The organism is Pseudofrankia asymbiotica (genome assembly GCF_001983105.1).
In the GTDB taxonomy this organism is placed as follows: domain Bacteria; phylum Actinomycetota; class Actinomycetes; order Frankiales; family Frankiaceae; genus Pseudofrankia; species Pseudofrankia asymbiotica.
The window spans coordinates 115,344-230,686 of record NZ_MOMC01000015.1; the positions used below are offsets into that span (position 1 = coordinate 115,344).

A 115,343-nucleotide genomic window follows, 5' to 3' on the forward strand; every position below is an offset into this window, starting at 1 on the left:
GAGCCCTGGGCGATGATGCCGTCGCGCCGGACCAGGTACYTCGCGCCCTGGTACATCCGCTTGGCCTGGCTGTTCACGAGCGGGTTGAAGCCGGCGGCGGCACCGGGCCGGAGCCTGTACATGAACCGCAGCCCGCGATGCTCGTTCAGCTTCTCGCCGACGTTCGGGCTCTCCACCACCAGCTTGACGCCGGCCCGGTCGAGCACGTCCGCGCGGCCCACGCCGGAGCGCTCCAGCAGGATGGGAGTGTCGAGCGAGCCGCCGCAGACCAGCACCTCGCGACGCGCGCGGATCTCGACCTGCTCCCCGCCACGCCGGGCCAGGACGCCGACCGCGCGGGTGCCGTCGAAGAGGATCCGGCCGACCTCGGCCCCTGTCATCAGCGTGACGTGGCCGCGCCGGAGGGCCGGGCGCAGGAAGGCGCCGGCCGCGGTGACCCGGGTGCCGCGCCTGGTGGAGAACTGGGTGTAGCCGGTGCGGGCGTCGTCGGAGCCGTTGATGTCGAGCACCCGCGTCACGCCGGCCGCCGCGCAGGACTCCATGAACGCCTCGGAGACCGGCTCGGCGGGGGCGGTGATCTCGACGCTGACCGGCCCGCTGCCGCCGTGCAGGTCGGACGCGCCGAGCTGGAAGGACTCCAGGTGCCGGTACGCGTCGAGGAAGGTGTCCCAGCCCCAGCCGGCGTTGCCGTCGGCGACCAGCTGGTCGAAGTCGCCGGCCCAGCCGCGGTTCCAGACCAGTCCGTTGATGGTCGTCGAGCCGCCGACCACGCGGCCCCGCCACCACTCGTCGGTGGCGCCGTCGGGGCCGAACGGGCCGGCGGTGAACTTCTTGGCGTACCGCGCGGAGTGCATGGTGAAGAAGAAGCCCTTGGGGATCCTGTGCACCGGGTTGCGGTCGTGGCCGCCGGCCTCGATCACCAGGACGCTGGCCCGGGAGCCGGCCGAGAGCCGCTCGGCGAGCACCGAGCCGCCGGCGCCGGAGCCGATGATGACGTAGTCGAACTCCACGCTGTTCTCCTTCGGGGCCGGGTCTCCTTCGGGGCCGTGAGCGGGCGTTACGCCGGGGTGAGCACGTCGAGCGTCAGCTCGGCCACCCGCTCCAGGTGCTGGGTGGCGGTGCCGAGCGTCAGCCCGTCGGTGCTGGCCCGCTTGAAGTAGAGGTGCGGCGAGCCCTCCCAGGTGAAGCCGAGGCCGCCGTGCAGCTGGATGGCCGCCGCGGTGACCGCGTGGTAGGACTCGCTCGCCACGGCCTTGGCCAGACTGGCCGCGAGCCGGGGGTCGTCGGTGCCGTCCTGGAGCGCCCAGGCGCCGTGGTACGCCGCCGAGCGGGCGGTCTCGACCGCGATGAGCATGTTCGCGCAGCGGTGCTTGACGGCCTGGAACGCGCCGACCGGCTGGCCGAACTGCTTGCGGGTGCTGACGTGCTCGACGGTGACGTCGAGCATCCGCTGCGCGCCGCCGACCGACTCGGCCGCCAGCAGCACGGCGGCCACCTGGGCGGCTCGCTCGCACGCGCGCGCCGCCTCGGATCCGGTGGCCAGCAGCCGTGCGGGGGTCGCGTCGAAGGTCAGCGCGGCCTGGCGGCGGGTCAGGTCGAGCGTGGTCAGCGGCGTCCGGGTCAGCCCCGCCGCGTCGCCCTGGACGGCGAACAGCGCGAGGTCGCAACCGGGACCAGCCGTGGCGATGCCGGGACCAGCCGTCGCGACGACCAGGAGCGTGTCGGCGCTGGCGCCGTCCGGGACCTGCGCGACCGCTCCGGACAGCCGCCAGCGCTCGCCGTCACCCTCGCCGTCCCGCTCGGCGTGGATCGTGACCGCGGCGTCGTCGAGGCGGCCGCCGGACAGCGGCGCGACCAGCGTGGCGACCCGCTCGCCCGAGCACAGCGGCCCCAGGAGCTCCCGCTTCGCGTCCTCGTCGGAGATCGCCACCAGGGCGGGCATGGCGAGGGCGAGGGTGCCGAGCACCGGCCCGCAGACCAGGGCCGCGCCGAGCTCGTCGACGACGACCGCCTGCGCGACCAGCCCGACGTCGTCGCCGCCGTACGCCTCGGGCACGGCGAGCCCCAGCACGCCGAGCTCGCCGCCGAGGCGCCGCCAGAGATCCGGATCGTGGCCCGGCTCCGACTCCATCGTGGTCCRCACCACCGGCTCGGGCGAGAACTCGGCGCAGAACTCGCGCACCATGGACCGCAGCGCGACGATCTCGTCGTCGAACTCGAACTCCCGCGTCATCGGGGAATGTCCTTCCACGCGAGGCCCTGGTCGGCGCGCGGCTCCCGCGGCAGCTTCAGCGACCGCTCACCGATGACGTTGCGCATGATCTCCGAGGTGCCGCCCTCGAGGGTGGTGGCCCGGCAGCGCAGGTACTTGCGCTGGATCGCCGCCGGGCCCGACTCGTCGTCGGGAGCCTCGAGCGAGTAGGTGTCGATGAGCGTGCCCTCGGGACCGAGCAGCTCCAGGCAGAAGTCGTACACGGCCTGCGACAGCTCGGAGTTGAGCAGCTTGATGATCGCGCTCTCCGCGCCCGCCACCCCCTTGCTGGCCGCGACCCGGGCGCGGTCCCCGGTCAGCCGCTGGGACTCCGCGCGTACCCACAGCCGCGTCAGCCGCTCCCGGAGCACCGGTGTGTGCCGCTCGGGGTGCGCCGCCCACAGCGCGAGCGCGTCGGCGACCGGGCCGCTGCCGCGGGCCGCGACCCGGTCGCCGAGCGATGTCCGCTCGTCGCCGAGCGTGCTGTTGGCCACGAGCCAGCCCTCGCCGACCCCGCCGAAACGCTGGGAGTCGGGGATGTGGACGTCGTCGAGGAACACCTCGTTGAACGCCGCGCGCCCGGTGATCTGGCGCAGCGGCCGGACGTCGATGCCCGGGGTCCGCATGTCGACGATGAAGTAGGTCAGGCCCTTGTGCTTGGGCACGTCGGGATCGGTGCGGGCCAGCAGGACGGCCCAGCGGGAGAGGTGGGCGAGGCTGTTCCAGACCTTCTGGCCGTTGACGCGCCAGCCGTCACCGTCACGGACCGCACGGGTGGCGAGACCCGCGAGGTCGGAGCCGGCGCCCGGCTCGCTGAACAGCTGGCACCACTTCTCCTCGCCGGTGGCCAGCGGGCGCAGCAGCCGGGCCGCGAGCTCGGGGTCGGCGTACCGCCGGATGGTGCCGGCCACGATCCCGTAGCCAATGGTGTTGACGGTGCGTGGCTCGGGGCCGCCGGCCGCACGCAGGAGGCGGTTCGCCAGCGGCTGCAGGGCGCGAGGCGCGTCCAGGCCGCCGAGGCCCGCCGGGAAGTGCACCCAGGTGAGCCCGGCGTCGTACCACGCGCCCATCAGCTCGGGGATCGGCGTCGAGACAGGTGGGTGCTCGGCCAGCACCCGACGGGCGGTCTCCTCGACCAGCGCGGCGTCGGAGACGGTCGCTGTGGGCGCGGTCATCGTGTCCCTTCGCGGCGGATGACGGTGATGCCGAGACTCTACCTGCTTACAACATCACTGATTCAGGCGAGACGGCTCGTCTAACATAACTTAAACATTATTGAAGGTGCTGTCGACCGGCCCAGCGCTCAGGCGAGCACGGCGTCCCCGACCCGGTCTCCGGGGGTGAACCGGACCGGTATCTCGTTCGGCCCCACCACCGACGGCGTCTGCGGGTGCTGGTGCCACTCGACGTCGCCGGCCGGTCGCAGGTCGGGCATCCGGGTCACCAGCGCCGTGAACATGGCGACCAGCTCGGCGCGTGCCAGGTGCGATCCCAGGCAGAAGTGCCGGCCGGCGCCGAAGGCGAGGTGCGGGTTGGGGTGGCGGTGGATGTCGAAGGTGTCGGGGTCGGCGAACACCCGGGGATCGCGGTTCGCGGCGCCGTAGTAGCTGACCAGCTTGGTCCCCTTGCTGACCGGGACGCCGGCGAACTCGGCGTCGCGGGTGGCGGTCCGGCGCTGGAAGACGATCGGCGGGTCGTAGCGCAGCATCTCCTCGACCGCCTGGGGGACCAGGGAGGGGTCGTCGACGAGCGCTCGGTGCGCCTCGGGGTGCTGGAAGAGGCGGTTCATCCCGGTGGCCAGGACGTTGCGCGAGGTGTCGCTGCCGGCGGAGACCAGGAGCTGGAAGTCGAGCTGGAACTGGAACTCGTCGAAGGGGATGTCGAGCACCTCGGCGTGCGCGATCTTGGTGAGCATGTCGTCCCGCGGCGAGTCGGTCCGCTCCCGGTAGGCCTCGCTGGCCCAGTTGTAGAGGGTGGTGATCGCCTCCGCGCCGATGCCGTGGGACGGGTCRCTGCCCCGGGCAAGGGTGGCCGCGGCGTTGAACATGACCAGGGACTGCTCGCGGGGGAGCCCGATCAGGTCGGCCATCACGAAGCTGGCCATGCGCCCGGCGATGTCGTCGACGAAGTTGCAGGCGCCCTTCTCGATGACCCGGTCGATGATGTCGTTGACCAGCCCCTCGAGCACCTCCTGCTGCGAGCGGACCGTCATCGGGCTGAGCTCGGGACTGAGCAGCCTGCGGTGCGGGGTGTGGTGCGGTGGGTCGGAGAAGATCAGGTGCTGGTGGGTCGCGTCGCCCTGCACGGCGGTGTCGCTGATCAGCGTCGTCGGGGCGTTGCCGAAGGTGTCCGAGTCGGTCTCGAGGGCCTTCACGTCGGCGTACCGGGTGAGCGCGTAGAAGCCCGGGCCGCCGTCGTGCTCGGCCTGCCAGTGGATCGGGTCGTTCTCCCGCAGGTACTTGTACAGCTCGTAGGGCTGCCCCACCACGTAGTGAGCGGGGTCGAGCAGGTCGATCTCCATGCGGCACCTCGGATGCGGTCGGTCCGGCCGTCGGCCAATAATGGTATAAACAAGTTTGCAGTCATCGTGGCCTACACCACAAGTGGTGGTCAAAACGAGCCAGGCAGCCGGGCCGTCCTCGGGCGCAAGCTGGGCCTCGCGCTTCGTGTCGTGCTGCACTACTGTTTTGAGTCGACTGAGATGTACTTAACCATCACAGCAACGCGCCAGCACAGGAGGACCCCCGGTGACCGCAGCCCCGACCGCGACACGTACCTACCGGTCACTGAACCCGGCGACCGGTGAGCTTCTGCGCGAGTACCCGTTCCTCGCCGACGCCGAGCTGGAGGCGAAGCTGGCGCTGGCTCATCAGGCCTACCTGACCTGGYGCGAGGTTCCGCTCGCGGAGCGCGTGGCGCTCTTCGCCAAGGTCGCGGACCTGATCGAGGCCAGGCTCCCGGAGCTGGCCCACCAGGCCTCCCTGGAGATGGGGAAGATCCTGCCCTACTCGCTGGGCGAGGGCGCCGGCGCCGTCAGCATGTTCCGCTACTACGCCGAGCACGGCGAGGCGCAGCTCGCCGACGAGGTGATCGAGTCACCGGGATTCTCGAAGCTCGTCCTGCGCCGGGAGCCCGTCGGCGTCGTGCTCGGCATCGAGCCGTGGAACGCGCCGCTGTACCAGGCGATGCGCGCGACGGCCCCCAACCTGATCCTCGGGAACACCGTGCTGGTGAAACCGGCCGAGATCTGCGCCGGCTCGACACTCATGTTCGACGACATCTTCCGCGAGGCCGGGTTCCCCGAGGGCTGCTACCAGACCATCCTCGCCTCGACCGACCAGGTCTCGACGCTGATCGCGGACGACCGCGTGCGCGCCGTGACGCTCACCGGCTCCGACCGCGCCGGCTCGGCCGTCGGCGAGCAGGCCAGCCGCCACATCAAGCCCGTCGTGCTCGAGCTCGGCGGCTCCGACGCGTTCATCGTGCTCGACTCCGCGAACGTGGAGCTCGCCGCCGGCACCGCGGCGGCCTGCCGGCTGGTGCTGGGTGGCCAGGCGTGCGCGCTGCCGAAGCGGGTGATCGCGACCGAGGGGGTCGCGGACGAGCTCACCGAGAGGTATGTCGCGGTGTTCGCCTCGCAGGTCCTCGGCGACCCGTTCGACGAGAAGGCGACCGTCGGGCCGATGTCGAGCCAGTCCGCCGTCGACCTGCTCCAGGAGCAACTGGACGACGCGGTCGCCAAGGGCGCGACGGTGCTCCTCGAAGGCGGCAGGATCGATGGCCCCGGCTTCTACTTCAAGCCGGCCGTGATCACCGGTGTGACGCCCGAGATGCGGCTCTACCGCGAGGAGGCGTTCGGCCCGCTCGGCATGATCTTCCGAGTGCCGGACGCCGACGCCGCGGTGAGGCTCGCCAACGACAACCCGTACGGGCTCGGCGGCGCCGTGTTCGGTGAGGAGGAGGAGGCGCTGCGGGTCGCCGGCCGCATCGACACCGGTGGCGTGGGCGTGAACACCTTCCTCGGCTCGCCGACCGAGGCGCCGTTCGGCGGGACCAAGCGCTCCGGCGTGGGCCGCGAGCTCGGCGGCCGCACCGGCATCGACATGTTCGCCAACCTCAAGACCTACGGCTTTCCCGCATAGCTTTCCCGCACAGGCACGTCCGCCGCGCGTCCCGCCGTGTGCCGCCGCCGGTCCAGGCCCCGGCCCGGCGGCGGCACACGGCGCGGGCGGCATCACCTCCATCGAGGAGCGCTCCGATCAACGCCCGCCGCGTCGTCTCGTCCCGACGCACCTACACCAAGGCCGAGCTCGACGCGATTGCCCAGAGCTACCGCACCTGGGGAGCGTGGGGGCCTGGCGACGAGGCCGGCGCACTCAACCGCATCACCCCGGACCGGGTGTCCGCCGCCGCGGCCCTGGCCCGGACCGGAAGGACCTTCTCGCTGGCCATCCCGCTGGACCGCGACGGGCCGATGCCCTCGAAAACGGCGCGGGTGAACCCCCAGCACCAGATGTACCGRCACGGCGGTGACCTGCTCGCCGACTGGGAGAACGCCCAGCACGKCATGCAGTCCACGGACGACGGCATCTACATGCCGCTTCAGTGCGCGACGCAGTGGGACGCCTTCTGCCACGTCTTCTACGACGGGGTGACCTACAACGGGTACGGCCCCGAGTCGGTCACCAGCCAGGGAGCCGTCCACAACAGCATCGCCCAGGTCGCCGGCCGGGTGGTCGGGCGCGGTGTCCTGCTGGACTTCCCGCGCTTCTACGGCGTGGACTGGCTCGAGCCCGGGGACGCCATCCAGGACGTCGACATGGCGGCCTGCGCCGAGGCGCAGAACGTGGAGATCGGCCAGGGGGACATCGTCCTGATCCGCACCGGGCACATGCGCCGCCGCCGGGAGGAGGGCGACGAGCACTGGGGCGACTACGCCGCCGGCCCCGCCCCCGGGCTGGGCGTGAGCAGCGCCCACTACCTGCTGCCGCGCGGGGTCGCCGCGGTCGCGGGCGACACCTGGGGGCTGGAGAGCGTGCCCAGCGAGTCCCTGCCGGAGGTGAAGTTCGCCCTGCACGTGATCTTCCTGGTCAACGCCGGAGTCCTGATCGGGGAGATCTGGGACCTGGAGGAGCTGGCCGCCGACTGCGCGGCCGACGGGGTGTACGAGTTCTTCCTCAGCGCCCAGCCGCTCACCGTGACCGGCGCGGTCGGCTCGCCGCTGAACCCGATCGCGATCAAGTAGCGCGCCCGGCCCGCGCCCCCGGCCGGACGCGTCCCACGGGCGGACGCGCCGCAGGCCAATCGTGTCGTTGTTATGGTTAAAGCTGGGACCATCGATGGCGCGATGATTGCCGGACACGAGAGGACAAGCATGTCGGACTACCGGTTCATCACCTATGAGCTGCTCGACGAGGGCACGATCGCCCGGATCACGCTGAACCGGCCGCGGTATCGCAACGCCCAGAACCGCGGCCTGCTCGTCGAGCTGGACGAGGCGATGCTGCGCGCGGAGGCCGACGACACGGTGCGCGTGGTGATCCTGACCGGCAACGGCATGACGTTCTCGTCCGGGCACGACATGGGAACGCCGGAACGCGCGACGGAGMGGGCCGAGGGCCCCGACCAGCACCCGACGTTCCAGACCAACGGCGCCACGCGGCGCAGCGCCGAGAAGCGCATTCTCCAGGAGTGGCACTACTACTACCAGAACTCGCTGCGGTGGCGGAACCTTCGCAAGATCACTATCTGCTCGGTGCGGGGGCCGGTGCACGCGGCGGGGCTGACCTTCGCCTGGTCCTGCGACCTGATCGTCGGCGCCGAGGGCACCACCTTCTCGGACCCGGTCGGCACCCGGCTCGGGATGTGCGGGGTCGAGTACTTCGCCCACCCCTGGGAGTTCGGGCTGCGGCGGACCAAGGAGCTGATGCTCACCGGCGGTGACGTCAGCATCGAGGAGGCGCGGCGGATCGGCATGGTCAGCCAGATCTACCCGGCCGACGAGCTGGCCGAGCGGACCCTCGACTACGCGCGCGAGATCGCCCTGCGGCCCACGATGACGGCGTTGATGATCAAAGAGGCCGTCAACCAGACCCAGGACAACATGGGCTTTTACAACTCGCTGCAGGCCTGTTTCAGCCTGCACCAGATCAACCACGCGCACTGGGCGGAGATCCACGGCGGCCGGGTCGCCCACGCGACCGTGGAGGACGGCGCCGTGGAGTGGCGCAAGCGGCCGTCCTCGGCGAACCCCGACCAGGACGACTCCCCGCCGCCGGGCGAGCCGTCCGGGCAGGCCGCCGGTGCGGGGGTCGCGCGGCCGGCGGAGGCCGGGCGATGACCGCGCCCTGGGCTGACCGCGACGCCGACTGGACCCCCGACTACGCCGGACTGATGCGGCTCGACGACCAGGTCCACGTGGTCCTCGGCGCGGGCTTCGGCATCGGCCGGCAGACCTCGCACGCMCTGTCCGCCTTCGGCGCGACCGTCGTGTGCGTCGACCGCGAGGGGGAGCGGGCCGAGAAGGTCGCGGCCGAGGTCGGCGGCATCGCCTGGACGGGTGACATCACCGACCGTGACGCGATGTCCGCGCTGTTCGACTTCGTCGGGGAGCGGTGCGGCCGGCTCGACGGGGTCGTCGACATCGTCGGTCTCGCCCGGTACAAGACGCTCCAGGACCTGACCGACGACGACTGGACCTACCATGTCGATCTCGTGCTCAAGCACGCCTATCTCGCGATCACCTATGCCGCGAGGTTCTGGGAGCGCACCAGTACCGGCGGCTCGATGGCCTTCGTCGCCTCGGTCGCGGGGATGGCGAGCTCCCCCAAGCTCAGTGCCTACGGGGCGATGAAGGCCGCGCTGATGTCCCTGGTCCGCACCGCCGCCGTCGAGCTCGGCCCGCTGGGCGTCCGCGTCAACGCGGTGGCACCCGGAGTCATCCGGACCCCGCGGCAGCAGGCCAACCCGCGATGGACCGGTGAGCTGCTAGGCGAGAACATCGACAAGACACCGCTGCGCAAGCTGGCCTATCCCTCGGACATCGCCAGCGTGCTGCTGTTCCTCGTCTCGCCGCTGGCCGGGCACGTGACCGGCGAGTCGATCGTCGTCGACGGCGGCAACCACGTCCTGTTCAACGTCAGCTCGCCCGAGCCCGAACGCCGGGGCTGAAGGGCGCGCGGCGGTGCTCACCGAGCGGGGCCGGCCGTGCCGGCCCCGCCGCCGTGCCGGCCCCGCCGGTCACCGACGGACGACGGTGAGTGGGTCGAAGGGGTCGCCCGCGGCGTACACGTGGTTGAACAGCCCGACGCCGGCCTCGGTGAGCCGGACGTCGACGCCCTCCCAGCCGTCCGGGGTGAGGGCCAGGCGCAGGGTGACCAGGTCGAGCCGGGGACCGGTGCCGTCCTCGGTCAGCGGGTTGTCGACCGAGAGCACGGCCGGCTCCTGCCTCGCGAGCTCCTGCCTCGCGAGCTCCGGCCCGGCGAGCTCCGGCCCGGCCGCGCCCATGGTGATCCGCGGGCGGGCCAGCCGGACGAACAGCAGCCCTCCGTGGCCCCCGAGCCGCAGGTCTCCCCTGAACGCGAGCACCTGGTCGGAGGTCCGGCCCGGGTCCGCCGGGTAGACCACCAACTGCGGGTCGTCCATGGTCAGCGTCGCGCCCTCCGAGACCGAGGCCCGGCCGTCGCGTAGCCCGGCCACGTACCGGAAGAAGCTGGCGCGCAGGCTCCAGCGCAGCTCGTACACGAGACGTACCGATCAGGCGCCGGCGGYGGGCCGGACGAGGTCGTCCAGGTGCAGCGCCGAGACGATGTCCCGCTTGATCACCTTGCCGCTCGGCGTGCGCGGCAGCGCGATGTCGGAGACGGCGATGCGCGCCGGGACCTTGAAGGCCGCCAGCCGCTGGGCCGCGAACCCGCGCAGCTCCTCGGCCCCCACGCCACTGCCGGGGCGTACCCGCACCACGGCGACGAGCTCCTCGCCCAGGGTCGGGTGCGGCGCGCCGAGGGCCGCGGCCTCGACCACGTCGGGGTGCGCCGTGAGCACGGCCTCGACCTGGGCGCACTGGATGTTCTCGCCACCGCGGATCACGGTGTCCTTGAGCCGGCCGACGATGTAGATCAGCCCGGCGGCGTCGACCCTGCCGAGGTCACCGGTCCGGAACCAGCCACCGCGCAGCTCGTCGGCGTCGGGCATGCCCAGATAGCCGGTGACCACCTGCGGGCCGCGGATGGCGATCTCACCCTCCTGGCCCACGCCGAGCCGCTCGCCGTTCTCGCCCAGGATCGCCACCTCGGCGGTCGGGAGCGGCCGGCCGACGCTGTCGGGGTGCTCGGCGAGGTCCGCGGCGGAGATCGAGACGACGCCGGAGGTGGTCTCGGTCAGCCCGTAGCCGGTGCGCGGCGTGACCTGGTCGCCGAACCGCTCGGCCATGGCGGCGATGACCTTGGTGGGGGCGGCTGACCCGCCCATCCCGAGGATGCGCAGGCTGCCGAGGTCGTGGGCGGTGGCCGCCGCGGCCTCGAGGAAGGTCTGGATGACGAACGGCGGACCGGCCAGCTCGTTGGCCTGCTCGGCCTCGACGAGCCGGGCCGCCTCCTGGGCGTCCCACTTGTACATCAGCACCAGGGTGTGCCCGGAGTAGGACGCCGTGTAGAGCGTGTTGAGCCCGGCGACGTGGAAGAACGGGAAGGTGACCACCTTCGTGGACGGCGCCGGCGGAAGGATCTCGTGTGGTCCCTCAAGGGTCGCGGGCACGATGCGCACCGCCCGGATGTACTTGTTGAGCAGCGACGCGGTGTGGTTCCGATGTGTGTGCATCGCCCCCTTCGGCTTGGCGGTGGTGCCGGAGGAGAACATGATCGTCGACGGGTCGTCGGGCGACACGTCGGCCTCGGGCGGGCCGGAGACCTGGCCGACGCCCGCCACGAGCGCGTCGAAGCCGACGACCTCGCCACGGGCCGCCGGGGTCTGTTCGCACCGCACGGCGACGACCGTGCGCACGCCCATCGCCGCCAGGTCGACCTCGGCGAGCAGGGCGATCCGCTCCCGGTCCGCGACCAGCACGACCGGCCCGGAGTCGGACATGACCTCGACGAGCTCGTCGGTCCGCAGCCAGCCGTTGTACGGCACGGCCACGGCGCCGAGCAGCTGCGTCGCCCAGAACGAGAAGGCGAACTCGGGGTAGTTGCGCATCGCGATCCCGACGCGGTCGCCCTTGCCGACGCCGAGGCCCCGCAGGGCGTGGGCGAGGGCGACAACCGTGTACCACTGGTCCTGATAGGTCCATCGCCGGTCCTGGAAGACGAGCGCGGTCCGGTCGGCGTGGGCGGCGGTGGCGAGGAACGCGTCCCGCATGGTGCGCGGGTCCCGGTCGAACACCTCCAGGGCGCCGCCGCCGAGATCGACCTCCACCAGCGGGAACGCCCCGCCGGGCGCGGTCAGGATCCGGAGCCGGGACGCCTCGTCCAGGGGCATGACGCCCTACCTTTCGCACAGCCTCCGCGCGGCGCGGGCGCCCTTGGCGGAACGCCTGCGATGATGTTTCATCATAACAACATAAGTTGAACTTCGTTGGGAGGTGTGGAGCGTGGACGTGACCACCCGGCAGGGCGCCTTCCGAGGGGCGCCGACGAGCCATGGCTGGGCGTTCAAGGGAATCCCGTACGCGGCCGCGCCCGTCGGCGCGGCCCGCTTCGCCGCCCCCGGGCCACCGGAGCCACACCAGGGCGTGGCCGACGCCACCGCCTACGGGCCGACCGTCTCGACCCCGCCGCAGCGGTCGCCCGTCATGGACGCGCTGCTGCCCGACCCACACCGCCCCGGCGACAACGGGCTCAACCTGAACGTCTGGACCCCGGATGTCACGGGGCGGGCACCGGTACTCGTCTTCATCCACGGCGGCGGGTTCGCCACGGGCGCGGGCTCGACGACCGCGTTCGACGGCACGGCCTTCGCGCGCGACGGCGTGGTCGCCGTGACCATCAACTACCGGCTCGCGGCGGAGGGCTTCGGGCTCTTCCCCGACGCGCCCCCCAACCGCGGGCTGCTCGACATGATCGCCGCGCTGGAATGGGTCAGGGCGGACATCGCGGCCTTCGGCGGCGACCCGGGCCGGGTCACGGTCTGCGGGGAGTCGGCCGGCGCGATGGCGGTGTGCACCCTGCTCGCCATGCCGCGGGCGCGCGGCCTCTTCCGCCGGGCCATCTCGCAGAGCGGCACCGCGCACCACGTGCACACCGCCGAGCGCGGCCGGCTGGTGACCGCCGAGCTGGCCACCGAGCTGGGCGTGGAACCGACGGCCGCCGCGATCGCGCGAGTACCGGTCGACAAGCTGCACGCCGCGAGCAACCTCGTCATGAACCGGCTGACGTCCGGCCAGGACCCGCGGTTCTCGGAGTTCACCCGGCTGACCTTCCAGCCGGTCGTCGACGGCGACATCCTGCCCGAGCACCCGTTCGCGGCCGTGGCCGCCGGCGCGAGTCCCGACGTCGACCTGCTGATCGGCGCGAACGCCGAGGAGTACGGGCTGTTCGTCGCCCCCACCGGGATGTGGGACAAGCTGACCGACGAGGCGCTGGTGGCCACGACCGCCCGGATCCACGCCGACCCGGAGGCGATGATCTCGGCGTACCGGTCGCGGCGGCCCGGCGCGAGCCCGGCCGAGCTGTTCGTCGCGATCCAGTCCGACTGGTTCTGCGTCGCGCCCACCGAGCGGCTGGTCGCCGCGCGCCGTGACGCCGGGAACCCGGTGCACGCCTACCAGTTCGCCTGGCGGCCCCCGACACACGACGCCAGGGTCGGCGCCTGCCACACCCTCGAGGTCCCGTTCGTCTTCGACACCCTCGACGACCCGTGGGGCATCGAGCTGCGCGGGCCGGCCGCGCCGCGGGCGCTCGCCGACGAGGTGCACGCGGCCTGGGTGGCCTTCGTCCGCGACGGGGATCCCGGCTGGCCGGGCTACGGCGCCCAGGGATGCGCGCGTCGCCTGGACGTGCCCAGCACGACGGTGACCGACCCGTGGGCCGAGGCCCGTGAGTCGTGGTCGGGCCGGCCCTTTTGATGCCACAAGCAGTTTGTAGTGCTGCTATGGTGCGGTCACCATGACAGCGCCTCTGGTCCTCGACGCCCAGATCCACGTGTGGAAGGCGTCCACCCCGGCCCGGCCCTGGCCGGCCGACGCCATCGAGCCGCAGCGACCCGAGCCGCTCGAGGTCCCGGAGGTCCGGGCCGAGATGGCCAGGGCCGGCGTCTGTGGGGCGCTGCTGCTCGGCCCGACCTGGGAGGGGTCACGCAACGACTACGTGCTCGGGTCGGCGGCCGCCGACCCGAGCCGTTTCGGCGCGATCTGCCGCTGGGCCACGGGTGACCCGGCCCAGGCCGAGAGGCTGGCGGACTGGCGCGGGATCGCCGGGATGCGCGCGATCCGCATGTCACTCAACCGTGGGGATGTCGCCGGCACCCTGGCCGCCGCGCGCGGCAGCGGATTCTTCGCCGCCGCCGAGCGGTACGGCGTCCCGCTGAGCGTCTACGCCCCCGGCCGCCACGACCTCTACCGCGACTTGGCGCGGGAGTACCCCGGCCTCCGGATCGCCGTCGACCACGCCGCGGTCGAGACCTCCGACCGCCCGCTGGCAGAGGCGGTGGCACCGCTGGCGCGGCTGGCGGCGTACGCGAACATCGCGGTCAAGGCGTCGGCGCTGCCCTGTTTCCTCGACCTCGGGGCCGAGGGACCGCCGTACCCGTCGATCACCGAGGCGGTCTACCGCCTCGTCGAGGCGTTCGGGGCCGACCGCGTCTTCTTCGGCTCCGACCTGTCCCGGCTACCGGTGCCCTACGGCGATCTGGTCGACGTCTTCGTCCATCACCTTCCCGAGCTGGACGGCGACGAGCGGGCGTTGGTGTGTGGCCGAGCCCTGGCCGCCTGGTTGCGCTGGACCGAGCCGCTCGAGCGGCTCGACGCGACGGGCACCGGCGTCCAGGCCCGTCGTGGCTGAGCTGGTCCGCGCCGAGGCGCGCGGCCCGGTGCTGCTCGTCACCCTGGACCGGCCGGAGAAGCGCAACGCCGTCAACGAGGAGATGACCCTCGCGCTCGACGCCGCCTTCGACCGGCTCGACGACGACCCCGGCCTGCGCGTCGGGGTGCTCGCCGCGCAGGGCCCGTTCTTCTGCGCCGGCACCGATCTCAGGACAGGCGCCGGGCCGCACACGAAGCGCGGCGGGATGTACGGCGTCATCAAGCGGCGCCGGACCAAGCCGCTGGTCGCGGCGGTCGGCGGACCGGCGCTGGGCGGGGGCTTCGAGCTGGTGCTGGCCGCCGACCTCGTGGTGGCGGCACGCACCGCCTGGTTCGCGCTGCCCGAGACCACGCGCGGGCGTGTGCCCGCGGCCGGGGGGCTGTTCCGGGCACCGGACCGGCTCCCGCGCAACGTGGCCCTCGAACTGATGCTGACCGCCGGTCGCATCGAGGCCGAGCGGGCCCACCGGCTCGGCCTGGTCAACCGCCTGGTCGACGCGGACGAGGTGCTGCCCAGCGCGCTCGCGCTCGCGCTCGCGACCTGTGTGAGCGCGCCCGAGGCCGTCGCCCAGCTGTTCGCCGGGCTGCGGGCGGTCTCCGACGGCGCCGACGAGGTCGGGTGGCGGTCGACGCACGAGGCGATGACCACGCTGCGCGGGTCCGGCGACCGCGCCGAGGGGAACGCCGCCTTCGAGGAGCGCCGCGCCCCGCGCTGGGTCCCGGACGACGCCGTGCGCCGGGTCGTGCTGGGGGAGCCGCGGACACGGCGGACCGAATGAGGCGGACCGAACGAGACGGGTCGGATGAGGGAGGCCGGATGAGGGAGCAGCGCCGCGGCCGGTCGATCGCGATGAGCCCTGAGGAGGTGGACGCCTTCCTCGCGGGGGAGCGGGTCTGCCGGGTCGCGACGACCGGCGCCGACGGGCACCCGCACGTCGTGCCGCTGTGGTTCGTGTGGGACGGATCGGCGCTGTGGCTGAACTCCATCGTCCGCAGCCGGCGCTGGACCAACCTGCGGCGCGACCCTCGCGTCTGCGTGGTGGTCGACGCCGGTGTGGAGTTCGACGAGCTGCGCGGGGTCGAGCTCGCCGGTTCGGTGGAGGTGGCCTCGGAGGTGCCTCGAACGGCCGAGCACCGGCCGGAGCTCGCCGATGCCGAGCGTCGCTACGCCGAGAAGTACGCCGGCGTCCCCGTGTTCGTCGCCGACGGGAGRCACGCCTGGCTGCGCCTGGTGCCGACCCGGCTGGTCAGCTGGGACTTCCGGAAGAACCCGGCGCTGCGGCCGCGCCGGGCCGCCACGTAGAGCCTCGCGGCAAAGAGGGCGAGGCAGATGGTTGACGCCGCGCCTCTCGTCGAGCACTATTGCACAACCATTAGAGGCTGTCTTGCCCATTTATAGAGGACAAGACGAAGCCGACAGCAGTCTGGTCGACGCCCGTGCGTCGCCAGCTGACCCGAGGTAGGCCGTGGACACCTTCCTGCCCTTCATCGTCGCCGGTCTGGTGACCGGCTCGGTCCTGGGCCTCGCCGGCACCGGCCTGGTTCTGACCTACAAGACGTCCGGCATCTTCAACATCGGACACGGAGCGATCGCCGCGGCCGCCGCGTTCGTGTTCTACTGGCTGCACATCGATCATGGGTTGAGCTGGTGGTTAGCCGGCCTGATCGCGGTGTTCGTGTTCGGGCCGCTGTTCGGCCTGGCGCTGTCGGCGATGAGCCTGCGACTGAGCAACCAGCGGCCGGCACTCAAGGTCGTGGCGACCGTGGGCCTCGTGCTGCTGGTCCAGGGGCTGGCCACGGTCAAGTACGGCTTCAACTCCCTGCGTCCGCAGCCCTTCCTGCCGAAGGCGACCAAGATCGTMCGATTCGGCGGCGTCAACATCACCTACGCCCAGCTGACCATCATCGCGATCTCACTGGTCGCGGTGGCGCTGCTCTACTACTTCTTCCGGGTCAGCCGCACCGGGCTGGCGATGCGCGCGGTGGTCAACGATCCGGACCTGGTCGCCCTGCACGGCACCAGCCCGCGGTCGGTCCAGGGGCTGTCGTGGGGCATCGGCGCGTCCTTCGCCGCCCTGTCCGGGGTACTCATCGCCCCGACGGCGGGCATCGACTCGGTGACCATGACCTTCCTGGTGGTGCAGGCCTTCGGGGCGGCGGCTGTCGGAGCCTTCTCGAACATCCCGCTGACCTACGTCGGCGCCCTGGTCATCGGCGTGTTCTCGAACGTGATCACCAAGTTCGCCATCGACGCCCCGGCCCTGCGCGGCCTCAACACGGCGCTGCCGTTCATCCTGCTGCTGGTCGCGCTCATGGTGATCCCCAAACGCAGGCTTGACCTGCCCTCGCGCTCCGAACAGCCGCCGAAGATCCCCTACCAGGGGCCGGCCGCCACCCGCGTCCTCGCCGGCGTCGTGGTGCTGGCGCTCCTGCTGCTCGGACCCCAGCTGTTCAGCGGCCAGCTGACGTTCCTCACCGTCGGCCTGACCCAGGCGATCGTGCTGTTCTCGCTGGGCCTCCTGGTCCGTACGGCCGGCATGGTCTCGCTGTGCCAGGCGGTCTTCGCCGCCATCGGCGCGGTCACCTTCGCGCAGCTCGCGGACCGCTGGGACCTGCCCTGGGTGATCGGCGTGCTGCTCTCGGCACTGATCGTGGTCCCGGTCGCGGCGCTCCTCGCCCTCCCGGCCATCCGGTTGCAGGGACTGTTCCTCGCCCTGGCCACACTCGGCTTCGGTCTGTCCATGGAGGCCTGGGCCTACCAGAAGGGCTGGTTCTTCGGAACCACCGGCACCGGCCGGCCGATGCCGCGTCCGGGCGGCATGGACTCGGACGAACGCTGGTACTACGTCGTCGTCGCCTTCTTCGTGGTYGGCGCGCTGTTAATGATCGTCGTCCACCGCAGCCGCCTGGGCCGCACGCTGCGCGGCCTGTCGGAGGCRCCGCTCGCCGTCCGCACCCTGGGCCTGAACACGAACCTGCTCAGGCTGATCGTCTTCTGCATCGCCGGCTACTTCGCCGGGATCGGCGGCATCCTCTACGGCAGCACGGTGAACTACGTCGTRCTTGGCGACCAGTACTACGCGGCCTACTACTCCCTGGTCCTCGTCGCCACCCTCGCCCTGATGCCGTTCCGGGAGCCCTGGTACGCCGTCGTCGCCGTCGTCGCCGCCCTCGTCCCGGCGTTCTGGCACAGCCCCAACGCGCAGCCGTGGCTCAACGTGCTGTTCGGCCTTTCCGCGATCATCATCGCGACGCAGGGAGGCGCGGACACGCTTCCGCAGAAGGCCCGCGACTGGATCGACAGGCGGTTCGCGCGGAAGAGGGACACCGGCCCGCTCGTCGCGGTCGAGGCCGACCCGTGGACGATGCCGCCGAACGCCAGCGGTCTTGAGGTCCGCGACCTGACCATCCGGTACGGCGGTCGCACCGCTGTCGACAAGGTGAGCCTCAAGGCCTCGGTCGGCCAGATCACCGGTCTCATCGGGCCCAACGGCGCCGGCAAGACCACGATGTTCAACGCCGCCAGCGGGCTGCTCACGCCGGCCAGCGGGCAGGTGCTGCTCCAGAGCCAGGACGTGACCAGCCTGAACGCCGCCGCCCGCGGCCGCCGCGGACTGGGCCGGACCTTCCAGCTGATGCAGCTCGCCGACTCGCTCACCGTGAGCGAGAACGTCGCGCTCGGCATCGAGTCCGGCATGGCCGGCTCCAATCCGCGTGGTCAGGTCCTGGCCACCCGCGCGGAGCGGCGCGCGACCCTGGAGGCGGCCGAGTACGCCATGGAGCTGTGCGGTATCAGCGACCTGCGCGCCGTGAACGCCGGGCAGCTGTCCACCGGTCAGCGCCGGCTGGTCGAGCTCGCCCGGTGCCTGAGTGGTCCCTTCGACACGCTGCTGCTCGACGAGCCGTCCTCGGGTCTCGACCCGGTCGAGACCGAGAGGTTCGGCGAGACGCTTACCAGGGTCGTAGAGACGCGAGGCTGCGGCATCCTGCTGGTCGAGCACGACATGGCATTGGTGCTGCGCATCTGCGCGGAGATCTATGTTCTCGACTTCGGGAAGCTGCTCTTCCACGGCACTCCGGAGGAGGTCCGCACCAGTCCGGTCGTGCAGGCGGCGTACCTCGGCTCGGAGACCGGGACCCGGTCCGACCTGATCGAGGAAGCGGTCGGATGACATCGAGCATCGCGACGCCCAGTAGCGCGACGTGCAGTAGCGCGGCGCCCAGGACACCCGGCAGGAAGCCCGCCGCCAGGAAGCGCGGTAGGAAGACGGTGCACCAGTGACTGACCAACTCACCCTGGCYGAGGCGGACGGCGCCGCGGCGCCCGTATCCGTGGCACCCGCGCTCGAGCTGCGCAACATCAGCGCCAGCTACGGCAGCACCGCCGTGCTGCGCGACGTGTCGCTCACCGTGGCCCCCGGTTCGGTGACCGCCCTGATCGGCCCCAACGGCGCCGGCAAGACGACGTCGCTGCGGGTGGCGTCCGGCCTGATGCGGCCCAGCGCCGGCGAGGTGTTCGTCGGCGGGACGGACGTGACCAGGGCGTCCGCGGCCCGCCGCGCGAAGGGCGGCATGTGCCACGTGCCCGAGGGCCGCGGCGTGTACCGCAACCTCACCGTGCGCGAGAACCTGCTGATGCAGTCCAACGCGGCCGGGGCCAAGGAGACCATCGAGACCGCCACGTCGGTGTTCCCCCGCCTGGGCGAGCGGCTCTCGCAGAAGGCCGGCACCCTGTCCGGCGGCGAGCAGCAGATGCTGGCGCTCTCGGCGGCGTACGTCGCGAACCCGAAGCTGGTCCTCGTCGACGAGCCCTCGCTCGGCCTCGCGCCCATCATCGTCGACCTGGTCTTCGACTTCCTGAAGACCCTGCGGGAGAAGGACGTCGCCCTGCTCCTGGTGGACCAGTACGCCCTGCGCACCCTGGCCATCGCCGACCACGCCTACGTTCTGCGCCGCGGCGAGATCGTGTACGACGGCCCCGCCAGCGCTCTGCTCCAGGGCAACATGTTCGAGAAGTACATCGGCGAGGGCGCCTGATCCCCTCTCCGCCACCGCACGGCCAGAGTGAGATCGGGACGGGGCGCGGGTGCGGCACGGCGCTGGTGTCCCGGCTGGTCGCGCGGCGCGACCCCAGGGTTGACGGTCTGAGTCGGCGGGTCGACGGCGCTCATGGTCACCGGCCGCGGCGTCGAGCCGGCTCGCGGTCGCCTCGGCGGGGCGGCGTAGGCGTCTGGTGACCTTGACGGGCGAGTTGGTGGCGGTAAGCTGACACGAATATTTCCCGGACGCATCAGCGCGCCCAGGCGAGCGACGTGGGGGCGCCTGGGCGGGCGGGAGCCTGCCGACGTCGAGAAGCAGGAGATCATGGCTACCGTTGACTTCTATTTCGACGTCATGTGCCCGTGGGCCTACCAGACCAGCAAATGGATCAGATCCATTCGTTCCGAGCGGGACGTCGACGTGACCTGGCGGTTCTTCTCGCTGGAGGAGTTCAACCGCGGCGAAGAGAAGAAGCATCCGTGGGAACGCCCGTGGTCGTTCGGGTGGTCCCTGCTGCGGATCGCCGCGTACCTGCGCCGCCAGGGAGAGGGGAATGACGCGGTCGGCGAGTTCTACGCGGTCGCCGGCCGGATGCTCCACGAGGAGGGAAGAGCGGTCCACACCCGGGACGGTGTCGACGCGGTGATCGCCGAGCTCGGGGAAGATCCGGCGACTGTCGAGGAGGCCCTCGGCGACGAGTCCACGAATGACGAGGTGCGGGCGGATCACGCCCGGGCGGTCGAGCTGGGCGTTTTCGGTGTGCCGTCCCTCGTGGTCGACGACGGTGACGTCCTGTTCGGCCCCGTCGTCGCGCCGGCGCCGGTCGGGCCGGCCGCCGGTCGCCTGTGGGACGTGGTGACGGCCTGGACGGAGTTCCCCCACCTCTACGAGATGCAGCGGTCGAAGTCACCCGTGCAGCAGGCGCACATCGCCACCGTCTTCGAGCCCTTCGCGATCGCTCGGGCCACGGGCTCCGCCGCCGCGTCACCCCGGGTGAGGAGCCGTGGGTGACAGCGCGGAAGGGCGCGCGAGGACGCGGCCGACCTATCTGCGTGGAGAACGCGACCTGCTCGACGGATGGCTTGAGTTCCATCGCGCGACGCTGCTGCTGAAATGCGAGGGGATCAGCGACGAGCTGCGCAGGTCCAGACCCGTGGCGTCGTCACTCCTGTCTCTGCACGGGCTCGTCCGTCACCTGGCGGAGACCGAGCGGAACTGGTTCAGCCGGATTCTCGAGGAGAAGCCGGACCTGCCGCGTATCTGGTACGACCCTTCGGTGGACGGCAGCCCGCTGGTTCCGCTGGACGAGGTGGATTGGGACGAGGACCTGGCTACCTACCGGAAACAGTGCGATCACAGCCGCCGGGTGGCCGCGTCCCGCACCCTCGACGACTGCGGCGTGTGGCGGGAGAAACTCGTCTCGATGCGGTCCGTGTACCTGCACATGATCCAGGAGTACGCGCGCCACAACGGCCACGCGGACATCATCAGAGAGCTCCTTGACGGCGTTGTCGGCCTCTAGCGAACCGGCGGCCGGCCGAGCGGCCGGCGCGTCCAGCGCGGCACCTCCACCGGGCGGCCGTTGACGGCGAGTTGCCGGCTACCCAGCGGAAGGGTGACCACCGACAGGTCGACAGCGGGCGCGACAAGCGGTGCCACCGGCGCCAGCCCGGCCGGGACCCGTCTGAAGGCCCTCACCGGACCAGCCGAAGGCGATGGTGCCCGACGCGGCGCCGCGTCCGTCTCGGCCACGGAGACGCCCGAACGTTGGTGAGCCGTAGTTGACGTTGCGTCCAGCGTTCTCGGGCTGACAGGGGTTCGTGCCCGTGCCGTCGGGTATCCGTCGCCTTTGGCGGCGGCGTCGACTTGCCGGAAGTGAGGTCCGGGCGCACGATCTGATGGGTACCGGATCGCCAGCGGTCTCCGGCCGCACCTGTTCCGCCAGCCAACGCGGTTCATACGCGCGTTGACGGAATCCTGCGAATCGTCCTTCTCGCTGGACTTGGCCAGGCAGGTGCCCGAGCGTTTGGGCACCAGTCCGGTGGTGGGTCGACTGGAGGCGCGGGATGGGCGAAACGGTCTTTCCGTTCGACGATCGACGAGATTTTTTCGGCGCGAGCCGTGGGCTGTTGGCGACGTTGGATCCGGGGATTGTCGAGGACGGGCACGGGGCGGTCGTGTGGGACAACGACTCCTACGCCTCCTTTCTGACCGGTGATAGCCCGGAGTCGGTTCACCGCAGTCTTTGGCGGCAGGGTGGGCTGGTCGCGAAGCAGGGCCTTTTCGAGGTCGTTCCGGGTATCTACCAGGTACGTGGGCTGGATTTGTCGAACGTCTCGTTCGTCGAGGGTGACACCGGTGTGATCGTGATCGACCCGCTGCTTTCGGTGGAGACGGCGCGGGCGGCCCTGGGGCTGTACCGGTCCCAGCGGGGGGACCGGCCGGTCACGGCCGTGATCTACACGCACAGCCACGCGGACCACTTCGGCGGGGTGAAGGGCGTCGTGGCCCAGGACGAGGTCGACGCCGGCCGCGTCCCGGTGATCGCGCCGCAGGGCTTCGTCGAGCACGCGATCTCGGAGAACGTCTACGCCGGCACGGCGATGGGCCGCAGGGCCGGGTACATGTACGGGGCCGCTCTCGCGCGCGGTCCGCGGGGTGGGGTGAGCGCCGGGCTGGGGCAGACGACCTCCACCGGGACGGTCAGCCTGATCCCGCCGACGATCGACATCACTCGGTCGGGCCAGGAAATGACCGTGGACGGGGTCCGGCTGGTGTTCCAGCTGGCGCCCGACTCGGAGGCGCCCGCCGAGATGCATTTCCTGCTCCCGGACCGCCGCGCGCTGTGCATCGCCGAGAACGCCACCCACACCTTGCACAACGTGTTGACGTTGCGCGGGGCGCTGGTGCGTGACCCGCGTTCCTGGGCGCGGTACCTGACCGAGGCGATCGAGATGTTCGCCGACCAGGCCGACGTGGTCTTCGCGTCTCATCACTGGCCGACCTGGGGCACGGACAACGTCGTCGAGTTCCTGCGAACCCAACGGGACCTGTACGCCTACCAGCACGACCAGACCGTCCGGCTGATCAACAAGGGCCATACCGGCATCGAGATCGCCGAGATGCTCGAACTGCCTCCCGCGCTGCACCGCGCGTGGCACACGCACGGCTACTACGGCTCGATCAGCCACAATGTCAAGGCCATCTACCAGCGCTACATGGGCTGGTACGACGGAAACCCGGCCCGGCTCTGGCAGCATCCGCCCGAGGAGTCCGCCCGCCGCTATGTGGAGTTCATGGGCGGCGCCGACGCCGTCGTCGAGAAGGCCCAGCGGTCGCTCGACGCCGGCGACCTGCGGTGGGCGGCCCAGGTCCTCGACCATGTCGTGTTCGCCGAGCCCGAGTACAAGGAAGCCCGCGCGCTGCTGGCCGATGTCCTGGAGAGGCTCGGATTCGGCTGCGAGAACGGGACCTGGCGCAACGCCTACCTGTCCGGGGCACGGGAGTTGCGTGAGGGCAACTTCGGCACTCCGACCATGACCAACTCACCCGACGTGGTCGCGCAGCTGCCCCCGGAGATGTTCTTCGGCGGGCTGGCCGTGCAGGTGAACGGCCCGGCGGCGTGGGACCTCGACCTGGCCATGCGCTGGGTCTTCCCCGATCACGGTTCGACCTTCCGCGCCACCCTGGCCAACGGTGTGCTCACCTACGCGCGCGATGGCTCGGGTCCCGTCTCGGTGACCATCACCGTGCCGCGCGCGGCCCTGAGCGCCCTCGCGTCCGGCGACCTCGCCGCCGCCCGCGCGGCCGGGCTGTCCCTCGACGGCGACGAGGGCACGCTGGGGCAGCTGCTGGACGTGCTGGATCCCGGCGATCCCGGGTTCAACATCATCGAACCGTAGGCGATGGCCACGGTCTCCGGACCGGATATCTCGATCCCCAGCTCGCCGGCACCGCCGGGAAGACCGACGTCCAGGGGCTGGGAGGACCGGCCAGCTTATAGCCAGAGGGTCCACGCGCCGCAGGTGACGACGCGCCGGTTCCGCGACGTCGGACGCGACCAGCAGACGTGCCATGCGTACGTCACCTCGCGGGCTGTGCTCGCGCGGAGTCTTCACCAAATGTGGGACCACCCGGCGKGCGACCAGCAAAACCTGCACAGAGGGGTGCGCGGTCACAGTCAAGCGACAATTAAGAATTCGACGCACAAGCCGTCTCATCTTTGATTATCGGCTGATCTCATGGATTCGGGCGAGCTCGCGAGTCCGACCTCCATCGCATTCGACAAATTCCGTGCTGTCAGGTGTGCCGAGCCTCGAGAGGTATCCGCGGAACGCGTCGCTTCGTTCTGTCGTGGCTGACCTCGCGGTCCGCTCGTCGAGCGGCGTTCCGTGCGTGGGTGGCTGGTGGTGCGCGGGGGCGGGCATTGCGCCTGGGTGGAGCTGGTGCGACGGGGGGCGCCCGTTTCGGGTCGAGTGTCGTTGCGGGGCGCTTTCACGGTGAGGCGGCCGCCGCGCGGGCGGGGCCGTCTCGCGTGGGTCAGCGCGCTGGCGATGGGGATCCCGCTGATCGCCGGGCAGCTGACGGGTCGGCTCGATCTGGGGCTGACGGCGACCCTGGGGGCGGTGACGGCGATCTACTACCCGAGGTCGAGCTGGCGCTACCGGGCGCGGGCGCTGCCGGTGGTCGCGGTGGGATCCGCCGCGGCGGGCGCTGTGGGGGCCATGGCCGGGGGGAACCCGTGGCGAACCGCCGTCGCGGTGGCCGCTGTCGCGTTCGTCGCCACCGCGTTGTTCGCGGCCCTGCTCGCGCCGCCGCCCGGCGCGGTGCCGATCGTGGTCGCGTGCGCGGTCGCCACCCAGTTTCCGCCGGGCGCCGCCAACATCGGCACGCGGGCCGGGCTCACGTTGGCAGGCGCCGCCTTCGCCTACTTCCTCACGATGATCTGCGCGCGTCGGGACCAGGCCGGGCCAAGCCGGCACGCCGTCGCCGAGGCGCTGGAGGCGCTCGCGACCCTGGCTGGCACCTGGGGGACGAAACGGACGGAGATGGCGCGTCACGACGCCGAGAGAGAGGTCCGCCGTGCCGAAGTGATCGTCGCCCGCGACCGTCCCGGCGGTCCGCTCGCCGCCATCGCGGCACGGCTGCGGCGCGTCTTCACCCGGATCGTGGACTACGCGACGCTCACGGGACGTCCCCCACCGGCCAGCGTGCCCGGGCGCCTGCGGGACTACGCCGCCGGCGTCCTGAGCGGCCGGTATGACCCGGCCCGAAGATCGTGGGCGCTGGGGTGGGGTAGGGCGCCGCCTGCCCAGCCCGGCGCCGTCGGTGAGGTGGCGCTGGCCACCGCCTGGGCGGGTGCCGCGGCCCGCGCGAACGTGCTGGTCGACCACCTCGACACATCAGGTCACCCGAGGCGACGGGCTTGGGTCTCGGCGCTGACCACGAGGGTGGGGCAGCTCGCCCACCATGACCGGCCGGTGGCGGATCGAGGACAGGAACGTACGTCGTGGGCCTGGCATCGGCTCGCTGTGACGATCGCTGACCTGGCCTGCCCGACAGGCGTGCGGGCGGTCGCGCCGATCATCGCGCCGACCCGGGATCTCCTGGCGGACGGATTGCGGCTCCGGTCTCCGGCGTGGCCCTGGGCTACGCGGTGTGGCGTGGCGACCGCGGCGGCGGCGCTGTTCGCGATCGCCGCCGGTATCGATCGGCCCTACTGGGCCCCGGTGGCCGCCGCCACCGTCCTGGAGGTGCGGACCGCCCGGGTGGCCGGGCAGCGCACCCTGCAGCACGCGGCCGGAACCGTCCTGGGCGCGCTCGCGACCTTCGCGCTGCTGACTGTTCCGTTCCCGGTGTGGTCGTTGATCGTCGTCGCCATGGTCCTACAGGCGGCGATCGAGCTGCTCGGCCCCGCCAATGGTGGGTTCGGAGCGCTCCTGGTCATGCCGTTGACGATGCTCGTAGCTCAGGTCTCCGGCCCGGGCGAGTCGGCGGAGGCGCTGGTCGTGTCCCGGTTCGTCGACACGCTGCTCGGGCTCGTCGTGGGTCTCGTCGCCTCGCTGGTCCTCTGGCCCCGGGTCGCCGCCCGGAGACTGCCGGACGCGCTGGCTGACTGCGTGGGCGCCACCGGCGTTCTCCTGGCCAACCTCCTGACCGAGGCACGCACCGGAAGCACGCCCCCGGCCCTGCGGCCAGTCCTGACGTCGGAGCGCCTTCCGCGGCGCACGGGACAGGATCACCGGCGCGCTCGGAGAGACCGACGGCGGGGGGCGGCCCGTCACCACGTCGAGGCGAGGCTGGAATGGCTCTCGGAGATGCATGTCGAGGCCGACAACGAGCCGGGAGAGACAGCGCGGGCCACCTGGCCCACGGTCGTCGCCGCCCGCCGGCTCGGCTACGTCGTCCTGCTGGAGCCCCTCGGGCTGCGCGACGCGCTGCCCGCCACCGCGGCCTCGCCGGACGGCATCCGTCTGCTGTTCGGCCAGCTCGCCGCCGGGATCCGTGGCGATGGCCCCGCGCCGCCGCGGGAACCGGCGCAGCTGCCACCCTTCCCGCCGCTGCGGCGCGAGTTCGCCGCACTGGTCGACTCCGCCCCAAGCTCCGACTCCGCCCCAAGCCCTGACACACACGATCTGGGTCGCTCGGGAACATCCGGGGCCTGGCGTGAGTGACCGAACAGGGTTGGGCGTGCGGCACCAGGGCTGGGCGTGCGGCACCCGGGACGTCTGGCTGTCAGAAGGGTGGTCTTCGTGACGACCGAGCGTCAGGATGCGGCGGCGCTGACCCGTCCCGTTCGGACCGCCTCGACCAGCGCGGCGTGGTCGGCCTCGTTCTGGTCGGCGTAGGCCTCCGCGAAGCGAGCGACCGCCCGGTCGAACGCCGCACCGTTGCCCAGGTAGGCCGCGATCGCGATGCGGTCGCCTGACCGCGCGTGGGCCCGCGCGAGGGTGGCGGCGCACAGGCGCCCGAACAGTGCCATGCCGTCGGGGCGCATGCTCTCCGTCTCCACGACGCCCTTCCAGTCCTGCATCTGCCGGATGTAGTAGTCGCGCCGCTGCCCGTCGAGGCCCTCCACTCGCTGCCAGCCGAGGAAGATGTCGCTGGCGGCCTGGATGAGCCGTTGCCCGACGACCACCCGTTCGCCCTGGTTGTCGTACGCGCTCCCGGGCAGATGGTCGGCCAGGACTGATGTGCCCGCCTCCTTGATCTGCAGCAGGAGCGGATCGTCGTCGTCACGGCCGAGCAGCAGCGCGACCCAGCAGCGGGTGCCCACGCTGCCGACGCCGACGACCTTGCGCGCGAAGTCGACGAGACGGTACTGGGCGAGCAGCGAGCGCCGGTCGGCCGACAGGGTCGCGGAGTACCGGTTCACGATGGAGCCGAGCCATCCCATCACCAGCTCGCGTTCACTCCCGGCCTCCAACTCCCTGATCGGGACGAGCAGGGGAGGGTCGGACGCGAAACGCCGTTCGCCGTCCACGACCTCGGTCAGCTTGGTGAACGCCCGCAGCTGGTCACGCGACCGGGCATGCGAGGTCGCCCGCGACAGGCGTTTGGAAACCCGCCGACCCATGACGTCCGCGAACCGCGTGCCCAGATCGTCGACATCGACGTGTGCGTACCAGACGTCGAGGTTGGTCATCGCGGCGAGCCGGTGCATCCACGTCCGGTACGCCCCGGCCGCCGCGGTCACGATGGCACGCCGTTCGGACGTGCCGAAGCCGTTGGCGCGGCCGGCGATGACCAGACTGGTGACGAACCGCTTCACATCCCACTCCCAGGGGCCGGGAAGGGTCTCGTCGAAGTCGTTGATGTCGAATGTCAGGCGTCGTTCGGGGGAGGCGAGCAGCCGGAAGTTCAGCATGTGCGCGTCGCCGCAGAGCTGGACGGTGATTCCCGACGTCGGCGTCCCGGCCAGATCCGCGGCCATGATCGCTGCGGCGCCTCGATAGAACCTGAACGGCGATTCCGTCATCCGCTGGTAGCGTAGCGGAACGAGTTCGGGCAGGCGGCTGCGTGACTGCCGGTCGAGCACCTCGATCGGATCGGCCCGGTCCGGCGCCGGTTCATATTCCGCGTGGGTCCCACGCGGGGCCCGGGTCCGTGCCGTTTTTCCCTGGGCCGCTCGCTCCGCCGGTTTCCGCGGAGCATTGTCGGGGATTTCCCCGGGTGACCGTCGTCGGGAACGGCGCGCGGGAGGCCGTGTGGCGGCGGTGGTCATATTCGGCATCTCCTGAGCCTCGGTGGTGTTGCTCATCGTCGCCTCCGCGCAGAGTCCTACCGGGTTCCTGGATGGCCGGGCATGGAGGGATCCTCGACCGCCGCCTCGGCGGCTGTATCGCCCAGAAGCGGACGCAGCCACTGGGCCGCGGGGTCGGCGTCGATGAGCAGGGCCTTGGCGAGCAGGGTCATCGGCACCGCCAGCAGCGCCCCGAGCGGGCCAAGGACGAACGCCCAGAACACCAGCGACAGGAAGGTCAGCGTCGCGGACAGCCGCACCACGTCGCCGACGACCTTCGGCTGGATGAACGACTGCACGACCATGTTGATCGACGAGTAGACCGCCACGACCCAGAGCATGCGGACCACGCCACCCTCGAGCAGGCCGAGCAGCGCGGGCGGGACCAGGCCCACCACGAACCCGATGTTGGGAATGTAGTTGGTGATGAACGACAGCAGCCCCCACAGCAGCGGCAGCGGGATCGCCAGCCAGTGCAGGGCCAGCGCGTCGAGCGCGGCGACGATCAGTCCGAAGAGCGAGGAGACGGCCAGATAGCGGCGCGTGTTGCGGGCGAATTYTCGCAGTGCGCCCACCAGAAGCGGCCGTGACTCGGCGACCACGTCGAGCCGGCGTGCGAACTGGTCACAGTCGATTGTCAGGAAAAATACCAGCGTGACGATGAGGACCAGATTCGACCCCACCGAGGTCAGCCCGGAGAGAATGTCCCGCAGCGCGCCGGACAGCTTGGACAGGTCGAGCCGGCCGACCGTGGCGCTGGCCTGTTCCGGCTGGACGCCGAGACCCTCCAGCCACCGGGCGACCTGGTGGCGCAGGTCGTCGAACTGCGCGCTGTAGTCCGGCAGCAGCGTGATCAGCCGGGCGGCCGACGCCACCAGGGCGACCACCAGGCCGAACAGAATCGCGTATATCGTCATCATCGCCACGACGACGGCGACCCAGCCGGGCGCCCCGCGCCGGCGCAGCTGTGCCTGCAGCGGATGCACCGTGACGACGAGGACCAACGCCAGAAACGCCGGGCCCAGCGTGTCGCGGAAGGCCCTGAACCCGGCCGTGGCGACGGCCAGGGACGCGAGTCCCAGCAGGATCACCATCGGGCGCGCCAGCGATCCCGTCGGGGCGCCGGTCGACGAGATCCGCACCGTGTTCCGACCCTTCCGCGCTCGCGCGTGTCGAGAGGCGTCGACGCGGGAAAGCTCRCCGGCGGCTCCCGGCACTACTGGCCGGATGTCAAAAGTTCCACGACGCCGTTCGCGAGGAAGTATAGCCCGCTCGCTGTGGCAATCAGAAGGACGATATTCCATCCGTGGCGGTTCATCCACGCGTTGTAAGCGGCGAGAATTCGCCCGGTCTGTCTCGGCGCAAGTAGTCGCAAAGCGATCGGTAACTCCACCATCAACAGCACGAGCGCGGCGCACACGAACATCGACAGAATGGTGATGCCCACGCCGGAATGTGCCTCCGCGAGATTCCTGAGGGCCGCGATATAGAACGCGGAAGGCAGATATGTCGTCACCCCGACGAGGAAGATCGTTCGAGTTCCCGCCGCCCCCAGACCGCCAACGTTCTCTTGTGGTGTCGGAGCGCGCGCCGCGTCCGACCTGTCTGACCTGTCTGACCTGTCCGCTTCTTGCGAGGCTGCCTCGGCGCCTCGCGACGGCCGGTGGATCGCGGTCGCGCGGTGTCGGGCCACCCAGAGCGCCAGCAGCAGCAGCGCCGCTCCAAGAAACGTCTGCAGACCGGCGCTCAGGGTCCGCTCCTGCCTTCCAGGCAGCTCGGCGAGGCGCAGGGTCACCACGATGGCCACCCCGGCGCCGACGGTGACCGTTGCCGCCCCGCCGAGGTAGGCGAACGCGTGCCGCAGAGAGGGAGGATCGCCCAGGTATCGCACCACGATCGCCAGGCCGAGCGGATAGATACCGGCGACGATGGCCAGCGGCAGGGCACTGGTCACTGTCGTCTCCCTCGACGTGGCATCGGCTGGGGCTCGGCGTGGCGCTTTCTCACTGACGCGCCGGAGCTCTTCCGCGGGATTGTCGCTGCCGGCCGTGATTTTCACCCCGCCTATCACGGTCAGACCTCTACAGTCCCACTCAATGGGGGACCGGTCGATTCGATCAGCGGCCAGGAACTCTCCCGAATTCGGCGAAATGGCGCATGTTCGGCGAACCTGGCGGTCGGCCGCGAAGGCGACGGTTGCCTTGGCGTGGCGCGGGCACCCTCGTCGCGGTACACCGAGGAGGGTGGTATGTGCCGACGGATAGGTTGTCGCGGCGACCCGATCGCCCCACGCGTGCTGTTATATAAACCGAAACGGTCGCTGATCGCCCAGAGCGTGAGGCATGCGCCCCAACCGCCGGTGTGAGTCGGGTTGGTGGAGCCCTCGCCGGTCGCCCGGCGGTCCATCGCGCGGTGTGTGAGGCTGCGGTGGTTTCTGTGCGCGGCGGCGAAGGAGCCCAGATGGAGATCAGGCCGCGGGCGGTGGCCATCCCCAAGGAGACCGACCAGCTCGAGCAGGGAAAATATGGCCCCATCTACCCGAAAACGCCGGCGTGCTATGGGTTCACCATCATCGCCAAGGTCAAGCCGGGCCGGGCCGAGGCGATACGCGCGCACGGCCGCACCCTCGCCGGCGCGCTGGATGGGAATCCTCATCTGCTCGCGCCGTTGAAGCTGCACTACCTGCGCTGGGTGCTCTTCGACGACGACACACGTTTCATGTACCAGGGGATCTTCGACACGGACTTCGACAGGTACACCGAGGACGCGGTCGCGCTTTTCAGCAGGGCGGGAGTAAGCACGGCGTTCGAGAATCTCGAGGGGTTCCCCGAGGACTGGCGGACGAACCCCGAGGCGTTCGTCCGTTTCGTGCGTGCGCACCACTGCCCGAGTTTCATTGAGTACGGCGAGTATCCGTACGTGACCTCCGACGAGATCAAGAAGGCCCTGCGAGTCAAGAACGCCCTGTCGGAGATGCTCGACCAGATGCAGTGATCCTCCGGCGTCGCCGCGGGAACCATACCCACCCCATCGCCAGCCGTGACAGGAAGGCGCCGTGAGAATGCCACCGTCCGCACCCTCACCACCCTCTTTCGCGGAGCGGACGCCGTGATGCCCGAGTCGGGTACGGCCCGTACCTACAACCAGAGTCACGTCTCCCGCCCGTACACCCCGGGTCGGCGGCGGGTGAGCGTCTACGTGTCGTGGAGCTATCCGGCCGAGGCCGGCAGGAACCCGGCCGAGCTCGACAACCGGTTCTCCACGATGACCGAGGTCCGGCGGGTCTCCTGGCCCACCTACGAGGAACCGCGGTGGTCCGACCCGTTCCAGTTCCAGCAGGGCATCGCGGGGGCACTGGAGTTGTTCTTCTGGGCGTGGGTGCCCTTTCAGGCATACGTGGAGAAGGTCACCGGGCATCCGGTGCCGGTGTATCAGCGGATCGATCAGGCGGGGTTTCGGACCGTGCTGGACGAACGGGTCCTGGCGGATACCGACACCCTGTTCGTGTTCGGGCTGGATCACACGATCACCGGGCAGAGGRCCGAGCCGGCGGAGATCGAGGCATTGCGGCACTTCCTGAGCCGAGAGGAAGCCTGCCTGGTCCTCGGACCGCACCACGACCTTGGGGCCTCGGACGACCTGGCCGCCCGGGACATCGAGTACCACCATCACGGGGATCTCCTGGTTCCCCRCCAGCAGCGGTTCGCCGGATACGTCCGGAGCCTCATGCGGGGACTCGGGGTACCCGTCGAGAACCGCTATGGGCTGCGTCCCGCCGTCCGGGAGCACAACCAGCCCGCCCCGCTGTCCGTGGCCAGGGACCTGGACCCGAGGGGATGGCTCGACGGCGTGAGCCACGTCAACTTCCACCAGCATCTGCCACACTACGCGGTGACGACCGACGAGCCGGGCCTCGTCCAGGTGCTGGCCAGGCAGCCCATCGACACGACCCGGCCGCATCCGTTCACCGAGACCGGGGCCACCGAGCTCAACGCGTTCCTGTGGATGCCTCCCGCCGGGGACCGGGCCGGCGACGTGCTCCTCGCGGACTCCACGATCTTCAGCTCGTTGTTCGGCGGCGACGAGAGCCTGCGGAACTTCTGGCGCAACCTCGTCTCGACCCGGCACCGCGAGACCTGAGGCTGGAAGGAGGCCCGGACCGTGACCAGGCAGACGCGTGCCTCGTTGCAGCTCGACGACATCCAGCGCGGGGTCCTCAGCCCCCGGCCGACCCCCTATGCGGCCAGCTATCTCCTGTTCCGGGTCGATGACCCGGCGCACGGGCGGGAGCTGATGCGCCGCGCGAGCACGATGGTGACCTCCGTCGCCGACCCGGTCAGCCCGCTGGGGGACACCTGGGTCAGCGTCGCGCTGACCTGCCACGGACTGCGGGCACTCGGCGTTCCGGAGCCCGCCCTGGCCACGTTCGCCTGGGAGTTCCGGCAGGGCATGGCCGCCAGGGCCGAGGCACTCGGAGATGTCGGCGAGAGCTGCCCCGAGAACTGGGAGGCGCCGCTGGGCACCTGCGCCGTGCACGTCGTGCTCCTCGTGGTGGCGCCRGACGCCACCCAGCTGCGGACGGCCATCGACCGGGCTCGGTCCGCCTACGACCACCTGTCCGGCGTGACCGCGATCTGGCGGCAGGACTCTTACACCCTGCMCACCGAGACCGAGCACTTCGGCTACCGCGACGGCGTCAGCCAGCCGGCGGTCGAGGGCAGCGGCATCGCCGGGTCCAACGCCTTGCAGGCGCCACTGAAGGCCGGCGAGTTCGTGCTCGGCTACCCCGACGAGCTCGGCGGTGTCCAGGCTCCGCAGCCGACTGAGCTCGGGCGCAACGGGAGCTACGTGGCCATCCGCAAGCTCTACCAACGGGTCGGCGCGTTCCGGCGCTACCTGCGGGACAACGCCACCAGCGCCGAGGACGAGGAGCTGCTGGCCGCCAAGATCATGGGCCGGTGGCGTAGCGGCGCGCCGCTCGCGCTCAGCCCCCATCACGACGACCCCGCCCTCGGGGCTGATCCAGAACGGCGCAACACGTTCCTCTACGAGCGCGATGATCCCGGCGGATTCATCACCCCGGGCGGCTGCCACATCCGCCGGGCCAATCCCCGTGACGCCTCGGTGGCCGGCGAGCCACGGCTGCACCGCATGATCAGGCGGGGCGGTGTCTACGGCCCGCCGCTGCCTGCCGGAGTCCTGGACGACGACGGCGCCGACCGCGGCCTGATGTTCACGTTCGTCGGCGCCCACCTCGGGCGGCAGTTCGAGTTCGTCCAGTCCGAATGGATGAACGACGGCGTCTTCTTCGGCGCAGACGGCGCCACGGACCCCATCACCGGAAGCCATGAAGGCCCCGCCGGGTTCGCCATCCCCCGACGGCCACTGCGCCGGCGCCTGTCCGGGCTGCCGCGGTTCGTCGTCACGCGCGGCGGCGAGTACTGCTTCCTGCCAGGTCTGAACGCACTGCGCTGGCTGGGCGACCTGAAGGACTGAGCGCGGCGTGGCACTCCGCGGCGGTGGTCACGCGGCCCCCGCGACGCCCGGCCGGCCACGCCGGCCGCCTGGTCCCGCGGTCGCCGGGCGGCGGCGACACGCGGGACCGGGCATGGGACGGCCGCCTGCTCACCGCAGGATTTTCTCCTTGGCGCGCTCGAACTCCGCCGCGGTGATGTCGCCACTGGCCCTGAGCCCGGAAAGCCTGGCCAGGTCGTCGACATCCCTGCTTCCGCCAGCCACATCACGGATGTAGGCGTTGAGCGTCCCTCGCTGCTCCTGCAACTGCCGCGCGTTCCGGTCGGCCATGCTCTGCCCTCTCACGATGAGATAGGCGAAGATGCCGAGGAACGGCAGGACCAGGACGAAGGCGAGCCACCCGGCCTTGGCCCAGCCGCTTGTCTCCCTGTCCCGGAATATGTCGACGATGACGCGGACGACGAGAACCAGCCAGACGACCCACAGAAAGATCCAGACAAGGGTCCAGAAGGCGCCTAGCACCGGATAGTCATAGGCAAGGTACTGGGTAGCCAACACACGATCCTCCGTCCCGTAGCCGGTATCACCTCCACAATCACGCCCCGGAACGAAACAGTCGACTCGATCAGTCACGGACGGTGACGGGTGGCCAATTCCGTCGGCCGGGCGCCAAACCGAGGATCCCGGACATACCGGCGCGGCGGCCGCGTCGGTGCGGTGGCCGGGTTACCAGGTCGCACTGTCCCGATTTCTCGGTGGGTTTTTCGGCACAGATCCGCGCGCGAAAGGTGCACTCGGGCCGCACCTGGACCAATGCGCAGGCGTCACGACCCGGCGGCCGGAGTGCGCCGAGCCGCGATCGAGCGCACGCTCGGAACGTGGAGCRCATCGGCCGATCGAGGTGCGCGGGCGTCGTCCGCCGGGCGCTGCTCCGGTACGGCGTCACAAGTGAGCTCGCATCCGGCCGGACCTTCCGGCGACGCGACCCGCGTGCCGACACCTGCGTCTGAGCAGTCCCGTCGCGTGGGCCCGACCGAAGGAGAAGCGACCGTGAGCAGCTACCCACCGATCGCCGACCACGGAATGATCGGAGATCTTCAGACCGCGGCGCTGGTCTCCTCCGAAGGATCGATCGACTGGTGGTGCACGCCGCGATTCGATTCGCCCAGCATCTTCGCCTCCCTTCTCGACAAGGATCGCGGTGGCTTCTGCCGGCTCGCCGCCGGGCTTCCGGGCGAAAGCGGGCTGACGATCCGCCAGTTGTATCTGTCGGACACCGCGGTGCTGGTGACCCGATTCATGGCTCCCAGCGGCGTCGGAGAGGTCGCCGACTTCATGGAGCCTCTGGACACCACCACGCCGACAGCCCGGCATCGCCTGCTGAGAGTCGCGCGGGTGGTCCGAGGAAGTCTTCCCTTCACGTTCGTCTGCCGTCCCCGGTTCGACTACGCGCGCGCGCCGCACACCCTCACCCAGGTCGACCGCGGATCCGCGGTCTTCCGGGGCCCCAATGCCGATCTGCACATCCAGGCCACCGAGCCGGTGACGTTCCAAGCCGACTCCAACGATGTTTCGGCCCATTTCGCTCTCGCGGCCGGGGACGTCGCCGCCATCGTCCTGACCAGCGATGYGCCGGGCAGCCCCGCACCGCGCCCGCTGTCACTGGACGACATCCGGGACGACCTGGAGTCCTGCCGCGGCTTCTGGATCGACTGGCTGCGCTCCTGCACCTATCGGGGCCGCTGGAAGAACGCGGTCAACCGCTCGGCGATCACCCTCAAACTGCTCACCTACGCCCCCACGGGGGCCCCGATCGCCGCGGCCACCGCCGGACTGCCAGAACAGATCGGCGGCGAACGCAACTGGGACTACCGCTACACCTGGATCCGGGACGCCTCCCTCTCGGTCCGGTCACTGATCGACCTCGGGTTCACCCAGGAGGCCCATGCCTTCCGCCACTGGCTGCGCGACCGGCTCACCGCCGGTGGCACGGCCTCAGGCGAACCGCTGCAGATCATGTACCGGATCGATGGCGACCCTCAGCTGACCGAGGAGACCCTCGATCACTTCGAGGGCTACCAGGGGTCAGGACCGGTCCGGATCGGCAACGCCGCCGCCGACCAGGTCCAGCTCGACATCTACGGGGAAGCCGCCGACGCGCTCGCTGTCGCCGGTGACATCGGAGGCATCCGCGGCTGGCAGGCCTTCGCCGCCATGCTCGACCGGCTCACCGACACCTGGGACCGGCCCGACGAGGGGATCTGGGAGACCCGCGGCGGCCAGCAGGACTTCACCTACAGCCGGCTCATGACCTGGGTCGCCTTCGACCGTGGCATTCGCCTGGCATCCCAGTACTCGCGCCCCGCGGACATCCCCCGCTGGACCCAGGTCCGCGACGCGATCTTCAACCAGATCGTCGACCGTGGCTGGAGCCCGAAGCGAGAAGCATTCGTCCAGCATTACAACACCGACGTTCTGGACGCATCGCTCCTGCTCATGCCCCGCGTGGGATTCCTGTCCCCACGGGACCCGGCATGGCTGAGCACCCTCGACGCGATGGGGCAGGAACTGGTCAGCGACAGCCTCGTCTACCGCTACGACCCCGAGGCGTCCCCGGACGGGCTGCGCGGTTCCGAGGGCACCTTCAACCTCTGCAGCTTCCTGTACGTCGAGGCGCTCGCCCGGGYCGGCCGGCTGGTCCAGGCCCGGTACGCCTTCGACAAGATGCTGACCTACGCCAACCACGTCGGCCTGTTCGCCGAGGAGATCGGTCCGTCCGGCGAGCAGCTGGGCAACTTCCCGCAGGCGTTCACCCATCTCGCGCTCGTCGCCGCGGCCATGGCACTGGACGACGAGCTCGACGCGGAGGAGCGCGCCGCGGCATAACCGGATGACCGTCAACCCGGCGTACAGCGGGCTGACGCGCCTGGACTCGACCGTCGTCCCGGACGCGCGAGGAGGACCATCCTGAACTCGTCCCCGGGCAGCCCGTCCAAGATCGACGCCCGCGCGGTCGTCCTGCCGCTGGCGCTCGCGCAGTTCATCTGCAGCTATGCGGCATCGAGCCTGAACGTGGCCATCACCGCCATCGCGCAGGACCTCGACACCACCGTGATCGGCGTGCAGACGACGATCACACTGTTCACGCTCACCATGGCCGCGCTGATGATCCCCGGCAGCAAGCTGTCGGACATCTGGGGACGGCGGACGTGCTTCATCGCCGGCCTGGCTGTCTACGGCGTGGGCGCGCTCCTGGCAGCACTGTCGCCGGGCCTCGGGCTGATGATCCTGGGAAACTCCATCCTGGAGGGCGTCGGCTCGGCGCTGATGATCCCGCCGGTGTACATCCTGGTCACCGTGACCTTCCCCGAGGTCAGGACGCGAGCGAAGTACTTCGGCGTCGTCAGCGGCGCGGGCGCCCTGGGAGYCGCGGCCGGACCGCTGCTCGGTGGACTGATCACAAGCCTGTTCGGATGGCGCGCGCTGTTCCTGATCCAGGCCCTGGCAGTAGCCTTGATCATCTTCCTGGCGCGCGACCTCACCGACCAGCCGCGGCAGGGACCTCGGCCTCCGTTCGACCTGGGGGGCGCGGCGCTGTCCGCGGCCGGCCTGTTCTTCCTGGTGCTGGGAATCCTGCAGACCAACGCCTATGGCTGGTTCGTCTCCCGCAAGGACTTCTCGGTCGCCGGCACGGTCCTGATCTCCAAGGGCGGGATGTCCCCGGTCTGGCTGTACATCGGCGTCGGGGTCGCCATCCTCGCCTGGTTCTTCTGGTACCTGCGCGCCCGGGAGCGAAAGGGCAAGGAGCCGCTGCTGCGCCGCCGGCTCCTCCATGACCGCACGGCCAACCTGGGCCTCGGCGTTCAACTCATCCAGTGGCTCACCATGCAGGGCTCCTTCTTCGTGGTCAGCCTCTTCCTCCAACAGGCCTGGAAGTACGACGCGATCCGTACGGGCCTGATGCTCACCCCCGCCAGCGTGGGAATCCTGGTCTCCTCGGCGGCCGCCGAGAGGCTCGCGAGACGACATTCGCAACGCACGCTGATCAGGGCGGGCTTCGTCGTCACCACGATCGGCATGGCCCTGATCCTCGCCCTGGTCCGGACCACCTCGGGAGTCCTCAGCCTGATCCCGGGGCTCCTCCTGACCGGACTGGGCGTCGGCATCATGCTCACCGCCGCGGTCAACCTCGTTCAGTCGAGCTTCCCGGACGGCGACCAGAGCGACATCTCCGGACTGTCCCGAAGCGTCTCCAACCTGGGGTCATCACTGGGAACGGCACTGGCCGGTTCGATCCTCGTCGCCGCGACCCACCCCGGCGGCCGGCCCTTCGCGCTGTCCCTCACGACCCTGCTGGTCATCACGCTGATCGGCCTCGCCCTCGCGCTCCTCATCCCGAGCCGCGCCGATCGCCAGACCCGCCTCCCCGCGTCGGGGGCCCGGTCGCGGCCCTGACACACCGCGTCCTTGATCTTCAGGTCGCGTTGAGTGTCGGCTCGGCGGCCTGGGGGCCGGCGTCGGCCACAGGCCGCGGCCGGCGGGACGTGTGTGCCAGCAGCAGGGCCATCGCGAGAGCGAGCAGCACGATCAGCAGTCCGGCGGTCTGGACGCCCCGGCCGCGGCTGAGCTGCCCGAACAGGACGGAGACCGGCAGGAAGATCAGCCAGGACAGCGTGCCCGCGCCGGAGGTGACGCCGGCCCGCAGCTGCGCGCCGACCGCGTCGTGCAGCAGCCGGCCAGCTCGGATGCCTGTCATCCCCGCCACCAGGGCGACGAGGAACTGGCCCGCGATGACGACGGGGAGGGTGTGGCCCAGCGTCGGCAGGATGGCCGCGAGCACCAGCAACGCGCCGAACCCGATTGCTACGGGCGGTCGGTCGAGCCGGGTCCGGGAGATGAGCCAGCCGCCGAGGCCACCGGTCGAGACGAGCGCCGCCCAGTACGGCCCGTACAGCGCGGCCGGCGCGTGCAGCGAGACCAGCCATAGGGGCCCGAACTCGAAGACCAGCTGGGCGACGACGGCCGTGAGGGCGGTGAGCAGCACGACCGGGCGCAGTGCCCGGTCGGCGGCCAGCACCCGCACGGTCGCCAGGGCCTGACGCCGGAAGGTGACCCGTTCCGCGCGCCGGTGCAGGCGCGGCTCGCGGCAGCGCCCGAAGGCGAGGGCGGCGGCCGCGATGAGTGGGACGGTGGCGAAGTAGGTGACCCTGGCCGAGGCGAACGCGGCGAGCAGCCCGCCCAGGATCGCGCTGGCGACGAGCGCCGCGGCCTCGACGACGTGCATCCGCCCGATCCACCGCTCGTAGCCGTCGCCCGCGCCGGTCTCCTCGACAACAGTGTCGTAGACGATGCTCTCCACGGTGCCGGAGTTGAGCGCGAAGAAGACGCCGAGCAGAACGGCTGAGCCGACATACGTCGCTGGCGTGCTGCTAAGACCGCCGACCAGGGAGCTCGCCGCGAGTGCCAGGGTCGCGAGGATGACCATCCCGGTTCGGCTCCACCGGTCGGCGAGGATGCCGAAGGGCACTTCCAGCACTGGCGCGACCGCGGCGTAGACGGCCGCGACCAGTCCGATCGCCGCGGCGTCGAAGCCGATCTGCGTCATGAACATCTTCTCGACCGGGACCCACAGCAGCATGTTCTGCAGCGCGACGCCGACCTGCAGCGGCCGGAGGCGCCGGGCCAGGATTTGGTCGGGCCGGAGCTCGGCCCCGGGCTCTGCCTCTGGCTCGGTGCCGGTATCGGTGCCAGTGCCAGTGCCAGTGTCGGTACTGATGCCGGGGGGCGTCGCGGTGGCGCGCATGGTTCGGATCCTCTGGTCGGCGGGTCGCCTTGCAACGATAGGGAACGTTCCCTACCGTTGCAACCGTGTTTATCGACTCGCCGCCCACGCGCGCCCGCCGCCCAGCCGCCGAGACCCGGCAAGCGATCCTGGACGCGGCCGAGAACCTGTTCTACTGGCACGGGATCACCGCGACCGGTGTCGACCGGGTCGCGGCGGCGGCCGGCGTCGGTCCGACGACGCTGTACCGCCTGTTCCGATCCAAGGACGCGCTGGTGGCGGCCTACGTGGACCGCTACGCCGCCGGCTATCGAGACTGGATCGAGTCGCTGACCGCGGACGGGAGCCGGCCCGCGCGAGATCGCATCCTGGCGCTGTTCGACGGGCTGGTCACCGTCACCGGTCCCGACGCGTTCCGCGGCTGCCCGTTCCTCATGGTGCTCGCCGAGTACCCCGAGCCGACGTCCGCGGCCCACGCCAGCGCGCAGGCGGTGAAGGCCTGGGTTCGCGCCAGGCTGCGCGAGCTCGCCCTCGAGCTACCCGACCGTGACGTCGCGACCGCTGAGGCGATCTCCGACCGCCTCGCCCTGGTCGTCGAGGGGCTTTACGCCTCCACCGCCGCGCTCGGCACCGAGGGGCCGGCGCGCAGCGCCCGGGCGCTCGCCATCCTGATCGTGGACGCGAGCTGACGGTTCCGCCGCCGTCGGACGCCTGTCCCCGCGTCATCGCCGATCCGCGAGGCGGGCCCGCGCCCTGTCGCCCCGTCGCCGCGGCGCCGCCGCGAACCGTCAGCGAAACGCCGGCAGAATCATCTCGACCAGCGCGACGACGTCGGCGTCGGCCATCGGCTCGCCCGTCATGCCCATCCGGTGCAGCAGGGATCCGACCGCGACGTCGATGAAGAACAGGACCCGGTTCTCCGGCTCGCCCAGCGCGTCCTGAAGCGCGAGCCGGTACGGATCCTGGAACCGTGTGGCCAGGATCTCGCGCAGGGCCGGGTCGCTGACGGCGTCGCTGAACACGCCGGCGAACGCGTCGCCCACCCCTGGTTCGCCGATCTTCGCCGCGATCCAGTGGATGGCCGTGGACATGATCTCGGCCCGGCTCCGGCCTTCCAGCGGCACCGGGCCGAACGCGTCCAGGAGGCAGTCCACGATCAGGTCGCCCTTGGACGGCCAGCGCCGATAGACCGTCGTCTTGGCGATGCCGGCCGCCGCGGCGATGCGTTCGACGGTGGCGCGCGCGTAGCCGAGCTCCTGGACCGTGCTCAGCGTCGCCGCGAAGACCGCGGCATGGACGCCGGCGCGCGGCCGGCCGGGTGGTCTGGCGGAGGTGGCCGGTGCCATTGCCACATCATACGTGTTTCGCTACCCTAGGTTTCGATACCGAAGGTTGTGAAACTGCGTCGGCAAGGAGAAGGCATGAGTGAGATCGCGGCGACGAAGCGTCCGGCGGAGCCGGACTGGCTGGCGATGACGGCCGAGGAGCTGGTCGCCTACCGCGACGCGGAGAACCTCTTCCGGGCGTCCCCCGCGGTGCGGCCGATCACCGGGGATCCGGATCCCGGCGCCGCGATCGGCTGGCAGGAGCTGGCGCTGCCCGGCCGCGGACTCCCGGTCCGGGTGTATCGGCCGTCGGCGCGCGCCGACGAAGGCGCCAGGTTGCCGTTCGTGCTGCACGTGCACGGCGGCGGGTTCGTGGGCACGGCGGTGCAGAACGACTGGGTCAACAGCCACCTCGCCGCCCAGCTGCCCGCGGTCGTCGTCTCGGTCGAGCACCGCCTCCTCGACTACCGAACCGCGCTGCCGGCGGCCGTCGCCGACGGCTGGGACGTGCTCCAGCAGGTGATGCGGGACGCCGAGCAGTGGGGCGTCGACCCGGCGCGGACCGCCGTCTTCGGCGAGAGCTGCGGCGCGCTGATCAGCGCCATGGCGGCGATCCGGGCCAGGGAGTCCCGTCAGCACCTCAGGGCGCAGGTGCTGGTCAACCCCGCCGTCGACATGACCGACACGATGCTCCAATACGCCTCGGTCACCCAGTACCCCCACACCCCGACGCTCGCCGTGCCGGTGCTGCGCCTGTTCAAGCGGCTCGCCGTCACGCCGGGAACCGACCCCCGCGCGCTTTCGCCGCTGTACGCCGACAGCCTGGACGGGCTGGCCCCAGCGCTCGTGGTGGTGCCGACCCATGATCCGCTGGCCGATCAGGGCCGCCAGTACGCCGAACGGCTGCGAGCGGCCGGCACGTCAGCCCGRCTGTCCGAGTACCCGGGAGCGGGCCACGCGTTCCTCAGCGTCCCGGGAATGGCGCCGCAGGCCGAGGCCGCGCGAGCGGAGATCCGCGAGTTCCTCCGAGCCTCGCTCGCCGGCTGACCGCCGGCGGGAGATGGCCGGCTCGAGGACCGTCGTCACGCGTCGGCGCCCAGGGTTCATGCCGTTGAGCGGTTCACCCACGCCCAGATGGGCACTACGGCACGGAGCGACTTGATCGAGGCGTTACCGCGGCGCGGCGGATCTGACCGTCGCGGCGGAGGTTTCGCGCGGTAGGTCTGCTGCCGGCGCGGCGGGCGTGCGCCGCGGGCCGTCCGGACCGACCGGGATGTCGCCGCGCAGGGTGACGCGGTGCATGATCCGCTGGAAGTCGCCGTAGTCGTGGTCGGCGTAGTGCGCGGTGCTCCGGTTGTCCCAGAGCACGACGTCTCCGGGCCGCCAGTGATGACGAACCAGGTGCTCGGGCCGGGTGATGTGCGCGAAGAAGATATCGAGTAGCCCCCGGCTCTCGGCGTCGCTCACTCCGGCGATCCGCACGGTGAAGCCCGGATTCACGAAAAGCGACCGCCGGCCGCTCTCGGGGTGCACCCGAACCACGGGGTGCCGAACAGGAACCAGGGTTCGTACCCGCGCGCCGTCCCAGTCGTTGCCCTCCCCGCCCCGGCGCTGGGCGAGATACTCGCCGAACTCCCGGTTCCCGTCGTGGATGGCCTCGAGCCCGTCCGCGAGTGCGCGCACCGCCGGCGAGAGCGACTCGTAGGCCTGTTCCAGATCCACCCAGTTCGTGGCGCCGCCGAGCTCGGGCAGCCGGACCGCCCGCAGGATCGACGCCATGGGCGGCCGGGCCATGAACGTGACGTCGGTGTGCCAGACGTCGGATGTTCCCCCGTCGTGACTGTCGAGCTCGTAGATCTCCGGGTGCCGCTCGTCAGCCCCGGGCACGACCGGATGTGAGGTGGTCACGTCGCCGAGTGCCCGTCCCAGCGCGACGTGGTCGTCGGCGTCGAGATCCTGATCCGGAATGAACAGCACCTTGTGGGCGACGAGAGCCTCGCGCAGCTCCTCGGCCCCGCCGGAACGCGTCAGTGCCCGCAGGTCCAGCCCGTCGACGCGCGCCCCGATCCGGGGGGTGAGCCGCTGCGCCCGCCAGGCGCTGGCGGCGGCCCGGCGGGTGCCCCCGTCGACGCACGGGGTCCGCGTGACCAGGGGCTGGGGCGCCGCGGGTGCACGTAGGTCGTCGGTGACGCCTGCCATGGTGGCTCTCCTCGGTCGGGATGTGTCGGTTCCTCCGCAACAGTGCGGTTGACAGGCACTATTCCGATCTGGATTGTGTGCAATGTGAAGACGGAGTTCAGGGGGACGCGCAGGCGTCACGTCGATCTCGGTCACGTCACGAGCGCCAGCTGTCCCGTCACGATGTGTTGATGGCCGGCGGCCCCCGCCGCCCGCCGAGATGCTTCCGATCCGGCAGATCGAGTGCCGATCGCCTCCCACATCGTCCGCCGCACGACGATCGTGCGCCGTCGCTCGCGCCGCCCCGACAGGCGCGTGCCGGCCCATGTTCGCGGCCTCGGCTTCCCTCACCAGGAGACACCCGGTCATGCGCAAGACCCTTCTCGGCATCTCCCTGCTCGCCGCCGGAGCGCTAGCCCTCGCCGCGTGCGGATCCGACTCCTCGGACTCCCCGGACCCGGCCGGTTCGGCGGCCACCACCGGTTCATCCGGCTCGAACACGACCATCGGCGTCGGGTACTTCCAGAGCGCCACGGTCGGCCCCGAGGTGCTGGTCGCGGGGAACTCCGACCTGGCCGGCAAGATCGACGGAAAGATCAAGCTCACGCCCATCGACTCCGGTGTCGCGGGTCTCGCCGAGCTGCGGGGTGGCGCGTTCCCGTTCGTCTCGGGCGTCGGCAACCCGCCGGTGGTCGGGGCGATCGCGAACGACACCAAGTTCAAGGTCATCTACGCGGAGTACTTCGACGCCGCGCAGCTGATCGTCGGCCCCGACATCAAGGCCAACGGCGACCTCGCCGGCAGGACCGTCGGTGACCTGCAGGGATCCTCGGAGGACTTCGAGATCCGCGGCTGGCTGTCCAAGCAGGGGCTCACGGAGAAGACCAAGGTCGTCGGCTTCCCGAGCGAGGCGGCGGTCGCGGCCGCGTTCAAGGCCGGCCGGATCGACGGCGCGTACGTCGAGATCGCCCAGGCGCTCGACCTGAAGGCCAACAACTCGGGCCGGCAGGTCGTGACCGCCGAGGAGATCGCGAAGCTCGGCTTCCCGTCGCTCAACGTGCTGGGCGTGACCGACGACTTCGCCGCCAAGAACCGTCCCGTCGTGCAGCAGTTCGTCTGCCAGATCATGCACGCGCAGGCGATCAGCGCCGGTCCGCGGGCGGACGCGTACATCACCAGGGCCACCGGGCTGACCGGCTCGCCGGCCRAGCAGGCCATCCCCGCCACGAAGATCATTCCCTTCGTGCCGGCCGACGAGGAGCTGTCCTGGTTCAAGAAGCCGGGCGGAACGCTGGCCGACGGTGAGATCGCCAAGGCCTACGCGCTGACTGGGCAGTTCCTCAAGGACCAGGGCCGGGTGACGACCGTGCCGACGGCCGAGCAGATCACCGCCCACCTCGACTCCAGCTACGTCGAGCAGGCCCTGAAGGACAACTGCGCGTCGTGACCATCACCCAGCAGGCGCGGGCGGGCGCCGGCAACAGACCCGCCGTCGAGATCATCGGTGTGCGCAAGCAGTTCGCCGGACGCTCGCGCCGGGCGCCGGGGCGGCTCGCGCTCGACGGGTTCGACCTGACGGTCGCGCCGGGCGAGTTCCTGTGCCTGCTGGGACCGTCCGGCTGCGGCAAGTCGACGCTGCTGAACATGCTCGCCGGCTTCTCGCACCCCGACGGCGGTGAGGTGCTCGTCGACAAGCGGCCGGTCACCGGGCCCGGTCCCGACCGCGGCGTGCTCTTCCAGACGCCGATGCTTTTCCCCTGGCTCAGCGTGCTCGACAACGTGCTCTACGGGCCGCGAGCGCGCCACGAGCTTGACGGCGACACCCGTCGGCGTGCTGTCGAACTGCTCGAGACGGTCGGCCTCGGCGACGCCCGGGACGCCTACCCGCACGAGCTGTCCGGCGGCATGCGGCACCGGGCGGCCTTCGCCCGGGTGCTGGTGAACCGCCCGCGGCTGCTGCTGATGGACGAGCCGTTCGGCGCGCTCGACGCGATCACCCGGGTCGCGATGCAGCGGTTCCTGCTCGACCTCTGGCAACGAGACCGGATCACGATCGTGTTCGTCACCCATGACGTCGAGGAGGCGGCGCTGCTGGGCGACCGGGTCTGCGTCATGTCGGGAAGCCCGGGCCGGACCCGGGCGGTCATCGACGTCGACCTGCCTCGGCCCCGGACCATCGCCGACACGGAGACCCTGGAGTTCGTGCGGCTCAAGCGTCACATCCGCGAGGCACTGGAAGGTGAGCACTGAGGTGACGACCGACTCCAAGGCCGCCGACAGCGCGGCGACCGGTGCCGCCCCCGCGAGCCCGGCGCTGGTCTCGGCGCCGACGGCCGTGGACGCCACGGTCATCCTGGCCGGAGGTCGGACCCGGGCCCGGACGTTCTCCTGGTCCCGGGTGGCGTACGGCGTGCTCGGCCTGATCCTGTCCGCGGCGATCTGGGAGCTCGTGTCCTGTCTCAAGGACGACCCGGTGATCCTCCCGACGGTGCAGAAGACGGTGAGCACCTTCTGGGACTACCTCACCCAGAAGTACCCGGCGGTGCAGGGCAAGACGCTGTGGCGGCACGCGCTCGTCAGCGCGGCGCGCATCCTCGCCGGCTGGGGCGCGGGGGTCGTCATCGGCGTCGCGCTCGGCGGAGTCATGGCCTCGGTCCGCGTCATCCGGTACCTGCTTGACCCGATCATTGAGATCAGCCGGCCGTTGCCGCCGCTGGCGTTCATCCCGCTGTTCATCGTGTGGTTCGGCATCGGTGAGACGCCGAAGTTCATCCTGATCCTGATCGGGGTGGTGCCCGTGATGATCATCGCGACGGTGTCGGCGCTCGACGCGGTYCCCAAGGAGCTGGTGCAGGCGAGCCGGAGCCTCGGCGCGTCGCCGCTGTGGTCGCTGCTGACCGTCCGGCTACGCAGCGCGCTGCCGGGCATCATCACCGGCATGCGGCTGGCCATGGGCGGAGCTTGGACGAGCATCGTGGCCGTGGAACTGATCGCCGCGACGAGCGGTCTCGGGTATCTGATCAACAATGCCGGGGTGAACCTGCAGACGCCGCTCGTCCTGTCCGGCATCCTCGCGATCTCGGTGCTGGGTATCACCTTCGACGGGCTGCTGCGCCTGCTGCACCGCTTCGCCGATCCCACGAGCCGCTGACCCCACCAGCCGCTGACCGAAAGGGCCGCCGATGTCCCTGCACCTGCACTGGTACCTGCCCACGAACGGTGACGGCCGGGGGATCGTCGGCTCCGGCCGCGCGGGTTCGAGCGGCATCGGCGACTCGGAGGCCGTCGAGCGTCCGCCCGACATCGACTACCTCGGCCAGATCGCCCGCTCGGCGGAACAGCTCGGATTCGAGGCGATGCTGACCCCGACCGGCAGCTGGTGTGAGGACGCCTGGCTCACCACCGCCGCGCTGTCACAGGTCACCTCGCGGCTGAGGTTCCTGGTCGCGTTTCGCCCGGGGTTCATCAGCCCGACGCTCGCCGCCCAGCAGGCCCAGACGTTCCAGCGCATCTCGGCGGGGCGGCTGTACCTGAACGTCGTGACGGGCGGAGACCCGACCGAGCAGCGACGGTTCGGAGACTTCCTCTCCCACGACGAGCGTTACGCGCGCACGGTTGAGTTCCTCCAGGTGCTGCGCGGCGCGTCCGGCGGGACGCCGTTCGACTTCGCCGGCCGGTACTTCCAGGTCGAGGGGGCGACGTCCCGGCCGAGCCCGTGGGGGGCGCCGCCGGTGTTCTTCGGCGGCGCGAGCCCGGCCGCCGAGGACGTCGCGGCCGGGCACGCCGACGTGTACCTCGCCTGGGGTGAGACGCCGCCGCAGTTGAAGGAGCGGCTCGACCGGATGCGCGAGAAGGCGTCGGCCGCCGGGAACGACGACCTGCGGTTCGGCATCCGGCTGCACGTCCTCGGCCGCGACACGGCACGCCAGGCCTGGGACGAGGCCAACCGGATGATCGAGAACCTCAGCCCGGAGCGCATCGCCTCGGCGCAGGCCGATCTCGCGAAGATGGATTCCGTCGGGCAGCGGCGTATGCGGGACCTCCACGGCGGCGGCCGCCGCGAGGACCTGGAGATCTACCCGAACCTGTGGGCCGGCTACGGCCTGGTCCGCGGGGGCGCCGGGACCGCGCTGGTCGGCAGCCACGAGCAGGTCGCCGAACGGCTCGAGGAGTACCACGCGCTGGGCATCGACCACGCGATCCTCTCCGGCCAGCCGCACCTGGAGGAGGCCTACTGGTTCGGCGAGGGCGCCGGTCGGCTCCTGCGCCGCCGCGGCGTCGTCGAGGAGGTCCAGCCCCCGGCCCCGGTCGAGACGCCGGCGGCCGGACGGAGACGGTGAACGGCGCGAAGCGCGGCGCCTATCCGGTGGGCGGCGTCGGGTCGCCGGAGTAGCTCGCGGCCGCTCCCTGGCTGCGCCGGCCGGCCCGCACCGCCTCGACGGCCGCGCGGAGCTCCGCGAGCAGCTCGTCGACGACGTGCACGTGGTACGGGGAGACCATCAGGCGCAGCCCGCCGGGCTGCCGGTTGAGCCACCACCGCCGTTCCTCCAGGACGTCGGCGACGGCGGCGAGATCGACCTCGTCGCTCGCGAACTGGAACACCGCCGCGTCGGGCCGGGTCGGCAGGTGGAGCCCGTCGATGCCCTCGACGCCGGCGACGAGCCGTCGCGTCGCGTCGCGGACCGCGCGTGCCTTGGCCAGATAGCCGTCGACGCCGTGGTATCTCAGCGCGGCCCACGCGCCGGCGATGGGCGGCGCCGGTCGCGTGCCGGCCGGTGTCGCCGTGGCGTACAGGCCGCCGCCCCAGACGCCGTCGTCGAACCACACCCGCTTGAAGGCGAGATCGGGGTCGCGCCACAGAATGGTGGACGCGCCCTTGAAGCTGTACCCGTACTTGTGGATGTCGGCACTGATGCTCGTCACTCCCGGGACGCGGAAGTCCCACGGTGGCACCGGCTCGCCGAGGCGTTCCCAGAACGGCAGGAGCAGCCCGCCGAGGYACGCGTCCACGTGACACAGCACTCCCGCCGCCGCGGCGGCACCGGCGATCTCCGGGACCGGGTCGATCACGCCGTAGGGATAGCAGGGGGCGCTGGYGACGACCATCGCCGTGTCCGGCCCGATCGCGGCCTGGATCGCCGCCGCGTCCGCCCGGAGATCCGGACCGACCTCGACCCGCGTCTGGCGGACGCCGAGCAGGTGGCACGCCTTGGCGAACGCGGGGTGYGCGGTGCGGGCCGTGACGATCCCGGGCTGGTCGACGCCGCGCTCCCGCGCCACCGCCCGCGCCACGCTCACCGCGACGAAGATCGACTCTGTTCCGCCGGAGGTGAGCCCGCCAGTCCCGGACGGTCCGTGCAGCAGGCCGGACACCATGTCGGCGGCCTCCTGCTCAAGCCGCGCGAGGCTCGGGAACCGGAACGGGTTGAGCGCGTTCTCGGCCAGGTACTCGCGGCTGACGGCGGCGAGCAGCTCCTCGAGCACGGGATCGTCCGGGTGGTAGATCAGACTGAAGATCCGTCCCTCCCGCCACGGCGCGTCATCGTGGCGGTTCGCCCGGACACTCGCCAGAACGTCGGCCGCCGGCGTGCCGTGCGCGGGCAGCGACTCCCTGGACGTCATCGGTGAACCTCCCGGTCCGCGGTCGTCGCACAGGCACCGAGACGGCCGGGGCGGACGCCGCCACACCACCGGCCTCGCCCGAGGGTACCGACGTGCGGGTCTGGCTGAGCGGCGCGACCAGGCAGAGGCGGCATCCACCGCCTGGTCAGCGCGAGGCCCGCGCCCCGGGAGGGACGCGGGCCTCGGTCGATGCGGGTGAGTCAGCCGCGGGGTGAACCGGGGGTCAGTCAGTACCCGATGCAGGTGCTGGCGAGGTCACCGTCGGCGCCGTTGCCGGACTTGTCCGGGACGATGCTCTTCGGGTTGTCCTGGCCGGCGTCGAAGGTGAACAGCCAGCTGCAGCCGACAGGCTTCGACGGCTGGCCCTTGGTGAAGGTGACCGGCTCGGGGAGCAGGCCGCCGAGGGTCTCGTCCTTGACGCCGTACATCGCGTCCAGAACCGTGGCGCGGTTGATCTCGGCGGGCTTGGCGTTCTCGAGCGCCTTCTTCATGAGCTCGAACGACGACCAGATCGCGGTGGAGTTGCCGGAGGTCACGATGCCCTCGGGGGAGTACTTCTTCATCGCGTCGCGGTAGGTCTTCACCGGCGCCGCGTCGGCCCACCAGGGGAAGCCGTTCGTGCCGCCGGTCGAGCGGAAGCCCGACACCTTGCCGAACGCCTGCTGGTCGAAGCCGGAGTTGATCACTGAGAAGATGCCGGTGTAGCCCTGCTGCAGGCAGTCCGAGGCGAACCGGGTGCCGACGGAGAAGCCGATGTTGAAGGCGATCGCGTCGGTGCCCTTACCGATGAAGGAGAGGCACTCGGCGGTGTAGTCGGGCGCCGAGGCCGACACCAGCTGCGTGCCGGTGGGGGTCATGCCGATCGACTGGGCGTAGCTCATCGCCTTGCCGCCGTTCTCCTGGCAGACCGCGACCTCGGCGCAGGCGGCCCAGCCGAACTTGGTGCCCTTGTCGGCCTTGGCCTGGTCGGCGTACGCCTTGATCGTGTAGTCCGATCCGGAGACGTCCTGGAACACGCCGGGCAGCTTGGACCACAGCAGGTCGCTCGACCCACCGCCACTGATGACCGCGACCGGGGTGTCCTTGAACAGGTCGCCCATCGCGCCCTCGGCCACCAGGTCGGTGAGGAAGATGGCGTCGACCGAGTCGTCCTTGAGGAAGTCCTTGGCCACGGAGGTGGCGCCGGGCACCGTGTTCTTGGTGTCCACGACCTTGATGTCGACCGGGTGGCCGAGCACGCCGCCGTGGCTGTTGGTGTACTCCTGCCAGGCGTGCGCGACCGCCTGCGCCCCCAGGCCGTTGGAGGCCTGGGGGCCGGACATGGACGCGCCGTAGCCGATCTTGATGGGATCGCCCGTCAGGGCCGGGGCCGATCCCTGCGCGGTGCCGCCCGACGCCGACGCGGTGTCGTCGTCGCCGCCACCACAGGCGCTGAGCGCCAGACAACCGACCGCCATGACGGCTCCGAGCCTGAGTGCCCAGGAACGGGCGAGGGTCCTGCTTAACACGGGTAGCTCCTTATGATGATCATCGCTTCCGCCGGTGCGGCGGGCTGCTCCTCACGGCGGAGGCCAGATCGAGGAAGCATAACTGGACGATCATCTAAGCACAATTAGAAGTCAAGTAGAAACTCTCTTGAGAGGTGCCCGCRCCGACGGCCTGCGCGGCTGGGCCCACCTCCCCGATCGGGGCGGACGGTGCGGGCCGTGGCTGCGAGCCGGATCCTCGGGAGCCCGCCCCCGGCTCTACCCGCACCGGCGCACCGCCGTTAAGGTGCTGGAAACACCATAAGAAGTCAATTGCGGACGGGACTGAGGAGCGAGCATGGGCGTGGCGCCGGACCTGGAGACCCTGGCCGACAGGATGGCCCTGACCGAGCTGGTCGCCCGCCTCGAGCAGGCGGTGGACCGCATGGACCGCGAGGGGATCCTCGCGTGCTACTCCCCGCGGTCCTTCGACGACCACGGCCGCTGGCGCGGCAGCGGCGAGGGGTTCGCCGAGTTCATCTGCGACAACCCTGGCTTCACCACGGCCTCCAGGTTCATCTACCACCTGATGGGCCAGTCGATCTTCGAGATCGAGGGGGACGAGGCCTATGGCGAGTCCTACTTCGCCTACTGGATGCAGACCTCCGACGACCGCCTCTACCAGTCGATCGGGCGCTACCTCGACTACTTCCAGYGTGCCGACGACGGATGGCGGATCACCTACCGGCGGGTGGTCATGGAGTGGGACGGCACCCTCGCGTGCGAGAACGCGGTCCCCGGCGGTCACTTCCGCGGCACGCGAGACAGGACCGACCCCCTCTACAGCCGGCTCAAGTGGCCGGAGAACCCGGAGGCCAAGACCTCCACCGGCTGATCCCGCCGAGATCGGGCGTCCGTTCAGATCGCGTTCAGATCGAGAGGCCGCCGTCGGCGACCACGATCTGCCCCGTGACGAACGAGGCGTCCTGCGACAGCAGGAACGCCACCACCCCCGCCACCTCGGCGGGCTCCGAGACCCGGCCCATCGGGATCCGGGCCAGCAGGCGGGCCTCGCTCGCGGGGTCGCCGAGGAGCCGGTCGATCATCGCGGTGCGCATGTGGCCCGGCCCGACCGCGTTCACGCGGACACCGTCGGCGGCGTGGTCGCGGGCGGCGGCCCGGGTCAGCCCGAGCACTCCGTGCTTGGCCGCGGCGTACGACGCCACGCCGGCGGCCCGCACGGTGGTGCTCGTGTAGGAGGCGACGTTGACGATCGCGCCGCGCCCGGCCGGCACCATCACGGCGAGCTCGGCGCGCTGGCACCGGAAGACCGCGCCCAGGTTCAGGTCGAGGGTGCTCGCCCACAACGTCTCGTCATACGTCGCGGCCGGCTGAGGAGCCGGGCTGACACCGGCGTTGTTGACCGCACCGTCCAGCCGTCCCCACCGGTCCATCGCGGCCGCCACCAGCCGACCGGGGAGTTCCGGGTCGGCCAGGTCGCCGGGGACGGCCAGCGCCTCGACACCGTGTGACCGCGCGGACGCCGCGACCTCGGCGCACCGGTCCGCGCGCCGGCCGGTCAGCAAAAGGTGCGCGCCCTCGCCGGCCAGCCGAAGCGCGGTCGCCTCGCCGAGGCCGCCGGTCGCGCCGGTGACCAGGATGACGCGGTCCTCGAACCGGCGTGTGCTCACCGCCCGGCCCGCTCAGCCGACCAGCCGGATCGCCTGCATCGGACACATGTCCGCGGCGGAGGCGACGGCGTCCTCGTCATCGCCGGTGAGCTCGGCCGAGGTGAACTCCTCGTCGGCCTCGTGGCGGTAGGACAGCTGCCCCTCGTCGTCCAGGGCGAACAGGCGCGGCGCGGCGAACGCGCACTGCCCGTGGTTCTCGCACTGGGTGAGGTCGACGGCGAACTTCACGCTGGCTCTCCTGTCCGGTGGGTCGTTCCCGTCCGGTGGGTCGTTCCTCGCGGGCCCCGCCTACGTGTGTTGCAATAATGCTACTTTTATATTGGAATGATGTTCAACCGTGGGCGCAGCCTGATGGAGGTCGTCGCATGAGCCAGGCCACCGCGGGGGGCCAGGGCGCGCTGTCGCTGGAGGAGCGCGCCGCCCGTTTCTACGGCCTCGACGAGCAGCTGCTAAGCGACCCGTGGACGCTCTACGCGGACCTGCGCGACCACGCGCCTGTGCTGCGGGTCGGGCCGGCCGTCGTCGTCACGCGGTACGCCGACGTCAGGGACGTCTTCCGTGACACCGAGACCTTCTCGAGCAGGCGCTGGACCGGCACTCGGGTCACCCAGCGCCGCGCGTCCCTGACCCCGGCCGAGGCCGAGCGTTACGACTACCTGATCCGCCTCGACGTCCACCACATCGGCCAGAACGACAGACCCGACCACACCCGGCTGCGAAGGTTCGTCAGCCAGGCCTTCTCCCGGCGCGCGGTCGAGAACCTGCGGGACCGCGCCACCCGGATCGCCCACGAGCTGTGCGACGAGATCGACGCGTCCGGCGACGACCCGTTCGACCTGGCGACGCTGTCCTGGCGGCTGCCGTTCCTGGTCGTCTGCTCGATGCTCGCGGTCCCCGACGCGCAGGTCGCGACGTTCCGCTCGTGGGCGGCCCAGATCCGGCGCGGCCTCGGAACCAACTACGACAACCTCGACGCGGCATACGACGCGACGCGGAACCTGGAGGCCTACGTCCTCGACCTGATCCGAGAGCGGCGTGCCCAGGTCTCCGCCAACGCCAACGCCAACGCTGGCGCTGGCGCGGCCGGCGGCAGCGACGACCTGGTCACCGGCCTGGTCGCGAACGACGCCGAGGGCGGCTCCCCGCTGACCGACGCCGAGCTGGTCGCGATGTTCGCCGTCATGCTCACCACGGGCAACGCCAACGACATGATCTCCAACGCGGTGATCGCGCTGGCTGAGCGGCCCGACCAGAAGGCGCTGCTGCGCGCCGATCCCACGCTCCTTCGGCCCGCGATCGAGGAGTTCCTGCGGTTCTGCCCCTCGGCGCACGGAGTGCACCGGGTCGCCGCGCGCGACTGCGAGATCGCCGGCTTCCCCGTGCGCGCCGGGGAGACCGTCCGGCTGGTGGTCGCCTCCGCGAACCACGACCCGGCGATGTTCACCGACCCGGACCGGCTCGACATCACCCGCGAGGACGCGAGGAACCAGCTCGACTTCGGCTTCGGCATCCACACCTGTCTCGGCCAGTGGCTGGCCCGCCTGGACATCGAGGTCGGGCTGGACGTCCTGTACGCGCGGTACCCGGCCCTGCGGGTCGCGGGCCCCGTCCGCTACCGGCGCGAGTACCAGTTCCGCGGCCCCGAACGGCTGATGATCGCCAAACGCTGAGCCCGGGCAACGAGGTCAGGCGAGCCCAGGACACCGCTGCCGGTGCTCGGCCTCTGACACCTCTCCCGACCCGGCTTCCCGATCCCCACCCTGGTCAGAAGGGCCACCATGAGACTCGCCTCGCACATCGCCATCGGGGTCCGCGACCTCGGGCGCTCCCTGGTCTTCTACCGCGACGCGCTCGGGATGACCGTCATCCGCGACGCCACCAACGAACCGCCCCGCGACGAGCTCTATGGCGCCGGGGTCGGCTCCACCCGGCGCCGTGAGGTGATGCTGCGCATGGGCGGCAACGAGGGGGAGGGCTACGGCGACCGCGTCTTCCTCGTCATCTCCCAGTCGGACGAGCTCGCGGACAACCAGCCGCCGACCCTGGAGCACATCGGGCTGCACCACGTCGGGTTCTGGGTCGACGACATCCCGGCGCTCGCCGAGAGGCTCCGGGCCGCCGGCCACGAGCCGATCTGGGTCAAGGAGACGACCGGCGCAGGGTACGGCGAGAGCGCGGACCAGAAGATGCGCGCCATGTTCGTCAAGGACCCCGACGGCACCATCCTCCAGTTCGACGAGCGCGTGGGCTGAGCCGCGCGCCGGCGCGGTCGGGGTCGGGGCCGCCGGCCACGGACGGCGGCCGCGCCGGCGGTCCCAAACTATCTTTCTATGGTGTTACAGTCATGCTTGCGGGGCGGCGGACGCGCGAGAGGGGCGGTGACCGGTGGACGACCGGCTGGCGGTGCTGGAGGCGCGGCTGCGCGAGCTCGAGGACGACCGGGAGATCCGTGAGCTCCTCGCCCGCTACGGCTACTACGCCGACGCCCCCCTGGACGAGGAGTACTTCCGGCTGTTCACCGAGGACTGCGTCATGGACGTCTCCTCCGGCCGTGGCGAGGACCCCTACGAGGTGATCCGCTGGGAGGGGCTGGACCAGATGCGGCGCTTCCTGGGCGAGCGCACGGCGCAGCACGACAACGGCTTCTACGGGCRCAGCTTCCACGTGCAGGGCAACAACCTGGCGATCAAGGTCACGGGAGACGGCGCGGTCGCGAACGGCTACTCGTTCATCCTCCACCAGGACGGCCCGACCCTGAGGCTGCTGAGCGCCTCGATCAACGAGTGGGCGTTCCGCCGGGAGGAAGGCCGCTGGAAGATCCAGATGCGCAAGCGCCGGATGGCCGGGGCGCCCGACGCCCAAGAGGTCCTGCGGGCGGCCGAGTGAACGGCGGCGCGCTCGCGGGTATCCGCGTCGTCGACCTCTCCCGCGTCCTCGCCGGCCCCTACTGCGCCCAGCTGCTGGGAGACCACGGCGCCCAGGTGACCAAGCTCGAGCCGGTCACCGGTGACCTGACCCGTTCGTGGGGACCGTCCCGCGGGGACGGCGTCAGCGCCTACTACGCCGGCCTCAACCGGAACAAGGAACACCTCACGGCGGACCTGGCGAGTCCCGAGGGCCGCGACCTGGCGCTGCGCCTGCTGCGGGACGCCGACGTCCTGGTCGAGAACTTCAAGCCCGGGACCATGGAGCGCTGGGGGCTGGGCACCGAGGAGCTGCTCGAGCGGTTCCCACGGCTGGTCTACTGCCGGATCTCGGCGTTCGACGGCGCCGGGCCGATGGCCGGCCTGCCCGGGTACGACGCCGTCATCCAGGCCTACACCGGGATCATGGACCTCAACGGCGAGCCCGACGGGCCGCCGCTGCGGGTGCCGATGCCGGTCGCCGACCTCACCACCGGGCTGCTGGCGTTCGCCGGTGTGCTGCTGGCGCTGCATGAGCGGGCGCGCTCCGGCCGGGGCCAGTGCGTCGACCTGAGTCTTGAGGACGGCGCCATGAGCCTGCTGCATCCGGCGGCCGCCAACTACTTCATGACCGGCGAGCCGCCCCGGCGCCTGGGCAGCGCGCACCCGAACATCGCGCCCTGCGACACCTTCCACTCGCCGGCCGGCGAGCTGTACGTCGCCGCCGGCAGCGACCGGCAGTTCGCCGTGCTCGTCGGTTTCCTGGGTGCGCCGGAGCTCGCGCGCGACCCTCGGTTCGGTACCAACGCCGACAGGCTGGCGCACCGCCACGAGCTCAACGCGGCCCTCGCCCGGCTGGTCGCCGGTCTCGATCCCGGCGTCGACCTGGCCCGAGCCCTGGTCACCGAGGGCGTGCCCGCCACGCTGATCCGGCCGTTGGCCGACGTGCTCGACGCGCCGGACGCGGCCGAGCGCGGCATGGTGACCGGGCTCGACGGGCTGCGCCTGCTGGGCGTGCCCATCCGGCTGAGCCGCACTCCCGGCTCGGTCCGGACCCCGCCCAGGCCGCTCGGCGCCGACCAGGCCGCCGTCGGCGCGGCGAGCACGTGACGAGCACCTTCGACGACGAGAGCGAGAGCAGGCAGAGCGTGGACTACGAGAACATCCTGTACGCCGTCGAGGACCGGATCGCGACGATCACCCTCAACCGGCCGGAGAAGCGCAACGCGCTGAGTCCGGCGCTGAGGCGCGAGGTGGTCCACGCGCTCAAGGCCGCCGAAGCGGACGACGACGTCACGGTGATCCTCGTCCAGGGCGCCGGGCAGGCGTTCTGCGCGGGCTACGACATGAACAGCTACGCCGGCGGCGACGAGCGCCCCGAGCGCCCCGACGGGTGGAACCACTCCGAGCTGTTCGAGTCCTGGACCGGGCAGTTCCCCCGCAGCTGCCTGCGCGACTGGCTGACCATCTGGGACCTGCTCAAGCCGGTCGTGGCCAAGGTGCACGGTTACGCGCTGGCCGGCGGTTCGGAGCTGATGTCGATGTGCGACATCGCCTTCGCGGCGGACGACTGCGTCATCGGGTACCCGCCCACCCGGGCCCAGTCGACCCCGGACATCGAATACTTCCCCTGGAAGATGTCGATGGCCCAGGCCAAGTACCTCCAGCTCACCGGAAACTCGGTCACGGGCGAGCGGGCCGCGCAGATGGGCTGGATCGCCAAGAGCTTCCCCGCCGACCAGCTCGACGAGCAGGTGATGCGCGAGCTGAGGCCGATGGCCGCGCTGCACCCGGCGATGCTGGCCGCCAACAAGCTCAGCCTCAACCAGAGCTACGAGGCGATGGGGTTCCGCGCCGCGCTGCACAGCGTCGTCCCCTGGTACGCGATCGCCCGCTCGTTCCGCCCGGGGGCGGGCGAGTTCCAGACCAAGGCCGCGCGTGACGGGCTCAAGTCCGCCCTCGAGTGGCGCGACCGCCCGTTCAAGGACGAGGGGTTCGCGCTGTGAGCGAGGGTGTCGGCGAGAACGGCCCGGCGAGTGTCAGGAGCCTGAACCACGTGGCGCTGGGGGTCCGCGACCTGGAGGCCTCACTGCGCTTCTACGTCGAGGGACTCGGCATGYGCAAGACGCTGGAGAAGGCGACCAGCGACCTGACCCCGGCGCTGATGCGGCTGCCCGCCGGGACGACGGGCACGACCGTGTTCGTGCAGGGCGACTCCCGGGTCGGCCAGCTCGAGCTGGTGAAGTGGGATCTTCCGCAGAACGAYGGCGGGTCACCGAAGCGGCCCGGCGACTTCGGCATGGGCCAGCTGTCCTTMCCGGTCGACGCCGAGCACATCGGCACCATCCACGCCCGGCTGGTCGGCATGGGCTACGAGGTCTACTCGGAGCCGACGACGACGATCGTCAAGAACTACGGCCCGGTCACGCTCTTCCTGTGCGAGGACCCCGACGGCATCCAGGTCGAGCTGGTCGCCCTGCCGTCACCCGAGACCGTCCGCGAGTTCCGTGCCCAGGCCCGGAAGGAGGGCTGAACACGTCACGCACCGCGTTGCTGGTCGGTGGCAGCGGCCCGACCGGCCCTCACGTCGCGGCGGGACTGTCCCGGCGCGGATACGCCGTCACGCTGCTGCACCGCGGCAGCCACGAGCTGCCCGAGCTCGCCGGGTACGAGCATGTCCACGCCGACCCGCACTTCCGCGCGTCGCTCGACGAGAGCCTGGCCGGCCGGAGCTTCGACGTCGTGGTCGCCACCTACGGGCGGCTGCGGCTGGTGGCGGACGCGGTGGCCGGGCGTTGCGGTGACCTGGTCGCGGTCAGCGGGCTGCCGGTCTACGCCGGCTACCACGAGTCCGGCCGGCCGCGCCCGCACGGGATGCCCGTGCTCGCCCGCGAGGAGGCCGCGGACACCGGCCGGGCCAGCGCGGAGACGGAGACCCCTGGTGAGGGGTTCGCCCGCAAGGTCCGGGCCACCGAGGAGCACGTGCTGCGCCTGCACGCGGCGGGCGCCTTCCGCGCCTCGGTGTTCCGGTACCCGACCATCTACGGGCCGCGCCAGGTCTACCCGCGGGAGTGGTCGGTGGTCCGCCGGGTCCGCGACGGCCGCGACCGGATCATCCTTCCCGACTCCGGGCTCACGATCACCACCCGCTGCGCGGCGGTCAACGCGGCGGCTCACCTGCTCGCCGCGGTCGACCGGCCCGAGGCCGCCGCGGGGGAGATCTTCAACGTCGGCGACCGCGACCAGCTCACCGTGCGCCAGTGGGTCGAGGTGTGCGCGGCCGCGGCCGGCGGCACGCTGCGCCCGGTCTCGCTGCCCTTCGAGCTCGCCGGCCCCGGGCGCGGCCTGTTCCCCGTCTCCCACGACGCCCACCTGCTCGTCGACACCCACAAGGCCGCCGAGCGGCTCGGGTACGCCGAACCGGTCCCGGCCGCGTGGGCGCTCACGGAGACGGTGCGGTGGTACGTCGAGCATCCGCCCGACGAGAGCGCGTCCGGGAACCTGGTGGACMGGTTCGACTACGCCGAGGAGGACAGGATCATCGAGACCTACCTCCGKGCCACGGCCGGGCTGCTGGCCGAGCAGCGGCCGGCCATGGTCGCCGCGCACCCCTACGCGCACCCCAGGGCCGCCGGGCAGCGCGACCACCGGAACCGGTAGCGATGGGACTGCTCACCGACGAGATGCGCGCCGCCGTCGGCTCCGTCGTCGACTGGCGGGTCTCCTTCCCCGTCGCGGCCTCCGACATCCGGCGCTGGGCGATCGCCGTCTACCACCCCGACCCGCCGCCACGCCGGTTCTGGGACGAGGCGGCGACGGCCGGCGGGATCGTCGCGCCCGAGGAGTTCAACCCCTTCGCCTGGATGGCCGCCGAGCAGCGGGAGCCGGTCGTCGCGCCGCTGCCGCGCGACACCGACCGGATGGAGAAGGCCATCGGCATCACCGGGCCCGGCCTGCGCGTCCAGATCAACGGCGGGACCGAGGTGAACTACGGCGTCCCGATCCGGCCCGGGGACGTGATCCACTCCGAGACCCGGCTGGTCGAGTACCGCGAGACGACCGGCCGGATGGGGCCGATGCTCATCGCGGTCACCGAGTCCGTGTGGACCAACCAGGACGGCGAGCGGGTGCTGGCCGAGCGCCAGACCGCCATCCGCTACTGACCCGACCACGCGGCGAGGGGAGACGACGATGGAGCTGAAGGTGGGCCAGGAGCTGGCCGCCGGGCCGCGCCGCAGCGGCTTCGCCGAGTGGAACCGCTACGCCGCCGTGAACGACGAGTTCGTGCCGATCCACATGGACGACGAGGCGGGGCGCGCGGCCGGGTACCCCGGCGCGATCATGATGGGCCGCCTCCAGTGGTCCTACGCGCACCGGCTGCTGCGGGAGTGGCTGCCGCCCGAGGGCCGGATCGTGTCGATGGCGCTGCGGTTCCGGGGCCCGACCCTGCGCGACGCGCCGTTCGACGTGAAGGCGCGGGTCGTCGCCGTGCGGACCGAGGCGGCCGAACGTCACGCCGACCTCGAGGTGTGGGTGGAGGACGAGACAGGCGCGGTGCTGGCACCCGGTACCGCGACCGTCGCGGTGCCGGCGGCGGTCGCGGTACCGGTCGGAGCCGGATCGGAGCCAGCTCGGAGTCAGCTCAGACCGGCGACGTCACCGGTAGCCGACGCCGACGACCGAGTGCATCGGCTCGCCGACCACCACGACACCCGCGTCGACCAGTCGCGCGATCTCCTCATCGGTCAGCCCCGCCTCGGCGAGCAGCTCCCGGGAGTGCTCGCCATGCCCGGCGGCCTTCATCACCGGGTGAGGCGCGTGGCCGCTGAACGTGGCGAGGTGATGCGGCAGGAAGGTGGAGTTGCCGTCCGGCCAGACCAGCTCCACCACGTGTCCGTCGCCGAGCAGCTCGGGGTCGCCGGTCACCTCGCGGAAGTCGCGGGCCCGGACGGCGGCCCCGCCCGCGGCGCCCACGGCCGCGACCACCTCGCCGGAGCTGAGGACGCCGATGGCCGCGCCGAGTCGCTCGGTCAGCTCCGCCTCCGTGGCGTCGGCGGACGTGGCCAGCCCGGCGGCGACGGCCTGGCCGGCGTCGCGCAGGTGGACCCGGACCCAGCCGTCGGCACAGGCGTAGAAGCGCGAGAGCGCGCCCGGCCCCGGAAAGTCGCGCCCGCCGGTCCCGGCGGGCGGCCGGCCGGCGTACCGGACCAGCTCGCCGCTCTGCATGTACGTCGCCGCGTGCGCCAGCGAGGTGCTGACGTGCTGCCCGCCGCGGCCCACGGCCCGCTGGTAGAGAGCCGCGCAGGTCCCGAGGGCGGCCAGGCAGGCGACGGTCACGTCGTTGATCGACAGCGTCGAGAACACCGGCTCGGCGGCGCCGCCCTGCGCCTTCATGATCCCGGTCAGCGCCTGCACCACCGGGTCGTAGCCGGGCTGGCCACCGAGCGGCCCGACGCCGCCGTATCCGGTGATCGAGGTGGTCACCACCTCCGCGTTCGTCGCCCGCAGCGTCGCGTCGTCGATCCGCAGCCGCTCCAGCACCCCGGGCCGGTAGTTGTCGAGCACCACGTCGCTGCCCGCGACCACGCGCAGGAAGGCGGCGTACCCGTCGGGATCGCGCAGGTCGATGCCGAGACCGCGCTGGCCGCGGCCGATGCCGTAGCCCCGCAGCCGCATCTCGTCGCCCCTGACCGTCTCGATCTTGAGGACGTTGGCGCCGAGCGCCGCGAGCAGCATGCCGGCGTAGGGACCGGCCAGGACGGTGCCCAGGTCGGCCACGGTGATCCCTGCCAGCGGACCGGACCCGGCGGGGCGCTCGGTCGACGGGGCGGGCGGCTCGGCCGACGGAGCGGGCGGCTCGCCCGAGCGCGGGCGCCAGGCCGCGCGCTCCTGGAGGCGCCGCGGCTGGTGGTGGCGCAGGGCGCCGCGAGAGAGATCGGCGCCGGCACCCACCACCACCGACGGCCCGACCAGCGGGTCGTCGAGCTCGATCCGCTGGCCCAGCGCCGCGACCTGCGGATGGTCGAGCCAGTCGTCCCGGTCGCCGACCGGGCTGACCGGGCAACCGGCCGCCGTCAGCTCCGCGAGCCACGCGGCGCGGTCCCGGCGCAGGAACGCCTCGGTCAGCCGCGCGCGGACCCAGCCGCGGTTCGCGGGCGCGTAGAGGCGCTCGCGCACGTTCTGGATCCGTGGGTCGTCGACGACGTCGGTGGTGCCGAGGCAGGTGAAGAGGAGGTCCTGGAACTTCGAGCCCAGGGCGCCGACGAACAGCCACTCGCCGTCGGCGCACCGGTAGGTCCCGAACGTCGGGTTCGGGCCGCCGGGCCCGACCGTGGTGTCCGGCAGCGGCTCGGTCGGGCTGACCAGCATCGTGGTGATGGTGGTGACCATCGAGCCGTGCAGCGGGTCCACCACCACGCGCTGGCCGTGGCCGGTGCGCGCGCGCTCGACGAGCGCGGCGATGCCGCACACGGCGCCCCAGGTGCCCTGCATGTAGGCCAGGAACGGGTACACCTCGTCGACCGGGCCGCCGCCGAACGAGGTCTGCCGGCGCGCGGCCCCGAAGTCGGCCGACACCATCCGGTCGCGGGTGAACGGATCGAGGTCGACCTCCTCCCGCCACAGCGGGAGGTGCAGGTGTACCACCCCGGCCGGCGGTTCGGCGTCGAGGCCGAGGCCGAGCGCGGCCGCCGTGCGCCGGTCGGAGGTGAGCACCAGGTCGGCCTCGGCGGCCAGCGCCGGGCCGAACTCCGGCGGAATGACCGTCTTGTTGCGGTCCCACACCACCGCGCCCGGTCTGGTGCGGTGGTGTGCGTCGGCCGGATCGTCCAGCCTGATCACCTCGGCGCCGAAGTCGCCGAGCACCATGCCGGCCAGCGGCCCGCTGATGCCGCGGCCGGCGTCCAGGACGCGGACGCCGGCGAGAGCGGGCAGCTCCGGAGTGTCGGTCACGTCGGTCAACCTCCCGGTCCCTGGGTCCGTCGGCCGGGGAGCCCGGTCACGACTTTAATAATGGTAATACCATGGTTCAATGATGTCGGTGGGGAAGCGCCGGCCCGTGGCGAGGAGGAGCGCATGGTCCGCGAGCTCGACCACTGGATCGACGGCAGGTCGGTGCCCCGGGGGACCCAGCGAGCGCTGGCCGTCGAGGGGCCGTTCGAGCGCTCGGTCGTGGCGCGGGTCGCGCTCGGCGAGGCCGGGCACGTCGAGCTGGCGGTGCGCGCGGCGCGCGCGGCGGCCCGCGGCTGGGCGGACCGGGCTCCGGTCGACCGTGGCCGGCTGCTCGGGGAGGTGGCCCGGCGGCTGCGGGAGCGGGCCGACGAGTTCGTGTCCGTCGAGGTCGAGGAGACCGGCAAGCTGGTCGCCGAGATGCGCGGCCTGCTGAACGTCTCGGCCGACTACTTCGAGTACTACGGCGGCGTGGTCCGCGCCCTGTTCGGCGAGACCATCGACCTCGGGGCCGGCGACCACGCGTTCACCAGCCGCGAGCCCTACGGCGTGGTCGGGATGATCACCCCCTGGAACGGCCCGCTCACGCAGGCGTCGCGCGGGCTGGCCGCGGCCCTGGCGGCCGGGAACACGGTGGTGGTGAAGCCTTCGGAGCTCACCTCCAGCACCACCCTGATGCTGGCCCGGCTGTGCGAGGAGGTKGGCGTCCCGGCCGGCGTCGTGAACGTCGTGCTCGGTACCGGCCCGGAGGTCGGCGCCGCGCTGGTCGACCATCCCGACGTGCGGCTGGTCGCGTTCACCGGTTCCGTGGGCACCGGCCGGACGGTGGCCGCCGGCGCGGCCCACCGGCTGGTCCCGACGATCCTGGAGCTCGGCGGCAAGTCGGCCAACGTGGTCTTCGCCGACGCGGACCTCGACCGGGCCGTGGCCGGGGCGCTGGCCATCTGCACCGGCGCCGGCCAGCAGTGCGCGGCGCTGAGCCGGCTGCTGCTCCAGGACGAGATCCACGACGCCGTGCTGGCGCGGGTCGCGGAGCGGATGCGTGCCCGGACGCCGGGGGAGCGCCTGGCGCCGATGACCACCGAGGCCCAGTTCGAGAAGGTGGTCGGCTACTTCGACGTCGCGGCCCGGGAGGGCGCCCGGCTCGTGACCGGCGGCCACGCCGTGACCGGGGACCTGGCGGCCGGTCGCTATGTCGAGCCGACCGTCTACGCCGACGTCACGCCGAAGATGCGGATCTTCCAGGAGGAGATCTTCGGGCCGGTCCTCGCCGTCACCCGCTTCGCGACGGAGGACGAGGCCGTGGCGCTGGCCAACGACTCCGACTACGGGCTCGTGGCCAGCGTCTGGACGGCCGACTCGGCCCGCGCGCTGCGCGTGGCCTCGCGGATCGACGCGGGCCAGGTGATCGTCAACGGCGGCCGCACGGGGATCGAGACGCCGTTCGGCGGCTACAAGTCCAGCGGCGTGGGTCGCGAGAAGGGCTTCGAGTCGCTGCGCTGGTACACCCAGCTGAAGACCACCGTGGTCTCGACCCGGTGAACGGACGAGCGCMGTGCCGCTCGCCTGCCCCCCACCACTACCTGGCCAGTTCGATGACCAGGTCCTTCCGGTCCGGCGGCATGTGCGAGCGGATCTCGCGCTGACGGCCTCGGGCGACGGCCGTGATGACTCGTCCTCGGGACGGTGGTCAACCAAGTTGTAATAGTCTTACATTAATGTTCTGACTGTGCGGGGCTGCGGACGGAGAAGGACTCGGACATGACATCGATGCTGGAGCGGGCCGAATCACACGGTCTTCCGATCCACAGGCTCGATCTTGAGGGTGACGAGCGGCTGGGCGTCGACCCGTTCGCGGTGTGGGACGAGATGACCGACGTGGGCGGTCTGTTCTACAGCCCGGTGAACCGCGGCTATCTCGTGGCGGCGGACTACGACACGGTCCGGCACGTGCTGCAGGACCCGCGCACCTGGTCGAACCTGCCGAGCTCGATCGTCTACACCAAGAAGGAGATCATCCTCGACGTCCCGCCGATCACGATGGACCCGCCGGTACACACCAGGTACCGCAAGGCGCTGGCTCCGTTGTTCGGCCCGAAGGCCGTCGCGCACCTCGAGCCTCGGATCGGCGAGATCTGCCACGAGCTGATCGACAGGATCCTGGCGAGTGGCAGCTGCGACTTCGCCAAGGACTTCGCGGCGAAGCTGCCCGCGCTGTTCTTCCTGGAGTGGCTGGGGATCGGCACCGAGGACGTCGACCGGATGTTCCACCTCGCCGAGCGCGCCACCTTCGACTTCCCGACCCAGGAGGAGCGCGACGACATCGAGCGCCAGATCGACCGGATCGTCCGCGGGGCGATGACCGACCGGCGCACCAACCCGCGGCCCGGAGACCTGGCGACGGCGTTCGTCAACATGAAGGTCGACGGGGAGGCGATCCCCGAGGACCTGCTGGTCGGCATGGCCAAGCTGGCCTTCATCGCGGGCCAGGAGACCACGTCCAGCCAGCTCGGCTTCATCATGTGGCACCTCGCCAGGAACCGCGAGGACCGCCAGTTCCTCCTCGACGACCCGAGCCGGATCCCCGGGGCGATCGAGGAGCTGATGCGCTTCTACAACACGGGCGGCTCCGCCGGCCGGGTGGCGAAGCAGGACACCGAGCTCAACGGCTTCCCGGTCAGGGCCGGTGACCGCATCTTCATCGCCCGCTGCGGCGCCGACCGCCAGCTCGCCCCACAGGTGCAGCTCTCCCGGACCGGAGTTCCGCACTCGGCGTTCGGCCTCGGCGTCCACCGCTGCCTGGGCTCCCACGTCGCTCGGCTGGAGATGCGCATCGGCCTCGAGGTGTGGCACGAGCGGATCGCCGACTACCGGATCCCCGACGACTTCGTCGAGAAGTACCGCTACGGCAGCTTCATGCAGCAGCTGCTCAACCTGCCGCTCGAGATCGAGCCGGCCGCCCGCTGACCTCCCGCGGCCGCGGGCCGCGGGAGACGAAAGGAAGGATGGACATGACCCAGAGCACCGAGCAGACCACCGGGCTGAGGTTCGTCGTCGACACCGACCTGTGCGTGGGGCACGGCCGCTGCTACACGCTGGCACCGCAGTGGTTCGACTGCGATGACGTCGGCTACGCCGAGATCAAGGACGTCGTCATCGGCGCGGGCGAGCGCACCCAGGCCGAGGACGTCGCCGCCGCCTGCCCCGAGGGCGCCATCACCCTCGTGGAGAAGTAGGCCCCCGCCGGGAGCAGCCCCCCGGTGATCACCGTTTGTGCCTTGCCGTGGTTGTCAGCGGGCCAGATCGTGACCACCGGGGGGCACAAACGGCGATCCGTGAGTGTCGCGGGGCCGGTCGCCGCGGTGGCCGCGGGGCGACTCTCTCGGGCGCGTCCGCGTCAGACGGGTGCTACGGGACCAGGGTGTCCGCCGCGGACCTCTCGGCCAGGATGATGTCGGCGGCGATCCAGGCCAGGGCCATGGTCGGCGCGTTGTTGTTGCCCGAGGGCTGATCCCGGAAGACCGACGCGTCGATCACGCGCAGTCCCCGCGTGCCGCGGACGCGCAGCGAGGCGTCGACGACGTCGTCGTCGTCCGGTCCCATGGCGCAGGTGCCGAGCCCGTGGGCGCCCGCGTTGCCCTTGTTGATGCCGTACTCGACGATCTCGTCGTCGTCCGCGACCGCCGGGCCGGGCTGGAGCTCCTCGACGACGTATCCGGCGAACGGCTCGGTGGCGACGATCTCCCGGGCCCTGCGGACCGCCCTGACCAGCATCCGCCGGTCCTTCTCCGTGCTGAGGAAGTTCGGCTCCAGGCGGGGGACGTCGTCGAGGCCGGGGCCGGTGATGTGCAGCGAGCCCTGGCTGGTGGGGTACATCGGCAGCGCGACGTACTTCGCGCCGGGGAACCTGTCGACCACCATCCGCCCGGTCATCGGGTTCACGTCCGAGGTCGAGATGGGCGTGAAGAAGCACTGGGTGTCGGGGTGCTCCGAGGCCGGGTCGGATTTGTAGATGGCGCTGACGGCGTAGCCACCGTGCGCGATCATCCCGCCGCGGGACAGGAGGTACTTGAACCCGGTCCACAGGTATCGCGGTGTCGAGGCGGCGGCCGGGTTGTAACCCTCGACGCCGGTGAGCCGGTACTGCAGGAGGATGYCGCGGTGCTCCTTGAAGTTCTCGCCCACCCTGGGGCTCGGGACCACGCACGGCACGCCGGCCTTCTCGAGGACCTCCGGAGCGCCGATGCCCGAGCGCTCCAGCAGGAGCGGTGAGTCGAAGGCGCCGGCGCAGACCAGCACCTCGCGGGCCGCGTGGTACGTGACCGTGCCGCCGTCCTTCGTCCGGCAGCGGACGCCGGTGACGCGCGTGCCGTCCAGGTGCAGCCGCTCGGCCTCGGTCTCGGTGACCACCGTGAGGTTCCGGCGGCGGCGCGCCGGGCGCAGGTAGGCACGGGCCGCGCTCATCCTGGTGCCCTTGCGGGTGTTGGACGCGACGTACGACGCGCGCTTGCCGCCGCTGCCGTTCATGTCCGGCTCGAAGGGGATGCCGTTCGCCCCGAACGAGGCGATCATGGCGTCGCAGGCCGCCTCGGGCGGCCCGGCGATCTCGATGTCGACGGCGCCGGCGCCGCCGCGGACCTCGTTGCCCCCGAGCTGGTGACGCTCGATCTTCTTGAAGGCGTCGAGGAACCGCTCCCAGTTCCAGCCGGTGTTGCCGGCCTTCTCCCAGCCGTCGTAGTAGTCGGCCCAGCCGCGGTTCCAGACCATTCCGTTGATCGTGGTCGACCCCCCGATCACCCTGCCGCGGGGCAGCCGCTCGACGTGGCCGTCGGGGAACTCGACGGTGGGGAAGGACTTGGAGTACTTCGGGTTCGTCAGCGTGAAGTAGAAGCCCTTCGGGACCAGGTGGATCAGGTTGGCGTCGCCCGGGCCGGTCTCGACGACGAGCACGCTGGTGCGGGGATCCTCCGAGAGCCGGTTGGCCAGGACGCAGCCGGCCGCACCGGCACCGACGATCACGTAGTCAAAGGTCGAGGTCTTCGGAGCGCGGGCCATGTGGGTTCCTCTCAGCGCAGGCCACGGAAGGTGGCGCGGATGTCGGCCACCACGTCGTCGGGGCGCTCCATCGCGCCGAAGTGACCGCCCACCTTGTGCTCGGCCTGGTGCACGATGTCGGCGTACACGGCGGGCAGCCAGTCGAACCGGGCGCCCGGCGCGTTGTCGTCGAGGAAGACCGAGAGCCCGGCGGGCGCCTGGATCACCGGCGTTCGGTCGTGCGCCGGCCGCCACGGGTGGGCGGCCGCCTCGTAGTAGAACCGCGCGGCGCTGGGGTAGCTCTGGGTGAGCCAGTAGAGCATCGCCGAGGTGATGAGGAAGTCCGGCGGGAAGACCTCGCCCTCCGGCTGGGCGTGGTCCATCCAGGCCAGGCGGCGCTCGGTCAGCCAGGCGAGCAGGCCGGCCGGGGAGTCGTTGAGGCCGTGGGAGATCGTCTGCGGGTGCACGATCTGCGGGACCAGGTGCCCGACCCGCAGCCGCTCCCAGGCGACGACGGCGGCGCGGTGCTCGGGGGCGGCGGCGTCCGCGGCCTTCTGCAGCAGGTTCCAGGGGCGGTCGGAGCTCCAGCCGGACGGGAAGGCGACGAGGCTGCTCAGGTGGATCCCGAGCAGCCGGTCGGCGTGCTTGTGACCGAGCTGCGCGGTCACGAGGGCGCCCCAGTCACCGCCGTGCGCGGCGAACCGGTCGTGGCCGAGGACCTCGGTCATCAGCGTGACCCACAGGTCCGCCGCCGTGAGGTAGCTGACCCCGGACCGGGGGAGTGGTGACGAGAACGCGAACCCGGGCAGCGACGGCACGACCACGTCGAACGCGTCCGCCGGGTCCCCGCCGTGTGCCGCGGGGTCGGTGAGCGGGCCGATCACCCGGTGGAAGTCCCAGAACGTCCAGGGGAAGCCGTGGCTGAGCACGAGCGGAGCCGGCGCGGGCCCCTTGCCGCGAACGTGCGCGTAGTGGATCGGCAGCCCGTCGATCTCCGCGACGAACATCGGGAGCGTGTTGATGGCTCTTTCCTGGGCGCGCCAGTCGAAGCCGTCCCGCCAGTAGCCGACCAGCTCCCGCAGCCGCTCGGTCGGGACTCCGTAGCGGCTGTCCTCGTTGTCGACGTCCGGGGCGAACCGGGTGGCGGCGAGCCGGCCGTCGAGGTCGCGCAGGTCGGCCTCGGGGACGTCGAGGACGAAGGGGCGCGGTGTCATGCGGAGGCCTCCTGATCGCCGAGCTGGATCCGAGCCGTCCGAGGCGTCTCGGCGCTCAGCTGAGGATGAAGCCGCGGTAGCCGGCCTTGCGGGCGTCGTACAGCCCGTCGACGAACTCCGGCAGCGCGCCGAGGTAGGCCACGTACACGCGGGGCTTCCCCTCGATGTTGTCGCCAAAGAAGATCGACTTCGCCGTCGCCTGCAGGGTGCCCGCGGCCTTGTCGGTCACGCTCGTGGTCCACGCCTGCTCGGCCGTGGGGTCGGCCTCCACGCGGCGCCACGGGTGGGTGAAGATGTCCTCGACCACCTGGGCGACCCACTCCACGACGGGCTCCGAGCAGCGCGGGCCGTTGCCGTGGCCACCCTTGCCGTGCGGGCCGCCGACGATGAAGAAGTTCGGGAACCCGGCGACCTGCATGCCGAGGTAGGTGAGCGGCCCGTCCTTCCACTTGTCGCGCAGCGTCTGGCCGCCGAGGCCGCGGATGTCGAGCCTGGTCAGGGCGCCCGTGAACGCGTCGAACCCGGTGGCCAGGATGATCATGTCCACCTCGAGCTCGCCCTGCTCGGTGCGGATGCCCTTCTCGGTGAACTCCCGGATGGGGTTCTCCTTGAGCAGGACCAGGTCGACGTTGTCCTGGTTGTAGGTCTCGTAGTAGTTGGTCTCGCAGGGGACCCGCTTGGTGCCGAAGTAGTGGTCGTTGGGGATCAGCTTCTCGGCGGTCTCGGGGTCGTCGACGCGCTCACGGATCTTGTCCGCGAGGAAGTCGCAGTAGATCTGGTTCGCCTCGGCGTCGTAGGCCAGGTCGTTGTAGAGCCCGATCCACTTGGCGAAGCCCGGGGAGCTGAACGCCTCCTCGAAGCGCGCGTCTCGCACCTCGGGGCTGACATCGGTCGACTTCGTCGGGTCCCAGGTGTGCAGGAACCCGCTGAAGGAGCCGCGCAGGAAGGGGAACATCTCGGGGTACTCGTCGCGGATCCTGCGCATGTCCTCGTCGGACAGCGGCCGGTTCCGCAACGGTACGGCCCAGTTCGCGGTGCGCTGGAAGACGGTGAGGTGGCCGGCCGTCTTGGCGACCTCCGGGATCACCTGCACGCCGGTGGCCCCGGTGCCGATCACGGCGATCCGCTTGCCGGTGAAGTCGACGTCCTTGTCGGGCCACAGCGACGTGTGGTACCACTCGCCCCTGAAGCGCTCCAGGCCCGGGATCTTCGGGAAGTTGGGGTCGGAGAGGATGCCGGTCGCCATGATGACGACCCGCGCGCGGTAGAGGCGGCCCTCGGTGGAGTGCAGCGTCCAGGTGTCGGTCTCCTCGTCGAAGACCATGCTCTCGACCCGGGTGTCGAAGTCGATGTCCCTGCGGAGGTCGTGCTTGTCCGCGACCCGGTTGTAGTAGGCCTCCAGCTCGGGCTGGCTCGCGAACATCTCCTTCCAGCGCCACTCCGCCAGCAGCTCCTCGTCCCAGGAGTACTGGTAGGAGTACGACTCCGAGTCCAGCCGCGCGCCCGGGTAGCGGTTCCAGTACCACGTGCCGCCGACGCCTGAGCCGGCCTCGATGACCCGGACCGACCGGCCGAGCTCACGGACCAGTTTGAGCTGGTACATCCCGGTGAGGCCGGCGCCCACGATCACGACGTCGAACGAGCGGACCCCGCTCTGGTCGCCCGGTGCGTCGGCTGCTGTCGCGTCGAGCCTGGCCGGGGTCTCGGTCATGGTTCCTCCAGTGAAGTTCAGACAAGTCGCGATCCTACTCGCGAACTTGGCTACAACACCACTGTGAGTGCAGTACAGGCACAGCCCCATCGCTGCTTGTGGTCGTCCTCCGTGTGACCCTGACGACGCCGCGAGCGGACACCGATCGCGTTTATAATCATGTTAGACTCGTGTTGCTAGCGAGTTGGAGTGTGGGCGTGGAGGGTGGCCTGTGAGAGTCGGGATCATCGGTGYTGGCATGTCGGGTCTGTTCCTCGCCCACCACCTCGCGCGTGCCGGGATCGACTACACGATCTACGAGAAGCGCGAGGCCGCCGGCGGGACGTGGCACGACAACACCTACCCGGGCCTGCACGTCGACGTGATCACCCGCTCCTACGAGTTCCCCTTCGCGCGCAAGCACTACTGGTCCAAGCGCTATGYGCCGGGCGAGGAGATCCGGCGCTACCTGACCGAGTTCGCGCGTGACACCGGCATCCAGGAGCGCATCCGGTTCGGCACCGAGGTCCGGCTGGCGACCTGGCAGGACGGGGCCTGGACGCTCACGCTGCCCGACGGTGGCACCGAGGTGTTCGACGTGGTGGTGGCGGCGACCGGGTTCCTGCACGTACCCAAGCGCCCCACGTTCCCCGGCACCGACACGTTCGCCGGGCACAGCTGGCACTCCTCGGAGTGGGACCACGGCGTGGACCTGCGGGGCAAGCGGATCGGCGTGGTCGGCACCGGATCCAGCGGCATCCAGATCGTCAGCGAGCTCGGCAGGCGCGGCCACCAGGTCAAGCACTTCATCCGGACCCCGCAGTGGATCCAGGTGAAGGAGAACCCGAAGATCTCCCTGCTCGAGAAGCTGTTGCTGCGGGTTCCGGCCCTGGCCGGTCACTGGGACCGCAGGATGGCCGCGCTGCGGCTGGAGACGGATGGCTCCGAGACCTGGCGCCTGGTGCCCGGCTCCGAGCGGGACGCGATGAACAGGCGCTTCCGGGACAAGCTGGCCGAGGAGATTCCCGACCCGGTCCTGCGCGAGCGGCTCACTCCCAAGGAGCCCCTGGGCTGCAAGCGGATCCCGAAGTCGCCCGACTACTACCGGGTGGTCCAGCTGCCCAACGTCACCCCCGTCTTCGGCGGGGTGCGGCGGGTCGAGCCGGCCGGCATCGTCGACAGCGAGGGCGAGCTGCACGAGCTCGACGTGATCGTGTACGCCACCGGCTTCGACACCCACGCCTACATGCGGCCCATGAACGTCGTCGGTCCCGACGGGCTGACCGTCGACAAGCTCTGGGCCGACGGGGTCTACAGCTACCGCGGCATCGGCCTGCCCGGCCTGCCGAACTTCTTCCTGCTCAACGGCCCCTTCGCGCCCGTGAACTCGATCGCGATCCCGACCTGCCTGCGCGACGAGGTGGGCTTCCTGATGCGGCTGTTCGAGACCATGCAGCGGGAAGGGCGCGCACTGGCGCCGTCGGAGGCCGCCACCCAGAAGTTCTGCGACGGTGTGCGCGCCGCGCTCCCCGACACCACGTACTCCCTGTGCGACAACTGGTACACGGACCAGGGCGGCACGCCGATCATCTGGCCGTTCACCCGCCAGCGGCACGTCGACCAGTACGCCGACGCGGACCTCGCCGACTTCGAGCGGCTCGAGGCGCGCGGCACCCTGTCCGCCCCCGCGCGGTCCTGACCACCGCTACCAGCCGGCCCTGACGGACCGCCAAGCGCCTGCGAGCACTGAGAGCAGAGAGCAGGGAATCCATGTCCAGCGACGCCACGGGAGCGCAGCCGAATCCCGGAGCCCTCGACGGGGTGCGGGTACTCGAGGTCGGAGACCGGATCGGCGAGTACTGCGGACTCATGCTGGCCGGCCTCGGCGCCGAGGTGATCAAGATCGAGCCGCCCGAGGGCGCCGAGAGCCGGCGGATGGGCCCGTTCGTCGACGACGTGCCCGACCCGGAGAGGTCGTTGCACTTCTGGGCCTACAACCGGGGCAAGCGCTCGCTCGTCCTCGACCTCGAGACCGACGGCGGGCGCGGCGAGCTGGCGGAGCTGATCGCCGGGAGCGACGTGCTGCTCGATGCCACTGCGCTCGGCTACCTGGACGAGCGCGGACTGGGCAGCGCCGCGCTCCGTGCCCGGCAGCCCGCGCTCGTGGTCGCGCGGATCACGCCGYTCGGCGAGGACGGCCCGCGCAGGAACTGGAAGGCCACGGACCTGGTGCACCTGGCACTGGGCGGCCAGGTGATGAACAACGGCTACGACCCCGACCCGAGTGGGAGGTACGACCTGCCACCGATCGCCCCCCAGCTCGACCACTCCTACGCCGTCGCCGGCGAGCAGCTCGCCTTCACCGTGATCGCGGCACTGATCAGTCGCCGGCGTTCGGGCCGGGGACAGCACCTCTCGTGCGCCGTGCACGAGGCACTGGCCAAGAACACCGAGGGCGACCTCATGTCGTGGGTCTGCCTGCGTACCCCCTTCCACCGGCAGACCTGCCGGCACTCCGCGCCGGACGTGTCCGTCCACCGCTCGATCTTCGCGACCAAGGACGGCCGCTGGATCCTCGCCTCGACCCGCAACGCCAAGCTGCTCGGCCCGTTCCTGGAGAAGTACGGCATCGGCGACGACATCAGCGACGGCAGCGACGAGAAGCGCCAGGACTCCCGGGTGCTGCCCGGCATGGAGGGCGGCGCCGCGCGCAACATGGACGCCGTCGAGCACACGGTGCGCCGCTACCTGTTCGACGACGTCCCCTGGCGCGAGGCGCAGGAAGCCGGGCTGATGTGGGTCCCGGTGCGCAAGCCGCACGAGTCGGCCTACGACGAGCACTGGATCCAGCGCGGCACGTTCGGGGACGTGGAGCACGCCGACCTCGGCCGTACCCTGCGCTACCCGATCAGCAAGTGGATCGCCTCCGAGACCGGCTGGGTGGCCGGGCAACCGGCGCCGCGACTGGACCAGGACCGTGACCCGCGGCCGCGGGTCAGGCCGCGCGCCGTCGAGCGGGTCGCACTCGCCACGCCTGGCACGCCCGGCACGCGCGGCACGCCCGGCGCGCTGTCGGTGCACGGGAAGCCATGGGCGCTGCAGGGCCTGCGCGTCCTCGACTTCACCTGGATGCTGGCCTCGGCCGGCGCCACCCGGTTCCTGGCGTCGCTCGGCGCGGACGTCATCAAGGTCGAGTGGCACAAGAACCTCGACCCGCGTCGCGGTGGGAACCCGGTCGGCGGCCGCGAGGCCCGCGAGCGGGCCACCGGACCGGTGCCCTCGCAGTGGCCGGCGGACCTGGGCGGCCCGGTGGGTGCCCAGTACAACAACAAGAACCCCGGCAAGCGCGGTATCTCGCTCAACGTGAAGCATCCCAAGGGCCTCGAGCTCGCCCGGCGCATGGTCGCGGAAAGCACCGTCGTCACCGAGGGCTTCTCGCCCGGCGTGATGGAGAGCTGGGGGCTCGGCTACGACGAGCTCCGCAAGATCAAGCCGGACATCATCTACGCCAAGCAGTCCGGCATGGGCACCAGGGGGATCTACGGACGGTTCCGCACCATCGGCCCGGTGGCGCAGGCCTTCGCCGGCACCTCGGAGATGAGCGGCCTGCCCGACCCGTTCCCGCCCGCGGGGTGGGGCTACTCCTATCTCGACTGGTACGGCGCCTACAGCTTCGCGCTCGCGATCCTCAGCGCCGTCTACCACCACGACGTGACCGGCCAGGGCCAGGCCATCGACGCCTCGCAGAGCGAGGTCGGCATCTTCATGACGAGCGTCCCGACGCTCGACTTCCAGGTCAACGGCCGGGTCTGGCAGCGCGCGGGCAACCGGTCGCCGTACTCGACGGCCGCGCCCGAGGGCCTCTACCGCACCCTGGGCGAGGACCGCTGGATCGCCATCACCTGCCAGACCGACGCGGACTGGGTCGCGCTGGCCAAGGAGGCCGGCCACCAGGAGTGGCTCGAGCACCCGGACCTCCGTACCGCCGAAGCCCGGCAGAAGAACCGCGAGGCGCTCGACCGGCTGGTCACCTCGTGGACGTCCGGCCATGACGGCTTCGACCTGATGAACCGGCTGCAGGCGATCGGCGTCGCGGCCGGCGTCGCGCAGACCACCCAGGACCGCGTCGAGAACGACCCGCAGCTCGCCGCGCTCGGCTGGCTCACCGAGCTCGACGCGACCAACTTCGGCCGCTGGCCGGTGGCCGCCCCGTCGGTGCGGATGTCCGAGACCCCGCAGTACGCCGGCGGCCGGGTCGGGCGCGGCGCGCCGACCTACGGCGAGCACAACTACGAGGTCTACGAGGAGTTGCTCGGCCTCTCGACGGACGAGGTGGACGGGCTGGCCGCCGAGGGCGCCATCTGATGGCATCCGCATCCGCATCCGCATCCGCATCCGCATCCGCATCCGCATCCGCATCCGCATCCGCATCCGTGTCCGCGTCCGCGTCCGCCCGGCTCGGCGGCGCGATCCGCGGCCGCACCGCGGTGGTCGCGGTCGGCAACACCGCGCAGGGCACCGTCCCGGGCATCTCGGCCGACGAGCTGGCCGTCGAGGGACTGCGCGTCACCCTGGCCGGGTCGGGMATCGACAAGGCCGAGATCGACGGGCTGATCACCTGCAAGTCCTACGGCGGCTTCGGGATCGACACCGAGATCGGGCGGCTGGCCGGCCTCAACCCGGCGTACAGCGCGACGCTGGACTACGGCACCTGCAACTTCTCCCTGCACCTGGCCTGCGCGGTCATCGACGCCGGGCTGGCGAGCGTGGTCGCGATCGTCTACGGCACGAACCAGCGCAGCGCCGGCAACACGTTCAGTCATCCGCTGGGGCGCCAGGACGAGGCCTCGGTCTACGGCTTCCTGAACGTCGCCGGCCCGGCGGCGATGGCGTTCCGGCGCCACCAGCTGCTCCACGGCACCACCGAGGCCGACCTCGCCGAGATCTCCGTCTCGCAGCGCGGGTACGCCGTCGACAACCCGCTGGCGATCTTCCGTGCCCCGATGTCGGTCGAGGACTACCTCGCGGCGCCGTACCTCGTCGCGCCGCTGCGCCGGGCGGACCTCTGCATGATCTCCGACGGCGCCGCCTGCCTGATCGTGGCGCGCGCCGACCGGGCGGCCGAGCTCACCGAGAGACCGGTCCACGTGATGGGGATCGCCCAGCAGACGGGCCTGCGCGACCGGCAGAACGCCGACCAGTGGCTGCGCCCGTGGATCCGCCAGGTCGCCGAGCGCGTCTACCCGGCCGCGGGCATCGACCAGGACGGGATCGACGCGCTCTACATCCAGGACCCCACCAGCGTCTGGGTGCTGCAGATGCTCGAGTACTACGGCTTCGTCGAGCCCGGCGGGGTCGGCGAGGCGTTCCGTTCCGGGGCGATAGGCCACGGTGGCCGGCTGCCGCTCAACACCAACGGCGGCCAGCTCTCCGAGGCCTACATGTGGGGGTTCCTGCACCTGTGCGAGGCGGTCCGGCAGCTGCGTGGCGACGCGGGGGAGCGGCAGATCGAGGGGCTGACCACCGCGCAGTACTGCTCGACGTTCGGCTTCATGAAGGCGGCCAGCACGATTCTCTCGACGGAGGCGCCGTGACCCACGAGACGCCCGAGGCCCAGGACGACTCGACCTTCTGGGAGCAGGCCGCTCGGGGGCGGCTCGTGTTCCAGCGCTGCGCCGACTGCGCGTTCCCGCGCTGGCCGGCGGCCGGCGTCTGCCCGGAGTGCCTCGGCCGCGGCTTCGCCTGGGAGGAGGTCGAGGCGACGGGCACGGTGTGGAGCTACGCCGTGTACCACCGCGCCTACGCCGGCCACCTGAAGGGCCGGATCCCGTACGACGTCGCGCTGGTCGAGCTCGACTGCGGCGTCCGGCTGCTCAGCACCCTGGTCGGCTTCCCCGCGGGTGCCGACCCGATGGGCGCCCGGGTCCGGGCGCGGTTCCAGGCGGTGGGGGAGCACCCGTCCGTCCCGGTCTTCGGCCCGGACGGCCCGGACGGCCCGGTCACCGCCTGAGCCGGATCACCGTCTGGTCACCGCCCGGGCCGGATCACCGCCTGAGCCGGGTCGCACCGCGCCGGGCGCCGCTCACACCGGTGGGAGGCGCGCGGGCACGGTCTCGTAGAAGTAGCCGATGCCCAGGTGACGGGCGCGCCGGGTGCCGTCGAGGTCGATCACGTAGCCGGGCAGGAGGTCGAGGACGGCCTCGACCTCGAGCCGGAGGATGACGCGGGCCAGGTGCAGCCCCATGCACCGGTGGATTCCCCAGCCGAACGCGACGCTCTTGGCCCGGTTGCGGCTCAGGTCGACCTTCTCGGGCTCGGGGAAGGCGTCCGGGTCGTGGTTGGCGGCCATGTTGACGAAGAGGGCCCAGTCCCCCTCCCTCATCCGCGCACCGCCCAGCCCGGTGTCCTGCGTGACCCGTCGCGCCACCGCGGTGACCGGCGCGAAGATCCGGATCACCTCCTCGATCGCGGCCGGGACAAGCCCGCGGTCGGTCATGAGCCGGGTGCGCAGCTCCGGCTGGCGCGCCATCTGGACCAGCAGGGCGGTGAGGGCGCCGCTGGTGGTGTGGAAACCGGCCAGGAGCAGGAAGACGACCGTGTCGCTGATCTCCTCGTCGGTCATCGGCGCGCCGTCGGCGATCGGCTCGGTGGCCAGCATCGTCATCAGGTCGTCGCGCGGGTGCGCGCGCCGGTCCCGGGCCTCGGCGAGGATCTGCTCGCGGATCCACCGGTTGCCCTCGGCGTTGCGGGCGACCACGGCGGGATCGGTGCTGGCCGCGTTCCTGAGCCCACGCGCCATCACGTCGAGCAGTTCGAGGCGCCGCGACGGGTCCCAGCCGAGGATGCCCAACGTCACGGCACCCGGGGAGACGTCCGCGAGGTCGGAGACGAAGTCCCAGCTCCGGCGCTCGGCGAGACCCAGGACGATCCCGTCGACCAGGGCCTTCAGCTCCGGCTCACGCCGGGTCACCTCGGCCTTGCTGAACCAGGCGTGCAGCACCCGGCGGTACGTCGTGTGCAGCGGTGGGTCCAGCCCGACCGGGATGTGCCGGGCGCCGAACGGGTTGGCCGGGATCGCCGGGCCGAAGCTGGACGTGAACCGGCCGTAGTCGGCCAGCCCCGCCATCACGTCCCGGTGGTCCGTCACCACCCAGAAACCGTCGTGGGCGGTCGACCAGGCGACGGGCGCCTTCCGCCGCAGATCGGCCAGCACCTCGAAGGGGCGCTCGGCGAACGAGGCCGAGTGGTGGGAGAAGTCGACGACGGTGGCGCCCTCGGGCACTCCCGCCGCTCCGGCGGTGGTCGCCGCGGGTACGCCGTCCATGTCCGTCCTGCTCCGTCCTCGTCAGTCCGCCGTCGTGATCGCCAGGAGTTCGGGCTCGCTAGGCGAGATGGGCCGGGACGGAGTGGTAGAAGTACCCGAGCCCCATGTGGTCGGAGCGCACGCAGGCGTCCAGGTCGATCTTGTAGCCCGGCAGCAGGTCGAGGACGGCCTCGATCTCCAGCCRCAGGATCAGCCGCGCCAGGTGCAGCCCGAGGCAGCGATGCACGCCCCAGCCGAAGGCCACGCTCTTGGCCCGGCCGCGGCTCAGGTCGACCTTCTCGGGCTCGGGGAAGGCGTCCGGGTCGTGGTTGGCGGCCATGTTGACGAAGAGGGCCCAGTCGCCCTTCCTCATCGCCRCTCCACCGAACTCGGTGTCCTCGGTGACGATCCGYGCGTGCGCCGTCGCGGGGGAGTAGATACGGACGATCTCCTCGATCGCCTGGGGGATCAGCGCGCGGTTCTCGTCGAGCCGCTTCCTGTCCTCGGGATGGCGCTCCATGTGCATCAGCAGGGCGGTGAGCGCGCCGCTGGTGGTGTGGAAACCGGCGAGCAGCAGCAGCACGACCATGTCGGCGAGCTCCTCGTCGGTCAGCTGCTCGCCGTCGACGATGGGATCGTTCGCCAGCACCGTCATGAGGTCGTCGCGCGCAGTGGCCCGCCGGTCGTTGGCCTCGCGGAGGATCTGCTCCCGGAACCACACGTTGCGCTGGGCGTTCTGCTCTCGGACCTCCGGGTCCGGGTTCGCCTGGTTGCGCAGCGACTGCGTCATCACGTCCAGCAGCTCGAGGCGCTGGCCGGGGTCCCAGCCGAGGATGCCCAGGGTGACCGCRCCGGGCGAGACGTTCGCGAGGTCGGAGACGAAGTCCCAGCTGCCCTTGTCGCCCAGGCCCCGGACGATCTCCTCGACCATCGCCCTGATCGCCGGCTCGCGCCGGGAGATCTCGACCCTGCTGTACCACTCGTTGAGGACCTTGCGATAGAGCCCGTGCGCCGGCGGGTCGAAGGCCACCGGGATGTGCCGGGCGCCGAACGGGTTGGCCGGGATCGCCGGTCCGGCCGCCGAGGAGAACGTCGTGTAGTCGGCCAGCCCGTCGAGGACGTTCTGGTGATCGGTGACCACCCAGAAGCCGTCGTGCGCGGTCGACCAGGCCACGGGGGCGGCCTCGCGGAGCTCCCTGAGCGTCTCGAACGGCCGGGCGGCGAACTGCGCGGAGTGGTGGTCGAAGTCGGTGACGACGACGTCAGCTGGCGCGCTCATGGAGCTCCTCACTGCCGGGCGACCGGAAGCATGCTTGGACACAACTGTGACAACAGTACTGGGTGACGTCAACGGCGGTATCCGCTGGCATGTCTCGAGAGCTGTGTGAACTCTAATTATGTTAGACTGCTGTCCAAGTTTGTCCCGGCAGTGCGTCCCGGGCAGGGCGTCCTGGCCGATCCGCGGTGTCCCCCACGCCACCACCGACCACGGAGAGCACACCGATGACGTTCGTGATCTCGAAGGGCTGCTGCAACGACGGCTCGTGCGTCACCGTCTGCCCGGTCCAGTGCATCCGGCCGCGGCCAGGGGACCCGGACTTCAGCACGACCGAGCAGCTCTACATCGATCCCGACACCTGCATCGACTGCGGAGCGTGTCTCGACGAGTRCCCCGTCGAGGCGGTGCACTCCGACTGGGACCTGCCCGAGGACCTGTCGGAGTACCTCGCGATCAACGCCGAGTACTTCGTCACCAACCCGCTGGCCGCGGTCGGCTCGCCGTCGTTCACGCGCCGYGCGCTGCCCCCGCACAGACCCGAGCTCCGGGTCGCCATCGTGGGTACCGGCCCCGCCGCCTGCTACGCGGCTGGCACCCTCAGCGACATCGACGGTGTCTCCGTGACCATGTTCGAACGGCTGCCCACGCCGTTCGGACTGGTACGGGCCGGCGTGGCGCCCGATCACGCGAACACCAAGAAGATGGCCGACCGGTTCGCGAGTGTCCTCGCCCGCCCCAACGTCTCGTGCTACCTGAACGTCGAGGTCGGCCGCGACGTGACGATCGAGGAGCTGCTCGCGTGTCACCACGCGGTTCTCTGGGCCGGCGGGGCACCCGACGACCGGAGGCTCGGCATCGAGGGCGAGGAGCTCGCCGGCGTGCACGCGGCCCGGGCGTTCGTCGGCTGGTACAACGGTCACCCCGAGCACGCCGATGAGACCTTCGACCTCGACGGCGACCGGGTTGTGGTGATCGGCAACGGCAATGTCGCCCTCGACGTCGCTCGGACCCTGCTGCGTCCGGCGGGCGACCTCATGACCACCGACATGGCCCAGCACGCGCTCGACGCACTGGCCGCGAGCAACGTGACCGAGGTGGTGCTCGCCGCCAGGCGCGGCCCCGAGCACGCGGCGTGCTCGCAGGGCGAGCTCCTCGCGCTCGACCAGGTCGAGGGACTCACCGTGCTGGCCGAGCCTGGCGAGGTCGGCGAGGTCGGTCAGGCCGGCGGCCACGAGGGGGACCGCAAGCAGGAGGTGCTGCTACGGGCGGCCGCGCGTGGCGGCGCGGAAGGGAAGGCCATCCGGTTCCGCTTCGGGCTCGAGCCGATCTCGATCGAAGGCACCGGCCGGGTCGAGGCGGTCAGCTTCCGCGGGAGCGACGGCGCCACCGAGCGAATCGAGACCTCGCTGGTGCTGCGCGCGATCGGCTATCGGGGCGCCCGGGTCGACGGGCTGCCCTTCGACGGGATCACCGCGACCCTGCCGCACGACGCCGGCCGGGTCGTCGACCCGGAGAGCAACGAGGCCATCGACGGCGTCTACTGCTCCGGCTGGATCAAGCGAGGCCCGCGCGGGATCATCGGCAGCAACAGGCAGGACGCCGAGGAGACCGTGGACAGCATCCTGCGGGACCTCGGCGCGGACCGGCTCCGGGAGCCGTCACGCTCACCTGAGGAGCTCGAGCACCTGCTCCGCGAGCGGGTCGAGCGGCTGCTGGACAAGGAAGCCTGGAACCGGATCGACCTGGAGGAGCGGCGCCGGGGCCGTGAGCGCTCCCGACCCCGGCAGAAGCTGGTGACCATCGAGGAGCTACTGGCGGYGTCACGGGAAACGCGGTGAGCGGTCCAGGGCGGCCCTGGGTGCCACCCGCGGCGCATCCGTAGTGCATGGGGGCTTGGGAGCTCACTGCCGCCGTGACAAGACAGCATCGGTGCGGCTGCAGGTCCAGTCCAGGTGGCGTAGTGAGCTGGGGCTGGGATCCGCGTTGCACCTGCTCGTGGCCTGGCACGGTGGCCGTCGCGACCGCGCAGTCGAAGTCAGGGCCGCTACCGCTGGCCGTTGTCCTGTACGGGGGTCGCGGTCCCGACCGCGGCGCCTTGGATCAGGTCGCAGTGCAGGGCCCGGACGGTGGCCAGCTCCTGCGGCGTGTCCACGGATCGGACGGCGACCCGCAGGTCGAGGAGGTGGGCGAATCGGACGGTTCCGGCGAGTATCGCCCGCGATACTCCTGACCGGTCCACCCCGTGGACATGTCGTGCGCCGAGCCGGACGATACGGATCTTGGAGGGCATGATGTCGTCGGTGGCCGTGCCCACGGGGTCGGTGTCGGTGAAGTCCACCCCGACGGTGACCCCGGCGGTGTCGAGCTCGGCAGCGATCATGTCCGCCAGGCGGTGGTCACGCTGGACCAGCTGGTCGGGCAGAAGCACGGTCAGCACGGGAGTGCCCGCGGCCCGCAGGGCCGGAACCAGATCGATGAGCGCGCGTCTCAGGCGAGAGTCGGTGGCCCCGGGCTCGGACATCCTCACCCACAGCTGGGCGCCGTGCGCGGTGGGGGTGGTGCGGGCGATGTTTTCGACGACCCAGCGGTCGATGTCGCCGGTGAGCCTGGCATCCCGGGCGACCGGTTCAATGCCCTCCGGTCCGACGGAGCCGAGGTCTGGGTGCCGCCAGCAGGGAATCGCCTCGAAGCCCACGACGGCGCTGTCACGGGACTCGATCGGCGCGACACGTAGCTGCAGTTCGTCGGAGTTGACCGCCCGGCGCAGCTCGGTGGTCTCCTGCAGCTTGGCCGCGAGCGCCGCGCGGATCCGTTCGTCGTAGGCGACGCATCGCCCAGAGCCGGACTTCTTCGCTGCGTACATCGCCATATCCGCCGCATTGAGGAGTTCCTCAGCGTCGGCGAGCTCCGGCCCTGACCAGGCGATTCCGACACTGCCGCCGAGCTGGACGGTCCGGCCGAGCTCGATCGGCTCGTCCAGCGCGGTCAGCACCCGTTTTCCGACGGTGAGCAGGTCTTCCGGGCCGTCGGCGCCCTCGCACAGCACGACGAACTCGTCGCCGGCGAGCCGGCCTACGACGTCGCCTGGCCGGACAACCCCGGACAGTCGAGTGGCGACCGTGCGCAGCAGATCGTCGCCGGCCTGGTGCCCCAGCGTGTCGTTGACCGACTTGAACCCATCCAGGTCGAGGAACAGCACGCCGATGATGCGCTGGTCCCGGCCGGCGCGGCGCAGGCCGCGATCCAGGCGGTCCAGCAGTGCCGGCCGGTTGAGCAGGCCGGTGAGCGGATCGTGCCAGGCACGGTAGAGCGCGTCCGCCGCTTTGGCCCGCTGGGCCTCGTCCGTGCGTGCCCGCGTCACCGCCGCCGCGATCTGGCCCGCCACGAGGTCGACGAAGTCGAGGTACTCCGGGTCGAGGACGAGGCGGCTGCTGATCCCGGCGAGGACCAGGCCGATCGGCCGGCCCTCGGCGTCCTGGGTGAGTGGCAGGATGACCAGGGAGCCCGCCGGCGGGGACTCGTCGACCCGGACGGGAAACGAGCCGGGCAGGTGGTCGACGACACCCATCTGGCCGGAGGCCAGCACACCTGCGAGGTCATTGGGTGGTTCGTCGTCGAGCACCCCGAGCGAGCCCAGTGCGACGCGCTCGTCAGCCAGACCCCACGTGCCCATTGGCCGCAGCGCCGGCCGCATGCGCGGCTCGTGGAGAAGGATCACCCCGAACGGAAGATCGTCGCGGAAGCGGTCCAGCGCGGCGGCGGCGGCGCCGCAGACCGCTCGTCGACCGCGCCCGCCCGCGACCGCGACGGCGATCTCCCGCAGACAGACGAGACGTCTCGCGGCGAGGACCTGAGAAGTCGTATCCAGAACCGTCGCAAGGACTCCGGCCGCCGTCTCCTCGGCCGGGCTGCCGTGGATCGGGCTGTAGGACATGGTGAAATACCCCTCCTCCAGGCGACCAGCCCGGCAAAGCGGCCAATACTCGTTGTAGCCCCATGTCGCACCCTGCCCCGACATTACCTGTTCGAATAGCGGGGCGGTTTTCTCCCACAGCTCGGGCCAGATCTGCCGGTATTGACGCCCGAGGGCGCCGGGGTGACTGTCGCCTATGAGCCGRGCGGCGGCGTCGTTATAGAGATAGATGTGCTCCGAACCCCAAAATATACCCATCGGGAAACGCGATTCCAGACAGAGACGCAGAGCCGTCCACAGGGCGGGATCCCATTTCCTGAGCGGGCCGAGCGAGGTGGAGCGCCAGTCCTTCGCCGCGATGAGGCGCCCCATCTGGCCGTCATCAGCGAGCAGCCGGCGCCGAGCCGCCTCCCCCGCGGCCGCATCCTGACCAGCAGCCGGACGGGATCCGCCAGCGGTCAGCCGACGGCTGGTCTGCCTGTCGCCGGGCCGCCGCACAGGCTTCACTATCCTCACTCGCCTCCGTCGGCTCAGCCGGACGCCCGGCATACTCGAGGCGGCCGGGAGCCCGCAGGGCGCGCCCAATCCAAGCCACTCGATTGATCCAAGCCGGACGTCGACCAGCCACGCCATAGACCCGCTGGTCATTCCCTGGACGGAACCCCCGAACCGTTCTCGACTTCCCGCATTTCACCACGGAGCGTGACAGACAGCGGACTTCGCCGGGACCCGTTGATGAGCGTCGGCGGTGAAATACTGATCCGGCGCACCGGCGGCCCGACTGATAGGCGCGGTCGCGTTGACCGGGCCCAGCGGTCGAACCGCCTGGTCAGGCATGATCGAGTAGTGCGTCGTTCGCCTTCCGTGCTCGAGATCCCGGTCGGCGGGAGGGCGGATTCGCTCGTATCGGGAGGCTGCGCCCAGTGGTTGTCGCGATCTCTCAGGCTTCTCCGCCTGCCCCGGAGCCCTGGTAGGGACCTGACCGATCACACACGCGGCGCCGGGTGCGCCCAGACAAAGCCAACCGGCCAACCGGCCAGCCAGATCAGACCAGGCTCCTGATCCGGCCGATCATCTCCACGGTTTCTGCGGACGACAACCACCATCGTCGGCACTCAGCGCTGGGCTACCAGGCGCCAGCTCGCTGACGTTCCGCACCCCACAGGCGAACGCCGATGCCGGGACCGGCGGACGCAGGACGCCTCGAGCCATCACTCGATCATGCCGCTGGCGGCACGGACCAGCGGGCCAGGGCTGACCGCGACAGACCCACGGCGGCGAAGCATCACCCGATCATGCCTGGGCCACCGATCCGAGCCACGACCTGATCTCGTTCAACAGAGTCGCTACGGGTCCTCAGCACACACCGACGTCTCGTACCTATGCTGATCCCGCGATCGTCACTCGATACGCATGTCGAGTATCGGTGGAGTCTCGCTATCGGTAGGAGATGGCGGATAAGACGGTGCAAAACGGTCGAGGACGGGTGCCTCCATCGCCGGCTTCGAGGTTGCCTCGTCGGTAGATTCGACATAGATGCCGAAATCGGCTAGTGTGCCGGCTCACACCAGGTCCGGGGTGACCGGGCGGACGGGGCGGCACCGCGAGCGGGCGGCTGACGCTAGGGGAGGTGGCTGATGATCGAGCACGACACGTTGTTCATCAACGGTGGGCTGAGGCCGCCGCACAGTCGTCGGTCGATCGACGTCGTGTCGCCGGCCACCGAGGAGACCATCGGGCGCGCGCCCGACGCGGACGACGTCGACGTCGCGGCCGCCGTCGCGGCGGCCCGGTCGGCGCTGGGCGCCGGGTTCTGGGCCAACCGGAAGATGACAGCCCGCATCGACGTCGTCGAGGCGGCGCTGACGGCGCTTGAGGCCAAGGCCGACGAGATCGCCCACCTGGTCACGTCCGAGATGGGGATGCCGATCTCGATGTCCCAGCAGATGCACTCCGCCGCCGGACCGCCTGGAGCGCTGGCCAACGGTCGGCACTACCTGGAGCTGGCCAGGCAGCTGAGCACGGAGGAGTACCGGCCGGGCGTGACGCCGGCGCTGGTGTGGCGGGAGCCAGTGGGTGTCGTGGCGGCCATCGCGCCGTGGAACGGCCCGTTCAACATGGCGATCAACAAGATCGTGCCCGCGCTGCTGTCCGGCTGCAGCATCATCTTCAAGCCCGCGCCGGAGACCCCGTTCGACGTGTTCTACCTGGCGGACGCCCTCGCGACCGCCGGTCTGCCGGCCGGCGTCCTGGGGATCGTCACCGGTGGGCGCGAGACGGGCAGGGAACTGGTCAGTCACCCCGGAGTCGACAAGGTCAGCTTCACCGGTTCGACCGCCGCCGGGCGGACCATCGGCGAGATCTGCGGCCGGTCCTTCCGGCGGACCCAGCTGGAGCTGGGTGGAAAGTCCGCCGCGATCATCCTGGAGGACGCCGACCTTCCGACCGTGCTGGCGGGTCTGGGAGCCGGCTGCTTCGTCAACAGCGGCCAGGCCTGCCTCTCCTACAGCCGCATCCTCGCGCCTCGGTCGCGCTACGGCGAGGTCGTCGAATCGCTTGCGGCCGTCGCCGGCTCGCTGGTGGTCGGAGACCCCTTCGATCCGGCGACGAGTCAGGGTCCGCTGGTCGCGCAGCGGCAACGCGCGCGGGTCGAGTCGTACATCGCCTCGGCACGCGAGGACGGCGCCACCATCGTCGCGGGTGGCGGCCGGCCGGCCGACCTTCCCCGCGGGTGGTACATCGAGCCCACAGTCATCGCGGACACGACGAACGACATGAAGATCAACCGCGAGGAGATCTTCGGCCCGGTCGCGAGCGTCATCTCCTACGAGGACGTGGACGAGGCGATCGCGCTCGCGAACGATTCCGACTTCGGCCTGCATGGCGCCGTCTTCACCGGGGACGACGAGACGGCGCTGCGGGTCGCCCGCGCCGTGCGCACCGGCACGTTCACCATCAACGGCTTCTCCTACAACACCGAAGCCCCCTTCGGCGGCGTCAAGAACTCCGGGATCGGGCGGGACACCAGCCGCGAGGGCCTCGATGCCTTCTTCGAGCTGAAGACGGTCAACCTCTCACCGTCGCTCGCGTCGCGTCGCGTCGCGTATGAGTGAACCTTTTCGCGTCTCCTGGTCCAGGCTGGTCCTGATCGAGAGCGGAAATGGCAGGGATTCGGTCTTGCCCGAGCATTCTGATCCTGCGTCGGGCGATGGGTAGACCTCGACCGCGGCGATGCGGCGAGCAACTGGCAGAAGTCGGCCGACATTGTTGGCTGTAAAGAACGAACGGAGCCGGAGAAACATGTGGGTCAGTCGACTTAAAGTCTTAGCGGCAGTCGCCGGCATCGCCGTGGTCGCCGCGGCCTGTGGCAGCTCGGACAGCGGAGGCACATCCTCGACGACCGGGGCCGCGGGCTCCTCGGCGGCAGCCGCCGGGCCCACCAGCGCGAAGCCGACCGGTTCCGAGATCGTGATCGGGAACATCGGCAGCTACACGGGTCCGCAGGCGTCCTCTCAGGGCGGGATCCCGAAGGTCCTGAACGCCTGGCAGTCGTGGGTGAACACCCACGGCGGCATCAACGGGCACCCGGTGCGGCTCGTCATCAAGGACCTGGGCAGCAACCTGACGGGTGGCCTCGCCGCGGCGAAGGACCTCGTCCAGAACGACCACGTGTCCGCGATCGTGGGCGAGGCCGACAACGGCGACTCGGTGTGGGCCTCCTACGTCGAGGACGCCGGCGTCCCGGTCGTCGGTGGCGACCCCATCGACGTGCCGTTCCAGACGAACTCCGGCTTCTTCCCGGTCGGGACGAACCTGTTCGCGCTGTCCTACGGAACGCAGAAGCTGGCGCTCACGCTCGGCACCAAGTTCGCGGTGCTCTACTGCGCGGAGGTCCCGCAGTGCGCCGGCAGCGTGGACACGAACAAGGCGATCGCCAAGGAGACCGGCCTGCAGCTGAGCTTCACCGCCCAGGTCGCCGCGGCCGCGCCCAACTACACGGCGGTCTGTCAGCGGCTGAAGTCGACGGGGGTGCAGAGCTACGAGGTCGTCGCTTCGTCCGCGGTCGCGCTGCGGGTCGCACACGAGTGCGCCGCCGCCGGTGTCACCGCGAAGTACGTCGGCAACACGCTCGCCGTCTCGCAGAACTGGTTCAAGGACCCGGCCACGGACGGGGCGCTGCTGACCGCCGGCAACGCGCCGTTCACCGATGGCTCGGTGGCGGCGGTCAAGGAGTATCGGGACGCGGTCGCGCAGTACGCRCCCGGTCTTGGCGACCTCGACGGCCCCGTCTCGTTCTACGCCTGGGCCTCCGGCAAGCTGTTCGAGAAGGCGGTGTCGCTCGTCCAGGGTGACATCACACCCGCGTCGATCAAGGAAGCGCTCTGGACTTTCAAGGGTGAGACCCTCGGCGGGATCTCGCCACCGCTGACCTTCGTGAAGGACCAGCCGACCCTGGTGAACTGCTACATGAACGTGGCGATCAAGAACTCCACGTTCAGCACTCCGACCGGGTTGAAGACCGAGTGCGCTCCGGACGATCTCATCAAGGGCATCGTCRCCGGCATCGGCGGCTGATCAGCTCAATCAACGGCAGCGAACGGGTGCTCCGCGACTGCTCACGGCGCGTCTGAAATCGCTGTGCCGCGTGGGCGGGAGTTGTCCCCTCCCGCCCACGCGTTTCGACGAGAGAGAACGGCGCCGTGGAATTCTTGCCCTACATCATCAGCGGCCTGGTCACCGGCTCCGTCTACGGACTGGCCAGCACCGGACTGGTCCTGACGTACAAGACGTCGGGAGTGTTCAACTTCGCGCACGGTGCCCTGGCGACCGTCTCGGCCTTTCTTTTCTACACGCTGCATGTCTCGCTGAACCTGCCATGGGAACTGGCGTCGGTGATCTGCCTGTTCGGGGCCGGACCGATCCTCGGGTTCGCTCTCGAACGGCTCGCGCGGGCGCTGTCGGGCACCGGTCTCGCGACACGGGTCGCGGCCACCGTCGGAATGATCCTGATCGTCCAGGCCGGCATCACCCTGATCTACGGATCGACGTACGACAAGTCGCTGCCCCACTTCCTGCCGCGGCAGTCCTTCAAGATCGACGGAACGCCCGTCACTGCCGAAGACCTGATCATCATCGGTGTCGCGCTGGCCGTGACCGTCGGTTTGATGGTCTTCTTCCGGCTGGCCAGGCTGGGCGTCGCCATGCGCGGAGTCGTCGACAACCCCGACCTGCTGGACGTGAGCGGCACCAACCCGGTGCGGGTGCGCCGCTGGGCCTGGGTCATCGGGACGACGTTCGCCTCGGCGTCCGGCCTGCTCATCGGGCCCCTGCTGACGCCGCTCGACCCGACCGCGCTGACCTTCCTCGTGATCACCGCCTTCGGCGCGGCGGCCATCGGCGGGTTCACGAACCTGCCGCTGGCCTACGCGGGCGGCCTGGCGATCGGCCTCGGCCAGGCGATCTGCACCAAGTACTTCATCCAGGGATTCTGGACCGGCCTCGCCCAGGCGCTGCCGTTCCTGGTCCTGTTCGCCGTTCTCCTGGTGGCGCCGCGAAGGCGGCTCGCGGAGCGGTCCCGGCTCATCCCGAGACGCCGGCCGTCGTGGACGACGCCCGCGCCCGTGCAGATCGCCGGCGGCGTGGTTGGTATCGCGGTGCTCGCGTGCGTGCCCGGATTCGCAGGTATCCACCTGACCGACTGGACCAACGCCCTCGCGGTGGTGGTCGTCTTCCTGTCGCTGGGGCTGCTGGTGCGGACCTCGGGCCAGGTCTCGCTCTGCCATGTCAGCTTCATGGCGATCGGGCTGTGCGCGATGTCCGAGTTCGCCAGCGGGCATCACATCCCGTGGCTCGTCTCCCTGTTTCTGGCCGGGCTGATCGCGGTTCCGATCGGTGCGCTGCTGGCGATTCCGGCCATCCGTCTGTCCGGCCTCTACCTCGCGCTGGCCACCTTCGGGTTCGGCCTGCTTCTGCAGTACATGTTCTACAGCCAGAGCTACATGTTCGGCGCCTTCGGCCAGCCCGTCACCGTGCCGAGGCCGAGCCTGTCGTGGCTGTCGGTCGACACGGACAAGGGCTTCTACTACCTGGTACTGGCGATCACCGTCCTCGTGACCGTGCTCATCGCGGTGGTCAACCGGAGCAGGCTGGGCCGGCTGTTGCGCGGGATGGCGGACAGCCCGACCACCCTGTCGACGAGCGGCGCCGCCGTGAACGTCACGAGGGTTCTGGTGTTCTGCCTGTCCGCGTTCCTGGCCGCGGTCGCGGGTGGTCTGCTGGGTGCCGCTCAGCCGACAGACGCGACCACCTTTCAGCCGATGTCCTCGCTGACCTACTTCGCGCTGATCATCATCGCCGTCGGTGGCGAGCCCTGGTACGCGGTCATCGCCGGGCTCGGGCTGACGCTGATTCCGTCCTACCTGACGAACAACCAGACCTCGAACTGGCTGATGCTGGTCTTCGGGATCGGCGCGGTCCTCTACGCGATGTCGCCGGACCAGGTCGGGGGAGTTCCGCGCGCCCTCCAGCGCCTGCTGGACCGGGTCTCCTGGCGCGCCCCCCGGGCCGAGGAGGTCCATCGGACCCCCGCGGCCGCTCGCGAGATCGCCCCGGCCGGCGGCAGCCTGACGGTGGAGCGGCTCCGGGTGCGGTTCGGTGGCGTCGTCGCCGTCGACGGCGTCTCGCTGTCCGCGCCGACCGGGCGGATCACCGGCCTGATCGGCCCGAACGGCGCCGGAAAGACGACGACGTTCAACGCGTGTTCGGGACTGAACCGACCGTCGGCCGGAAAGGTCAGCCTGGACGGCGACGACGTCTCGCGCGTGTCCCCGTCCGCCCGGGCCAGGCGTGGGCTCGGCCGGACGTTCCAGCAGATGGAGCTGTTCGAGTCGCTCACGGTGCGGGAGAACGTCGCGCTCGGCATCGAGGCCAGCCTGGCCGGCGCCAACGTCGTGCGGCACATCGTCGGCACGCGCAAGGACAGCCGGCACGTGGCCGACGCGACCCAGAACGCCCTCGACCTGTGTGATCTGCGGCCGCTCGCCGGGGAGGTCGTGGGGTCGCTGTCGACCGGCCAGCGCCGGCTGGTCGACCTCGCCCGGTGCCTGGCCGGACCGTTCCACGTCCTGCTTCTCGACGAGCCGTCGTCCGGCCTGGACCGCCAGGAGACCCGGCGCTTCGGAGAGATTCTGCGCCGGATCGTCGACCAGCGCGGGGTCGGCATTCTTCTGGTCGAACACGACATGGCGCTCGTCACCGAGGTGTGCGACTACATCTACGTGCTGGACTTCGGCAGGCCCGTTCTTTCCGGGCCGCCGGAGGAGGTCATGTCGTCGCCGGTCGTGCGGGCCGCCTACCTCGGTGACTCCGGTGTCGAAGGAGCGATCGAGCGGACCGCGGATGACGACGCCGAGACGGTGGTGAGTGGACGATGACCGAGATGGTGACACCCTCGACTCTTAAGACGGTGGATGACGGCGCGTCGGCGCCCGTTCTGGAGATATCCGGCGTCACGGCTGGCTACGGCCGCACGACGGTACTGCGCGAGGTGAGCCTAAGCGTGCCGCGCGGAAAGGTCGTCGCGCTGCTCGGCTCCAACGGCGCGGGGAAGACGACGCTTCTTCGGGTCGCGTCGGGACTTCTGCGCCCGGCCCGCGGGCGCGTCGCGCTCGACGGTCGTGATGTCACCCGCCAGGCGCCCCACGAGCGCGCGCGGATGGGGCTGTGTCTCATCCCGGAGGGCCGAAGCGTGTACCGCACCCTCTCGGTGCTCGAGAACCTGCGCCTGCAGATCCCTCCGTGGGAGAAGCACACGGCGCTGGACGAGGTGTTCACGGCGTTCCCGATTCTCGGCGAGCGGCTTGGCCAGAGCGCGGGAAGCCTCTCCGGGGGGCAGCAGCAGATGCTCGCGCTCGCCCGCGCCTACCTGTGTAACCCGTCAGTCGTCCTGCTCGACGAGGTGTCGATGGGCCTGTCACCCCGGGTCGTCGACGAGATCTTCGCGTCGTTGAAGACCCTGGCCGCGACGGGTGTCGCGCTGCTGCTCGTCGAGCAGTATGTGAACCGCGCGTTGGACATGGCCGACGACGTCGTGCTGCTGAACAAGGGGGCGGTGTCGTATTCCGGCTCCGCGTCCGGCGTCGACGAGGACGAGGTGATGCGGGGCTACCTGGGGCAGGACGGAGCATTCTCCTGAGCCAGGACGGGGAAACAGCGCGACGGGCCGGGACCTCTGGGGGACCCGGCCCGTCGCGTTGACCACACTGTTGACGTGCCGGTCGCGAACGTGATGATTTTGGCGCGCTGGCGGCGAGGACGCGGCGGGGAGAGGGGTTCTGAGGTACTCGTGCTTCGGTTTGTCGGGGCTGCTACCCGCCCGCGCGCTGCTTTTCGTCGAGGACGAGCACGGCGCGCGCCGCCTCCCCGTCGTGCGCGGCCGCGAGTGCCGCGTTCACGTCGTCGAGCGAGAAGGTTTGACCGATCATCGCGTCCAGCTGGAGGGTTCCCTCCTGGTACCACCGGACCAGCTTCGGGAAGTCACGGCCGAAGTCGGCCATGCCCATGTAGTTGCCCTTCAGCGTCCGCCCCGCCCGGATGAAGGGCGTGACGGGCAGTTCTACCGTCCGGTCGCCGAAACCCGTGATGACGGTGACCCCGCCGGGCCGGGTCATCGCCAGCGCCTGGCCGACGGTCGCGTGGTTCACCACGAAGTCGCAGGTGACGTCGACGCCGTCGCCTCCGAGCAGGTCCTCGACCTGTTTCGCCGGGTCGCCCGCGGAAGCGTCGATGACGTCCGTCGCCCCGACCGACCTGGCCAGCTCCAGCTTGCCGGCCTTGAGATCGATGGCGATGATGCGGCCGGCGCCAGCGATGCGCGCGGCCTGGACGGCGCTCAGCCCGAGCCCGCCCGTGCCGATGACGGCGATGGTCTGCCCGGCCGTCAGGGCGGCGACGTGCGTGACGGCGCCGAAGCCGGAGACGACGCCGCACCCGATCAGCGCGGCGGGCAGAAGCGGCATCTCGACGTCAATCCTGACCGCCGAGATCGCCGGGACGACGACCTCCTCGCTGTAGGCGCCGAGCCCGGCCATCTGGCCGACACCCCGGCCCGCGTGGCTGAACCGCGCGGTCCCGTCCAGGGCGACCCCGGAATACAGCACCGACGTGTTTGTGCACAGCGTGCGCTGGCCGCGCAGGCAGAAGGCGCACTTCCCGCACTGCGGAATCACAGTGAGGATGACGTGGTCGCCGACGGCGAGATGGTCGACGTCGGGCCCGATCTCCTCGACGACCCCGGAAGCCTCGTGCCCGAGCACGCAGGGAAAGAGCAGGTTCGGTAACCCCGACTGCTGCACGTGCAGGTCGGAATGGCAGATTCCGCACGCTGCTATCCGCACCCGCACCTCGCCGGCGCGGGGGGCTGTCAGGTCCAGGTCCACCACCTCGAGCGGTCGACCCGGGGCCGTGAGCAAGGCGGCTCTAGGCATGGAACACTCCTCCCGAATCCACGCGTCACGCTGCCCGCGCGGACGTACGGATCAGTTGATCCTGATGTTGACGTTCTTGACCCGCAGGAACTCCTCGATCCCCTCGCGCCCGCCCTCCTTGCCGTGGCCGGAGGCCTTGAAGCCCCCGAACGGCGCGGCCGGCCCGGCATAGGCGAGGCCGCCGTTGATGGCGATGTTGCCGGTGTCGAGGTCCCGAGCCAGCCGGTGAGCCTGGGAGAGGTCGTTGGTGTGCAGGTGCGCGGCCAGCCCGTACGGTGAGTCGTTCGCGAGTGCCACGGCGTGCGCCTCGTCCGTGAAACGGGTCGCGGCGAGCACCGGGCCGAACAGCTCCTCGCGCGCGAGCTCGCTCGCCGGATCGACCTCGCTGAACAGCGTCGGCCGCAGGTAGAAGCCCGAACCGAGGCCAGCCGCCGCGCCGCCCATGACGAACTCGCCGGCGTGCGCGGCCCGGGCCGTCTCGACGGCGGCGAGGACGCGGTCGTAGGAGCGCTGGCCGATGACCGGTCCCATCTCGCTGCTCGGGTCCAGCGGGTCGCCGACCCGGACGGCGGCCAGGTGGCCCGCGACCGCGTCGAGGACCTCGTCGTACACGCTGTCCTGGACCAGCAGGCGGGTCGGCGCGTGACAGACCTGGCCGCTGAGCCGCACCACGCCGAGGGCCGCGTGCAGTGCCGCCGCATCCAGGTCGGCGTCCGCGAAGACGATGTTCGGCGACTTGCCGCCCAGCTCGAACAGGCAGGGGGTCAGGGACGCGGCGCTCGCCTCCTGGATCCGCCGCGCGGTCTCGGGACCACCGGTGAAGGTGATCTTGTCGACGCCCGGGTGCCGGACCAGCGCGTCTCCGGCCGCCCCGGTACCGGTGATGATGTTGACCGTGCCCGGTGGGAGGCCGGCCTCCAGGCACAGCCGGCCGAACAGCACGGAGCCGAACGGCGCCAGCTCCGGCGGCTTCAGGACGATGGTGCACCCCGCCGCGAGTACGGCCGCCATCTTCGTACCGATCATCGCCGTGGGTGAGTTCCACGTGAGCAGGACGGCGACGACACCCACGGGCTCATGCAGCGTGTAGTTCAGCCCGGCGGCCGGGGACACCGATCCGCCGATCTTGTCCGTCCAGCCCGCGTAGTACTCGAACCAGTCGGCGGCATGGCCGGCGACGCCCGAGGCCACGGCGGTCAGCAGGCCCGACTCGGCCGTGCCGAGAGCCGCGAACTCCGCCGAGTGCTCGCGCATCAGCGCGGCCAGGCGCTGGAGCGCGCGTCGCCGCTGTGCCGCCGACCAGGCGCGGTACACCGGAAGCGCCGCGCGGGCGGCCGCCACGGCGGCATCCACCTCGGCGGCCCCGGCGACCGGGAACTCCGCCTGGACCAGGCCGGTAGCGGGGTTGACGTGCTGGTAGCTCCCGTCGGCGGTGTGGTGGACCCACTCGTCGCCGATCAGCAGCCCCGTAGGCAGAGGGGGTGCCGCGGTCACGGGACGAGCTCGATCGCGCGTTCCGGGCAGAAGTTCGCGGCGTCCCGGGCCATCGCCACCTCGGCTTCGCCGGCCAGCGGACGATCGGGCGTGACCGCGTAGCCCCGGTCGTCGACGTCGAACAGCTCGGCGGCCTTGAACGCGCACACGAGGTGGCCCTGGCACTGCTCGGAGTTGACCTTCACACGCACTGGCTGATCCTTTTCGCTGGGTGTCCGGGGCGCACGCTTCATCCAGCGCTGCCGGCCGGGGCGGTCACGGCCGCGGCCGGCGCCAGCGGGGTGAACACCACCGGAAGGCTGTCGACGCCGCGCCACACGGTCGCCAGGAACGAGACCCGCTCCTCGTGGGCGTCGCCGGCCCAACGGATGTCGGTGACGCGCTTGAGCAGTTCCTCGACCATGATGCGCAGCTCGATGCGGGCCATGTGGGAGCCGCTGCACCGGTGCTCACCGATCCCGAACGTGACGGCGCGATTGCGCTTGCGGTCCATCCGGAACGCGTCCGGGTCATCCCACTCGTCGGGGTCGAGGTTCGCGGCCAGGTAGTTGCACAGGATGCGCGAGCCGGCGGGGATGGTCTGGCCGTCGAACTCGACGTCGTCGAAGGGCCGCCGGGGCCTGGTCGTCACCGGTGGGTCGAGCCGCAGCGTCTCCTCGATCGCGATGGAGATCTTGGTCGGGTCCGCGCGCAGCAGGTCCTCCAGGCCCGGCTCCTCGATCAGCCTGATCACGACGTTGGACGTCGCGTCCGAGGTCGTGCCGAAGCCGGCGAACAGGAGCAGCTGGATGGCTCCGACGATCTCTCCGTCGTCGAGCCGCTCGCCGGCGTCGTCGAGGTCGAGCGCCAGCAGCTGGCTGACGATGTCATCCTGGGGCTCGGCCCGGCGGGCCTGGACCAGCCGGGCGCACCAGTCGCGCCACTGCGCCTGCGAGGCCTTCAGTACCGCTGGCTCCAGGCGGGTCATGTCGTACGTCAGCTCACGCACCCAGCGGCTGAGCTGGCGGACCTCCGCCGGGTCGGAGACGCCGAGCAGGACCTCGCAGATGATCTGGGCCGGGTAGCGCTTCGAGAGCTGCTGCGCGAGGTCGCAGTGACCGTCGGCGGCGAACTCGTCGATCATGCCGCCGATGATGCCGCGGAAGCGGTCCTCGAACCGGGCCAACGACTTCGGCGAGAAGTACCGGCTCATGACCTCTTTGATCTTGTGGTGACGCGGCCCGTTGTACTCCAGCGGTGGCATGGCCGGGCGGTCCACCGGCAGCGTGGGGACGTACACACCGCGCGTGCCGGTCTCGTAGGACGCCGAGTCCTGCATGACCCGGACGAAGTCCGCGTACCGGTTGACGATCCAGAAGCCGCCGTCCTGGTCGCTGTGCGCGACGGGGCGACGCTCCAGCAGGAGCCTGGAGGCCGCATGGGCGTCCTCGGGGGGAAGGAGTGGCGGAAGGTGGTCGCGGTACTCATCAAGGTCCATGGGACCGACTCCCTAGCGGTGATCGCCGATGGCCAGGCGGGAGGCTAATCGACACTGATGTCGACAATATGGCCAAGGGGCTGCCACCGCAAGACGTCTCGGGATTGGTCCGTGCCGACAGGTGCCGGATACCGGCAGGTCAGCGAGTCAGGGCCTTGACCCAGATCTCCGTGACCGTGGCCGCGGAGTCGTAGTGATCGGGGTTGTCGGTGTCAGCGTTGAGCCAGAACGCGACGCCGACGAGCATGTTCATCAACGCGTCCGCGGTCAGGGGCACGTTGATGTTCCGGGAGGCGATGCCCTCGTCCTGAAGATGCCGGATGTAGTGCTCGACGCGTGTGACGTGCCGGCGGCGACCGGCGTACCTGATCTTCTTGATCTCCGGGTCGAGCGTCGAGGTCTGCTCCAGCAGCATGTAGATCTTCGCGTTGCGGGTGTAGACCTCGAGGTAGCGCAGGTTGGCCACGAGCAGGTTGTGGGTCCAGTCGCCGTGGCGGTGCTCAGGGCCCCTGCTCGCGGTCTTGTCGATCTCGTCCCCGACCTCGCGGATGATCGCCTGGAAGACTTCCAGCTTGGAGGGGAAGTACGTGTAGAAGCTGCCCTGGGCCACGCCGGCCCGCTTCACGATGTCGCTGACGCGAACCTCGAGGTAGCCCTTCTCCTCGAACACGGCGCGGGCGCAGTCGATGATGTGCCGCCGGGTCCGTTCGCCCTTCTCGGTCGCGCTGGTCGCGGACTTGGCGCGTCGCTCGGCGGAGGTGCCGGTCGCGATGTGCCCGCCACGGGTCCGAGGCACACCGGCGCCGTTCTTCGGGTCGCCGGAGGTGCTGGTGGCGGAGTTGGCCGCTCCCGCGACCGTGGCGGGCTTGCTCGGGCCTGCTGACACCGCGTTGCACTCCTCCAGATGCCGCGACGTCACCCGTCCGCCCGCGTCAGGACGCGCGGATCCGGCGTCGTCACAGGTAGCCGACACTCGTGTCGAGTGTAGCTGGAGAGTCGCGGAGCCTGTTCGGACCGGAGCGGCGGAAGCTCCGGCGGGACTGCCGACGTGCCTCAGCCGGCGTGTCTCAGCCGGCGTGCCGCGAGGCCTGGTCCAGCCGCCTTCGTACGTCGTCCCGGCGGATCTTGCCGGACGGGGTGCGGCCGAGATCGTCCACGAACTCGAAGGACTTGGGCCGCTTGAAGGCTGCCAGCCGCTGCGCGCACAGCGTGGTCAGCTCGTCCGCGAGGTCGTCGATCAGGACGCCGTCGGCCGGCTGCACGACGGCGACGACGCGCTGCCCCCATTCGGGGTCCTCTATTCCGATCACCGCGGCGTCGGCGACCCGCGCCGACTCGGTGAGCACCGCCTCGACCTCGGCGGGGTAGACGTTCACACCGCCCGAGATGATCAGGTCACTGCGCCGGGCGGCCAGGAACAGGTAGCCCTCCTCGTCGAGATAGCCGAGGTCGCCGGCGGTGATGTACCGGCCGTCAGCCGTCTGCACGCCGCGGGTCTTCGCCGCGTCGTTGTGGTACTCGAACGGGCGCGTGTTGCGGAAGTACACCTGCCCGACGTCGCCCGGCGCCCGCTCCTGGCTGTCCTCGTCCAGAATGCGAATCTCCGCTCCGGGCCAGGGGCGCCCGACGCTCGGGGCGTGCGCGAGCCATTCCTCGGGACCGATGCACGTTCCGCCGCCTTCGGTCGAGGCGTAGTACTCGTAGATGATCGGGCCCCACCACTGGAGCATCCGGCGTTTCAGTTCCGGTGGGCACGGCGCGCCGCCGTGAAAGACCCACCGGAGCGACGAGGTGTCGGCGGCGGACCGCGCGTCATCGGGAAGGTCGAGCAGCCGCTTGAACATCGTCGGCACCAGGCTGGTCCAGGTGACGCGGTGCTCGGCGATGAGCCGCAACGTCGCCGCGGCGTCGAAGCGGGACGGAATGACCACGGTGTGCCCGAGGTGCAGGGCCAGTTTGGCGTACCCGCCCGGGGCTCCGTGATAAAGCGGCGACGTGACTAAGTGGACGCCGTTGGCGACCTGTTCGGCCGGGTTCACACCGAAGCGGCGGATCAGGTAGGTCAGGGGAGTGGAGGCGACCTCCTCCGGCGTCCCGGTGACCTGTGCCCGGCTGACGCCCTTCGGCCGCCCCGAGGTCCCGGACGTGTACGGCATGGCGCTCGCGCCGGACCTGTCAGGTGGGGGAGTCTCGTCCTGCGCGGCCGCGAGGACGGCGAGATCCCCATCGAAATCCAGGGCCCGGCGGGTGCTCTCGTCCAGCAGCCTCTCCGCCTGCGCGACCACCGCGGCGGTGGAGTCGTCCACGACCGTGGCACTCGGGGCCGAGTCGGCGAGGATGTAGGCGATCTCGGCCGGGGTGAGATGGGTGTTGACGGGGACCTGCTCGATGCCTATCTGCGCGGCGGCGAACGTCGTCTCCAGCTGGGCGAGGCGGTTGGGAAGGACGATGGCCAGCCGGTCGCCGGCCCGCAGGCCCAGTTCGCGCAGCGCGCGCGAGAGCTGGTTGACCCGCCGCCCGGACTCGCCGAAGGTGACCAGCCGCCCGTCGTGGTCGACCGCGGCAAGCCGGTCCGGGCTGGCGGCGGCGAAATCCCAGAAGCCCGGAATGCCGTGGTCGGTCGGGCTGGACACGTTGACGCCTCCACGCTCGTTCCGCGCGCCCGGACGTGGCGCGCCGTGTGCTCGTTGAACTGCGATTGCCGGGTGCCGCGCGGGATGGCCGGCGCGGGTGACCGTGCCTAGAACCCGCGGTCGCCCTTGAGGACGTAGTTGGCGATCGTGCGACGCAGGATCTCGGCGCTGCCGTCGGCCATGAACAGGCTGCGCAGATGCTGCCACCCGTCGACCAGCCGCATCTCGTTCGTGAAGCCCATCGCGCCGTGGATCTGCATGCAGCGTTCGACGACCCGATACGCGGCCTCGACGCAGTAGACCTTGCTCATCGCCAGCTCGCGCAGCGCCCGGTCGCCGTGGTCGAGGCGCCGGGCGAGATCCAGCGCGACGAGGCGCGCGGAGTGGATGTCCATCGCCGAGTCCGCGAGCTTGAACGAGACGCCCTGGTTGCGGGAGATGGGCCCGCCGAAGGCCTGCCGGATGCCCGCGTACTCAGTGGCCAGCTCGAACGCCCACCGCGCGATCCCCAGGGCGACCCCCGAGTTGTAGACCTTGCCGTTGTTCACCCCGCGCAGCGCGAGGCGCATACCGTCGTGAACCTCGCCGACGACGTTGTCGTCGGCCACCGTGACGTCTGTGAAGGACAGGATGCCCTCGTTGCCGCCGATGTGGCCGAACATCCGGATCACCGAGTTCACCGAGACCCCGGGGGCGTCCATCGGCACGAGAAAGCAGGTGATGCCGCCCCTGCGCGCACGCAGCAGTTCGCGGTCGGTCACGGCGAACAGGTAGCAGTAGTCGGCGTACGGCGAGCCGGTGATCCACTGCTTCGTCCCCGTGATGTGCCAGGTCTCGCCCTCACGGACCGCGGTGGTGGACATGTTCCAGGCGTCGGATCCCCCGTCGGGCTCGGACATGCCGAAGCAGACGCTCAGGTGGCCGTTGACGATGCCGTCCAGGAGCTGGGCGCGCAGCGGGGCCGTCATGTGCGTGCACAGGTAGCTCGGGCCAGACGTCCAGTGCGCGATCGTGCTGGTGACGAGCGGCCGTCCCGGGCCGTAGACCCGGTACAGCATCTCGTAGGCCAGCACCATCGTCTCGTTGCCGAGGCCGCCGCCGCCGATCTCCTCAGGGCAGAACATCGTGTAGTACCCGGCCCGCGCGGACTCGGYGCGCACCGACTTCAGCAGCGCCACGTAGTCCGCCGAGTAGCCGCCGGTCTCCGTGTACCGGCGCCGGTCGTCCAGCAGGCTGGCCTGCTCCTTCTCCAGCGGCACGATGTACGAGTCCACGAAGGACCGCAGGCCGTCGAGAAGCTCAGCGTTCTCGTTCGCCGGCGGCGCTTCGAGCGAGACAGTCACGGGACCTCCTTGAGATGCGACGTCCACACACGGGTGCGCTGACGCGACCGTCACGCTACAGTCTTTCGATAACGATGTCGACACTCTGGAAGGGGGTGGGCATGTCGCTCGACGCGGCGACCGCGCTGACGCCCGCCGGCCCGCACCGATACCTGGCCCGGCTGGATGCCGGCTGGTGGCTGGACGGCACGGCGTTCGGTGGCTACCTCGCCGCGCTGTTGCTGCGGGCCATCGCGGCCGGGGTGGAGGCGCCGGACCAGCGAGTGCTGGCGCTGGCGGTCCATTTCGGTGGACGGGTGGCTCCTGGCGAGGCACTGGTGACGGTGCGCCCGGATCAGCTCGGCCGGTCGGTGTCCAGCGTGTCGGCCACGCTGAGCCAGGGCGGGGTGACCACGACCTGCGCGACGGCGTCGTTCGGCCGCCGCCGTGGCGGGCCTCCGCTGCGGCGCTGGCCCCAGCCGGCCGTTCCCGCCGCGGCCGACTGCCCGGAGCTCACGGTCCGCCCGCAGGTCCGCGAACGTTTCGCGCTCGCGGCCCGATTCGAGCGGCGCCGGCTGCCGGCGGGCCCGGTCGGCGGCTGGATCCGGCTGGCCGAGCCGCGGCCGCCCGACGAGCTGAGCGTGGTGACGCTGCTCGACTCGTGGACGGCGGCCGTCGCGGCGCTTGTGCCAGTCCGCCGGATGCTGACCGTCGCTTACCACGTCCAGTTCCTGGCCGAGCCTGTCGGGCTGTCCGCGGACGACTACGCGCTCGTGACGTTCGAGGCGGGCTCGGTCAGCGACGGCTACGCGGACGACGACGGTGAGCTGTGGGCGGGCGACGTCCTGGTCGCCCGCTCCCGGCAGGCAGTGCTGATCGGCGACTAGGCGACCGAGCCGGCGACGGTGATCCTGAGAGGCGAGGTGAACACGCATGCCGGACGCGCTCGCCGACCAGCGCTACGAGGCGCTGAAGGAGTTGCTCGACGAACGCTGGACCTGCCGCCAGTTCCTGCCCGCGCAGGTGCCGCGACCGGTGATCGCACAGGTCCTCGCGCTCGCGCAGCGGACCCCGTCGTGGTGCAACACCCAGCCCTGGCACGTCGAGGTGACCGCGGATCGCCAGGCGACGGCTGCGTTGAGTGACGCGCTCGCCGCTCACGCCGACGGACCGAACGCCCCGGACCCGGACTTCGCGTTTCCCCGTTACAGTGGGTTATCGCTGCTGCGGCGACGTGAGTCCGGCGTCGCGCTGTATCGCAGCCTGGGCATCGCGCGGTCCGATCGGGAGCGAGCCCGCGAGCAGGGCAGGCGCAACGTCGAGTTCTTTGGCGCTCCACATGTGGCGATCGTGACGACCGACGGCGAGCTGGGCACCTACGGCGCCGTCGACTGCGGCCTCTACGTCGGCTCGCTGCTGCTGGCACTGCACAGTGTCGGGCTGGGCGCGGCGCCGCAGGGGGCGCTGGCCGCGCACTCCGCGTTCCTGCGTCACCACCTCGGCGTGCCCGACGGCCRCAGAGTGGTACTCGGCGTCGCCTTCGGCTATCCGGACACCGACCATCCGGTGAACCGGTTCCRCACGAGCCGGGCCGAGATCGACGAGGCGGTGACCTGGCACCGAGGCCCGCGGCGAGACGTCGTCCCGTAGGCCGCCGGGCCGCTCGCTCCACCGCCTTGTGCCCGCACGTTTCGCGAGATAAAATCGACATTCATATCGAATCTATCGGGTCGAGGTCGGCCGTCGTCACGGAGGTACTGATGAGTCATTCGCTGCCTGAGCTACTTCAGGACGAGCAGCGGCGGAACTGGATCGTCTCGGTAGACGACCATGTGATCGAGCCGCCGGACCTGTGGACCTCCAGGCTGCCGAGCAAGTACCAGGACGTGTGCCCGCGGGTCGAGAACGTCGACGGCGTCGACGTCTGGCGCTACGAGGAGAAGCGCAAGACGATCACCGGACTGGTGACGCAGGCCGGCGTCGGGCCCGAGGGGTACGACCCCAGCCCCGTCCGGTACGCGGACATGCGGCCGGCCTGCTACGACGCCACCGCGCGGCTGGCGGCGATGGACGCGGACGGCGTCCTCGCGTCGATGGTCTTCCCGAACTTCCCCCGCTTCTGTGGCCAGGAGTTCTGGGAGGCCAAGGACAAGGACCTCGCGCTGCTGTGTGTCCGGGCCTACAACGACTTCATCCTCGACGAGTGGTGCGCGACCGACCCCGCGCGGCTCATCCCCGCGATCATCATCCCGTTCTGGGRCCCGGCGCTGGCCGCCAGAGAGATCGAGCGCTGCGCCGAGAAGGGCGCGCGCAGCGTGCTGTTCTCCGAGCACCCGCCGGCGCTGGGCCTGCCGTCCATCCACGACCCCAGCTACTGGGAGCCGGTCTTCGCCGCGGTCAGTGACGCACGGATGCCCTTCTCGATCCACATCGGGTCGTCCTCGACGGTACCCAACACCGGCCCCAACACGCCGTACCTGATCCGCACCGTCCTCGTCCGGTGGTACTCGGCGACGACGGCGACRGACTGGATGTTCAACGACGCGCTGCGCCGCCACCCGAACCTGCGGATCGCRCTGTCCGAGGGCGGCATCGGCTGGTTCCCGCAGTTCATGGAGGCGGCGTCGTACGCGGTCGACCACTACCAGTACAACGACCGTTTCCAGCGCGACGCGGACGACTTCCTGGAGGTCAAGGTCCGCGAGGTGCCGATCAAGAGCTGGCCGCACGGCGACCTGCTCCCGATGGACGTCTACCGCAAGCACATCCGCGCGTGCTTCGTCGGTGGCCTCGCCGCCTACGCCGACTACACCCGCGACGTCATCGAGCGGTTCGGTGCCGACCTGTTCCTGACCGAGGCGGACTTCCCGMACCACGACTCGTCGTTCCCGCACACCTCGAAGATCATCAGCGAGGTGATCGGCGGCTTCACCCCGGAGCAGCAGCACCTGCTCCGCCGCCAGAACGCGATTGACTGGTACGGGCTGCGCTGAGGCCGCAATGACGAAGCCCAACGGCAAAGGGTGCGRGGGGGATGCCGGTCCGTCTCAGACGTAGCTGGCTAGAGGCCGAGCTGGTCGGCGAGCCTGGCGCGCCACAGGGTGGGGTCGCCGAAGAGCAGCTCTGAGGACTTGGCGCGCTTGAAGTAGAGATGCGCCGAGTGCTCCCAGGTGAACCCGATGCCACCGTGGATCTGGATGTTGTCCTTCGTCGCCCGCACGTAGGCGGGCGAGCAGTAGGCCTTGACGATGGCCGCGGCGACCGGCAGGTCCTCGGGATGGGTCTCGGCGCACAGGCTCGCGTGGTAAACCGCCGAACGGGCCGACTCCACGGCGACCAGGGTGTTCGCCGCCTTGTGCTTGATGGCCTGGAAGCTGCCGATGGGCCGGCCGAACTGGATCCGGTTCCTGGCATGCTCGGTGGCCATCTCCAGGACGCGCTGCGCTCCGCCTACCTGTTCGGCGCCGAGCGCGACCGCCGCGCGGACGAGCACCGGATCGAGGTAGCTCCACGCCGCGACCTCATCCCCGACCAGCGTCGCCGGGACGTCCCGCAGCGTCAGGCTCGCCTGCTTGCGGGTCTGGTCCATCGTGGGGAGCAGGTGACGCTCCAGGCCGGGCGCGTCGCCCGGCACCGCGAACATGCCGAACCCCGACGGCGTGCGCGCCACGACGAGAACGACGTCGGCGACGTGGCCGTCCAGCACGAACGACTTGGTGCCCGTGAGCGTCCAGCACCGCGCCGCGCGGGTCGCGCGGGTCCGCACGCCGGCCGGGTCCCAGCCGCCGGCCTCCTCGGTGACGGCGAGCGCCGCGATCGTCTCACCGGCCGCGATCCCCGGCAGGTACTGCTTCTGCGCCGCGAGGTCGCCGCTGACGAGCAGCGCGTTCGCGGCCAGGACGACCGAGGACAGGAACGGGGCGCACAGCAGGCTGCGCCCCATCTCCTCCAGGACGATCGACAGCTCGACGGTCGAGTAGCCCTGACCACCGAAGTCACGCGGCAGTGCCAGCCCCAGGAGGCCGAGCTCGCCGCCCATCCGCTTCCACACCGCCCGGTCGAACCCAGTGGGGTCGGCCATGAGCCTGCGGACCTCGGACTCCGGCGACGTCTCCGCGAAGAAGCCGCGCACCGCCTGCCGTAGCTGCGTGTGCTCCTCGGACAGGGTGAAGGTCATCGGTGGGCTCCGATCCGCCTGGCGGYTATTCGCCCGACCACTGCGGGTCGCGCTTCTCGGCGAAGGCCCGCGGGCCCTCCTTGGCGTCCTTCGAGCGCAGCGCCGGGCGGGCGACCGCCTTCTGGTGTTCCCAGAACTCCGGCTCCGTGCGGCCCTGCGCGTCCTGGACGAGCCGCTTGGTCGCCGCGAGGCTCAGCGGGGCGTTGCGGGCGATGCGGGCCGCCAGCTCCAGCGCCGCCGGCACGCTCTCGCCCGGTTCGGTCAGCCGGGTGACCAGGCCGTGGCGATGGGCGTCCTGCGCGCTGATCGGGTCACCGGTCAGCGCCATCTCCATGACCTGCCCGTACGGCATCGTGCGGGGCAGCCGGATCAGCGCGCCGCCGATCGCGACGAGGCCGACCTTCGCCTCGGCCACGGCGAACACGGCGTCGCGCGCCGCGACGACGATGTCGCAGCTCAACGCCAGTTCGAGCCCGCCGGCGAAGGCGTAGCCCTCGACCGCCGCGATCACCGGCTTGGTGGTCGACTCGAACAGCACCGCGGCCAGCGCCTTCGGGAAGCCCACCCGCGCGAAGGCCTTGAGGTCCATCCCCGAACAGAACGCCCCGCCCGCCCCGCACAGCACACCGACGGACAGGTCCCTGTCCTCGTCCAGCTGCCGCTGGGCGGCGAGTAGACCGTCCGCGACATCGTTGTCGATCGCGTTGCGGGCCGCCGGCCGATTGATCGTGATCAGCAGGACGCGATCACGCTTCTCCGTCAGGACAACGTCGCTCATGTCGCTCTTCCTTACTTCGGGGGGAGGCGCACGCCGCCGTCCACGCGGACGGTCTCGGCGTTCACGTAGTCGTTCGTGACCAGCTCGACCACGACCGACGCGAGTTCGTCGGCGGTCCCCAGGCGGTGCGGGAACAGGACGCTCTCGCCGAGCCGGGCCTTGAACGCCTCGGCCTTCTCGCCCGTCCCGTAGATCGGGGTGTCGATCAGCCCGGGCGCGACGGTGTTGACGCGGATGCCGACGACCGCGAGGTCACGGGCGATCGGCAGCGTCATGCCGACGACGCCGGCCTTGGACGCGGAGTACGCGGCCTGGCCGATCTGCCCGTCGAAGGCCGCGACCGACGCCATGTTCACGATGGCGCCGCGGCTGCCGTACTCGTCGAGCGGCTCGGTCACGGCCATCGCGGCGGCGGCCAGCCGGATGCAGTTGAACGTGCCCAGCAGGTTGACCCGGACGACGAAGTCGAACCGCTTGAGCGGCAGCGGCGCTCCGTCGCGATCGAGCGTCCGTGCCGGCGGGCCGATGCCGGCGCCGTTGACGAGCACCCGCAGCGGCCCGAGTCCGACGGCGGTGTCGACAGCGGCCTGCACCTGCTCCTCGTCCGCGACGTCGGCGGCCACGAACACGCCGCCCAGCTCGGCGGCGACCTGGCTGCCGGTCTCCTCGTTGCGATCGACGATCACGCAGCGAGCGCCACGTTTCGCGAGGAGGCGGGCCGACGCGGCGCCGAGCCCAGATCCACCGCCTGTGATGATGGCGGCGGCGCCGTTGATGTCCATCTGTTTCCTCTCGGTCGAATCGGCTGGCTGGCCGGCTGGCCGGTCAGCGGCGCAGGAGCGTCCCGGTGCCGAGCCCGCCGCCGCAGCACATCGTCACGAGCGCCTGCTCCTTGTCTGCGCGCGCGAGCTCGTGGACGGCTTTCGCGACCAGCGCCGTTCCGGTGGCTCCGAGCGGGTGGCCGAGGGCGATCGCCCCGCCGTTGACGTTCACGCTGTCCAGGTCGGCCTTGAGCTCGCGCTCCCAGGCGAGCACCACCGAGGCGAAGGCCTCGTTGATCTCGACGAGGTCGATGTCGGCCATCGTCAGGGAGTTCCGGTCCAGCAGCAGCCGGGTGGCCGGGATCGGGCCCTCCAACATCAGGACCGGGTCGCACCCGACCAGGACGCTGTCAACCACTGTCGCCATCGGCGTGAGGCCCAGAGCGGTCGCCTTCTCCCTGCTCATCAGCAGGACCGCGGACGCGCCGTCCGAGATCTGCGACGACGTGCCGGCGGTGTGGACGCCGTCGGTCCGCCCCGTCGCCTTCAGCGCGCCGAGCGCCTCCAGCGTGGTGGCTCGCAGGCCCTCGTCGCGCGCGACGTGGTGGGTGGTCCCCGTCGGCTTGCCCGCCTCGTCGACGTCGGGCGCGTCGAGCGTCACGAGCTGGGTCGCGAACCTGTCCTCGGCCCAGGCGCGCGCCGCCTTGTCCTGAGAGGTCTTGCCGAACGCGTCGGTGTCCGCGCGCACGATGCCGTACTTCTCGGCCAGCCGCTCCGCGCCCTCGAACTGGCTGGTGAACTCGTAGTGGCTCCAGTAGTTCTTGTTGACCGGCTTGCCGGCGTTCGGGTCGCGCGGCGTGGTCGAGCCCATCGGAACCCTGCTCATGACCTCGACGCCGCAGGCCAGCGCCGACTCGACCGCGCCCGAGGCCACGAGGCCGTAGGCCAGGGTCATCGCCTGCTGGGATGACCCGCACTGGGCGTCGACGGTCGTCGACGGGACCGTGAACGGCAGGCCAGCCGTCAGCCAGGCGGTCCGGGTCACGTTCATCGACTGCATCCCGACCTGGCTCACGCAGCCGCCGATCACCTGGCCGACCGTCGACGGGTCGACGCCCGTCCGGTCGAACACGGCGCGCTGGACGATGCCCAGCAGGTCGACCGCGTGCATGCCCGACAGCGCGCCCTTGCGCTTCCCGAACGGCGTACGTGCTGCGTCGACGACGACTACCTCTGGCATCGAACACTCCCTTGACCGGTTGGCTACGCGGTACTGTAGACCGAAGTCGACAACGATGTCGATCCGCATGTGAGCGGGACATCATCACCGAGCCCGGTAGGGGACCCCGATGGACAACGCCGCGCCACCCGTCGTCGACGACCTCGAAGCCCGCGTCGCCGACTTCCTCGAACGCCACGGCGGGCTGATGGCGGACCAGGTGGCCTTCCGTGGCGCCCAGTACGACGCCGGGCTCGCCTTCGTCCATTTCCCCGTGGGCCTGGGCGGCCTGGGCCTGCCGCTGACCCGTCAGGCGCTCGTCGACGAGAAGCTGCGCGACGCCGGGTGCACCTACCACAATCTGCGGCTGAACCCGGTCGGCATCGGCATGGTCGCGCCCACGATCCTCGAGTACGGCACCGAGCAGCAGAAGCGGCGTTTCCTGCGCCCGTTGTTCACCGGCGAAGAGGTGTGGTGCCAGCTTTTCTCCGAGCCGGGCGCCGGCTCCGATCTCGCCGGCCTGGCGGCGCGGGCCACCTGGGAGGACGGGACCTGGGTCGTCAACGGCCAGAAGGTCTGGAACTCCCTCGCGCACGTCGCCTCGTTCGGCGTGCTGCTCGCCCGCACCGATCCCGACCTGCCCAAGCACCAGGGAATCTCGTACTTCCTGCTGGACATGCGCCTGCCCGGGATCGAGTCGAGGCCGCTCGTCCAGATGACCGGTGTGGCCGAGTTCAACGAGGTCTTCCTCGACGACGTCCACGTCCCCGACGACGCCATGCTCGGCGGCCGGGGTGACGGCTGGAGGATCGCCACGACGACGCTGATGAGCGAACGGGCGATGCTGAGCGGCGGCGCGGGAGGCAGGGGAACGGGGCCGGTCCGTACGCTGCTCAATCTCTGGGCACGCCGACGGGATGCCCTGGGCGAGGCCGAGCGAGCCATCAGGCGCGATCAGCTGGCCGACATCTGGCTGCGCGCCGAGGTGGTCCGCCTGCAGGGGCAGCGCGCGAAGGCGATGTCGAGATCCGTGCCCGGTGCCTACCATTCCATCGGAAAGCTGATGTGGACCGAGCTGCACCAGGAGATCTACGAGTTCTGCGTGGACCTCGAAGGAGCGGACGGGATGCTGCACGAGGCCGGGTACCCGTTGGCGCGCGCCGACCAACTTTCGAGCACGCCGTCGATCTCGTCGCAGTTCCTCCGGTCCCGCGCCAGCACTCTGGAGGGCGGCACCTCGGAGATCCTGCGGAACATGCTGGGGGAGCGCCTGCTGGATCTGCCCGGCGAGCCACGCACCGACAAGAACGTCTCCTGGCGCGACATTCCGCGGTAACGCCCCGTCCTGGGCGGGAAAGTGCTCACCGGTTCGGATCAGCGTCGGCCCGATCCGCCCCCCGCGGGAGCACTTTCCCTCCTTCGAGGCAGGTGCCCGGGCGACCGGGCGACCGGGCGACCGGGCGACTGACGCTAGGCCTCGACGCGGTCGCCGGCGGCGGTCGCCATCTCCAGTGCCCACCGGTAGTCCGGCTTCCCGTTCTCCAGCCGCCTGATGCGGGCGGCCGGGATGAACGCCTTCGGGATCTTGAAACGGGCCAGCTCCTGCCCGATGAGATGGCGGATCTCCGCCTCCTCGTCCTGGAGGGTTCGATCTGGCTGGACCGCGACGACGGCGACCACCGCGCTTCCCCACAGAGGATGCGGCCGGCCGACGACCAGACAGTCGACCACGCTCGGATGCCGCTTGATCGACTGCTCCACCTCCTCGGCGTAGACCTTCTCGCCGCCGGTGTTGATGCAGCTGGAGTCACGGCCCAGCAGCTGGATGGAACCGTCCGCGGCGAGCCGGGCCCGGTCGCCCACGATCCCGTACCGCTTTCCCCCGAGCTCGACGAAGGTGGCCGCCGTCTTGGCGGGGTCGCCCAGATAGCCGGCGGGCATCGCCCCGGTGGTGGCCAGCCAGCCGACCTCGTCGCTGCCGGGTTCGAGGCGGCCGGTGCGGTCATCGGTCAGCACGCAGCCGGACGTCGGCCTGTACGTCGACTGGGCGTCGGAGCTGATGGCGATCGTGCCCGACTCCGACGATCCGATCGTGTCGACGACCCGCGCGTTCGGCGCCATCTCCCGCAGGGCCTGCTTCGACACCGGGGAGAGCAGCGCGCCGCCGCTGATGATCTGCCGCAGGCTGGCGAGCAGCCGGGGCCTGCGGTGGTTCTCGGCGATCAGCGGCTGCGCGAAGGCGTCTCCCACCAGCTGCAGGGAGGTGCAGCCCTCCGCCTCAAGGGTGTCGAGGATGTCCGCGGGGATCACCTTGGCCGGCTCGGCGGGAAGGACGATCGTGCCACCGCTGAGCCAGCAGCTCAGGGCGGTCCACTGGGCCGCGCCGTGCATGAGTGGAGCGGCCGGAAGTGAGCGCAGCGGGCGTCCGCGCGCGACGGCCCGGGCCACGGCCTCCTGCGTCGAGTACGAGTTCCCGTCGCGGTCGGCGATGCGCAGGCAGTTGACGATGTAGTCGGACTGCGGCCAGATGACCCCCTTCGGCATGCCCGTCGTACCGCCGGTGTAGATGATGCAGCGGTCCTCGGGCGACAGGCCCGGGGCGACGGCTGGGCGTGCCTGGGCCAGCGCCGTCTCGAAGTCGATCGCGCCGGGGAGCAGAGGGTTCTCGGACCCGTCCGCGACCTGCACCAGCAGGCGGTCGCGGCCGGCCGACTGCGCCAGCGCCGCCGCGATCGTGGGCGCGAAGGTCGCGTGGAAGACGATGGCGGCGGCGTCCGAGTTGTCGAAGAGGTACGCGAGCTCGTGGGCCACATAGCGGTAGTTGATGTTGCACGGAACCGCTCGTGCCTTCATCGCGCCTACCATGGCCTCCAGGTACTCGTTCCCGTTGGTCAGGCAGAGCGCGACGTGATCCTGGCCTGTGGTGGAGGCGTCCGGTCGGGGCCTCACGACGCCACCGAAGCCGTGTTGCATGAGCACACCGGCCACCCGCGAAGCGCGGTCGTCGATCTGGCCGTATGCCCAGGTCCGACCACGCCAGCGCAGGGCCGCGCGCTCCGGGTCGGCGGCGGYGATCCGCGCGAACGTCTCGGCGTAGTTCAGTTTGTTCGTCGTCATGATTTCCTTGTCCAACCCGATGAGCACGTCACCGCGAACCGGTCCGTGCGGGTCAAGCGGTCAGTGGCCGCCCGGGGCGCGCTGCGCGCTCCGATCGAGATCGGGGACGGGGACGGTCAGCGCCGGCCGCGCAGCAGGTCCTTGGCGATCTGGCTGACCTGGATCTCGTCGGTGCCGGCGTAGATCTGCAGCACCTTGGCGTCGCGGCAGAGCTGCTCGACGTGGTTCTCCGCCATGTAGCCGTTGCCGCCGAACACCTGGACCGCCTCCAGGGAGACCTGCATCGCGGCCTGGGCCGCGTAGAGCTTCGTCGCCGACGCCTCGGTCAGGCTGGGGCGGACGCCAGCGTCGACCTGCCGCAGGTAGCGCAGCAGGAGGTTCTCGACGTTGAGGCGCGCGACCTCCATCTGCGCCAGCTTGAGCTGGATCAGCTGGAAGTCGCCGATGGAGCGCCCGAACTGCACGCGGGTCCGCGCGTAGTCGACGCTCAGTTCCAGGCAGCGTTCGATGATCCCGAGCGCCATGGCCGCGATGCTGGCCCGCTCCTTGACGAAGGTCGCCATGGCGCTGGATCGATCGCTCGTCGCCGGGCCGCTCTTCTTCTTCGCGGGCGCGAGGAGGCGGTCGGGGCCCACGACGACATCGGTCAGGGACAGCTCGCCGGTGCGCGACGAGTGCAGACCCATCTTGCGCAGCGGCGCGGACTGGACCAGGCCCGGCAGGCCCCGGTCGAGGACGAAGGTCGCGTACCTCCGCTCCTCGGTGCCGTCCGCGAGCCTGCAGATGAAGACGATCGTGTCGGCGTCGGGGCCGTTGGTGATGAACGTCTTCGCGCCGTTGAGCACGTAGCCGTCGCCGTCGGGGCGCGCCGTTGCCCGCATCGAGCCGAAGGCGTCCGACCCCGAGTCCGGCTCGGTAATGGCCCAGGACCCGACCTTGGCGATGGTCAGCAGGTCCGGGACCCAGCGCTCCTTCTGCTCCGCGCTGCCGCCCTTGATGATCGCGCCGGCGGTGAGGCTCGTCGAGACGCCCATCGAGGTCACGATTCCCGGGCAGTAGCGGGAGAACTCGATCATCGGGATGAGGGTCTGCGCGGCGGTCACGGCCGGGCCGGGCTCGCCGCGCAGGCTGCTCTCGAAACGTTCGATCGCGATGTCGCCCACGCCGAACGCCTCCGAGTACCGGCGCATGATGCCGTACGGAGCCAGATCGCCATGCTCGAGCTCCTCGCGCCGCGGCGCGACCTCGGCCTCGACGAAGCGTCGCACAGCCTTGCGAAGCTCCTGTTCCTCGTCGGTCCACGTCAGCACGGTCCGAACCTCCACACGCCAGTACGTCTCGAAATCGATACGGTTGTCGACTATCATGGGCGGTGGAAGCTGGAACCGCAACGCCCGAAGTTCTCGAACCCGAGAGGAGCCCACTGTGAGTGATCGCACAGCGGCGTCCACGGCCGGCGGCGCGCTGGAGGTCGAGAACCCCGCGACGGAGAAGGTTCTGGACTGGGTGCCTCGCACCGGGGCCGACGAGCTCGACGCGATCGTCGGGCGTGCCCGCGCCGCGCTGCGTGACTGGGGCTCGGACGAGCAGCGCCGCCGCGAGGCGCTGACCCGGATAGCCTCGGCGCTGCGCGGTGACGTCGACACGCTCGCGGTCCTGCTGAGCCGGGAGCAGGGCAAGCCGGTGGCGAACGCGCGGATCGAGATCACCCGTGCGGCGAGCTGGTTCGACCACTATGCCAGCCAGCCGCTGGTGGTCGAGCCCGAGGTCGCGGGCGCGCGGGTGCGGGTCGTGCGCGGGCCGGTCGGCATCGTGGCCGCCATCACGCCGTCCAACTACCCGGTGCTGCTGGCGGTCTGGAAGTTCGCGCCCGCGCTGCTGACAGGCAATGCCGTGATCGTCAAGCCGTCGCCGGCGACGCCGCTCTCGACGCTGCGGGTCGTCGAGCTGATGAACGCGGTGCTGCCGGAGGGGATCGTCACGGTGGTGGTGGGGGAGTCCGCCCTCGGCCAGGCGCTTGTCACACATCGTGACATTCGGGTGGTCAGTTTCACGGGCTCCCCGGAGGTCGGCTGGTCGATAGCGCAGTCGACATCGCCGCGAACGCGGGTCGTGTTGGAGCTTGGCGGCAACGATCCGGCGATCCTTCTGCCGGACGTCGACCTCGCGGCGCACGCCGAGGCGATCTTCCGGGCCGCCTTCCTCAACAACGGGCAGGCCTGCATCGCGATCAAGCGGGTCTACGCGCCGCGCTCGATCGCCGGCGAGGTCGTCGAGGCGCTCGCGGATCTCGCCGGCCGGGCCGTCGTCGGCGAGGGCACCGAACCGGGCGTCCAGTTCGGGCCGCTCGTCACGCGGGACCTGCGTGACAAGGTCGACGGCCTGGTCGAGGACGCCCGCGGTCGAGGCGCGACGGTCGCGTCCGGCGGCCACCGGCTCGACCGGCCGGGCTACTTCTACGAGCCGACGATCGTCGCCGGAGCGACCGATGACATGCCGCTCGTCGCCGGTGAGCAGTTCGGGCCGGCACTGCCGATCGTCGCCTACGACCCCGGTAATTTGGACGCCGTTGTCGACACGGTCAACGGCGGTGACTTCGGATTGGGCGCTTCGGTCTGGGGTGCCGACGTGGACGCCGCGGCCGCGCTCGCTCGCCACGTCAGCGCGGGCGTCCGCTGGGTCAACTGCCACGGCCGGCAGGAGCCTGTCTTCCCCTTCGGCGGGAAGCGCCGCAGCGGGCTTGGCGTCGAGAACGGGCCGTGGGCGCTCGACACCTACAGCGACCTGACCGTCGACTACATCCCGCGGGGGTAGTGGAAAGCCCTCAGCGTCGACGTCCAATGAGTCGACATAGATGTCGAATAATGCTAGTCTCGGGTTCTGGCTACAGCTGACCCATCGGACGCGAGCCCTGGCGCGGCGCGGCCGCCTTCCGTCAATCGAGGTGAATCGTGACCGGACCGCTCGGCGGCCTGCGCGTGGTGGAGCTGGCGGGTATCGGGCCCGGACCGCACGCCGCGATGATCCTGGCCGACCTCGGCGCCGACGTGGTCCGCGTCGAGCGCCCGCGCCCGGCCGGGGCGAGCCGGATCACAGCCGGTGACGCCACTCTTCGAGGGCGGCGCATCCTGCACGCCGACCTGAAGTCGCCGGACGGCCGCGCTGGCGTGCTGGGCCTGGTGGCCGAGACGGACGTGCTCATCGAGGGGTTCCGCCCGGGAGTGACCGAACGGCTCGGCCTGGGCCCGGACGACTGCCTGCGCCTGAACCCGGGCCTGGTCTATGGGCGGATCACCGGTTGGGGGCAGGACGGCCCCCTGTCGCAGGCCGCCGGACACGACATCAACTACCTCAGCCTGACTGGCGTCCTGAACGCGATCGGCTCGCGCGGCGACCGCCCGATGCCGCCGCTGAACCTGGTCGGTGACTACGGTGGCGGATCGCTTTTCCTGCTCGTCGGCATCCTCGCCGCACTGCGGGAGCGTGAGACCTCCGGGCTCGGCCAGGTCATCGACGCCGCCATCCTCGACGGCACGAGCGTGCTCGCGCAGTTCGTCTGGGCCGCCCGCGGCCGAGGTGGGTGGGTCGACGCCAGGGAGGCGAACGTCCTCGACGGGGGAGCCCCCTACTACGGCACGTACCTGTGCGCGGATGGCCGGTACGTGGCCGTCGGAGCTATCGAGCCGCAGTTCTACGCCGAGCTCGTCGCGGGTCTCGGTCTCGATCTCGCCGAGCTTCCGGCCCAGCGTGACCGGTCCAGGTGGCCGCTGCTGCGAGCCAGCCTCGCGGCGGCGATCCTCACCCGAACGCGGGACGAGTGGAGCGAGGTGTTCGCGGGCACCGACGCGTGCCTCACCCCGGTCCTGGCGTTCGACGAGGTGGATTCGCACCCTCATGTCGTTGCGCGGCGGACGCTGATCAACCAGCAGGGCGCGGTCCAGCCCGCGCCGGCTCCCCGCTTCTCGCGTACTCCCGCCCCTCATCCGCTCGCGGCGAGCGGCCCCGTCAGTGCCGACCAGGTCGTCGCCGACTGGCGTTCGCGCCCGATTTCACCACGACCGCGTGGCGTCGAGACACGCAGCAAAAGGAGCTTCTCGCATGTTGAGGACTAGATTCTGCGAGCTGTTCGGGATCGAGCACCCCATCGTCCAGGGCGGCATGCAGTGGGTGGGTAAGGCGGAGCTGGTGGCCGCGGTCGCCAACGCCGGCGCACTGGGAATGATCACCGCGCTCACCCAGCCGACTCCGGAGGCCCTGGAGAAGGAGATCGCCCGGTGCCGCGAGATGACCGACAAACCCTTCGGGGTCAACCTCACGATCCTGCCCACGGTCAAGCCGCCGCCCCTCGTCGAATACCGTGAAGTGATCGTCGGATCGGGCATCAAGATTGTGGAGACCGCCGGATTCACGCCGGTCGACCATTTGCCGCACCTCAAGGCCGCGGGCATCAAGGTCCTGCACAAGTGCACGACGATCAAGCACGCTCTGCACGCGCAGAGCCTCGGCGCCGACGCGATCTCGATCGACGGGTTCGAGTGCGCCGGCCATCCGGGCGAGGAGGACATCCCCGGGCTGATCCTCATCCCCATCGCCGCCGACCAGATCTCCATCCCGATCATCGCCTCGGGCGGTTTCGCCGACGGTCGCGGCCTCGTCGCCGCGTTGGCGCTCGGTGCTGACGGCATCAACATGGGCACACGTTTCATGGCGACGGTCGAGTCGCCCATCCACGAGAACGTGAAGCAGCACCTCGTCGACGCCACCGAGCTGGAGACCGATCTCATCTTCCGGCAGCTGGGCAACACCACCCGAGTCCACCGCAACGTCGTGAGCAGCGAGGTCGTGTCGATCCTCAACGGGGGCGGCGAGTTCGCCGATGTCCGCGAGCTGGTCGTCGGCACGCGGGGCCGCCGCGTCTACGAGGTCGGCGACACGGACCTCGGGATCTGGAGCGCGGGACTGGCCCAGGGCCTGATCCACGACATCCCGGCCGTCGGCGAACTGGTCAACCGGATCGTCACCGACGCGGAAAAGATCATTTCGGGTCGGCTGGCTGGATTCGTCTGCTAGTCCCGCTCGACTGGGTCGCGGTCTGAGCGTCAGAGCTTGGCCCAACGGCGCCGTGGTTGCCGACCTGGGCGTGGCGGACGTGGTTGTGCTCGACCCGGCCAGCATTCTGACCTCGACGGACCGGACCGCCACGGTCGCCTTCTCGAGGCTCCGTCGGTGGCGACGCATGAGCCGCGTGTGAGAAACCTTCCCGACGGGTGCCTCCGCGGGCCTGGTCACGTCGCGACCGGCCTGCTGGTCCCAGGGGGGCGGGGGCGGGAAGGCGTCACGCGCGGCCGGCGTCGTGTTGGCATGGCCGTGCCGCTGTGGTCGGCGAGTGCGGTGGCGAAACGCTCGATGACCGCCAGGCACGCCTCGGTCGGTTGGAAGCCGCCGCCGGACAGCGTGTGCAGCCAGGTGCCGAGCCCGAACACCGGCGTCTGGCGGTACAGCTCCCAGGCCTCGTCGGGACCCGGACCGGGTGTGCCCTGGCGGTTGAGTTCGCTCAGGTAGTCGCCAAGGAGATCACGCTCGTGGTCACGCCGGTCGGCGGTGCTCAGGCAGGAGACCAGGAAGTAGCCGACGTCGTGCGACCAGTTGCCGGCCCGGACCAGCTGCCAGTCGTAGAAGCCGGTGACGCCGCCGGGCAGGGTGTAGGTGTTGGCCAGGTGCGGGTCGCCGTGCAGCAACGTCCGCGGGTGCGCCGCCGCCCGCGTCGCCCAGTCGCGGAATCCTCGCTCGACGACACCCGCGTCGACGCCGGCGGGGATCAGCTGGCCGTGCCCGCCGGACCGCAGCCGCCGCAGCGCCCGTGCCAGGCTCGCCCAGGAGACCGGTGCCCAGACCCGGCCGAGCCGCCAGGGACGCACGAAATCCAGCGACCGCGGCAGTGGGTCTTCCCAGTAGGCCGCGTGCAGCCTGGCCAGGCCGAGCAGGCCGTCGCGCACCTGGTCGACGGCCAGGGGGACGGTGGCGACGTTCGCGTGCGCTCCGCGTAGCGTCACGTCCTCCATCACGGTCACCGTCGCCAGCCTGCGCCGGTCGACGGCGGCGGCGTAGAAGGCGGGATGCTCCAGTGGCAGGTCCAGCTCGGAGCCGGCCAGGCGGGCCTCGGCCTCCCGGGCCCGCAGAGCTGTCAGCGCGAGCCGGTTGAGCATCCGGCCTTCCCGCTTGACGAACACGCGCTCCGGGCCGCTGCCCGACGCGTAGCGCAGCCGCACCCGGGCTCGACTGTTCGTTCCGTCGACCAGGTCGTCGAGCTCGACCGCGACGACCGCGGCGCCGGGGCACGAGGCGGCGAGAGCCACCGTCATCCACTGCGGGGTCACGTCCGGCCAGCCCCGCGGCACGCTCAGCACCTGCGTATCGTGCCGGAGCCTGGCAGGCACGGGAACGCGGCGGAGGGTAAGGATCCCGACAAGAGACAGGCGTGGATCGTTCCGGGCCCGCTCCGCTGCGTTTCCTCGAGAGGCCGCGTTCGAACGGGGCGGGCAGGCGACCGCGGTGGACCTGATGACGGACGCCCGACAGCGCGCGGTGGCGGATGTCGGATCGTCGTCCGGGTCACCCACTGACGCGGCGGACATCGAGGGCGACATGGCACCGAACGGCCCCGGCAACCCGTGGGGGAAGCTGACAAGGTGGCAGGCGACGGGCGGGGACTGCGGTTCTCGGTGCTGGGGCCGCTGCGGGCGTGGCGCGGCGACGAACCACTGGACCTGGGGCCGGTGCGCCAGCAGGTGTTGCTGGCCGCGCTGCTGCTGCGTCCGGACGTGCCGGTCAGCCAGGCCGAGCTTCTCGCCAGCGTCTGGGGGTCGGAGCCGTATCAGCGGCGCGGCCAGTCCCCTCGCACAAGCCTCGCCCCAGCGGTCCGGGCGTCTCGCCGAACGGCGGGGTTCTCGCGGACGTGTCGCGGCCGGCCTCGGGTGAAGGGCGCGCCCAGCCCGACCGTGCCGAGGTGGACGTGCCCACGACGATCCTCATCTGCCTGTTTCTCCTGGCGCTGATCGTGGGCGGCTACATCGGCCTGATCGCCGTGTTGCAGCGGTAGTGCGGGCGGCACCCGGCAGCGTGGGCCACTGGCCCGGTGCTCCGTCAGCGCCGCGGGCAGTTCGACGACCAGGCCGCACTCCTCGGCGAGACCACCCGGCCCGCCAGCCCATGACACCGGCCCGTGGGGGCGCCGCCTGACATGTCAGCGGCCGCGGTCGCGGGTGCGGGGGGCGACGCGCCGGGTCGGCGGGGCTGTGGTCGGGTCGTCCGGCCAGGGGTGGCGGGGGTAGCGGCCGCGCAGTTCGGAGCGGACGCGCGGGTAGCCCGTCCGCCAGAACGACGCGAGGTCGCTGGTCACCGCCACCGGGCGACCGGCCGGTGACAGCAGGTGCAGCACCAGCGGGGCTTGGCCGTCGGCGACAGCGGGTACCCGCTCCCAGCCGAACACCTCGGCGATCTTGACGGCGAGG

The 115,343-nt window shown here is 70.9% G+C and carries 94 protein-coding genes and 1 pseudogene (2 of these 95 cut by a window edge); 55 read left to right on the forward strand and 40 right to left on the reverse strand.

Annotated elements, in window-relative coordinates; translation table 11 throughout:
- From BL253_RS08440 to BL253_RS08455, 4 genes are all read right to left on the reverse strand, one after another.
- Positions 1-1,010, reverse strand: partial view of a GMC family oxidoreductase gene (locus BL253_RS08440; RefSeq protein ID WP_076815200.1) — the 5' portion only. Its footprint begins 604 nt before the window's first position; 1,010 of the gene's 1,614 nt are visible here — the first part of the coding sequence; it begins with the start codon at positions 1,008-1,010; the stop codon falls past the left edge of the window.
- 47 nt (positions 1,011-1,057) lie between these two features.
- The gene (locus BL253_RS08445) at positions 1,058-2,233 is read right to left on the reverse strand and encodes an acyl-CoA dehydrogenase family protein (RefSeq protein WP_076815202.1); all 1,176 of its coding nucleotides are present in this window, start codon (positions 2,231-2,233) and stop codon (positions 1,058-1,060) included.
- Positions 2,230-3,426: an acyl-CoA dehydrogenase family protein gene (locus BL253_RS08450; protein WP_076815204.1), complete on the reverse strand. Its 1,197-nt coding sequence runs from the start codon at positions 3,424-3,426 to the stop codon at positions 2,230-2,232. The genes BL253_RS08445 and BL253_RS08450 overlap by 4 nt, the downstream gene beginning before the upstream one ends.
- Positions 3,427-3,554: 128 nt before the next feature.
- Positions 3,555-4,772 carry a cytochrome P450 gene (locus BL253_RS08455; protein ID WP_081438112.1) on the reverse strand — a complete coding sequence of 406 codons (1,218 nt, stop codon included), beginning with the start codon at positions 4,770-4,772 and terminating at the stop codon, positions 3,555-3,557.
- 226 nt (positions 4,773-4,998) lie between these two features.
- Here BL253_RS08455 and BL253_RS08460 point away from each other — a divergent pair, with 226 nt between their 5' ends.
- The 4 genes from BL253_RS08460 (at position 4,999) to BL253_RS08475 (ending at position 9,421) form a co-directional block, all read left to right on the forward strand.
- Positions 4,999-6,393: an aldehyde dehydrogenase family protein gene (locus BL253_RS08460; protein ID WP_076815206.1), complete on the forward strand. Its 1,395-nt coding sequence runs from the start codon at positions 4,999-5,001 to the stop codon at positions 6,391-6,393.
- A 38-nt stretch (positions 6,394-6,431) separates the two neighbouring features.
- Positions 6,432-7,496, forward strand: coding sequence for a cyclase family protein (locus tag BL253_RS08465; RefSeq protein WP_198946213.1), 1,065 nt, complete (start codon positions 6,432-6,434; stop codon positions 7,494-7,496).
- A gap of 129 nt (positions 7,497-7,625) precedes the next feature.
- Positions 7,626-8,591 (forward strand): enoyl-CoA hydratase, encoded by a 966-nt coding sequence (locus tag BL253_RS08470; protein ID WP_076815208.1) that lies wholly within the window; start codon positions 7,626-7,628, stop codon positions 8,589-8,591.
- Positions 8,588-9,421 carry an SDR family NAD(P)-dependent oxidoreductase gene (locus tag BL253_RS08475; RefSeq protein ID WP_076815209.1) on the forward strand — a complete coding sequence of 278 codons (834 nt, stop codon included), beginning with the start codon at positions 8,588-8,590 and terminating at the stop codon, positions 9,419-9,421. The genes BL253_RS08470 and BL253_RS08475 overlap by 4 nt, the downstream gene beginning before the upstream one ends.
- A 69-nt stretch (positions 9,422-9,490) precedes the next feature.
- On the opposite strand, the gene BL253_RS08480 is transcribed toward BL253_RS08475, so the two are convergent.
- Together BL253_RS08480 and BL253_RS08485 are read right to left on the reverse strand one after the other, a co-directional pair.
- Positions 9,491-9,994: an HtaA domain-containing protein gene (locus tag BL253_RS08480; protein WP_076815211.1), complete on the reverse strand. Its 504-nt coding sequence runs from the start codon at positions 9,992-9,994 to the stop codon at positions 9,491-9,493.
- 12 nt (positions 9,995-10,006) lie between these two features.
- Positions 10,007-11,725 (reverse strand): class I adenylate-forming enzyme family protein, encoded by a 1,719-nt coding sequence (locus BL253_RS08485; RefSeq protein WP_076815213.1) that lies wholly within the window; start codon positions 11,723-11,725, stop codon positions 10,007-10,009.
- Between the two features lie 112 nt (positions 11,726-11,837).
- Between BL253_RS08485 and BL253_RS08490 the strand changes: the two genes are divergently transcribed.
- The 10 genes from BL253_RS08490 to BL253_RS08540 all read left to right on the forward strand — a co-directional run bounded on the left by BL253_RS08490 (position 11,838) and on the right by BL253_RS08540 (position 25,978).
- The gene (locus tag BL253_RS08490) at positions 11,838-13,310 is read left to right on the forward strand and encodes a carboxylesterase/lipase family protein (protein ID WP_076815387.1); all 1,473 of its coding nucleotides are present in this window, start codon (positions 11,838-11,840) and stop codon (positions 13,308-13,310) included.
- A gap of 40 nt (positions 13,311-13,350) precedes the next feature.
- Entirely contained in the window at positions 13,351-14,244 is an 894-nt protein-coding gene (locus BL253_RS08495; protein ID WP_076815215.1) for an amidohydrolase family protein, read from the forward strand.
- Positions 14,237-15,043: an enoyl-CoA hydratase-related protein gene (locus BL253_RS08500; RefSeq protein ID WP_241834629.1), complete on the forward strand. Its 807-nt coding sequence runs from the start codon at positions 14,237-14,239 to the stop codon at positions 15,041-15,043. Before BL253_RS08495 ends, BL253_RS08500 begins: the two co-directional genes overlap by 8 nt.
- Positions 15,044-15,081: 38 nt before the next feature.
- Complete coding sequence (locus BL253_RS08505) at positions 15,082-15,567, forward strand: pyridoxamine 5'-phosphate oxidase family protein (protein WP_076815217.1); 486 nt, start codon at positions 15,082-15,084, stop codon at positions 15,565-15,567.
- A gap of 163 nt (positions 15,568-15,730) precedes the next feature.
- Positions 15,731-18,436, forward strand: coding sequence for a branched-chain amino acid ABC transporter permease/ATP-binding protein (locus BL253_RS08510; RefSeq protein ID WP_076815219.1), 2,706 nt, complete (start codon positions 15,731-15,733; stop codon positions 18,434-18,436).
- 106 nt (positions 18,437-18,542) lie between these two features.
- Positions 18,543-19,301, forward strand: coding sequence for an ABC transporter ATP-binding protein (locus BL253_RS08515; RefSeq protein WP_241834630.1), 759 nt, complete (start codon positions 18,543-18,545; stop codon positions 19,299-19,301).
- A gap of 327 nt (positions 19,302-19,628) precedes the next feature.
- Positions 19,629-20,315 carry a mycothiol-dependent nitroreductase Rv2466c family protein gene (locus BL253_RS08520; RefSeq protein ID WP_076815221.1) on the forward strand — a complete coding sequence of 229 codons (687 nt, stop codon included), beginning with the start codon at positions 19,629-19,631 and terminating at the stop codon, positions 20,313-20,315.
- A complete protein-coding gene (locus tag BL253_RS08525; protein WP_076815223.1) occupies positions 20,308-20,826 on the forward strand; it encodes a DinB family protein in 519 nt (172 codons plus the stop codon). Before BL253_RS08520 ends, BL253_RS08525 begins: the two co-directional genes overlap by 8 nt.
- Positions 20,827-21,370: 544 nt before the next feature.
- Complete coding sequence (locus tag BL253_RS08535) at positions 21,371-23,206, forward strand: alkyl/aryl-sulfatase (protein ID WP_076815227.1); 1,836 nt, start codon at positions 21,371-21,373, stop codon at positions 23,204-23,206.
- A 651-nt stretch (positions 23,207-23,857) separates the two neighbouring features.
- Positions 23,858-25,978, forward strand: a complete 2,121-nt coding sequence (locus BL253_RS08540; protein WP_131831467.1) for an FUSC family protein — start codon at positions 23,858-23,860, stop codon at positions 25,976-25,978.
- A gap of 92 nt (positions 25,979-26,070) precedes the next feature.
- Here the strand turns inward: BL253_RS08540 and BL253_RS08545 are convergent, their stop codons facing one another.
- From BL253_RS08545 to BL253_RS08555, 3 genes are all read right to left on the reverse strand, one after another.
- Positions 26,071-27,564, reverse strand: coding sequence for a DUF2252 family protein (locus BL253_RS08545; RefSeq protein WP_338013699.1), 1,494 nt, complete (start codon positions 27,562-27,564; stop codon positions 26,071-26,073).
- Between the two features lie 20 nt (positions 27,565-27,584).
- Positions 27,585-28,688, reverse strand: coding sequence for an AI-2E family transporter (locus BL253_RS08550; RefSeq protein ID WP_241834631.1), 1,104 nt, complete (start codon positions 28,686-28,688; stop codon positions 27,585-27,587).
- Between the two features lie 74 nt (positions 28,689-28,762).
- Positions 28,763-29,500: a GAP family protein gene (locus BL253_RS08555; protein ID WP_076815231.1), complete on the reverse strand. Its 738-nt coding sequence runs from the start codon at positions 29,498-29,500 to the stop codon at positions 28,763-28,765.
- Positions 29,501-30,006: 506 nt separating this feature from the next.
- On the opposite strand from BL253_RS08555, the gene BL253_RS08560 reads away from it, so the two are divergent.
- The 3 genes from BL253_RS08560 (at position 30,007) to BL253_RS08570 (ending at position 33,042) form a co-directional block, all read left to right on the forward strand.
- On the forward strand, positions 30,007-30,540 hold the full coding sequence (locus tag BL253_RS08560) for a hypothetical protein (RefSeq protein ID WP_076815233.1): 534 nt from the start codon (positions 30,007-30,009) through the stop codon (positions 30,538-30,540).
- 117 nt (positions 30,541-30,657) lie between these two features.
- A complete protein-coding gene (locus tag BL253_RS08565; protein WP_081438113.1) occupies positions 30,658-31,686 on the forward strand; it encodes a hypothetical protein in 1,029 nt (342 codons plus the stop codon).
- Positions 31,687-31,707: 21 nt separating this feature from the next.
- Positions 31,708-33,042 (forward strand): Dyp-type peroxidase, encoded by a 1,335-nt coding sequence (locus BL253_RS08570; protein ID WP_076815235.1) that lies wholly within the window; start codon positions 31,708-31,710, stop codon positions 33,040-33,042.
- Between the two features lie 129 nt (positions 33,043-33,171).
- Here BL253_RS08570 and BL253_RS08575 read toward each other — a convergent pair whose 3' ends face one another.
- Positions 33,172-33,579 (reverse strand): SHOCT domain-containing protein, encoded by a 408-nt coding sequence (locus BL253_RS08575; protein WP_076815237.1) that lies wholly within the window; start codon positions 33,577-33,579, stop codon positions 33,172-33,174.
- A gap of 492 nt (positions 33,580-34,071) precedes the next feature.
- On the opposite strand from BL253_RS08575, the gene BL253_RS08580 reads away from it, so the two are divergent.
- Entirely contained in the window at positions 34,072-35,907 is a 1,836-nt protein-coding gene (locus BL253_RS08580; RefSeq protein ID WP_076815239.1) for a glycoside hydrolase family 15 protein, read from the forward strand.
- A gap of 111 nt (positions 35,908-36,018) precedes the next feature.
- Entirely contained in the window at positions 36,019-37,476 is a 1,458-nt protein-coding gene (locus BL253_RS08585) for an MFS transporter (RefSeq protein ID WP_076815240.1), read from the forward strand.
- A gap of 19 nt (positions 37,477-37,495) precedes the next feature.
- Here BL253_RS08585 and BL253_RS08590 read toward each other — a convergent pair whose 3' ends face one another.
- A complete protein-coding gene (locus BL253_RS08590) occupies positions 37,496-38,824 on the reverse strand; it encodes an MFS transporter (protein WP_081438114.1) in 1,329 nt (442 codons plus the stop codon).
- Between the two features lie 65 nt (positions 38,825-38,889).
- Between BL253_RS08590 and BL253_RS08595 the strand changes: the two genes are divergently transcribed.
- Positions 38,890-39,492: a TetR/AcrR family transcriptional regulator gene (locus BL253_RS08595; RefSeq protein WP_198946214.1), complete on the forward strand. Its 603-nt coding sequence runs from the start codon at positions 38,890-38,892 to the stop codon at positions 39,490-39,492.
- A 99-nt stretch (positions 39,493-39,591) separates the two neighbouring features.
- On the opposite strand, the gene BL253_RS08600 is transcribed toward BL253_RS08595, so the two are convergent.
- The gene (locus BL253_RS08600; RefSeq protein ID WP_076815242.1) at positions 39,592-40,149 is read right to left on the reverse strand and encodes a TetR/AcrR family transcriptional regulator; all 558 of its coding nucleotides are present in this window, start codon (positions 40,147-40,149) and stop codon (positions 39,592-39,594) included.
- 75 nt (positions 40,150-40,224) lie between these two features.
- Between BL253_RS08600 and BL253_RS08605 the strand changes: the two genes are divergently transcribed.
- Complete coding sequence (locus BL253_RS08605) at positions 40,225-41,175, forward strand: alpha/beta hydrolase (RefSeq protein WP_076815245.1); 951 nt, start codon at positions 40,225-40,227, stop codon at positions 41,173-41,175.
- Between the two features lie 123 nt (positions 41,176-41,298).
- Here the strand turns inward: BL253_RS08605 and BL253_RS08610 are convergent, their stop codons facing one another.
- Positions 41,299-42,327, reverse strand: a complete 1,029-nt coding sequence (locus BL253_RS08610) for a TauD/TfdA dioxygenase family protein (protein ID WP_076815247.1) — start codon at positions 42,325-42,327, stop codon at positions 41,299-41,301.
- A 346-nt stretch (positions 42,328-42,673) separates the two neighbouring features.
- Between BL253_RS08610 and BL253_RS08615 the strand changes: the two genes are divergently transcribed.
- Genes BL253_RS08615 through BL253_RS08630 form a run of 4 tightly spaced genes read left to right on the forward strand, consistent with a single transcriptional unit; the run spans position 42,674 to position 46,646 of the window.
- On the forward strand, positions 42,674-43,753 hold the full coding sequence (locus BL253_RS08615) for an ABC transporter substrate-binding protein (protein ID WP_076815249.1): 1,080 nt from the start codon (positions 42,674-42,676) through the stop codon (positions 43,751-43,753).
- Positions 43,750-44,556, forward strand: coding sequence for an ABC transporter ATP-binding protein (locus BL253_RS08620; protein ID WP_076815251.1), 807 nt, complete (start codon positions 43,750-43,752; stop codon positions 44,554-44,556). Before BL253_RS08615 ends, BL253_RS08620 begins: the two co-directional genes overlap by 4 nt.
- Position 44,557: 1 nt before the next feature.
- Positions 44,558-45,457: an ABC transporter permease gene (locus tag BL253_RS08625; protein WP_241834633.1), complete on the forward strand. Its 900-nt coding sequence runs from the start codon at positions 44,558-44,560 to the stop codon at positions 45,455-45,457.
- 31 nt (positions 45,458-45,488) lie between these two features.
- Entirely contained in the window at positions 45,489-46,646 is a 1,158-nt protein-coding gene (locus BL253_RS08630; RefSeq protein ID WP_076815254.1) for an LLM class flavin-dependent oxidoreductase, read from the forward strand.
- Between the two features lie 19 nt (positions 46,647-46,665).
- Here the strand turns inward: BL253_RS08630 and BL253_RS08635 are convergent, their stop codons facing one another.
- Entirely contained in the window at positions 46,666-47,928 is a 1,263-nt protein-coding gene (locus tag BL253_RS08635) for a pyridoxal phosphate-dependent decarboxylase family protein (RefSeq protein WP_076815256.1), read from the reverse strand.
- Positions 47,929-48,155: 227 nt separating this feature from the next.
- Positions 48,156-49,436, reverse strand: coding sequence for an ABC transporter substrate-binding protein (locus BL253_RS08640; RefSeq protein ID WP_131831468.1), 1,281 nt, complete (start codon positions 49,434-49,436; stop codon positions 48,156-48,158).
- 316 nt (positions 49,437-49,752) lie between these two features.
- Between BL253_RS08640 and BL253_RS08645 the strand changes: the two genes are divergently transcribed.
- Complete coding sequence (locus BL253_RS08645; protein ID WP_076815260.1) at positions 49,753-50,289, forward strand: nuclear transport factor 2 family protein; 537 nt, start codon at positions 49,753-49,755, stop codon at positions 50,287-50,289.
- 34 nt (positions 50,290-50,323) lie between these two features.
- Here the strand turns inward: BL253_RS08645 and BL253_RS08650 are convergent, their stop codons facing one another.
- Both BL253_RS08650 and BL253_RS08655 read right to left on the reverse strand, forming a co-directional pair.
- Positions 50,324-51,085 carry an SDR family NAD(P)-dependent oxidoreductase gene (locus BL253_RS08650; RefSeq protein WP_076815262.1) on the reverse strand — a complete coding sequence of 254 codons (762 nt, stop codon included), beginning with the start codon at positions 51,083-51,085 and terminating at the stop codon, positions 50,324-50,326.
- A 12-nt stretch (positions 51,086-51,097) separates the two neighbouring features.
- Positions 51,098-51,313: a ferredoxin gene (locus BL253_RS08655; protein ID WP_076815264.1), complete on the reverse strand. Its 216-nt coding sequence runs from the start codon at positions 51,311-51,313 to the stop codon at positions 51,098-51,100.
- A 137-nt stretch (positions 51,314-51,450) separates the two neighbouring features.
- Between BL253_RS08655 and BL253_RS08660 the strand changes: the two genes are divergently transcribed.
- The 9 genes and pseudogenes from BL253_RS08660 to BL253_RS45310 form a co-directional block, all read left to right on the forward strand.
- Positions 51,451-52,755 (forward strand): cytochrome P450, encoded by a 1,305-nt coding sequence (locus tag BL253_RS08660; protein WP_076815265.1) that lies wholly within the window; start codon positions 51,451-51,453, stop codon positions 52,753-52,755.
- A gap of 108 nt (positions 52,756-52,863) precedes the next feature.
- Positions 52,864-53,337 carry a VOC family protein gene (locus BL253_RS08665; RefSeq protein ID WP_076815268.1) on the forward strand — a complete coding sequence of 158 codons (474 nt, stop codon included), beginning with the start codon at positions 52,864-52,866 and terminating at the stop codon, positions 53,335-53,337.
- Between the two features lie 133 nt (positions 53,338-53,470).
- A complete protein-coding gene (locus BL253_RS08670; RefSeq protein ID WP_076815269.1) occupies positions 53,471-53,971 on the forward strand; it encodes a nuclear transport factor 2 family protein in 501 nt (166 codons plus the stop codon).
- On the forward strand, positions 53,968-55,098 hold the full coding sequence (locus BL253_RS08675; RefSeq protein WP_076815271.1) for a CaiB/BaiF CoA transferase family protein: 1,131 nt from the start codon (positions 53,968-53,970) through the stop codon (positions 55,096-55,098). The genes BL253_RS08670 and BL253_RS08675 overlap by 4 nt, the downstream gene beginning before the upstream one ends.
- On the forward strand, positions 55,095-55,994 hold the full coding sequence (locus BL253_RS08680; protein WP_076815273.1) for an enoyl-CoA hydratase-related protein: 900 nt from the start codon (positions 55,095-55,097) through the stop codon (positions 55,992-55,994). The genes BL253_RS08675 and BL253_RS08680 overlap by 4 nt, the downstream gene beginning before the upstream one ends.
- Positions 55,991-56,521 (forward strand): VOC family protein, encoded by a 531-nt coding sequence (locus BL253_RS08685; protein WP_076815275.1) that lies wholly within the window; start codon positions 55,991-55,993, stop codon positions 56,519-56,521. The genes BL253_RS08680 and BL253_RS08685 overlap by 4 nt, the downstream gene beginning before the upstream one ends.
- 17 nt (positions 56,522-56,538) lie before the next feature.
- A complete protein-coding gene (locus BL253_RS08690; protein WP_081438116.1) occupies positions 56,539-57,648 on the forward strand; it encodes an NAD-dependent epimerase/dehydratase family protein in 1,110 nt (369 codons plus the stop codon).
- Positions 57,649-57,650: 2 nt separating this feature from the next.
- Positions 57,651-58,151, forward strand: a complete 501-nt coding sequence (locus BL253_RS08695) for an FAS1-like dehydratase domain-containing protein (protein ID WP_076815276.1) — start codon at positions 57,651-57,653, stop codon at positions 58,149-58,151.
- 28 nt (positions 58,152-58,179) lie between these two features.
- Positions 58,180-58,476 (forward strand): annotated as a pseudogene (locus tag BL253_RS45310) (MaoC/PaaZ C-terminal domain-containing protein); the annotation flags it as partial.
- A gap of 168 nt (positions 58,477-58,644) precedes the next feature.
- Here the strand turns inward: BL253_RS45310 and BL253_RS08705 are convergent.
- Positions 58,645-60,939, reverse strand: coding sequence for a CaiB/BaiF CoA-transferase family protein (locus BL253_RS08705; protein WP_158230339.1), 2,295 nt, complete (start codon positions 60,937-60,939; stop codon positions 58,645-58,647).
- A gap of 123 nt (positions 60,940-61,062) precedes the next feature.
- On the opposite strand from BL253_RS08705, the gene BL253_RS08710 reads away from it, so the two are divergent.
- From BL253_RS08710 to BL253_RS08720, 3 genes are all read left to right on the forward strand, one after another.
- The gene (locus BL253_RS08710; protein WP_076815405.1) at positions 61,063-62,478 is read left to right on the forward strand and encodes an aldehyde dehydrogenase family protein; all 1,416 of its coding nucleotides are present in this window, start codon (positions 61,063-61,065) and stop codon (positions 62,476-62,478) included.
- 219 nt (positions 62,479-62,697) lie between these two features.
- The gene (locus tag BL253_RS08715) at positions 62,698-63,903 is read left to right on the forward strand and encodes a cytochrome P450 (RefSeq protein ID WP_076815280.1); all 1,206 of its coding nucleotides are present in this window, start codon (positions 62,698-62,700) and stop codon (positions 63,901-63,903) included.
- A 44-nt stretch (positions 63,904-63,947) separates the two neighbouring features.
- The gene (locus tag BL253_RS08720) at positions 63,948-64,172 is read left to right on the forward strand and encodes a ferredoxin (protein ID WP_076815282.1); all 225 of its coding nucleotides are present in this window, start codon (positions 63,948-63,950) and stop codon (positions 64,170-64,172) included.
- A gap of 172 nt (positions 64,173-64,344) precedes the next feature.
- Here the strand turns inward: BL253_RS08720 and BL253_RS08725 are convergent, their stop codons facing one another.
- Genes BL253_RS08725 through BL253_RS08735 form a run of 3 tightly spaced genes read right to left on the reverse strand, consistent with a single transcriptional unit; the run spans position 64,345 to position 68,895 of the window.
- Positions 64,345-65,991, reverse strand: a complete 1,647-nt coding sequence (locus BL253_RS08725; RefSeq protein ID WP_076815284.1) for a GMC family oxidoreductase — start codon at positions 65,989-65,991, stop codon at positions 64,345-64,347.
- A gap of 11 nt (positions 65,992-66,002) precedes the next feature.
- Positions 66,003-67,184 carry an epoxide hydrolase family protein gene (locus BL253_RS08730; RefSeq protein WP_076815286.1) on the reverse strand — a complete coding sequence of 394 codons (1,182 nt, stop codon included), beginning with the start codon at positions 67,182-67,184 and terminating at the stop codon, positions 66,003-66,005.
- 55 nt (positions 67,185-67,239) lie between these two features.
- Positions 67,240-68,895 (reverse strand): flavin-containing monooxygenase, encoded by a 1,656-nt coding sequence (locus tag BL253_RS08735; RefSeq protein ID WP_076815288.1) that lies wholly within the window; start codon positions 68,893-68,895, stop codon positions 67,240-67,242.
- Positions 68,896-69,106: 211 nt separating this feature from the next.
- Between BL253_RS08735 and BL253_RS08740 the strand changes: the two genes are divergently transcribed.
- From BL253_RS08740 to BL253_RS41800, 4 genes are all read left to right on the forward strand, one after another.
- Positions 69,107-70,573: a flavin-containing monooxygenase gene (locus BL253_RS08740; RefSeq protein ID WP_081438117.1), complete on the forward strand. Its 1,467-nt coding sequence runs from the start codon at positions 69,107-69,109 to the stop codon at positions 70,571-70,573.
- A 71-nt stretch (positions 70,574-70,644) separates the two neighbouring features.
- Entirely contained in the window at positions 70,645-73,239 is a 2,595-nt protein-coding gene (locus tag BL253_RS08745) for a CaiB/BaiF CoA-transferase family protein (RefSeq protein ID WP_076815290.1), read from the forward strand.
- Between the two features lie 68 nt (positions 73,240-73,307).
- Positions 73,308-74,468, forward strand: a complete 1,161-nt coding sequence (locus tag BL253_RS08755; RefSeq protein WP_076815292.1) for a thiolase family protein — start codon at positions 73,308-73,310, stop codon at positions 74,466-74,468.
- Positions 74,465-74,884 (forward strand): Zn-ribbon domain-containing OB-fold protein, encoded by a 420-nt coding sequence (locus tag BL253_RS41800; protein WP_076815294.1) that lies wholly within the window; start codon positions 74,465-74,467, stop codon positions 74,882-74,884. Before BL253_RS08755 ends, BL253_RS41800 begins: the two co-directional genes overlap by 4 nt.
- A gap of 72 nt (positions 74,885-74,956) precedes the next feature.
- On the opposite strand, the gene BL253_RS08765 is transcribed toward BL253_RS41800, so the two are convergent.
- Complete coding sequence (locus tag BL253_RS08765) at positions 74,957-76,198, reverse strand: cytochrome P450 (RefSeq protein ID WP_076815296.1); 1,242 nt, start codon at positions 76,196-76,198, stop codon at positions 74,957-74,959.
- Positions 76,199-76,256: 58 nt separating this feature from the next.
- A complete protein-coding gene (locus BL253_RS08770; RefSeq protein ID WP_076815298.1) occupies positions 76,257-77,456 on the reverse strand; it encodes a cytochrome P450 in 1,200 nt (399 codons plus the stop codon).
- A 224-nt stretch (positions 77,457-77,680) separates the two neighbouring features.
- Between BL253_RS08770 and BL253_RS08775 the strand changes: the two genes are divergently transcribed.
- Positions 77,681-79,294: an FAD-dependent oxidoreductase gene (locus tag BL253_RS08775; RefSeq protein WP_076815300.1), complete on the forward strand. Its 1,614-nt coding sequence runs from the start codon at positions 77,681-77,683 to the stop codon at positions 79,292-79,294.
- Between the two features lie 206 nt (positions 79,295-79,500).
- Here BL253_RS08775 and BL253_RS08780 read toward each other — a convergent pair whose 3' ends face one another.
- Complete coding sequence (locus BL253_RS08780) at positions 79,501-81,390, reverse strand: diguanylate cyclase domain-containing protein (RefSeq protein ID WP_076815301.1); 1,890 nt, start codon at positions 81,388-81,390, stop codon at positions 79,501-79,503.
- Between the two features lie 1,616 nt (positions 81,391-83,006).
- On the opposite strand from BL253_RS08780, the gene BL253_RS08785 reads away from it, so the two are divergent.
- Positions 83,007-84,482 (forward strand): aldehyde dehydrogenase, encoded by a 1,476-nt coding sequence (locus tag BL253_RS08785; RefSeq protein WP_076815303.1) that lies wholly within the window; start codon positions 83,007-83,009, stop codon positions 84,480-84,482.
- On the opposite strand, the gene BL253_RS42225 is transcribed toward BL253_RS08785, so the two are convergent.
- Entirely contained in the window at positions 84,444-84,851 is a 408-nt protein-coding gene (locus BL253_RS42225) for a hypothetical protein (protein ID WP_158230340.1), read from the reverse strand. The genes BL253_RS08785 and BL253_RS42225 overlap by 39 nt on opposite strands.
- Here BL253_RS42225 and BL253_RS08790 point away from each other — a divergent pair.
- The 3 genes from BL253_RS08790 to BL253_RS08800 all read left to right on the forward strand — a co-directional run bounded on the left by BL253_RS08790 (position 84,838) and on the right by BL253_RS08800 (position 89,563).
- Positions 84,838-85,944 (forward strand): ABC transporter substrate-binding protein, encoded by a 1,107-nt coding sequence (locus BL253_RS08790; protein ID WP_158230341.1) that lies wholly within the window; start codon positions 84,838-84,840, stop codon positions 85,942-85,944. The two genes, BL253_RS42225 and BL253_RS08790, sit on opposite strands and share 14 nt — an antisense overlap.
- Positions 85,945-86,069: 125 nt before the next feature.
- Positions 86,070-88,802, forward strand: a complete 2,733-nt coding sequence (locus BL253_RS08795; protein WP_076815307.1) for an ABC transporter permease subunit — start codon at positions 86,070-86,072, stop codon at positions 88,800-88,802.
- Complete coding sequence (locus BL253_RS08800; RefSeq protein WP_241834634.1) at positions 88,799-89,563, forward strand: ABC transporter ATP-binding protein; 765 nt, start codon at positions 88,799-88,801, stop codon at positions 89,561-89,563. The genes BL253_RS08795 and BL253_RS08800 overlap by 4 nt, the downstream gene beginning before the upstream one ends.
- A gap of 172 nt (positions 89,564-89,735) precedes the next feature.
- On the opposite strand, the gene BL253_RS08805 is transcribed toward BL253_RS08800, so the two are convergent.
- The 7 genes from BL253_RS08805 to BL253_RS08835 form a co-directional block, all read right to left on the reverse strand.
- On the reverse strand, positions 89,736-90,854 hold the full coding sequence (locus BL253_RS08805) for a Zn-dependent alcohol dehydrogenase (protein WP_076815309.1): 1,119 nt from the start codon (positions 90,852-90,854) through the stop codon (positions 89,736-89,738).
- Between the two features lie 51 nt (positions 90,855-90,905).
- A complete protein-coding gene (locus tag BL253_RS08810; protein ID WP_076815311.1) occupies positions 90,906-92,348 on the reverse strand; it encodes an aldehyde dehydrogenase family protein in 1,443 nt (480 codons plus the stop codon).
- Positions 92,345-92,539 carry a ferredoxin gene (locus BL253_RS08815; protein ID WP_096335953.1) on the reverse strand — a complete coding sequence of 65 codons (195 nt, stop codon included), beginning with the start codon at positions 92,537-92,539 and terminating at the stop codon, positions 92,345-92,347. The genes BL253_RS08810 and BL253_RS08815 overlap by 4 nt, the downstream gene beginning before the upstream one ends.
- Before the next feature lie 38 nt (positions 92,540-92,577).
- Complete coding sequence (locus BL253_RS08820; protein ID WP_076815315.1) at positions 92,578-93,825, reverse strand: cytochrome P450; 1,248 nt, start codon at positions 93,823-93,825, stop codon at positions 92,578-92,580.
- 139 nt (positions 93,826-93,964) lie between these two features.
- Complete coding sequence (locus tag BL253_RS08825) at positions 93,965-94,711, reverse strand: TetR/AcrR family transcriptional regulator (RefSeq protein WP_131831470.1); 747 nt, start codon at positions 94,709-94,711, stop codon at positions 93,965-93,967.
- A gap of 181 nt (positions 94,712-94,892) precedes the next feature.
- Positions 94,893-96,458, reverse strand: coding sequence for an AMP-binding protein (locus BL253_RS08830; RefSeq protein WP_076815319.1), 1,566 nt, complete (start codon positions 96,456-96,458; stop codon positions 94,893-94,895).
- A 107-nt stretch (positions 96,459-96,565) separates the two neighbouring features.
- Positions 96,566-97,801: an acyl-CoA dehydrogenase family protein gene (locus BL253_RS08835; protein WP_076815321.1), complete on the reverse strand. Its 1,236-nt coding sequence runs from the start codon at positions 97,799-97,801 to the stop codon at positions 96,566-96,568.
- A gap of 101 nt (positions 97,802-97,902) precedes the next feature.
- On the opposite strand from BL253_RS08835, the gene BL253_RS08840 reads away from it, so the two are divergent.
- The 3 genes from BL253_RS08840 to BL253_RS08850 all read left to right on the forward strand — a co-directional run bounded on the left by BL253_RS08840 (position 97,903) and on the right by BL253_RS08850 (position 100,773).
- Positions 97,903-98,667: an acyl-CoA thioesterase gene (locus BL253_RS08840; protein ID WP_076815323.1), complete on the forward strand. Its 765-nt coding sequence runs from the start codon at positions 97,903-97,905 to the stop codon at positions 98,665-98,667.
- Between the two features lie 46 nt (positions 98,668-98,713).
- Positions 98,714-99,430: a nitroreductase gene (locus tag BL253_RS08845; protein WP_076815325.1), complete on the forward strand. Its 717-nt coding sequence runs from the start codon at positions 98,714-98,716 to the stop codon at positions 99,428-99,430.
- Between the two features lie 110 nt (positions 99,431-99,540).
- Positions 99,541-100,773 carry an amidohydrolase family protein gene (locus BL253_RS08850; protein WP_076815327.1) on the forward strand — a complete coding sequence of 411 codons (1,233 nt, stop codon included), beginning with the start codon at positions 99,541-99,543 and terminating at the stop codon, positions 100,771-100,773.
- Positions 100,774-100,841: 68 nt separating this feature from the next.
- Here the strand turns inward: BL253_RS08850 and BL253_RS08855 are convergent, their stop codons facing one another.
- From BL253_RS08855 to BL253_RS08870, 4 genes are read right to left on the reverse strand one after another with little or no spacing between them, the layout of a single operon-like run.
- Positions 100,842-101,957, reverse strand: a complete 1,116-nt coding sequence (locus BL253_RS08855) for an acyl-CoA dehydrogenase family protein (RefSeq protein ID WP_076815329.1) — start codon at positions 101,955-101,957, stop codon at positions 100,842-100,844.
- A gap of 25 nt (positions 101,958-101,982) precedes the next feature.
- Positions 101,983-102,735, reverse strand: coding sequence for a crotonase/enoyl-CoA hydratase family protein (locus BL253_RS08860; protein WP_076815331.1), 753 nt, complete (start codon positions 102,733-102,735; stop codon positions 101,983-101,985).
- Positions 102,736-102,746: 11 nt separating this feature from the next.
- A complete protein-coding gene (locus tag BL253_RS08865; protein WP_076815333.1) occupies positions 102,747-103,517 on the reverse strand; it encodes an SDR family NAD(P)-dependent oxidoreductase in 771 nt (256 codons plus the stop codon).
- 43 nt (positions 103,518-103,560) lie between these two features.
- A complete protein-coding gene (locus BL253_RS08870; protein WP_076815410.1) occupies positions 103,561-104,736 on the reverse strand; it encodes a steroid 3-ketoacyl-CoA thiolase in 1,176 nt (391 codons plus the stop codon).
- Between the two features lie 109 nt (positions 104,737-104,845).
- Between BL253_RS08870 and BL253_RS08875 the strand changes: the two genes are divergently transcribed.
- On the forward strand, positions 104,846-106,051 hold the full coding sequence (locus BL253_RS08875) for an acyl-CoA dehydrogenase family protein (protein ID WP_076815334.1): 1,206 nt from the start codon (positions 104,846-104,848) through the stop codon (positions 106,049-106,051).
- A gap of 134 nt (positions 106,052-106,185) precedes the next feature.
- On the opposite strand, the gene BL253_RS08880 is transcribed toward BL253_RS08875, so the two are convergent.
- Positions 106,186-107,832, reverse strand: coding sequence for an AMP-binding protein (locus BL253_RS08880; RefSeq protein WP_076815412.1), 1,647 nt, complete (start codon positions 107,830-107,832; stop codon positions 106,186-106,188).
- Between the two features lie 116 nt (positions 107,833-107,948).
- Positions 107,949-109,142 carry an acyl-CoA dehydrogenase family protein gene (locus tag BL253_RS08885; RefSeq protein WP_076815413.1) on the reverse strand — a complete coding sequence of 398 codons (1,194 nt, stop codon included), beginning with the start codon at positions 109,140-109,142 and terminating at the stop codon, positions 107,949-107,951.
- A gap of 115 nt (positions 109,143-109,257) precedes the next feature.
- On the opposite strand from BL253_RS08885, the gene BL253_RS08890 reads away from it, so the two are divergent.
- From BL253_RS08890 to BL253_RS08900, 3 genes are all read left to right on the forward strand, one after another.
- Positions 109,258-110,646 (forward strand): aldehyde dehydrogenase family protein, encoded by a 1,389-nt coding sequence (locus BL253_RS08890; protein WP_076815336.1) that lies wholly within the window; start codon positions 109,258-109,260, stop codon positions 110,644-110,646.
- A 137-nt stretch (positions 110,647-110,783) separates the two neighbouring features.
- Positions 110,784-111,944: a CaiB/BaiF CoA transferase family protein gene (locus BL253_RS08895; RefSeq protein WP_076815338.1), complete on the forward strand. Its 1,161-nt coding sequence runs from the start codon at positions 110,784-110,786 to the stop codon at positions 111,942-111,944.
- Positions 111,931-112,902: an NAD(P)H-dependent flavin oxidoreductase gene (locus BL253_RS08900; RefSeq protein ID WP_076815415.1), complete on the forward strand. Its 972-nt coding sequence runs from the start codon at positions 111,931-111,933 to the stop codon at positions 112,900-112,902. Before BL253_RS08895 ends, BL253_RS08900 begins: the two co-directional genes overlap by 14 nt.
- Positions 112,903-113,117: 215 nt before the next feature.
- Here the strand turns inward: BL253_RS08900 and BL253_RS08910 are convergent, their stop codons facing one another.
- Positions 113,118-114,239, reverse strand: a complete 1,122-nt coding sequence (locus BL253_RS08910; protein WP_081438125.1) for a phosphotransferase — start codon at positions 114,237-114,239, stop codon at positions 113,118-113,120.
- A 548-nt stretch (positions 114,240-114,787) separates the two neighbouring features.
- Between BL253_RS08910 and BL253_RS42855 the strand changes: the two genes are divergently transcribed.
- Entirely contained in the window at positions 114,788-114,931 is a 144-nt protein-coding gene (locus tag BL253_RS42855) for a hypothetical protein (protein WP_198946215.1), read from the forward strand.
- Between the two features lie 144 nt (positions 114,932-115,075).
- On the opposite strand, the gene hrpB is transcribed toward BL253_RS42855, so the two are convergent.
- A protein-coding gene (hrpB, locus tag BL253_RS08920; RefSeq protein ID WP_076815342.1) for an ATP-dependent helicase HrpB crosses the window boundary here: on the reverse strand, positions 115,076-115,343 show its end. The gene runs 2,447 nt beyond the window's last position; only the last 268 of its 2,715 coding nucleotides appear in the window; its start codon lies off the right edge, out of view; it ends in the stop codon at positions 115,076-115,078.

Bases quoted from the DNA above. Each gene is read 5' to 3' on its own strand.
- BL253_RS08450 (WP_076815204.1), bottom strand. From the start codon at position 3,426: ATGACCGCGCCCACAGCGACCGTCTCCGACGCCGCGCTGGTCGAGGAG.
- BL253_RS08495 (WP_076815215.1), top strand. From the start codon at position 13,351: ATGACAGCGCCTCTGGTCCTCGACGCCCAGATCCACGTGTGGAAGGCG.
- BL253_RS08520 (WP_076815221.1), top strand. From the start codon at position 19,629: ATGGCTACCGTTGACTTCTATTTCGACGTCATGTGCCCGTGGGCCTAC.
- BL253_RS08535 (WP_076815227.1), top strand. From the start codon at position 21,371: ATGGGCGAAACGGTCTTTCCGTTCGACGATCGACGAGATTTTTTCGGC.
- BL253_RS08540 (WP_131831467.1), top strand. From the start codon at position 23,858: ATGGGGATCCCGCTGATCGCCGGGCAGCTGACGGGTCGGCTCGATCTG.
- BL253_RS08545 (WP_338013699.1), bottom strand. From the start codon at position 27,564: ATGAGCAACACCACCGAGGCTCAGGAGATGCCGAATATGACCACCGCC.
- BL253_RS08560 (WP_076815233.1), top strand. From the start codon at position 30,007: ATGGAGATCAGGCCGCGGGCGGTGGCCATCCCCAAGGAGACCGACCAG.
- BL253_RS08590 (WP_081438114.1), bottom strand. From the start codon at position 38,824: ATGCGCGCCACCGCGACGCCCCCCGGCATCAGTACCGACACTGGCACT.
- BL253_RS08600 (WP_076815242.1), bottom strand. From the start codon at position 40,149: ATGGCACCGGCCACCTCCGCCAGACCACCCGGCCGGCCGCGCGCCGGC.
- BL253_RS08610 (WP_076815247.1), bottom strand. From the start codon at position 42,327: ATGGCAGGCGTCACCGACGACCTACGTGCACCCGCGGCGCCCCAGCCC.
- BL253_RS08630 (WP_076815254.1), top strand. From the start codon at position 45,489: ATGTCCCTGCACCTGCACTGGTACCTGCCCACGAACGGTGACGGCCGG.
- BL253_RS08660 (WP_076815265.1), top strand. From the start codon at position 51,451: ATGAGCCAGGCCACCGCGGGGGGCCAGGGCGCGCTGTCGCTGGAGGAG.
- BL253_RS08665 (WP_076815268.1), top strand. From the start codon at position 52,864: ATGAGACTCGCCTCGCACATCGCCATCGGGGTCCGCGACCTCGGGCGC.
- BL253_RS08695 (WP_076815276.1), top strand. From the start codon at position 57,651: ATGGGACTGCTCACCGACGAGATGCGCGCCGCCGTCGGCTCCGTCGTC.
- BL253_RS08715 (WP_076815280.1), top strand. From the start codon at position 62,698: ATGACATCGATGCTGGAGCGGGCCGAATCACACGGTCTTCCGATCCAC.
- BL253_RS08720 (WP_076815282.1), top strand. From the start codon at position 63,948: ATGACCCAGAGCACCGAGCAGACCACCGGGCTGAGGTTCGTCGTCGAC.
- BL253_RS08730 (WP_076815286.1), bottom strand. From the start codon at position 67,184: ATGACACCGCGCCCCTTCGTCCTCGACGTCCCCGAGGCCGACCTGCGC.
- BL253_RS08735 (WP_076815288.1), bottom strand. From the start codon at position 68,895: ATGACCGAGACCCCGGCCAGGCTCGACGCGACAGCAGCCGACGCACCG.
- BL253_RS08765 (WP_076815296.1), bottom strand. From the start codon at position 76,198: ATGGACGGCGTACCCGCGGCGACCACCGCCGGAGCGGCGGGAGTGCCC.
- BL253_RS08780 (WP_076815301.1), bottom strand. From the start codon at position 81,390: ATGTCCTACAGCCCGATCCACGGCAGCCCGGCCGAGGAGACGGCGGCC.
- BL253_RS08785 (WP_076815303.1), top strand. From the start codon at position 83,007: ATGATCGAGCACGACACGTTGTTCATCAACGGTGGGCTGAGGCCGCCG.
- BL253_RS42225 (WP_158230340.1), bottom strand. From the start codon at position 84,851: ATGTTCCCGATCACGATCTCGGAACCGGTCGGCTTCGCGCTGGTGGGC.
- BL253_RS08800 (WP_241834634.1), top strand. From the start codon at position 88,799: ATGACCGAGATGGTGACACCCTCGACTCTTAAGACGGTGGATGACGGC.
- BL253_RS08805 (WP_076815309.1), bottom strand. From the start codon at position 90,854: ATGCCTAGAGCCGCCTTGCTCACGGCCCCGGGTCGACCGCTCGAGGTG.
- BL253_RS08820 (WP_076815315.1), bottom strand. From the start codon at position 93,825: ATGGACCTTGATGAGTACCGCGACCACCTTCCGCCACTCCTTCCCCCC.
- BL253_RS08840 (WP_076815323.1), top strand. From the start codon at position 97,903: ATGTCGCTCGACGCGGCGACCGCGCTGACGCCCGCCGGCCCGCACCGA.
- BL253_RS08855 (WP_076815329.1), bottom strand. From the start codon at position 101,957: ATGACCTTCACCCTGTCCGAGGAGCACACGCAGCTACGGCAGGCGGTG.
- BL253_RS08865 (WP_076815333.1), bottom strand. From the start codon at position 103,517: ATGGACATCAACGGCGCCGCCGCCATCATCACAGGCGGTGGATCTGGG.
- BL253_RS08870 (WP_076815410.1), bottom strand. From the start codon at position 104,736: ATGCCAGAGGTAGTCGTCGTCGACGCAGCACGTACGCCGTTCGGGAAG.
- BL253_RS08875 (WP_076815334.1), top strand. From the start codon at position 104,846: ATGGACAACGCCGCGCCACCCGTCGTCGACGACCTCGAAGCCCGCGTC.
- BL253_RS08900 (WP_076815415.1), top strand. From the start codon at position 111,931: ATGTTGAGGACTAGATTCTGCGAGCTGTTCGGGATCGAGCACCCCATC.